Origin of the sequence: uncultured Paenibacillus sp., from assembly GCF_963515335.1 — a bacterium.
Taxonomy (GTDB): domain Bacteria; phylum Bacillota; class Bacilli; order Paenibacillales; family Paenibacillaceae; genus Paenibacillus_I.
Window position 1 is genome coordinate 1 of the sequence record NZ_CAUPYC010000003.1, and the last position, 115343, is coordinate 115343.

Below are 115343 nucleotides of genomic sequence, written 5' to 3' on the forward strand. Positions count from 1 at the left end.
CTCTTCCTGTTCAGTTCTCCCAGGCATAGCCTGGGGCTTAATATTTGAGTTATAGCGAATACTCCTCGGCCAATTTCATGATCTCCTCGTAAGCCTGTTCCGGCGTAATCGAGCCGAACATGATTTTTTCACCTACCGCCTTGTAATCCTTCTGGACGAAATTGGTCCACCCCTGCGGCTCCGGTACGTAAGTTTGCGCATCCGGGGCCGTATTCGTAATGAGATTGATGCCCATCTTGTCGGCTTCGCTCAGTTTCGGTGTCAGCTTCTCGACGATTTGGCCGGAAACCGGTACGCCGCGGGACGTTCCGAGAATTTCAGCCGCTTCCGGATCATTGATAAACCAGTCTATAAATTTCTTGGACGCTTCCACCTGCTTGGACGATGCGCTGACGCTCCAGAACATGGATGGCTTCAGCCACCCGCCGGCTTCCGCGCCTCTGGGCATCGTGACGAAATCAAACGCCCCGGGATTCAAGCTGTCTACCGCGGTCGACTGCGCCGCATGCACGACACGGGTCAATACCGTACCGTTCACCATCAAATCGGCTTGAGGATCCAATTCTTTGTCTGTGACGGAAACATCAGCCGGCGGCACGACACCTGCTTTACGCAGCTCAGCGAATTGATTCTGCCACTCCAGGAACGTTTCCTTATCGAGATTGATATCACCGTCTACGGAAAGAACCTGTCCTTTGCCTTTGCTGAGCTGATAATTCACATATTGGGCAAAAGCCGAGCTGAAATCAGGCAATGCGTATTTTCCATCGCCAAGCTTCGCCTTCGCTTCTTGACCGAAAGCGAAATACTGCTCCCACGTCCAGCCGTTCTGCGGCATTGTCAGGCCAAGTTGCTTAACGGCTTGCTTGTTGTAAGCAAGTCCTATGGCATTATTGCCGAGCGGAATGGCGTACTGCTTTCCCTTGAATTTGCCGGTATCCAGGAGGCCGGGGTCGATATCATCCGTAGCGATACCCGACGATAAGTCCGCCAATTGATTGCGTCCCGCATATTCCGCCAGATAGGATGCATCCATCTGGATGATGTCCGGCGCGTTTTGGGCTGCCGATTGCGTGGCGAGCTTATCCCAATATCCATCCCATCCGGAAAACTCCGTTTCGAACGTGACACCTGGATTTTTCTCGGTATACAGGTCCAATGCCTTCAGCGTGGCATCATGCCTGGCCTGTGAACCCCACCACAGAATTCTGAGCTTGACCGGACCCGGAGCATCGGCCCGGTTCACGGCGGCATTGCCGCTATTCTCCCCTGCTGCGCTCTCTCCGTTATTACCGCAAGCTGCCGCAACAAAAAGCATCGTACTCGCCAACACAACGGATATCCATTTACCAACCGTTCGTTTCACCTGACTTCCCCCTTCTGAATATGAACTATTATAGCGCTTACATTTTGATTATAGGCGACAAAGGCGACCCTACCTATACGAGAGATGCACAATTTCTTTTAAAAATGCATTTTTCTACCCTTTTACGGATCCTGCGGTAATGCCCTCCACGAAATGTCGCTGGGCCATAAAAAAGATGAGGATGGACGGCACGATCGACAATAGCGACATCGCGAGCAGTTGCCCCCACGGCACGGAGGATTGGGAGTCGACGAACATGCGCAGTGCCAAGCCAACCGTGTACTTGTCCACCGAGTTAATATAGATCAATTGACCGAAGAAGTCATCCCAATTCCACAAGAAGGCATAGATCCCGACGCTTACGAGCGCCGGCTTGGTCAGCGGCAGCATGATTCTCCAATAGATGCCGAACCAGCTGCACCCGTCTATCTTGGCCGACTCGTCCAGCTCTCTCGGAATGCCCCTGATAAACTGCACCAGGAGAAACACGAAGAAAGAGCCCCCGATGCCGCCGGCCAGCGTATGCGGAACGATGAACGGCAAATACGAATCTACCCAGCCCCAGCCGTTAAACATGACATATTGGGGAACGAGAGTGACCTGATGCGGCAGCATGAGCGTGAGCAATAGGATGGCGAACCAGAAGCCGCGAAGCGGAAAATCGAGCCGCGCAAACGCAAATGCGGTCAAGCTGCATGAAATAAGCGTCGTGATCAGCACGCCGGCAATGAGCTCAAACGTGTTGACATAGAAATCAGTGAACGTAAACCCGGGGATGGCCTGCCACCCGTCACTGAAATTCCGCCATACGGGTTCAGCCGGGAATAATCCCGGATCCTTCATTTCCGCATTCGTCTTTAAGGACGCGCCTATCCACCAGAATACCGGGTACATCATCGCAAGGCTCAGCAAGCCGAGCACGGCATTTTTCTGCAGCAGCTTGAGCCGGGATTTGTTCGTCAACGCGCTTTCCTCCCCTCATTCTCGTAATGGACCCAGTATCTGGAGCTCAGGAAAATCAAAGCTGTGCAAACCGCGATCATGACGAGCAGGATCCAGGCCAGCGCGGAAGCGTAACCCATCTGCAGCCGGCCGAAAGCGCGGTCGTATAAATAAAGCGCATACATATACGTCGAATTGATAGGCCCGCCTTCCGTGATAATAAAAGCCTGCGTGAACATCTGAAAGGATCCGATCGTCTGTAAAACCAGGTTGAACAGGATGACCGGAGACAGCAGCGGTATCGTGATGTTGAAAAATTGCCGGAACCGGCCAGCCCCGTCTACGGACGCCGCCTCGTACAGCTCGGAGGAAATTTGCTTCAATCCGGCCAGAAAAATGACCATGGAAGAGCCGAACTGCCAAACAACCAACAAAACGAGTGTACTGAGCGCCGTATTCGGGTTGGTAATCCAACTCACGCCCTGGATACCGAACAAGGCCAGAAACTGATTGAACAGGCCGTCTTTTGCAAAAATGTTTTTCCAGAGGATCGATACGGCAATGCTCGTTCCGATCAACGACGGCAAATAGATCATCGTTCGATAGAAGGACATGCCGCGGATATTTTGCTTTAACAGGATAGCCACTAACAAGGCAGCCGACAATTTAAGCGGAACCGAGAAAAGGACGAACAACAGCGTCACCTTGAGCGATTGCGCAAATGCGGCATCGGCCGTCAGGATTCGTTCATAGTTTCCCAACCCGAACCATACGGGCGTTTCCAATAAAGAATACTTGGTAAAAGAGAAATACAACGATTGCGCCATGGGCCAGAAGGTTAACAAAAGGAGGCCGATCAGCCATGGCGACAGAAACAAATAACCTGCCACAGGCGATTCCCATCGGCCAAGAAAACGTCTCACCATCATTTCTGTCACACCTCTTTACGATGTCTTTTGTCCAGTATAGAGGTGCCTGGAGGTTCGATAAATAGGAGCGATCCACAATTTCTTTTGAATTTTCACAATCTGATCACAAGAAACACCGGCATTCTGTGGTTCGAATGCCGGTGTTCTTTGCCTTACTGTTTTAATAATTCGGTCGGATTGTATCCGTTATACTTTTTGAACAGGGTGCTGAAATACGGGACATTCTTATACCCCACCTGTTCGGCGACCTCGTAAATCAAATGCTTCCCTTCCAAAATCAATTTCTTCGCCTTCTCCATGCGCACCCGGGTCAGGTAACTGTTGAACGATTCCCCCGCCGCAAGCTTGAAAAGATGACTCAAGTAATTTCTGGAAATATGCAATCGGTCGGCAAGCTCGGTAATCGTGATCGGCTCGGCGTAGTGGTCATGAATATATTGGATGATAAAATCGACGGCTTGACGGTGCTTGATGTTCTCTCCGCCGCCGCGCTGCTCGCAGATTTGCCCGATTCTGGCATCAAGCCATGCCTGAAGCTGCTGCAAGTCCGTTACGGCAGCCAGTTCGCTTGCAACCTGCGCGATCGGATATGCGTCCTCCAAATCGATTCCGGATTCAAAGAGCGCATAAGTGAAAATCGTCCACAATTCCATGCCGAGCCCTTGAAGATCGCGGGCGGGAACGTCTTCCCGCCTATTCAACTGGAAATAGTCCTGCAAGATCGCTTTCGCATTGCTTTCCTGAAAAAGCTTGACCGATTCCGCCAGCTGCTGATAAAACTTCACGGAGCGGAGGGAAATCGGGCGCGCCTGCTTGCCGCTTTCTTCGGCATCGGCATAGCGGTATAAGTGAACACCGGCAACCGGAGCGGTATGTTTGGACAGAATGGCCTGAAAAGCCTCTTCCGTTGAATCCGCTATGGCTTCGACCTTTGGCTTCCGCTTGCCGATGCCGATATACAGCGAAATATTCAGGAAGTTCCTTACATGGCGGATGATTTGCTCACCCAGGCGATAGAGCAAACGATCCGTTTCTTCGCCTGCGTCCATAGGCAGGTGAACGATCACGGCGGAATAATTGCTGAACAGATCGATATAATGACAATCGATCGACAATTGCTCCGTTAACTCCTGCACGATATTGGCAACGGCGAAGCGGAAAAGGTTGACGTCCTTGGCCGGGGCCTTGACGATCCGGTCCGTACGGATCATCTCGATTCCGATTACGACATGACTGCGCTCGTTCCAATAGCGGCAGGCTTCCGGTATCATGCCGTCGCCCAGCAGCGATGTTGTGTGAGCCGTGCCGATCGCAACCGATTTGATCCATTCCCGCTCGATGAAAGGCTCATACACTCTAAGCTTATCCAGCAGATTTTCGTGCCTATGCTTCTGCATCAGTTCCTCTTCCAATTCAGCGATCGTTCGTTGAAGCACGCTGCGAATCGTATGCACGGTCACGGGCTTGCTTAAATAATCGCTGATGCCCAGACGCAAAGCTTGTCTTGCATATTCAAATTCCGAATACCCGCTTAATATAATAATCTTGCCGCTGTACTCTTCGTTTGCCAGCCGTTCTACCATATCCAGGCCGTTCAGTACAGGCATGTAAATGTCGGTAATGACGATGTCCGGCTGGCATGCCCGCAACAACTGGAGCCCCTGCTCCCCGTCTGCGGCTTCTCCGACCCATTCGGCATCCAATTCCGCCCAAGGAATCGCGTTTTTAAGGCCTGCAAGCACATTGTAATCGTCGTCGACGATCGCAATTTTCCACATGTTCACTCCCCCATTCCTTCCTTGTCCCGCAAGACGGGTATCCGGATAAGCGCCGATGTTCCGGACGGCAGATTGGGCTTTAATTCAATGGACGCTTCTTCTCCGAAGTAGATATGAATTCGCTCGCGGACATTTTTGAGCCCGTATCCCCCGGTCTGTCTCGTTTGGGGTTCCCGCCAATCCGCCTTTAAACCGGCGCCGTTATCGGAGATCTTGAACTGAACGACGTTCGGTTCCGCCTTGCGGGCATATATGGTTATGGCACCCTCCTTCCTCCCGTGAAAGCCGTGTATGACGGCATTCTCGATAAACGGCTGCAGGGTCATTTTGGGAATATAGAGATGCCGAACCTCTTCGGGTACATCGATCCGGCATGTAAGACCCTCTCCTAAACGAATTTGTTGAATCTCGATATAGCATTCTACGTGGGTCAACTCTTCGCGGATGGTGATCAAGCTTTCTCCATTGGATAAGCCAATACGGAACATCCTCCCCATCAGCTCCAGAATGCGGCTCATTTTCTCCTGCCCGGCCCCGATAGCCATCCAGTTCAGCTGATCCAACGTGTTGTATAGAAAGTGTGGATTGATCATCGCTTGAAGCGCTTTAATTTCCGCTTCTTTCTGCCGGGCGTATTGCTCCTCCAACGAAGTATACAACCCCTGAATCCGCTCGATCAGCTTGCGGTATCCGATGAACAGCGTTCCGAATTCATTGCGGTAACCTTCCGGCAGATGGATGCGATTTACATTGACGGAGTTGCGGCTCATTTCCTGGAGCAGCAGCCGGATCGGCTTGACGAACTGCCGGGCGAACAACAGCGTAAAAACAAGCGCGAAGACGATGGCCGTGCCGCCGACAAGCAGCAGGACCACAGCGATCCTGACGCTTCCGCTGGTGATTTCTTGCCAAGGGGTAAACTCCACGAGCGTCCAATTGCTGTTGAATTGCTTGGCCCATACCATCAGATATTGCCGGGTGTCGTCTTCCTCTCCCAAACGGATTCGAACCGATCCCGAATCGCTTTGTATATCTTTCATATAAGCCTGAACCTGTTCCTCCGGGAATCGTTCACCGATCATCGCTATGGGGCGGTTTCCCGAATCCAGCAGAATCCGGTTGGCAGATGCGCTCCCGCCTTGAATCGCGCTGTTGACGGAAGAAGCGCTTACATTGAATAACAGGAGCCCCCGGTATTCCCCGGTTACAGTGTATACTTTACGCGCAAAGCTGACGACCTGGATATCGCCCTGATTCGATCGCACCGTTCTTTCCCCTATCCACACAAAATCGGTATCCTCAACGGCGTCGACGTACCAACTCTCCTCTCCGATGCTGTCATACGGCACAAAACGAACCGGACTTTGAGCCGGGGGCTGGAATTGAAATGTTTCTTTCACAAAGTAATAAACCGACTCGATATCCGGAGTCACATACGTAATCTGAGCCAGGAAGGATGCCAGCTCCGATTGCTTCCGATAATTCGAATAGGCATCGGTTGGCGTTGTGGCATCAAGCAGATTTACATTACGGGTGGCGGATAAAGAGATTTGTTCGATGGCATTCAATTGAATGACGACTTTGTTGTAAAGCTCATTGAGCAAGGCTTGTTGATAATACGAGGTGTTGGAAACGGTCTGCCTGGACGAAAAGGAATAAGTGATCAAGATCACGGATACGAGAAGTACCGTAATCAGGGCAGCGGTAACGCCAAAGAGCAGGTGAAAAATCCGTCGTTTTCTGAACACGCGGCTTCACCTCCCTTAGCTTGTTCGCAATCAAAATCAGCAATTTTCTACAATATGATAAATCAAAATGAACCGATGAATCAACTCCCTCGTGAAATCAGGCCTGCATTTTACGAGTTAAACGTGCATCAGCATCTTCGCGCTGCCGGTTTCAAGAAGAAATACGGACTCGATTACTTCTCTCTGTTTCAACTCGTATTTGCACTCTTATTCCACCAGAAAAACTGGTTCCGCTTGCTCGAAAGCGACAAAGCCGAGTCGTTTCCCGGCAAGGATGCGGTGTACCGCTTTTTGAATCAGATGACTTATAACAGGCGTCGTTTCCTTACCGCTCTCAGTAGCTTTGTCGTTAATCAAATGAGTCCGCTCACGTCGCTCAAACGTGTAAAGGTCTTCATTTTCGATGATTCCATGTTTGACCGAAATCGGAGTAAGAAAGTCGAGTTGCTCGCGCGGTTTAAGGATCATGCCACCGGCGCTTTCTACAAAGGTTTTCGCATGCTCACGATGGGGTGGTCAGACGGACATTCGTTTGTACCGCTGGACTTATCTCTCATCGCACAAACAAGAATGAATGGCTGGCCATTTTATCCACGATCTTACGCTCAGCGCCGAAGAAGTCATTGAGATCACGGCATGCGCTGGGACATTGGGGTCTTCTTCAAATGCACCAAATCGTTGTTGCGCTTGCAAAAGTAATTTCAAGGGCGATCCTACGACTTACTCTTCAGCCATACTACAATCGTCTTTTCCCGCTATATTTCTGATGGCGTGGCAGCACCGGCAAGGCACAGACGCTCGTTCCTTTGGAGGGCTATTCTATTTGCCTATTTCAAGCTGGTCGCACCGAAAGTTGAGTTATTAAGCTGACGCCGATTTAGTTTCGGCGCCAACTTGCAGCCTATGGGCTTTTCAACTGTCTAATCGTAAATAAATTGGAGCATTACTTGCACTGTTCGGCTTGACTATTCCCTCTAATATACAGAACAAGGCTGGAATCACTTCAGTATAGTAGCGAGACCCTGCTTGGAATCGATATTTTTCTCCATGGTGTCCGCTTGAACTTCCCAGTTGTCGAATTGGCCGTAAGCGGTATAGATGGTCGAGCCCGTCGGCAGCTCCGGATGCTCGTTCTCGCCGTTCGTCCCCCAGTTAACCCACCCGGAATCGTTGCGCTGCACATTCTGATACCGGGCCACCACGTTGCTCGTGTACCATACCATCGCATAGCCGGTAGCTTCGTTCAGCTCGGCCGTCTTGTTCGCGCTCATGGGGAAAATCGTTTGTTCCGGCGCGCCGTTGACATCCACCGGTTGATCACCGAACAACACGTTCCCGTTCCTCCCACTTTCGTGCACCTGCCTGTGGGATTCGGGAATAATGGTCGAGATATGGTGCTTGATTTCCTCCGCCGTCAGGATCCCTTCCTTAATACAGAACAACTGCCAGAAATAATCCCAGGACACCTTGTTGATATCGTCTCCGATGCTGTCCTTATATGCCTTGATATTGGGGCTGTTCTGCTCGTCGGCATGCTCCAGCAACTCGTGTACGCCTTCGGACAGGATGTTGGCGTACAGGTCGCCTTTCCGGTAATAGGTGCCGCCATACGAAGCGAACGAGGTGAAAACCCTGTCTCCTTTGCCGCTCTCGAATTCATCGCCTACCGTAATCTTGTTCACGACGGGGATCCCGTCAACGGTCGTCGAGAAGTCATCGACATCGTATTTTCTCCGAAACCACGGCGTACCGTAGAAGAACTCCCACGTAATCGTGAACTTCTTCCCCTTCAGGTTCTCGTCCAATCCGTCGGGCACGGTTCCCTTAAACAAATATCTGCAATAGAGCGGACCTTCCTCCTCCACGATGCAATCCACGGTTGTGTGCTCGGGGGGATTGATCAGCCCGTTCTTCGGCGTGAAGAACGGTCCGTAGAAACCGCCGATCGCATTGGAATAGTCCTTGATCAGATTTTTCCCTTCCGCCTTGGCTTCGAAGTACCGGATTCCCCACTTGCCGTAAGAAGTGCCGTCGGCGATCCCGGAGCACAGCTCCAGGATATAGTAGCCCGTATCCAATCTTCTGAACCCATCCGCCTGGGTCACGTCGAGCTTCTCGATTCCCCGGAACATCCGCTCGGCCGCATCACGACCGGCTCCCTCTTCCTCGGGAGATGATCCGGGTTATTGAGCATAATCTGAAATTTATAGGTGAAGTTGTGATTGTTGGCTCGTATTGTCCATGTTCTTCGATTTCATCCATGAAAGGTAATTAGGGTCATCCAGCATCGCTAGTGGCGAAGAGCTTCTTTATAATTGCCGAAACCAAATTTCATATTTTCTTCTCTCTTTAGACACTAATAATCGCCTCTCTCAAAAAGAAAAGGCGACGTTGTATTCGTATTTATTGAATTGCTTATTCTACTTCTTCTTCGCTTATAGTGACCTGTTTCGGTGTGTAATACTCCGCATCCATTTTCTTAAAACCTTTGTCCCAAGTAAGAACCTTGGTTCCTTTAGACTTTGATTTCTCGGCCAAAAAAATATCTGCGAAATCCAAATTTGTTGCCTTATACACTTTTACAGCATTGCGCACAATATCGGAAGCTTCTACGCCTTTCACATTGAGAAACTTCCATATTGCATCTGCGCGTTCTTCTCTGGTGAAACCGTAGTGTTTGTCTAGCACATAGAGCGTTTCATGAATGACTAACTGCTCGACCTCAAACTCTAATTTGCCTTGACTGAGCATTAAGAGGACTTTTTTCAAATGGTTGCTTAGTGGCCTCTTTTGGGAGTTAACCAAGATTTCCACCAAAATATTCGCATCGACCTCAAACCTATCCATGACTCCATCATACCTCCGTCTTTTGCCTCCTTATATCGTCGGTTATTAGCTCTTCCATGATGGAATCCCTTACTTCCCTAACGTCAACAAGTGGCTTGTCTGTTTTTAAAATTCCAACTACATCGAAAATGTCATATTGCTTTAGGGGTTCCACTGTTACTTTTCCATCTTGAATAACAAACTCTACACGATCACCTTCCTCTAAACCGAGCATCTTTCTTACTTTCACCGGAATGACCAATGCGCCTTTAGCGGATAACAATCCAGACGTGATCTTTTCCATGATTCATTTATCTCCTTTTACCAACTCAATCAATTTTGGTTTCCAATCTAAAATATTCGCCGTTTACTAAAATATCTACAGTTTTTCAAACTACTTTGGCTACAATCAGGTGTCAAAAGTTTGGCAAAGGTCAATCTCCGGCTAAGTAACATTAGTATACCATAACGAATTTAAAAAGACAAACATTTTAAAAATGTTAAACTTATTAAAAATGTTTGCATACCTATTATAGTCATTCTGACGAGAATTATTCACACAATTGGTGCAGTCCCTACTGAGTTGCATAAACCTTAGCCGGGTCTCCTCTTCCTTGAGATCAACCGTTCCTTGCTTAATTGAAACAATAAGCGATAATAACTGCCCATTATGAAAAAACCAATCAGATCAAAGGCTTGATCCGATGGGTTTAAACGTCTTTGCGTATGGAGCTCCAAATTTCGATATTATCCCCTGTTCCAACGTTAACAGCACGAACTTTGTAAAGAAACTGTAATATCCCCCTAAGGTTGCTTTCATATTGGCCTATTATAATGAACCCATGACCCCCCTTTAGTATATATTCTCTCTTGCAGCCTGCGGCTTTCGAGCGATCGAAGCGGCAGGCCCCTTTTTGTTCGGGAGGTTAACGATTTTCGGGATTAACTATTTTCGGCATTAAAGATGCTTCCGCATAAAAGAGAGCACCGCCGGCCAGAAATCAGGATCGGTCTCCGAGCAGCTATGGCCCGGCGCGTTCACGAACAGGTGCTCGATCGGCACCTGCTCCGTTACGGCCCGCAGATCGCCGGGATCGACATAGCCGTCCCGCAGCGAATGCACCATGAACAGCGGGCGGCGCTCACCCTCGTGATTGCGCCGGATCCACGCTGGGACATCGGTGGATTTCGCTTCTTTCCGGGAAATGCGGGCGCGCGCCAGCCATACTTTCGGAATGAGGATACCCAGCGGAAAAAAAGGCAGCTTCCGACGCTTCAGCTCCGAGCGGATCATCGTCTCGAAACGAAGCGGCGAAGAGTCGGTGACGACGGCTTTCACCGGCAGCCCTCGGCCATAGGCCAACAAGGCGCCGAAGCCGCCCAGCGAGTGCCCGAGCACCGCGATCCTCGTCGGGTCGACGCCGGGCTGGCGCGAGGCGGCCGCCACCGCCGCCTCCACATCGTCGCGGAACATGAAGCCCGACGGCGCTGCGACGGCATCGCTGTCTCCATGGCTGCGCGCGTCGAACATAAACACCGCATAGCCCGCTTCCATGAGAGGCTTCGTATAGCGAAGCACCCGGGAACGGTTCGAGCCCCAGCCATGCGCAATAATAACGGTCGGCCACGGATTCTCCCGTTCATTCGCCGGCTGCAGAAGCCAGCCGCGAAGCGTTTCGTTTCCGCTGCGGAACGTTACATTTTCATAAACCGCTTCCGGACTTGCTTCATTGGGAAGAAGCCGAGGGCGCTGACTGTTGGCCGCCGCCTTCCAGAAGCCCGCCAGCGCAGCCAAACAAACGCCTGCGCCGCCCGCAATCCATCCGATCATCGCTTTCCCTCTCCTCTCCTGCTTCTTATCGTTACAAGGATTTCACGATTTCTACATATTGTGCGGCTCTTGCCGTCACTTTATCGTATGCCTCTTCGGCCAGCCACTCCGGATGGAGCAGCTTGCTGCCCATGCCGACCGCGTTCGCCCCGGCCTTGAAATAATGGCCGATCGTATCGAGATCGACACCGCCCGTCGCCATCAACGGAATCCGGTCGAGCGGGGCGCGGATTTCCGCAAGGTATTTCCAACCAAGCGACGCCATCGGAAATATTTTGACGGCCTCGGCCCCCGCCTTCCAGGCCCGGACGATCTCCGTCGGCGTCATGACGCCCGGCCATACGGAAATGCCGCGCTCCATGCCGTAAGCGATGACCGCTTCATCCAAATTCGGCGAGATCAAATACTGGGCGCCCGCTGCCGCCGCTTCCTTCGCCATAGCCGTATCGAGGACGGTTCCGGCCCCAATCGCGACGTTTCCGTCATATCGTTCCCGCCAGCGGGCGATAATCGCGGAGGCCCCGTCCGTATTCATCGTCACTTCCATCAGCCTGATCCCGCCATCGACCAGCGCCTGCGCCGCCCGATCTGCCTTCTCCCCTTCGTATCCGCGAAAAATCGCGACGATTTTCTCCTTCAGCAAAAGCTCCAGCATCCCGTTCATTCCGTATCCGCTCCCATCGTTTTCGTTCATTGCCATTATATCACACACCGGATAGGCATTCGCCGCATACGATAACCCGAGCTTCACGAACAAACCGAACAAAGGAGCATTTCAAAAATGAGTAATCAGCCTATCGTTTACCAACAAGCACCGACCGACTGCGGCTGCGGCGGGTCGCGGGCAGGTTTGGGTCAATTAACGGGGGGAGGCACGCCTTTCCCGCCGGGTGGCCAGTTCCCTGGCGGACAGTTCCCCGGCGGCATGTTGCCGGGCGGTCAGTTCCCTGGCGGCATGTTTCCCGGCGGCCAGTTCCCTGGCGGCATGTTTCCCGGCGGCCAGTTCCCTGGCGGCCAGTTCCCCGGCGGCCAGTTCCCTGGTGGCCAGTTCCCCGGCGGCATGTTTCCCGGCGGTCAGTTCCCCGGCGGCCAGTTCCCCGGCGGCCAGTTCCCCGGCGGCCAGTTCCCCGGCGGCATGTGGCCACAGGGGCAGCAGCCGGGGATGTTCCCGCTGGGCTTATACCCGGGCGGCGAGTACCCGCAGGGGACGTTTCCAGGCCAGTTTCCCGGCGGGATGTATCCGTACCAACGCTTCGTTCCGGTCGTGGTGAAGGGCGGCCATTCATTCCCCGAGGTGACATGGGCCTATAACGTGCCTTACCGGGACGGCTTGACGATCTTTCAAGCATTGCTTGAAACGGGAGCCGTACGCTTCGGCCTGGAGGGTCAGCTGCAGTACGTCGACGGAATCGAGGTTGACGCAAGCCGCGGCGTGCAAACCGCCATCCTTCTGAACGGACGCACGGTTTCCGAAGAATATCTCGCTCACCGGCTGCAGCCCGGCGACGAGCTCGGTCTCGAACTGCTTGCCTGACGGTATAATCCAACCTGCTCGCACACGGCAAGCACGGCAAGGGCGCCCGAACCTGGGCGCCCCTTGCCGCTTCATTGATGGCTTCCCCTTTTTCACCCGTCCGGTGTAAGCTTGAAATGACAAAATCCCGTACCGCTTCATGATGAAGGCGATACGGGACTCGCGATTGAATAAGCAACCGTTAAGACAGCGGTTCGGACGGGTTGTTATAGCCGGCAGGCGACGGCGGCACCCAACCGATCGACGTGCTTGAGCTGCCCAGCGAGCGCAGATTGTCATAGAAATGCGCGGTTGACGCCATATAATACGGGTAAAGCCAAAGCAGGCCGATCCCGAGCGTGAGCAGGGAGAGCAAGAACCAGCCGATGAAGCTTAGATGAAGTACAAACAACCGCCACTTGTGGCCTGCCATCATGTCCTTGCTTCTCCGGATCGCTTCGAGCGGACCGATGTCCGGATTGTCGATCAGAATGAAATACGCTTGCGAATAACGGTAACCCGCAATAATACCCGGAACGACGAGCAGCAGCATCCAGAGGAACGTGAATATGGCGATCAATAAATAAAGTCCCAGCGTCTTGCCGAATCGCCGGAACCCTTCGAACATCGTCGCCACCGGCGGGTTCGCACTGCGGGCGAGTCCGAGGAAATAAAGCGCAATGCCCAGCGCGAACGCCCCGGAGATGAGCAGCGACACGATGGAACCGACAAGAGGAACCATTTCGGCCGCGATAAGAATCGCATAATAAATCAAGGTAATGGCAACCGCTTTACCCCATTTGCCGGACAAGCTTTCTCGAGCCGCAGCCCGAATTTCCGGTCTTGTAAGAAACCCGTTCATGACCTAACTCCCTTATCAAATAGTCATAGTCCCATTGTATGTATGATGCCGATCTCCTATGTCAAGATGTTGGCCGGGACTCGCTATCCACAATATAACAAATGATGGTTGCCGAATAAAGTCGAAAATTGAGGAAATCGCACCAATCAGAATCAGAACCCGAATTCGATACCGGAAGAGGCGGAAGCTTATGCTCGCAACCGTATCGCTGCGCACCTCGCGCAGGGACGACATGATCGACATTACCAGGCAGGCTGCTGCTCGGCCGCTGGCAGGGCCTCTATTCCTGCGAATTTGACGGCCCGCGCTTCCGAGCTATCATTAAATTGATGCAAGGTTGAATAATTCAGGAAATCTCAGCCATCCTATACCGGGGATATCAATCCACCATCAAACGGTAATCGGAGGGTACACATGTATACACAGAACGTTTCCCAGCAATTCCAGCAATGCGACCGATTGATCCAGCAGCTGGCGCAGCAAACGCAGCAAACGACGCAAATGTACCAACAAATGCTGCAGCAAGAGCAGCAGAACGCGATCATGCTCGAGCAGCTTGCGCAGCGCGAGCGGCTGGCGGTGCAAAATTTGCAAATCGCCATTCAGGGCCATGACACCGCCGTTCAACAGCTGCAGCAAATCGCCGACATCTGCAATCGTCTCGAGAGCTCCGTTCTGTCCGCCAACAACACCGCTATTTCCAGTCAGAACGCCATTTACGGCAGCATGAACCAACGCAGCTATTGATGCGGTAACCTGACCGGGCGGGAGACGCACGCCGCGCCCGCAACAAAAACAGACCGCCAAGCGCCGTTCATCCGGCGGCAAGGCGGTCTTTCTTGTATCGGCACGCGGCACAATCCGGCGGCTGTCCTCAATCCCTCTCAACCAGATTCCGGTTAAGATAGCCCTCCAGCGTCTTCGTCAAATCATGCACCGTATAGGCCAGATCATAATTCTCATAGGCGAGCTCGCATTCCGATTGATAGGCCATATCGTAATCATAATGCTCCAGATGGAAGTTGATGATATCCTCGGACAATCCCGTTCCGCGCTGGCGTTCGGCGACGGTCTCCCGATCCGCGTAGATGAAAATCCGCACGACGCGGTCCCCATACATCCCCTTCAGAATATCCGCGCCCTCGCGGTTGAGCACCAGATACACGCAGCCGTGCGTCTGAAAGCTCTGTTCAATGTCGTACTTGCGAATGCCGTAGCGGTTCGCTCCGATGCTGACGCTTTCGAGAAATTCACCCTGCTCCTCCAGCTGATCGTAAAGCGCATTCGAGATAAAGTGATAGTCCTGCCCGTTGACCTCGCCCGGCCTCGGCTCGCGCGTCGCGTAAGAGATCACCTTGGGAATGCCCAACGTTTGCCCCGCCGTGTACGCCACCGTTTTGCGGCCTGATCCGTCCGGACCGGTGTACACGAAAATCAACTCCCTGTCCTGCAATTCATACATGCCGTCAACCTCCTTCGTCCTGAAAGTGAGATTTCGCAATCATGTGCTGAATGTGCTGAATGTGACGGTGCGGCCTATTGTCCTATATTGCCTGCGATGTTTAATAAGTATACCGATAAAAGGCGGTTTTGGTCAATATCCGAACGTTTGCCTGTCCTTTTTCCGCTATATCTCACAATTACTCCTCCGAACTCGCCGTTATTTCATTATCCTGTCCATTTGACAAACGGCATTTCTTATTTATAATTATTATAAAATGCTACAAATACTAATAAGCGAATCGGAGGAAATGAAACCATGCACTACTCTACGATTATTATCGGCACCGGGCCTGCCGGCTTGACGGCGGCTATTTATTTGGCCCGAGCGAACCTGAGTCCGCTCGTCATCGAAGGACCGGAGCCGGGCGGACAGCTTACGACCACCACCGAGGTGGAAAATTTCCCGGGTTTCCCGGAAGGCGTCATGGGACCCGACCTGATGGCGAACATGCGCAAGCAGGCGGAGCGGTTCGGCGCGGCGGTTCGCACCGGCTGGGTGAACAACGTCGACATGTCCGATCGGCCGTTCACGCTTGAAGTCGAGGGCCAGGGGACGCTTACCGCGGACTCGCTTATCATTTCGACCGGCGCTTCGGCCAAATATCTCGGCATTCCCGGCGAGCGGGACAACGTCGGACGGGGCGTAAGCACCTGCGCGACGTGCGACGGCTTCTTTTTCCGCGGTAAAAAGATCATCGTCATCGGCGGCGGCGACTCCGCGATGGAGGAAGCGAACTTCCTGACGCGCTTCGCGTCCGAGGTCCGGATCGTCAACCGCCGCGAAGAGCTCCGCGCATCGAAAATTATGCAGGACCGGGCGCGCGGGAACGGCAAAATCGTATGGAGCCTGAGCCGCACGCCGCTTGAAGTCGTTGCCGGACCGCTCGGCGTCACGGGCCTCAAGGTCCGCAACAATGACACGGGTGAAGAGGAACTGCTGGAGACGGACGGCGTGTTCGTCGCCATCGGCCATACGCCGAATACGAAGTTCCTGCAGGGACAAATCGCGACCGATGAGACGGGCTACATTATGGTGAAGCCGGGAACGAGCGAAACGAACGTGCCGGGCGTGTTTGCTTGCGGAGACGTCCAGGACAACAAGTACCGGCAGGCGATCACGGCGGCCGGCAGCGGCTGCATGGCCGCGCTCGATTGCGAACGGTATCTCGAAGCGAACGTCCACACGAAGGTGCATGCATAAGACATCCGCCGAAGGACAGACTAACCGCTTGGATAACCAGGATTGGAAGGGAGATGACGGCATGGAAAAGATTCATGAAGCGCTGAACCGGCAAATCGCCAATTGGAGCATCCTGTACGTAAAGCTGCATAACTATCATTGGTACGTGACAGGTCAGCAGTTTTTTACTCTGCATGCCAAGTTTCAAGAGCTGTATGAGGAAGCCGCGCTGCACATCGACGAGATCGCCGAGCGGCTGCTCGCGGTGCAAGGCAAGCCCGTCGCCAGGATGTCCGATTATTTGAAGCTGTCCGGCGTGAAGGAAGCTTCGGGCAGCGAGAATGCGGTGCAGATGGTGGAAGCGGTCGCCGGCGATTTCACGACACTGGTGGGCGAGCTTAAGGAAGCCATTTCCGTGGCGCAGGAGGCGGGCGACGAGACGACCGCCGACATGCTGCTCGCGATCCATACCTCGCTTGAGAAGCATATTTGGATGCTGCGGGCTTTTGTGGGATAAGGGGCGCTCCGGTTGGGGCTCCGGTTGGAATCTAAACCCCAAGAACTCCAAAAGAACACAAGGGCGCTCTCCTGCGAGAGTGCCCTTTTTATTTAACAGCGTCTGCGGAAGTTTAGTGCCGCATTCCGGCGTTATTCCCCACATTCGCGGTGGGGTTGAGCAGAAACGAGCTTGGCGGTGTTACTTTTTCTGGTCGGCAATGCGTTCGTTCAGCTCGTTGAGATAGGTCCAGCGGTCGAGAAGCTCTTCCAGCTTCGCTTCCAGCGCGCTCTGCTGCTGCAAAAGCTCTTGCAGCCGCACGGAATCGCTGCCGGCTTGCTCCATCTGCGCCGCCGTGTCGGCCAGCGCCGCTTCCGCCTCCGCGATCCAACCGTCGATTTGCTCGAAATCCTTCTGCTCCTTGTAGCTCATCCGCAGCCGTTCCTTGCCGCCGCGCTCCTGCTCTGAAGCGGCAGGCCCCGCCGGCACGGCTCCTTTGGCCGCAGCCGGTTTTGCGCCGGACGCTTCCCTAGTGTCCGAGCCGCCTTTTTGCCCGACTCGCTCCGCATAATCGGAATAGTTGCCGACGTGCTTGGAAATGACGCCCTCCCCTTCAAAAGCCAGGATCCGGTCAACCGTCCGGTCCAGGAAATACCGGTCGTGGGAGACAACGTACACGACGCCCGGAAAATCGTCCAAATAATCCTCGAGCACCGTCAGCGTCGGAATATCCAGGTCGTTGGTCGGCTCGTCGAGCAGCAGCACATTCGGCGCGCCGACCAGCACCTTCAGCAGCTGCAGCCGGCGCTTCTCGCCGCCCGACAGCTTGCCGATCGGCGTCCACTGCATCGGGCCGTCGAAAAGAAAACGCTCGAGCATCTGCGCAGCCGACACCGTCGTGCCGTCGCCGGTGCGCACCTGCTCCGCCGCTTCACGGATGTAGTCGATCACGCGGATAGCGCCGTCCGGTTCATCGTGCTCCTGCGCAAACCAGCCGAGCTTCACGGTCGGCCCGCGTTCGATCGTCCCGGCGTCGGGCTCAAGCCGCCCGGCGATTAGCTTGAGCAGCGTCGACTTGCCCGTGCCGTTGCGGCCGACAATGCCGATCCGGTCCTCCGGCACGGCGATATCGCTGAAATCGTCGATCAGTGTACGATCGCCGAACCGTTTCGCCACATGGTCGGCCTCGACGATTTTTCTGCCCAGCCGCGATGACGCCACAGACAGATCCACTTTATCGGACGCCTTCAACGGACCCTCCGCCTGCATCGCCTCGAACCGGTCGATCCGCGCTTTCTGCTTCGTCGCGCGCGCTTTGGCGCCGCGTTTGATCCAGGCCAGCTCCTTGCGGAGCAGATTTTGGCGTTTGGCCTCGGACGCCGTCTCCCGTTCCTCCCGCTCCAGCTTCAATTCGAGAAACCGGCTGTAGTTCGCCGTATAGAAAAACGCCCGGCCGCGGTCCAGCTCCATGATCCGGTTGCTCACCCGGTCGAGGAAATACCGGTCGTGGGTGATCATGAGCAGCGCGCCCTTGCGTTTCTGCAGCGCTTGCTCCAGCCATGCGACCGATTCGTTGTCGATATGGTTGGTCGGCTCGTCGAGAATGAGCACGTCCGCCGGTTGAACGAGCGCCGCCGCCATCGCCGCCCGCTTGCGCTGACCGCCCGACAGCCGGCCCATCCGGGCTTCGTAGCCGGTAAGGCCCAATTTGCCGAGCGCCGCCTTCGCGTCGCTTTCGATCTGCCAGGCGTTCAGCGCATCCATCGCTTGGCCGGCACGTACAAGCCGCTCTTGGGCGGCCTCGCTGCCGGGCTGCCGTTCCGCCTCCGCCAATGCGGCCGCATATTCCCGCGCGGCCTTCAGCTCCGGCAGATCGCCGGCAAGCACATGCTTGAGAACGGTTTCGTCCGGATCGTACGCCGGATTTTGCGCCAGCATGCGGACCGTTATCCGGCCGCCCCGCGTAATGCCGCCCTCTTCCGGAGGCTCAAGCCCGGCCACAACTTTAAGAAACGTCGATTTGCCGGCGCCGTTCACGCCGATGATGCCGATTTTGTCCCCTTCGTCCACCCCGAACGAGACATCCTTGAACAGCACCTTCTCACCGTAGGTTTTCGTTATATGTTCGATCGTCATCAATGGCATACGGATTAATCCTCTAACTTTCGTATAAATGGTCATGCCGCCTTCCGGCGCTCATGCGGTAACCGTATCATAGCATACTTGCATCCGTCCCGGCACCCTGGCGCTCCGACCGACCGCTAACCGCTAACCGCTCTGGCTTGATCGACGGAAGTACGATTTTACAGACGCCGGTCCCAACTGCTATGCTCGAAGAAACGACAAGTCGAATGGACCGGAATCAGGAGAATGAAGATGGATAAAAAAATAGGGAGGCCTGCCCTGCTGGCAATCCTTATTGCGCTCGTCACGTTGACCGGGTGCGTCAAGGGCGAAGCCGGGATTTATGTGCGGGCGAACGGCAGCGCCGACGTTGCGATGACGGTTCGGCTTCCGATCAAGGTCGAGGAAGCGGCGCCGGGCGTGTTCGAGCGAATCGGGGCACGGCTGAAGGCCACGGGCTACGTGACGAATATGCGGGAAGTCGGCGATGCCGTCGAATGGAGCGCATCGAGACATTACACCAGAAGCGAACTGATGCGGTACCCGACGGACGGCCAAGGCTTTCGGCTCGATGTGCCGGGCTTTCGGGTAGAGTTGGTGAGAAATGACGGTTGGCTGTACAATACCTACCGGCTGGAAGGCGCTTTCGAGCCTGAAGAGCTGCTTGGCGCGAGCAACGAAATTGCAGCCCGTTACCAGGCGCTGCCCCCGCTCGCCCGCCGTTTGGCCGAACGGCAGATCGAACTCGACCTGAAGCTGTCGCTGCCGATTCCGCCCGCGGACCACAACGCCGACGAATCGTCCCGCGCCGGCCGCACCCTGATCTGGCATGTGTCGCCGACCGGGGACACGCCGTTCCGGATTGCCGTCGCCGCACCGAACGGGCGGACGGCCGTCGCCGCCGGCATCGCCTTGCTTCTCATCGCCGCCGGCCTGTGGCTGCCCATTCGCCGCCTCCGGCACAAACGGCCCGCTCCTGAGCGAAAGGGATAGTGCCCAAAAGCGCGCCGCGATGCCCCTGCAGTGCGGCATGCATACTCCCTTCTTTTGAGCCAAAGGGATAATGGCCGAAAGCGCGCAGGATATCGTCATCGATACCGGGGCGACAACGCGCAGCGCAGCTTACTGCGCTCCTGCAGCTTCCGCGGCCTTGCGAAACCGCGCCGTGAAGCGGAATGCCGTGCCCGGTTCGCCCGTCATAAGCAGACCGATGTCGCCGCCCATCATCGTTACGAGCTTCTTGCTGATCGCAAGGCCCAGGCCCGTACCGCCGGCTTTGCGGCTCATGAACGGATCGAGCTGGGAGAACGGCTCGAACAAATATTTCGCTTTGTCGGCCGGGATGCCGACGCCCGTATCCTTGACGATAAACTCGACGGTCACAAACTCCGCATCCTCCGAACACTTACGCAAGGCAATCGACACGAATCCCTCGTCTGTAAATTTGATCGAGTTGCTCAGCAGATTGGTGAGCACCTGAAGCAGCCGATGCGGGTCGCCGATCAAAGGGGACGGCAAGTCTTCGTCCAACGAGCGCTTCAGGCCGACCTCCTTCTTCCTTGCCAATGGCGCGAACAGGTCAATCGCATCCTGAACGGTGGCCTTCAAATCGAGCGGCTCCTCCACAAGCGATTCGCGGCCCATGTCCAGCTTCGAGAAGTCCAGAATATCGTTGATGATTTTAATGAGCGATTCCCCGCTCTTCCGAAGCACCTCGACATATTCCCGCTGCTCCTCGGTCAATTCCGTTTCGAGCAGCAGATCGGTCATCCCGATTACGCCGTTCATCGGCGTGCGGATTTCATGGCTCATCATGGCGAAGAAGTTGCTTTTCGCTTTGTTGGTCCGCTCGGCCGCCTCCTTCTCGACCAACAGCTTCTTCTGTTCCGTAATATCCTTGGCGATAATGTAATACCCGGTCCGTGCGCCGCGGATGACGATCGGAGCTACCGTCGACAGAACCTCCGTCCAATGACCGTCCCGGTGCCGGATACGGCCGATCTCCATGTCCGACTTGCCCTCGTCCGCCGCCGCATCCAGCAACTCGGCGACCCGCTCGCCTTCGATGAAAGCCAAGAGGCTCATGCCCGACATTTCCTCCACCGTATAGCCGGTCAGCTCCGTCGCCATTTTGTTGCCGCCTATGATATTGCCTTCCAGATCGAGCGACATAATGGCGTCGTGATTGTATTTTTTCAGGGAATTATAGCGCTCGTAGCTCTCATGCAGTTGAAGCTCCACCAGCCTTCGGTCGGTTATGTCCTGGATCGTACCGCGCATCCGGGAGGGCTTGCCGTCCTTATGCCGCACGACCATGCCTCGGACGTGAAAATACCGGATTGTCCCGTCCGCTCCCTTATGCATATACTCTTCGGAGAACGGAGCCCCCGTCTCCATCGATCTGCGGAAAGCCTCTTGAATCCTTTCGCGGTCATCTTCATGTACCAGCTCGATCATCTCTGCCCCCGGCTTGTCTTTTGCATCCGACGGATCGATACCGTGGATACGAAGAATATCCGGGGTATATTCGAGCTTGTCTTGCTCCACGTCCCACTCCCAACTCCCAAGCATTGCGATTCGCTGCGCTTCGGCCAGGCTGTTCTCATACCGTTTGCGCTCGGTGACGTCTCTGCCGATCGCGACCACCTTCTCAATATTGCCGTCGCCGTCCCGGATATTTTTGAACGTCGTCTCAAACCAATGATAATGGCCGTCCTTATCCTTCATGCGATAAACGAGCGGTTCGTCCTCGGACACCCCATTGTCCATCATGAACGCCAAATCGTCCGGATGGTAAAGCTCCAGGTTCACCTTGCCGACTACTTCCTCCGGGTGATATCCCAGCAAGTCGTAAATCGACGGCGAGACATACAAGCAAACGCCGTCCGGCGTGCTGTAATACAGAATATCCCTGGCATGCCGCGTGATGAGGTTAAAAGCGGCCTCGTCTTCCAGCAGCTTTTCTTCCGCTTTCTTGCTGGCGGTAATATCCGACACGCACGTGAGAAAATAAAGCGGCTGCCCATCCTTCCCATCCCGCACGAACGCAGCATGAAGAGACACCCAGACGATGCCGCCCCCTTTGGCTATGCAGCGCTTCTCACAATGGTAAGCGGCCAGCTTGCCTTCCAGCAGCTGCTGCTGATTGCCCAGATCCGTATCGACATCTGCAGGATGGGTAATGTCGCGGAAAGATAACCGCCGCAGCTCGTCCGCTTCGTAACCGAGCATGGCGCAGACCGCGGGATTCATTTTCAACAACTGCCCGCCCGGCGATACAAGCAAGACCCCGACTGGCACTTCGTTATAGATCTGATCAAACATCGCGATATGGTCCACATGCGAATCCGCCATTGGTTTCCCCCTTACCCGCTGCAAACATTTCCGATTTCAACCCTTCCATTATACAATTGAATCCATTTGCAAGCGACTAGTCAAATATTGTAAGAATAAATCCCTGGCGCTTGCCGCTGGCAGGAAGCCGAATCGAAACCGTCGAATAGTAAGGGTTGGAACAGGAGGTAACGCTTATGGACGAGACGCATAAATTACAGGCCAGAATCGCCGAGCTCGAAGCCGAGGTGGAAAAGCTGCGGCGCGAGAACGACCGGCTCCGCAAGCGTGCGGCGGCAAAACCGGCCAATTCGGGCGCGATGTCGACGAAGCTCACGGACGCGCTAAGAGAATAGTCCTGCGTATAATAATAGAAACTGCCGATTCCGCCTGTCTCCGTGAACTAACCCGCCCGACAAGCACTTGCCTCCGCATTCCTCTTTTGTTATGATCTTCTCCCGCGCTCCACACCGGGTAGCGGCCGGCGCGATGAATGCGGAAACGAAAGGCAGGGACGGCTTGGAGCGTTGCGGTTGAAACGGTTGGAGGGAGTGTGTGTGATGGAGACGCTTATGCGGAACGTGCTGCTCTCGCTTGCCCGGGGCAAGCTGCCGAACCGGCTCGCGAGACGGTACGGCCTCCGGCTCGGCGCCGGGCGATTCGTCGCCGGCGTTACGATCGGGCAGGCGATTGAAGCGGTTAAGGAATTAAACCGGCAAGGCAAGCTTGCCACGCTGGATTACCTCGGCGAATTCGTCGGCAGCGCGGAAGAGGCCGGGCAAACGGCCGATATGTGCCTCTCGACGCTGGCCGCCATCGCGGCCTCGGGCGTTCGGGCGAACCTGTCGCTCAAGCTGACGTCGCTCGGCCTTGATGTGGATGAAGCGCTTTGTCTGTCGCATATGCGGAACATTCTGCGGGAGGCGGAGCGGCACGGCCTGTTCGTCCGGATCGATATGGAGGACTTCTCGCATTGCGAGCGTGCGATCCAGGCCTATAAGACGCTGCGGCAGGAATTCGCCCATGTCGGCATCGCCATTCAGGCTTATCTCTACCGTTCCGTGGAGGACGTGCGGAACCTGGAGAGGCTCGGAGCCAACCTCAGGCTGGTGAAGGGCGCATATAAAGAATCCGCCGAGGTCGCTTTTCCGCGCAAGGCGGACGTGGACGCGCAATTCATCGAACTGATCCGCATGCACCTGTCATCCGGCTGCTACACCGCGATCGCGACGCATGACCCGCGCATCGTCGACGCGGCCCTTGCCTTCATCGCGGAAGCCGCCGTCCCGGGCGACCGGTACGAATTCCAGATGCTGTACGGCATCGGGGAGGAGCTTCAGCGGCGGCTGGTGGAAGCCGGCTGCAAGGTGCGCGTCTACGTGCCGTTCGGCGAGGATTGGTTCGGCTATTTCATGCGCCGGCTGGCCGAACGGCCGGCGAACGTGTGGTTCGTCCTGAAGAACCTGTTCCACCGCAAGAGCGCCGCATGAGCCGGAAGGTGCAGCGGTCCGGGAGCTGCGCGACTTTGCATACAAGAAAAGCCGCTGCCTCCCCCGGAACTGCCGGGGAAGCAGCGGCTTTTCGATTGCAGCCGGCGGGCGATGCCGCATCTTTGCCTTCGCGCACAGACGAAAGCTGCATGGCGCTGCGCTATTTCAAGATTTCTTCAATGCGCTCCTGCACATCCGCGCTCAGCTCGACGCCGGATGCCTTGGCGTTCTCCTCGATCTGCTCCGGGCGGCTCGCGCCGACAAGCGCGCTTGCCACGTTCGGCTGGCGCAGGATCCAGGCGAGCGCCAGCTGCCCGACGGTGATGCCGAGGCCGGAAGCCACCTCCGACAGCTGCCGGACCTTCGCGATTTTCTCCTCCGTGATGCCGTTCTTCACCCACTCCAGCTTGGCGGCGCGGCTGTTGGCCGGAATATCCTGCGCCGACGTATATTTACCGGTCAGCAATCCTTGCGCCAGCGGCGAAAATACGACCTGGCCGATCCCTTTGCGCTCGCCGAGCGGAATGATGTCGGGCTCGATGTATCGGTTGAACATGTTGTAGACAGGCTGGTTGACGACGATCCGGTCAAGCAGATACCGGTCCGCAACCGCCAGCGCTTCCGCCATCTGCGCGGCGCTCCACTCGCTGACGCCGACGTACAGCACCTTGCCTTGGCGAACGAGATCGTCAAGCGCACGCAGCGTCTCCTCCAGCGGCGTTTCCGGGTCGTGGCGGTGGCAGTAATAAATGTCCACATAATCATGCCCCAGCCGCTTCAGGCTGGCGTTGGCCTGCTCGACCACATGCTTGCGGGAAAGCCCGCGGTCGTTCGGCCCCTCGCCCATCGGCCAGAACACCTTGGTGGCCAGCACGTACGATTCGCGCGGATACGCCTTCAACGCCTCGCCCATCAGCTCCTCCGCCGCGCCCTTCTCATACACGTTGGCCGTGTCAAAAAAATTAATGCCGAGGTCATAGGCCTTCCTGATCGCGTTCACCGCATTTTCCCGCTCGACGTAACCGCCGTATGTAAGCCAGCTGCCCAGGCTGATTTCGCTCACCTTCAAGCCTGAACCGCCCAATTTACGATATTTCATGTTTCCGTTTCCTCCTTCGGATTTTAGAATTTGCAGCGTTGTCCGGCAACGCTCTTTTCATTCTAGAATAGTTCGTATATGATTGAAAGAAGTGAAAAGTTATTCATTATATTATACCGGTTATAGTTGATATACTTCGGTATAGCGAAAATAAAGGAGGTTCGCTTCATGTCCCTTCCAAGCAATTACATACCCAAAAACCCGGTAGACATCGAATGCAATATCGAGAAAACGGTCGATGTGCTCGGCGGCAAATGGGCCTTTCTCGTCCTGCGCGAGCTTTTCTGCGGCACCAAACGGTTCGGCGAGCTGCAGCGCTCGATTCCGGCGGTGAGCCCCCGCGCCTTGACCAGCACGCTGCGCCATCTGGAGGAGAAAGGCGTGCTGGAGCGGCATGTTTTCCCGACTGTGCCCGTCACGGTCGAGTACACGCTGACGCCCAAGGGCCAGGATCTTCACCCGATCATCAAGCAAATGAAGCTTTGGGCGGCCAAATGGACCTAGCAATCATCAGCGATACGCCGATTGCAAAGGGCTGCCTGTCAGGTCTGAATGACCGGTCGGCAGCCCTTTTGGTTAGTTAGCAGTAACGCCCGATGATATCCGAGAGCTGATGCGCGATTGCGTTCGGCCCCGCCGCAAGCTGCTCATTGGAGAAACGGGCGCGGACGAACGATTCGTCCATATCCATCGCCTCCGCGAACAGGCTGGACAGCCCGCGCGCGCGCCTGTCGATCTGCAGCAGCAGTTCAAGCTCGCGCTCTCCTCCATAGAAAATAACCTCCAGCTCATCGAGCTGTCCCCTGAATTGCGTCGTCGGGACAAATTCGAACTCCTGCACGAAAGGCACCCTTCCGCCAAGCTTATAAGCGTATTCGCACTCGGCTTTGCGCAGCCGGAAGCCCATCCGGTCAAGCGCTTGCAGAATCGTATTCATCTGGGCGGTCGGCAGCACATCGATCCGGTCGTTGTCGCCGGGATCGACGCCGCCGCGCACGTCCAGCTCCGTCTTGATCCAGACCGGCGCCCGGCCGATCGTAACCGGCGTTTGATAAGGCAGGATGAAGGAGAACGGAACGTCGCGGTTTTCGCCCGCCTGCACCGTGAACGGGCTGCTGACATGGAACCGGGCCACCTCGCCGTGCTGTCTGTACTTGTTGTCGTCGCTTTCTTTGATGTACTCCGTCATAACCGACAGCGAGATCGTCTCGATGCGCTGCTCCACGCTGCCGCCGCGGATTCTCACGATGCCGCGCACCTCTTCGCCCGGTGAATACTGCGCCTTCTCCAAAAGGGTGTCGATGTTGGCGGAACCGATGCCGATGCTGGCCAAAAAACGGTTGAACAAGCCAATCCCTCCTTCATGATATACAGCGGGTGTTTACCCTACTAGCTTATTACGGAAGCGGTAAAAACAGGTTTCGATTTAACCGGTGCCGTTCCCTTTTTCCTCACCCCGCGCAGGACTTGCATACAGCAGTGCAATATCCATCGTCGTGCCCCTTCCCAGCTCGCTCGACACGCGGATTTTTCCCCGGTGGTTATCGACGATTTTGTAGCTCACCATCAGGCCGAGCCCCGTTCCCTTGTCCTTGGTCGTATAGAACGGCTGGCCCATTTTGGACAGCTGCGTCTCATCGATGCCCGGTCCCTCGTCCGTAATCCGCGCAATGACGTAACCGCCCTCGCGCATACAGCGAATCCGGATCGAGCCGCCGCCGGTCATCGCCTCGATCGCATTTTTCAGCACGTTGATGAATACCTGCTTGATCTGATTCTCAACGCCGTGCACCCACAACGGCTCATCGTCATGATGCAGCTCGATCACGATGCCGTGCATGATCGCCTGGGCCTCCAGCAGCGTCACGGTATCCTTCATGATCGCGCGCGCGTCCTGAAAAGCCAACTCGTAGATTTGCGGTTTGGACAGCATCAGCAGCTCGCTGACGATCGATTCGATCCGGTTCAATTCCGATTTCATGATTTCGTAATAGTTTTTCCCTTCCGACCTGCCCGAGGCGATCAGCTGCAGAAACCCTTTCAGCGACGTGAGCGGATTCCGGATTTCATGCGCGATGCCCGCGGCGAGCTGGCCCGCCACGTACAGCTTCTCCGAATTGATCAGCAGCTCCTCGTTCTTTTTGCGCTCCGAGATATCACGGATAATGACCTGCACGGCCGGCTTGCCCGCCAGCGTCGTCGGCGTCTCCACCACCTCCGTATGCAGCAGCTTGCCTCTTAACGTGTACCAATCCTGCTCGAGAGACGCCGGCGGACGGCCGCCCTCCACCATATGCAAGCACCGGTTCGCCTCTTCATGATGCTTGGGATGAAGGAAATCAAGAACCGGTTTGCCCAGCAACTCCGATTCATGCTCCGCCTCGAACATCCTTAGTCCCGCTTTGTTCACGTAATCCCATTTGCCGCCGGATACGATCGCGATCATGTCCATCGAGTTTTCGACCAGCAGCTGGTACCGTTCGTGCATCGTATTCATTCGCGTGTTCAGCAGCCAGGCCGCCAGGCCCCCGCCGGGTACGAGCAGCGTGCCGAAGCCGATGACCATGACGAGACGCATAAACAAATCGTTCAGCCTGTCGCTCGTCATAATCTCGGTGTATTCCACTGTAACGGCTTCCATCCCGATTTGTATCATCAGCACGGTCGAGCATCCGAGCAGCAGCGCGCTGAACAGCCTGGATTTGCCGCCGCTCCGGGTGAAAAAGGCGTAAGCCGTCCAGGTGCCGAAGAAGATGACCGCAGCCGACAAGGCAAGAAGCCGGCCGTCCAGCTCAATCCGCTTCAACGGCCCGCCGAGCATGTTGACGTAATGCAGCGCCAGCGCCGCGAACGACAGATATAAGCTTGCCTGGAAGGGGCCCAGCCGCGGAGAGCCGCCGATTTGCAGAAAGGAGACGTAAGCCAGCAGCGCGCCGGCTGCAAATATGACCAGCATCTTCCAATCGATTGTAATCATATAGTCCCGTGCCAGCAGCGCCACGAAGTGCAGGGACGACAGGCAGATGCCGAACACGACCGCGCCGCCGAGCATCCCGTATCGTCTCTCGGTGACGGAGCCGGTTCCAATGTTGCCGATAAAATAAAACATCGTATAGGAAGACAAAATGCTGATCATCAGCGACAATATCAGAAACATCCATTGTTCGGAGCCGTACGGATCAATCATGTTACCCCCATCTTCCCAACTCGCTTGCTTGTCGCATACATACATTCGACAATTTTACAAAAAATCCTTTTTTTCGTTCAAATGCTGCTTGAATCCGGTCCGTTCGGGATGCGCCAGCAGCGCGTTTGGGGTATAATGCGGTGAGAAATCGGGCAAGCGCGCAACGTGTTTGACGAGCTTGTCGGGAGGTGTATTGCATCGTGAAAATGTTGCGGCGGGGCGTGACGATCGTGGCGGAGGAACGGTTCGATATATTCGATGAGGCGCCGCGCCGTGGCGGCGTCGGACTTCGTGCCGCGGAAGCCGTCGTATTACGCCGGCATGTTCCGCGCGCTTTGCGAACATTACCGCGGGTAACGCGGCACGTTTCGCGCCACCCATCTATACGCGCGTACAAAAGCCCCTGTTTCACTCCGCCGGGTGCACTTGGCAGTCCTCCGCGGGAACAGGGGCTTTTGGCGCGGCTTTTGCATCAAGGCCGCCGTTATTCCATCGATTCGTTTTGCTGCTGCTCGTTATTATTGCTGTTTCGGAACACTTCAGCCGCCGCTTGAGCGGAGATTTCCGCATTTTGTTTCTCGCCGGCCGGCATCTTGTTCAGCTCCGTCGACTGCACATCGGCCTTCGATGCCCGGTTGCGTTCGTGTGCCATGTTGTCCCCTCCTTCACTGCATTGGATTTCCGACGGCTTTAGCATGCGCCGCCCCGGTATCCGTTATGCAAAACAAGGAAGTTCGTCTTCGTACAAACGGACGACATGTCCGGCGGACAGCACCCTGCCTTGCCCTGTGGAATAAAAATCCCGGCGCTGCGACATATTGTTGAAGTGCAACCACAATTCCAATTCAGCAAGGAGGCCGGACGATGGACGAAATCATACGGCGGGACGACGAGGCCGCGCCGGAATCACCCCAAGCGGTCAAACCGGGCAACACCGCCAAGGTCGTAGCGGAAATGCCGGACGACAACGAAATGCGGTCCAATCTGCAGCAGCAAAAAGAGAACGACGGTTACCCGGGCTCCTGCGGGATTTAAGCCGATTGGGAGGTATGCCACCGATGCGGAGCAAAGATAAACAAGAGGCGCAAGAGCCGACAATCGCCCCCGGAATGGACGATGCGCTCGACGCCGAGGCGAACGCACGGGAAAAGCGCGCCGGCGACAGCACCGAAGTCACCCGCCTGGCGCTCGACCGTACGCCGGAGGATTAGAAGCTGCATATCGCCGACACGACAAGGAAGCCGCGGTAACACCTCCGGGGCTTCCCGTTCTGTTGCGTCAATCCTCCCGCACGCCTTGAATATCGGCTTCGTCGTACCAACGGCCTTCGACCAGAAAACGTCCGCGGCTGCGGTCGACCTTATCGACGGCGCCGGTCAGCTCGCGCTCCTCGTATTCGTCAAACAGCTTGATATGCAGCACAACCCCGCGTTGAACGGACTCCGCCATCATTCGCCCGATGCGTTCCCATTCGCTTTCGTCCAGCTCGACCCGTTCCCGCCGATTTAAATCCTTCCTGTGCCGGACATGCCGTTCTTTGTGCTCCGGAAGCATCATCCGGCTGCCTTCCCACAGCAAGTTCGACCCGGGGGTCAACTTGTTCTCTTTTTTCGCCATATGGCTTCACCCGCCTTATTTGTAGTGTCCGCCGATCTTCTCCGCCCTGTCCCGCGCCTGGCCGGCCGGCGACGCGGACGACGCGCGCATAATGATGCCGTCGCCGTATTTGTCTTTGAGACGGTCCGTCGTCTTCTCCAAGGTTCCCAACCGCTCGCGGTAATCGTCAAACATCAGCTGGTACTCCTCATCGCTCTGAAAGCCGGTCATGGAAACGCCGATCCGGCGGACCGGCCGGCCGTTCCAGTGCTTGTCGAACAGTTCGCATGCATGTTTGTAAAGGTCGCTCGTGATGTGCGTCGGGCAGGCCAGCGTCATTTGCCGCGAGAAGCCTGTCGGCCGGTCAAAGTCGGCGCCCGCGCAGTTGACGGACAGCGTCCGTCCCATTTTGCCGCGGGCGCGGCACCGCCTGGCCACCAGCTCGCAAAGCTCCAGGAGGATCACCCTGATCTCCTCCCGCGTCTCGTAATCGCGGGGCAGCGTCATCATATGGCCGATCGACTTCTCCCCGATATGCGTGTTCGGAGACACCGGCGAATCATCGATGCCGCTCGCGATCCGCCAGCACTGCTCCGCATGGATGTCGGCATTCTTGCCGAACCGGGCGCGCAGCATCCGCTTCAAATCGGGCAGCGGCGTCCGCGCCAGGTCGCCGATCGTGTGGATCCCCATTCGGTTCATATGGCGCATCATGCGCGATCCGATCATGAACATCTTATTGACCGGCAGCGGCCAGAGCGTGTCCTCCAGCCGGTCCTGCGGCAATACATATATCCCTGACTCGTTTTTCTTCGCGAAGTTGTCGCAGGCCTGCTTTGCGAGCACCTTCGTGGAGCTGATGCCGAGCCGGGTGTACACGCCCGTCTGTGCCATCACCTTATCCTGGATCTGCCGCGCAATCTCCAACGCCCCGCCGAACAAATGAACCGTGCCGGTCACGTCGATGAATTGCTCATCGATGCTGTACGGCTCGACGAGATCCGTAAACTCCTCATAAATCCGTGTAATCTGCAAAGATACATCTAGGTAAGTCTGCATGCGCGGCTTGACGACGACCAGCTCCGGACATTTGCTCAAGGCCTCGCCGATCCGTTCCGCGGTTGTGACGCCGCAGGCTTTTGCGACGGGACAGGCGGCGAGCACGATGCCGGACCGCCGCGCCGGATCGCCGCACACGGCGAGCGGCTTATCGATCAGCTCCGGCCGCTCGGCCTTCTCCACGGAGGCATAAAAGCTTTGGCAATCCGCCAGCAGGATGATCCGATCATTCGGCATGGCGAAGGCTCCATCTATGCTGCAGAAGCAGCATTGCTTCGAACATGGTGGTCGGTTTCTCCGTCAAATTCCCCATGCTGTCATCCCCTTCCGTTGAATCCGCCTCGGCCGCCCCGCAACGGAGCATTGATTCCTATTATATGCAAACATACGTTCCCATACAACATGTGTTCAATTATTTTAAGCGACGGGAAAATACGTGTAAAAAGCATGTATTTCCATTGACACGGGAAATTGCGGCAAGCAAAAAAGCGCGGGTCCGAAAACTCGGAAACCCGCGCCGTTGCTGGCGATATGTATGGTGCTGATGAAGGGATTCGAACCCCCGACCTACGCATTACGAATGCGTTGCTCTACCAGCTGAGCTACATCAGCAAGACCTTTATTAGAATACGCATTTTCAAAACAAAAGTCAAGCGTTTCGCCGGGCTTTTTTCACTTGAAATTTTTGGTCAAAGGGCTTCCCCGCGCGTGTCGTTTCATGACTCCCGACCGAAGGGTAATAGATGCGTAACAGAGCGAGCGGGAGGTAATCCTTATGGCATACAAAAATATAATCGCGGCGTACGACGGCTCCGAGCAATCGCTGCGGGCGCTGAACGCCGCGCTGGAGCTGGCCGCCGAACGCAATGCCGCGCTTGAGGTGCTCCATGTTTATCAGCTTCCGGTCGCCGTCGTGGGGGAAGCGATGATCCCTCCGCCGGCGAACACCACCGCCGCAGTCGCCGAAGAGGCGGAGAACGTCGCCGATGAAATCCGCTCGATCGTCGAGTCGAAGCCCGGCGCCCGGGCGACCGTGACGGTGCTGCAGGGCGATGCCGGACAGCAAATCATTGAGACGGCCGCGAAACGGGGCGCGGATCTGATCGTGATCGGCAGCCGCGGCAACAGCGGCTTGAAAGAGTTGTTCCTTGGAAGCGTCAGCCACTACGTCATCAAGCATACGGACACGGCGGTTCTTGTCATTAAATAATCAAATTCAGCGCCGAAGCCTTTCCGGACTCCTTCACCGGAAAGGCTTCTTCTGTTGCGCGGCGGCCGGAACCTTATCGCAGCCTGGATCGTCTAATAGACGGACCTCCGCCGGCATGACCGCCGGCCTGCGCGGATCCGAGGAGAAATTGTCGGATGCGCGCGAATGCGCTATACTTGAATACAGCAAATTGATAGGGGACGTGACCGTAAACGCATGCTGTTCAACTCTTACGTATTCATATTCGCCTTTCTGCCGATCACGGTAACGGGCTACTTTCTGCTGACCCGATTACGTCTTGTTTTTGCCGCCAAGGTGTGGCTCGCTCTGGCTTCACTCGTGTTCTACGGCTGGTGGGACTACAAATATGTGCCGCTGATTCTCGCCTCGATCGGCTTCAACTATACGGTCGGGCGCCTTCTCATGTCGTCTGCGGAACCGGGCGCCAAGCTGGAACGGCACCGCAAGGGGATCCTGATCGCCGGCATCGCCGGCAACGTGCTGCTGCTCGGCTATTATAAATACGCCGACTTTTTCCTGGAGAACGTCAATGCGCTGACAGGCAGCGCCGTGCCGCTGCTGAAGCTTGTCCTGCCGCTCGGGATCAGCTTCTTCACGTTTACGCAGATCGCGTTTCTGGTAGACGCCTATAAGAAAAAAGTGAAAGAACAGAGTATCGTAAACTATGTTCTGTTCGTCACCTTTTTCCCCCACCTGATCGCCGGACCGATCCTGCACCACAGCGAGATGATGCCGCAATTCGACCGATTGCGCAATACTCGGTGGAACTGGACGAACGCCGCGGTCGGCGCCTACGTTTTCTGCATCGGCTTGTTCAAGAAGATGGTCATCGCCGACACGTTCGCGGAATACGCCAACGACGGCTTCGCGACAGCCAAGTATTTCATCGAATCGTGGGTCGCTTCATTGTCCTATACGTTCCAGCTGTACTTCGACTTCAGCGGGTACACCGACATGGCGATCGGCATCGCCCTGCTGTTTAATATCCGCCTGCCGCAGAACTTTAATTCGCCTTACAAGGCAGTCAGCATCCAGGATTTCTGGCGGCGCTGGCATATGACGCTCAGCCGCTTCCTGCGCGATTATATTTACATTCCGCTGGGCGGCAACCGCAGGGGCGAGTTCGTCATGCTCCGCAATTCGATGCTGACCTTCATCATCGGCGGCTTCTGGCACGGCGCGGGCTGGACCTTTATCATCTGGGGATTCCTGCACGGCGCGGCCCAGATCGTACATCGTCTGTGGACCAAGCAGAAGCGGCCGATGCCGGCATGGCTCGCCTGGTTCGTCACCTTTATGTTCATCAACGTCGCGTGGGTATTTTTCCGCGCCGAGAGCTGGTCCGAGGCGATCCGCATCCTGAAAGGGATGGCGGGCATCAACGGGGTTGCGCTCGGTGAAGCGAAGACGCTGCTTTTCCCGATCGTGCTGATTGCCATTGCCCTGCCGGTTGTCTTGTTCGTGCGAAACTCCTCCGAGCGGGAACACGATTTCCGCCCGGGCTGGCGCGCAGCCGTCACGATGGCTGCCATGTTCGTTCTGTCGCTGCTGTTTTTCAACCGGATTACCGAGTTTCTTTACTTTAACTTCTAGAAGGGCGGCGAAAACCCGTGTTTGTTTCCGATCCGAAACGTCCCTTGCGGGCGGACGCCCGCCCCGTGCGGCGCAGCCGGCGCTATAAGCGGACGCTGCTCGTGTTCCTGGCGAGCTCGCTGTTGTTCTCGGCCGTCGTCATGCTGACGGCGTTCATCGTCGATCCTTTGCAGCATTACCGCAAGCCGACCTTATACAGTCCGATCTATTCCACGGAGCAGCGTTACCAGAACCCCGGGCTTGCCCGGAATTACGATTATGACACGATCATTATCGGCACGTCGATGACGGAGAACTTCGTGCCGAGCGAGGTGGACAAGGCGCTCGGCGGCAAGACCCTCAAGCTGTCGATGCGCGGCTCGCTCGCTTTCGAGCAGTACGAGATTGCGCGCCTGGCGCTTTCCACCGGCAAGGTGAAGCAGGTGCTGTGGGGCCTCGACTACTTTGCATTGAAGTCAACGCAGGAGAATCAGGGACCATTCCCTTATTACCTGTACGACGACAATTTCTGGAACGATTATAAATACTGGTTCAACGAATCGACGTACGAGCAGGCGGTCAAAGGGCTGTACCGGCAGCTGAAGACGGGCAACAAGCAAAGCCTCGAATATTTGTACAACTGGGACTGGTCCTCGACGTTCGGCAAAGAGCTGGTGCTGAAAAATTACCGGAAAGTCCAGGTGATGGAAGCCGCCTACGGCGGCAAGGAGGACTCCCTGGAATCCGTAAAAGCAAGCTTCGAACGCTATATCGTCCCGCTGCTGCAAAATAATCCGGATGTCAAGTTTATGTTCTACTACCCGCCGTACTCGATCCTGCGGCACGTGGTGTGGCAGCAGACGAATCCCGAGCGTTACGAGAATCAGATGGCGATGAAGACGTGGATGTTCGAGAAGTTCAATGCGTATCCGAACGTGAGCGTATACGATTTTCAGGCCGAGTCCGAATGGACCTATAACCTCGACCTGTATAAAGACCTTTCGCACCATTCGCAGGAGGTCAACACCTGGATCGCGGAAGCGATCGGCCGGAATGACGCGAAATACCGCGTGACGCCGGACAACGTGGACGATACGGTAAGCTTGCTCCGCCGGCAGGTCGACGAAACGGTGGTAAGCCCGGACGGCGAGCTGCACCGGTTCCGCGTTTCCCTTCCGGGCGCCGGCGATGCGGAGCCGGGAACGGCTCCTTTCACCCGCAAAGAGATGCCCGGCGACGGCGAGCTGCTGGTCCCCGCCAAAGAGCTTGCCGCCTACCTCGGGGCGGTGCTAGAGTGGGACCAGGCGACCAGGACGCTGCGCTTCAAGCGGGGCGCCGTCGTGCTGGAGATGGCGGCCGGCAGCACCGAAGCCCGAGTAAACGGCAAGGCGCGGCAGACGGCTTACGCCCCGGTATTAACCGGCGGAAAGACGCTCACGCCGCTGCGGTTCACGGCCGAAGCGCTTGGCCTGAATACGGAGATTCAGGAGCTCGGCGAACGGACACACAGCATCGTCATCAAGCCATAACGCAATAACTGCAACATAAAAAGGGACTGCGGCGCCGGAATGAAGGCGATCGCAGTCCCTTTATTTTACAGGCTCAAGCCCTGTTTCTTCCTTCTCCGGCCGGTACGCGGACGGCGGCGGCTGTACCGGCAGCCGCAGCGTAAACGTGCTTCCTTGATCCTTCTCGCTGACCAGCGACAGTTCACCGCCGAGCAGGCGCGTCAGCTGCAAACTGATCGAGAGGCCGAGGCCGGTCCCGCCGTATTTGCGATTGATCGACCCGTCTCCCTGCTGAAAAGCCTCAAAGATCAGCTGCTGCTTGTCCTTATCGATTCCGATGCCGGTATCCCGTACGGTGAATACGACCCGGATGTCCGAAGCCGCCTCTTCCCCGCGCTTCATTTTTCTTCTTCCGGGCTTCCAGCCCGCCGCTTCCCGGTCGCCGCCGGCTATCGTTTTTCTCGTTTCCTCCATCAGCCGGCGCAGCGGGCTTTTTTCCACAAGATAGGGGCTGCGGCGAAGCGGCTCCGTCAGCGGATCGGCATCCGTGCGCTCGGTCGTCACGGTCAGCCGCACTTCGCCGCGATCCGTGAATTTGAAGGCGTTGGCAAGCAGATTCCGCAAAATCTGGTTCAGTCGAAGCCCGTCCGAAACGATCGTTGCCGGCACATCCTCCGCCACTTCGTACCCGAAGGACAAGCCTTTCTGGTCCGCAACCGGTTCGAATGACCGGCAGATCAATTGGACCGCGTCGGCGACGAAAACCGTATCCCATACGACGTCCATTTTGCCGGCTTCGACCTTCGACAGATCGAGAATGTCGTTAATGAGCTGCAGCAGATCGTTGCCCGCCGTGTGGATCAGGTCGGCGTATCGCACATCGTCAGGCCCGTAACGCTGGTCCTCGTTGTCCCGCATCAGCTGCGACAGCAGAATGATGCTGTTCAGCGGCGTTTTCAGCTCATGAGACATGTTCGCCATAAATTCCGACTTGTATTGGGAGGAAAGCATGATTTGACGGGCCTTCTCCTCGAGCTCCCGCTTCGCCTCGCGCAGCTCCCGGGTTTGCCTGCGCAGAATCAGGTTCATATTGCGAAGCTCGTCGACCCGCTGCTGTTCCTTGTAAAAATCGCGAATGATAAAAATAAAGATGGCGCTCAGCACCATCCCGAGCGGATACGTAATGACGGCGATTTCCGTTAAAAACACCAGCGGCGGCAATACGCCGAAAACGGTGAGATTGGCGAGATTGAGCGTATTCAGGACGACAATCGAGATCGTCGCTTTCCGGGCGAACGGCCAGTTGCGCCTCTCGAACAGCACCACCAGCCCGGCCGCCGCCGCACCCAGAACGCCGAGATTGATCAGACCCACGGTGGATGCGGGGTTGACGCCGTGAATCGTCAGCCTCAAAAGCGCAATCCCCAAACTGATGACGATAAGCAGCCGCGGATTGCGGAATACCAGCGTCGCCAATATAATCGGTACGATCCGCAAATCCGTTATGGCCGTATCATTGATCCGAAAACCGAACAGGATCGTCAGAAAGCCCGCCAGAATAAAAATAACGACGGTAATGCCCTGCCGGACCTTCTCCGACGTATGCGCGAATAAATATTTATACCCCATATTGAACAGGTAGGCACATGTGATCAATATGGCGGTATTCGTCAAAAAAATTCCGAAGAGACCCAACTTCATCACGCCCCCTGTCTCCCATTGTACATCAAGCCGGATCTCCCTGCATGCGCGCGAGGATTCGATCGAGCTCGAACGCCAGCTCGCCGGCGTGCGCAAAGCCGTCCGTCCCGGTTGTCAGCAGCTTCCGGATCAAATCGCCCGTTTCCTGCCGGAGCTCCAGCTCCTCGTTCCAGCTCCGCTCGCGGCCGTCGGTTGCCTCATAGCCGGCATACAGGAGAAAAAGAAGCAGATGCCCCATGCCGTACAAATCGCTTGAGGGCTCCGGCAGCCGCATCCGGCGTTTGACTGCCCCCCACGTTCCTTCTGACCGGACGCGGGCAGAAGACAGGCGCACACCCGGAACAGAAGCCGGCTTCCCCCCGCCCGGTTCCGCGCCGCCGGCCGTTTCGCCGAGCCCTTCCCTCAAAGACGCCGGCAGCCGCTCGCCGATCGCGCATGCAAGGCCGAAATCGATGAGCGCCACGTCTCCATCCCGCTCCAGCACATTCGGTATTCGCACATCGCGGTGGACGAAGCCCCGCCCATGCAGATGTCCGATCGGCTCGGCCAGCCTTCTCAAGATGCGAAGCGCTTCCGCTTCGGTGAATGTGCGCCCGCCCTCCACAATCTGATCTTCGAGATTCCTCCCCTCCTTCAGCTCCGTGACAAGCCCCTCTCTTCCGCCGAAACGGACATAATCGAGCCAAGCCGGAATACCGGGATGCGACAACCGCCCCAGGATGTCGCTCTCGCGCCGCAAAAGCTCCAGTCCGACCGGCCCTTTGCTCGGCTTGCCGGTCTTGAGCAGCACCCGGGTCCCCGTGGCCGTGTCGACCGCGCGATAAGCCTGACCGTAACTGCCCATACCCAAAAAAGCCTCAATTCGGTAGCGGCCGGCCGCCATCGTCCCGATGCGAAGCGGGTAATCGCGCCAAGCGCGCCGTGCGTCCCGCAATCTTTGTACCACACCGCCGATCATGAAACCATTGCCCTCCTCTTTAGGGAATCGAACCGGATCGGAAACCTGCCGGCCGTTTCCCCGTATGTATAATAATCAAATCGATTCGGCATGCTGCAAGTATCCCGAATCATTTCGGAGGTGGAGACATTGCTTGGTCATTTCATCAAACGGATTCTCTATTCCCTGATGGGAAGCAAACACAGACATCCCCATTATAACCGCTACAGCAGCAGCGCCCATAAGCATCACGGGCACCGCCCGCCGCACAGCGGCCATCACGGCCATCACGGCCATTACGGAAACACGTACTACAAGAACAGATACAGCAGCTTCTCGAGTTGATCGAACCCTGCCAGAACAGGCAGCGGGCTGCCGGCGGAACGCGTTTCCGTGCGGCGGTCCGCTTTTTATTTTAGGGGAGTATTTTCATGCACAACGGTAAAGTTTTTCTCCCAATCGGGTAATATACCAACAGAAGGCTAGGATCCCGCGTTTGTTAGAAAGCCGTTAAATAAATAAACAATCGGCTGATTTGTTTCTTAAAGAATTCTAATTTATTCATTCTATACTACTTTCAAAGGATAGGAGGTACACGTACGATGATGAAAGTGATTACGTTCAGCAAAAGGTCGGTTCCGGTGTACATTACGGCAGAACATCATGAGTCTTTCGAGCTTCTGAACAGCAAACTTGAGAAAATGGCCCTGGACTTCGATTTCCGCAAAAAATGGAAGCGAATCAAATCCGTTCAGATGATTCGCGACGTGGCCATCTTTCAATATGCGGACGGAACCAAACTGTATCTTGACGTTTCCTGACCGCAAAAGACATATACTTTATTTATATGGCACACCTGAACTCCGACGAAGGTCGAAGAAAAGGCACCGGACCGGCGCAGGCAGACGCGGTATCGGTACCTTTTCTTTGTGGAGCGGTTTGCCGGCTGCCGAGAGACCGTTCCGGCTAGTACTAGTCGGAGCCATTGATATATTTATAACCGACCCCCCAGACGGTTTTAATATAGCGCGGCGACCGCGGATTCTGTTCCACCTTCTTGCGCAGATTAACGATGTGAACGTCGATCGCCCGATCCGTGACGAAGGAATCGAAGCCTCGAATCGCATTGATCAAATCCTCTCTGGTGTAAACCTTCCCGGGATGCTCAAGGAATAAACGCATGATCTCGAATTCGGAAAATGTCGTCTCCACCTGCCGGCCGCGGACGATAAGCAGCCGTCTATCGATATCAAGCTGAATCGGCTTGACCTGATTCCCTTCCGTGCCGTCCTTCTCCTCCGCTTCCCCTCCGGCGCCGTTGTTCGACATTCTTGCCCTGGCCCGCCTGATGAGGGCGAACACTCTGGCCGTCAACTCATGCAGACTGAACGGCTTGCACAAATAATCGTCCGCCCCCGCTTTCAGGGCCTGGACCCGTTCCGACACCTCCGTCTTCATGGATACGATCATGATCGGCACATCGGAGTCTTTGCGGATGTCGACGCACAAATCCATACCATCCCGATCGGGCAGCATCAAATCAAGCAAAATCACGTCCGGCTGAAAATAATCCGCGAGCCGCAAGCCGTCTTGTCCGTTTACCGCCTGCTTGACTTCATACCCTTCCTCGGTCAAATACATACACAGCATATCGCCCATGATAACGTCGTCTTCGATCACTAGTATCTTGTACACGGTTCGACCACCTTTAATTGGGCTCCTCGCAATGTCTGTCGATTGTTGTATATATCCAATATACTATACTCGCTTTCCCTCCAACAACCGATTGTTAGATATTTGTTAGAATTATTAGACGAGAGACCATGCCCGGGACTTGGAAAGCCGACAATGCTTGAGACCGATCCGGTGAGAAAACAATATCCCGGCCACCCCGGGCCGGGACATCGTTTGGCATGCGAAAATTACGAGTTGGCCGCCCGCATCGCCGATGCCTGCGCTGCCGGCTTCTCCCGGATGCTCTTAATAAAATGCGGGTCGTGGTCGCACAGCCGCAGCCAGCCGTCGATACACATCGGATCGAAATGCTTGCCGCGCTCCTGCTTGAGGACGGCCATCGCCTCCTCGTGCGTCATTGCGGTCCGGTACGCGCGCGTCGACGTCAGCGCATCGTATACGTCTGCGACCGCGATGATCCGCGCAAGCAGCGGAATTTCGGTTCCCTGCAGCCCGTCGGGGTAGCCGGTTCCATCCCACTTCTCATGGTGGGAGCGGATGATCGACAACTCCTCGCCCATAAAGCCGAGGCGCTTGCACAGATTATAGCCGTGCATCGGATGCTCCTCAATAATCCGCCGCTCCTCCTGCGTCAATCGTCCGGGCTTGTTCAGCACTTCATCGGGCACTCGAAGCTTGCCGACATCGTGCACGATGCCGCCTTGCGCCATCGCGCGCAGCTGCACCGCGCCGACGCCCATCTCTTCCGCCAGGCGAAGGCCGTAAAGCGCCACGCGGAAGTTATGGCCCGCCGTGTAAGCGTCCTTGGACTCCGTTTCATTGATCAGCTCCTTGACGCCGGGCGAGATGCAGGAGGCGATCCAGGCTCGGGGATCGGGCTTGAACAATACGACAAGCATGCTGCCGATCGTCTGAAGCGACAAATATTGACGGATGACGCCGATCACCACAATGAGCATGGAAACCAGCAAAAAAATGTGGTAAAGCCACCAGCTTAGCTGCCAGCTGGAGCCGGTGATCATAATGAGCTGCGAGACGATCAGTAAACCCGAGCTGTACACGATCCCGATATGCAGCGGGAATCGCGTCAGCATATACGATTCGCGGTAACGGAACATCGCCGACAGGCAGATGGCGGTCGTGACGCCGGCCGCCGGCCATTTGTAGGGGCCGAGGCCGATCGGGAGCGCCTCTACCAGGGAAGGATAAACCAACGCAAAAACGCCGAAAACGACGAGCGCAGCGGCCCACAAAGGAAGCAGCATCTGCTGCCACCGGGCCAGCGCCCGAACCGCCGCATGATCGGTGGGCAGCGTCGACAGCCAGATCCATACGGAAGCCAGCAGAACGCTGAGCTGTGCCGTTATTTTCGGCAAAGTGTAAACATCGTGCACCAGGAAGCCCGGAGTCGACAATCCATGGACGGCGAACACCCCTGCAAGCGATATGTACGCGAGCGCCAGAAAGGTGACGTTCACATTGCGAAGCCGTATGCCCGCAATAGCGACGGCGATCGACAAAAGCAGGGCAAGCAGCGACACGAGCGAAACGATATAAAAGTGGCCCGTCTCGTGATGCAGGACAACGTCCAAAGAAGCCTTCGTCCTTACCCAGAAATAGAACCCCAATGATAAGCCGATAGCCGCGCCCGGCCCGAACAATGACCATGCCTTCATCCGCATCTTTTCGCCACGACCGCCTTTCAACATCGTGATGCAAGTCTATCGTCCTGATTGAACTAAGTATAAGCCCAAATGTTCGCTAAATAAATAGATTGCGGTAAAATCGCACCCGCTCCGCCGAATCCTGTCGCCGTTGTCGATGGTGCCGGAATGGCAATGATTCCCGTTACACCGCCGTGCCGTACGGGTACGCTGCACCGTCTCGGTGTGGAAGGACAACGAGCCGATTTTGCCATCGGGCACGATCCGCGCGTATACGACCGACTCGGTGCTGGTCGACGGGATCGCCTATGCCCGCACCGATTATACGGTCGCGGCGCACGAGGGCGGGCCGATTCATTGAACCGCCGTCGCCGCCGTCCACCGCACCCGCGTCGGCGTCGGCATCCGCATCGGCATGACGGACGGAAGGACCGCAAAGGAAAACGTTCCCTTGCGGTCCTTCCGGGTTGCTTGGCTACCTGCTGTCGCCGATGCCAGTGCCCTTGTGGGGCGCCGGGACGACAGCGCCCGTGCCGGCCGGCCGTTTCGGCCGCCGCCTGCCTTGCGCGCCGACCAGCAGCCAACCGAACGGCAGCAGGCTCGCCGCTTTGGACAAGCCGATCGAGACGGCGGCCACGACGACGAACGTCAGCACGGCCGCCGGAAGGTGGTAGCCGGCCAACTCAAACTGCCGCGTATAGAACGACACGAACATCAATACATACGCATGGGCGAGAAAGCCGCCGAACGAATGCTTGCCGATGAAGGCCAGCCATTTTTTGAACATGCCGCCGTGGCGATCGAGTACGACGACCGCGCCGTATGCGGCCAGCAGCTGCGACACGATAAGCAGGAACGTGACCGGCCGCAAATAGGTCGACGCGCCGAGCTTCATGTCCTCCATGGAAAGCCCGAGCAGCTCATAGCCGATCCATACATAGAGCCCGATGAACAGCAGCCCGTTCCAGACGAGCGAGCGGACGGCCGCTTCCCTGAACCGCGCCAGGCCGTATGCGCATACCGCGCCCAGCATAAAGTAAAAGAAATAGAAAACGAACCACATGTTGCGGTTAACCAGCAGCCATTCCCACAAGCCGCCGGCAGCCGAAGCGGAAGCGCCCGCCCTGTAATAGGAAAACCACATCAGCGCCCCGTACGCCGCGGCCGCGAGCACGAGCAGCCACGCGGTACGCCGGACGGCGCGATCCGGCTCGCCCATCGCAAACCTTCTCAGCGGAGCAGCCAGCTTCAGCAGCAAAGGCAGCAGCAGATAAAATTGAAAAATCATCGGAATAAACCACAAATGATAGCCGTACGTCGGCTTCAGCAGCTGCCGTCCGAGCTCCCGCCATGTGTTCAAGTCGGCGAAGGAGTAGTCCATCACCATTGAGATCGTCGCCCAATAAATAACCGTCCACGCGAGGAACGGGGCGAGAATATCATTGAACCTTTTGCGCAGGTAAGGGCCGTAAGCCAGCTTGTCCGAATAATTGTAGATCAGGATGACGCCTGATAGAAACACGAAGGCCGGAGTGCCGAAGCGGGTAAAATGAAAAAGCATGCCCAGCATGACCGCATCCGGCTGCAAAATATCCGCCCGATAAATATATTCCGCGATGCTGTGCTGCATGACGATCGCGAAAAACGCGAGCGCGCGCAGAAGCGCGACCTCTTCGATTCTTTCCCTTGCCATTGCGGTTGCCCTCTCCCCCGATTGCCGCGCCGCCGTTCTTGCTCCGCGCGGAGCGGCTTGTCTTAACCGTTCCATTATAGCAGAAGCGGCCCGTCCCGGGCACCGCCTTCGCCGAATGGCAAAAACAACCGCCGAAGCGATGCGCTTCGGCGGTTGTCGCGGCACTGCCCCTATTGATCTGACAGCCGCTATCCATCCGGCGCTATTAACGCCCGCCGGAAGAGGCTCGCGTTAATAGCGCCGGTGCGAAACCCGCGGCTCCACGCGCGCGGGCCGGTCAATAAGCATTCGTGCCGAGCCGGTTCAGCGTCTGCTCGATGAAAGCAGGCTCGTCCTCCGGGGTGCGCGACGTCACCAGGTTGCGGTCGACGACAACCTCCTTGTCGACGAATTGTCCGCCGGCCGCCTTCACCTCGTCGGCGATGCCGGGGTAGGACGTCAGCGTGCGTCCTTGCAGCAGCCCCGCCGCCGCCAATAGTTGCGGACCGTGGCAGATCGCCGCGATCGTGATGCCGGCTCGGTCCGCCTGCTTCACGAACGCCTGCACGTCCTTGTCGTTCATCAGACGGGAGGGCGACTTGCCGCCCGGAATGATGACGGCGTCGTAGTCGCTCGCCTTCGCTTCCTTCGCGGCCAGGTGGGACGTATAGGCGACGGTCCCCTTTTTCCCCTTCAGCTCCGCGTTCTTCTCCAGGCTGATGATGACCGACTCGTGGCCGTTCTTCGTCATTTCCTCATAAGGATTGCGCATTTCCGAATCCTCGAATTCGTCCGCCAGCAGAAACGCGATCTTCTTCGCTTGCGTCATGCGGCATCCACTCCTTTCGCTCGCTGCCGACACGGCGCGCCGGGCGCGCCGCATCCGCGCATACAAGCTTTTTTTACCCGGATAGCGCCCGATTCAAGCAGTCCCTGCAACTTTCCCGCAGCGCGCGCCGCCTCCATTACCCGATCCCGCCGCCTCGCACCTTGCGCAACGAATGGCTGTGCAGCTCGGCATAGCAGCCGCCGGCCGCAAGCAGCCGCCCATGCGTGCCTTCCTCGACGATCCGCCCCTGCTGCATCACGATAATGCGGTCGGCATGCATGATCGTCGACAGCCGGTGCGCGATGACGAGCGTCGTCCGCCCGAGCGACACCCGGTCGAGCGCCTGCTGGATAAGCCGCTCGGTATGGGAATCCAGGTTCGCCGTCGCTTCGTCCAGGATGAGGATTTTCGGCTTGAAGACGAGAATGCGCGCGAACGACACAAGCTGCCGCTCGCCGGCCGACAAGCCGCTGCCCCGCTCCGACAGCCGCGTATCATACCCGTGCTTGAGCCGTGCGATCATCGCATCAGCGCCCACCGCCTTGCACGCCTGCACGACCTCCTCCCGCGTAATGTCCTCCCGGAACAGCCGGACGTTGTCGAGCACCGTGCCCGAGTACAGAAACGGCTCCTGCTGCACCAATCCGACGATGCGGTGAAGCGAATCGAGCGTCAGCCGGCGGATGTCGACGCCGTCGATGCGGATGCTCCCTTTTTTCACGTCGTAGAAGCGTGCCAACAGGTTTACGAGCGAGCTTTTCCCCGCCCCGGTCGTCCCCACGATGCCGACGAATTCGCCCGGCCGGATGTGAAGATCCAGATCCCGCAGCACCTCTTGCTCATCCACGTAAGAGAAGCGGATATTGTTGAAGTCGATCCTGCCTTCGACCCGGTCCGCTCCGAGCTCTTTCGTGTCCTCGGGGGCGGGATCGCGGACTTCCGGCTCGACCCGGAAAATGCGCCATAAGCGGTCCATCGATACGAGCGTGGACTGGAACGTGTTCCACTGCTGCGTAATCTGGTTGATCGGCTGGAAAAATTGGCGGATATAGCTGATGAACGCATACAGCACGCCGAACTCGAACGTCCGGTCCAGGACGGCGTAGCCGCCGAGCCATACGACGAGCGCCACCGACACGTTGCCCAGCAAGTCGAACGAGCGGTTGAACAGAATCGTCCCCCTGACCTCGCGCAGGCTGTCTCCCAGATAGCGGCCGTTGCGTTCGGCGAACCGGCCGATCTGCTCCTTTTCCTGATGGTACGTCTGGATCAGGCTCATGCCGGCCAGGTTTTCAGCGATGAAGGCGATCAGCCGCGACAGCTGGGAACGGGCTTTCTGGTAGGCGCTGCGCAGCATTTTACGGTATAGCGCCGCGATGATGAAGATGACCGGAAAGAGGATCAGGCAGTACAGCGCCAGCGTCACGTCCAGATAGAACATGAAGCCGATGATCATGACGATCGACAACCCGTCGCGCACGAGGCTCAAGAGCACTTGGGTGAAAAACTGGTTGATCGTCTCGGTGTCGCTCGATTCGTTCGTCACCAGGCTGCCGATCGGATGGCGGTCGAAGAACGACATCGACTGGCCCGAGATGTGGCCGAACAGATCGTTGCGCAGCTGCGCGACGATCCCTTGGCCGGCCCGCTGCATCATGACGCCCTGCCAATACGTGAAGAACAAGCCGACGCCCGCCAGCGACAGATATGCGGCCCCGAGCCCGATCAGAAGCGGAATTGCGCGCGTGCCGAGCGGAATCGCATCGTCGATGGCGATCTTGACGATATAAGGCTGCAGCAAATCGGCCGCGATCGCCAGGAACGTGCACAGGAAGCCGGCCAGGAACGTCATCCGGTGCGGCCTCGCGTAGCCGAGCAGCGAGCGGATCGCCCTGCGCCTGTCGTCCGCCGAAGCCCGCCGAGCCGCCGCTGCCGCCCGCGTCTTCTTATCACCCATAGGACGCTCCCTCCCCTTGTATGGCGTACAGCGAGGCATAGTACCCGCTCCGCTTCAAGAGCTCGCCATGTGTTCCCCGTTCGACCACGCGCCCCTCGTGCAGGACGACGATTTCGTCGGCATGCATGACGGCGCTGATCCGATGCGCGATCAGAATCGTCGTCTTGCCCGCCCGTGTCCGGCGCAGGCTGTCGATGATGGCCGTTTCCGTCACCGTATCCACCGCGCTGACGCTGTCGTCCAGAATGAGGATCGGCGCGTCCTTGATCAAGCCGCGCGCCAGGCCGGTGCGCTGGCGCTGGCCGCCGGACAAAGTCAGCCCGCGCTCCCCGAGCTTCGTGTCGAACCGATCGGGGAATTGCGCCACGTTGTCGTAGATGTCCGCGAGCTTGGCCGCGAGCTCCACGCGCTTCGGATCGGCGCTCCGCTCATAGAACGCGATGTTGTCCCCGATCGTCGTGCTGAACAGAAAGCCGTCCTGAGGCACATACGCAATCGAGGTCCGGAGGCTTTCGAACGTTGCGCCGCGAATGTCACAGCCGCCGATAAATACGGTGCCGGCGGGCGGATCGTAAACGCGCAGCAGCAGCTTCACCAGCGTCGACTTGCCGCTGCCCGTCATGCCGACAACGCCCACCGTCTTCCCCGCCTCAACCCGCAAACGGATATCGGCCAGGGCGGGCCTCGCGGAATCCGGATAGGCGAACGTCAATCCGCGGATCTCCACATCGGCGGCGCCGGGCGGCAGCGGGGCGGCCGTGTCGCACTCCCGAATATCGGGCTTGACGGCAAACAGTCCGTTCAACCGGTCCAAGGACGCGCGCGAGCGCTGGACAATATTAATGACGTTGCCGATCTGCTGGAGCGGATTCATGATCATCCGAAGATACAGCGTCAGCGCGACGAACTCTCCGAGCGACAGCCTGTCTTGCACGACCAGAATGCCCCCGTAGGTCATCGCGATGCCGAGCGACACGGCGCCGGCGAACGGCAGCGCCGCCTGAAACATGGCGCTCAGCTTGACCAGCTCCAACTGGTTGTTGCGGATCCGTTCGACCGTATCGCCGAACCGCAGGCGCGCGATCGGTTCGGCCGCGAACGTTTTGGTCACCTTGATGCCGCCGAACTGCTCCTCCGCCGACTCCGTCATGGCCGCGAGAGCTTCCTGCACCTGCTCGGATTGCCGCCTGATGCGCGGGCCGAAGCGGGTGACCAGCAGCGGTATCGTTAGCAGCGGCACCATGCTGAACGCCAGCAGGTAAAGCGGAATGTCGGTAAACAGCATGACGGCGACCGTCGAGACAAGCAGCACCGACGCGTTCGTCATTTGATTCAGTCCGTTCGCGATTGCTTCCCGCACCGCGGTCACGTCGTTCATGACGTAGCTGAGCAGCTTGCCGATGCCGTTACGGGAGAAATAAGCCTCGCTCAATCGCGTAAAATGCCCGAACAGCCGCTCCCGGGCCGAGAACTCGAAATAGCGGCCGAGCCGGTGGTTGATGTATTGGCCCGCCCCGAACAGGACGCCGTAGGCGATGCCGATCGCCATTAGCCGAACGGCGTGATCCCGCACCCCTTCCCGTGTCAGCGCGCCGCGCTGCAGCAGGTCGGTGAATTCGCCCAGCACCTTCGGAAACCAGGCGTATACGACATTGGCCGAGCCGAGCAGCAAAAAGGCCAGCAGATAATAACCGGCATACCGCTTCATATGCGTCCTCAGCAACCTTCGACCCTCCAACCGCTCTCACGCTCCCCGTTTTCCGTTCAGCCGCCATTATCCGTTTCGTTCGCCGCGGACTCCGCCGGAACTGATATTTTGCTTCCTTCGGATCCGCTCCGCCTCCCCGTCCCTGCCGCCGAGCAGCCAGAAGATGCCGTATTGCAGCACCGAAGCGCCGAGCAGCACATAAGCCAGCCGGCCGGGTTCCAGGTCTGCGGCGAACACGAGCAGCAGCGCGATCGACAGCACCCGGCCCGCATTCAGAAAGCATTCCCGCACGACGACGGCCTCGTTGCGCAGCTGCCCCTTCAACGGAAGCACGCCGATCATCTTGTAGTAGTCCGAGTTTAACGTGTTGATCGCCAGCGGATTAAATATCGAGAACAGGATCATAAACACCGCCACCGTCCACAAGCGGACATCGAACAGCAGAAAAGCCGCCCCGGCCGCGATGCCGGTGGACGAGGCCAGAATATAGCGGCGCGCCCGTCCCTCTTGGGCCACGCGCGAAATGACATACCCCGAAGCGATCAGCACCCCGGAGAAAAAGACGCCCAGATAGCCGACCATGTCCTCCCGGCCCACCGTCCGGTACAGCAGAATCGTGGGAAGAAACAGCATGATGCCCTGCAGAAGTCCCAGCACGAAAAAGCTGCACAACGACCTGAGCCAGACCCGGTTTTTGCGCATCAGAATGACCATCAAATTCAGGTAATACGCCTTATGGCGCGTCCTGATCGCCGGAATGCGCAGGCTGACGAACGCCGCGATGCAGAACATGACGAATGAAAGCGCAAACGTAATCGTGTAGCCCCGCAGCCCCTCGCTGTTCCCGATGATGAAGCCCGCCAGCGCGGGCCCGGCCAGTCCGGCCGCGTTGAAAAACACCATGTTCAAGGCGAGAAAGCGGATCCGGTTGCCGTCCGTCGACACGTCGTACATGAGCACGAGGTAGCCCATCCAGTACATCCCGGCCGAGAAGCCGTTCAAGACCGAGAAGGGCAAGTAATACTTCGCCACATTTTCCTGCATCAGCACAACGAGCAAATAGAATAACGCCATCAGCAAAATGCCGAGCCGGTACGTGACCATCCGATCCTTCCGTTTGGCGATCCAGCCCCCGGCCGCGAACGCAATCGGCGTCATGACGTACACGATCATGTTGTAAATGCCGTTAATGACCAGATCCTCCGTCAGCCGCCATAAGTACAAGTTCAGGAACAAACCCGCCATGGAGGCGCCGAATTGAAACAGCGAGTGGATCGTAATGGTCGTCGCCGCTTCGCGGGACAACCTTCGGTGCGGTTCGATTGCGGTTCTTTGCTTCAACGGCAAGCGGGATAACAGGCTCATGACGTCAGCTTCCTCCTCGGCTTAGGCCCTATCGCCCTATATTGTAATGCAGCGGACGAAAAATGAAAAAACGCGGAACCGACCGGTTACACGCGTTTTTCGCGGAACGCAAACCTTTTTCGGGATTATGCTCCTTTTTTGAGCCAATTCAAAATGTCGTCGAGCGTCTCGACCGGCACCACCTTCAGCCGCGGCGCCCCAAGCCGCGCTTCGTCCTCCAGCCCTTTCGGAACAAAAAACACGTCCGCTCCGGAACGGTATACCGTGTAAGCCTTCTGCTCCACCCCGCCGACGGGACCGACGACGCCGTCCGGACCGATCGTGCCGGTGCCCGCTACCCGCAGCCCGTTCGTCACGCCGCCGGGCGTCAGTTGGTCGATAAGAGCCAGCGCCAGCATGGCGCCATGGGAAGGCCCTCCCTCATGCGCAAGGTATTTACGGAATTTCACTTCTCCCGCCACGTCCGGCACGAGCACGTTCTGAATGCGGATGCCGAACACCGCGCGGGCAGGCTGCTCCTTGTCCGCCCTTGTCCTTACGGCGAGCGTCACCTCCCGCCCGTCCCGCATGACGGTGACCGCGAGGCTGACGCCGGGCGATACGTTCATCATCCTGTCCGTCAGGTCGACGATCGACAGCACCGGCGTGCCCGACAGGCCGGTGATGATGTCGCCGGCGCGCAGCGCGCCCGAAGCCGGGCTTCCCTTCTCGATGGCCGTAATCCGCACGCCTTGGGCAACGATGCCCAAGCCCGAGCCTGTCCGCTGAAAAGCGATCGCGCTTCCGGCGGCATCGGCATCCGTCTTCATCGTGCGCACCAGCTGGTCATACTCGGCGAGCGGCATGCCGAGCTCTTCAATCCGCTCGAAGCGGTAGTGCGGGAACAGCCTGGCGTACAGGAAATCGGCGGGGAAAGCGGGGCGCTCGAAGACGAGCACCCCGTCGATGCTTCCCTTCACCGTGCCGCCGGCCGCCCGGGCATACCGGCTCATGTCGACCGTCAAGCCCGGATACGTGACCATGTAATTCGTCGGCCAGAACAGCAGCCCGAGCAAAATGACGGTGACGCCGAAGGCCGACATGGTGAGACGGGAGCGCCTCGACAGATGCCGCTCCGTATAGGCCAGGTCGAGGAAAACCGCCAGCCAGGCGGCCCCGAACAAGCCCGCGGTCACCGAGAGCCGTACGGGCTCCGGTCGAAACGCGGCGATCGCGGCAACCGCCCCCAGCGACAGCAGCAGCACGGCGAAGCTGCGCGCCGCCCCCCTCAGCTTGCGCCGCGAACGCAGCGCCGCGTCGACGCAGGCCCATGCGGAAATCGCCCACATGGCGGGGGCCGCGGCAAGCAGGTAAACGAGCAGGTTCAGCATGTCTATCCAGCGGGGGCCCCCCGGCAGCCGGACCGGATCCGGCAGCCAGACAAGCTCACCCAGTATAAACAGCAAGAAAGCGATCGCCATGCCGCCCAGATACAAATACTCCCGCCAGCCCGGCCGGGCGCTGGGCTTGAGGTGCTGCCGCAGCCGGCGGAAGCGCCGGAAACGCTGCCGCTGCTCCTTCATACCGGTTCAACTTCCTTATATCGATTGTCTGCCGCCGTCAACATAGGCGCAAGCTCCTTTCCAACGCCGCCGGCGGCAGCGCTTGCGCCCGCCGCAAGCGCTCTCGAAAGTCAGTATATCACGAGACCGGCGAACGGGCATCCGAATAAGCGGCGCTTCCCCGCAATACTGTTCTTTAACCGTTCCGCTTGGCGTGATAACGGACGAGGGACACTTTCGGGCGATCGGTTGCGGGCAGATAGTGGAAGAGTGTCCCGGGATGCGTTATGATGGGGAATAGCGTTTGAGATCGATGTTGGGGGAAAGAGGATGACCGCACGTTTGCGATACGCACTAAGCCGCCCTTTTGCGGTGTTCACCTTGTTGATGGCCGCCAAATTTTATATGACGTCGGCCGTCGTTTTCGGCAGCGCCGGCTTTAACCCTTTGCTGTCGTCCCTGCCTTCGGTATGGCTCGCCTTTGGCCTGATCGAAGCGGTCGCTTCAAAACGGAAGCTGGCGGCCTATTGGACCGTCGATCTGATCTACACCTGCGTTTATTTTGCGGTCATCATGTATTACAAATATTTCGGAATCATCGTCACCTACCACGCCCTGGCGCAGGTCGGCCAAGTGACCGAGGTCAAAGGAAGCGTGTTCCAGCTGCTGTACCCTTACTTCCTGCTTATTTTCGTCGACCTGCTCGCGATCGCCGGGCTGTGGCTGTGGAACAAGCGCTTTCGCCGGTGGGCGGCGGAGGCCGGCCGGACCGGCATCGGCCATCGCGCCTCCTTCGGCGTCCTTGCCGCCGCCATGCTGGCCGTCAGTCTGGCGCAGGTGCTGCCCAACCGCGGCATCGTGAACGAACTGAAGCAGGCCGAGCGAATGGGCGTCATCAATTATGAAGTATATACGTTTCTTGCTTCCGGAACGAAGGAAACGGTCGATCCGGATACGGTGACGCGGGAAGCGGTCCTGCGGCTGAAAGGCATAAGGCCGGCGGCCTATCCGGTCGGCCGGGGCGCGGCCGAGGGCAGAAACATCATCTTCGTACAGCTGGAAGCGTTTCAGAACATCATGCTTGATTTGCGCGTCGACGGCCGGGAAGTCACCCCGGTCCTGAACCGTCTGAAGCGGGAGGGCCTGTATTTCCCCCGCTTCTATCAGCAGGTCGGCGCCGGCAATACGTCGGACGCCGAATACACGGTGAACACTTCGCTTTTTACGCCGCAGGCCGGAGCCGCTTCGGCGGTATACGCGGGCAAGGCGCTGCCGAGTCTGCCGAAGCTTTTGGAGGCAAAGGGCTACGAAACGATGACGTTCCATACGAACGACGTCAATTTCTGGAATCGCGATCAACTGTATCGGGCGTTGGGATTTAACCGTTATTACGACAGCGCCTTTTTCAAGGATGAGGATTTGGTCTATTTCGGCGCCTCCGACGAAGTGCTTTACCGGAAGACGGCGGAGGAGCTGGCCCGCTTCGACGCGCAGGGCACCCGGTTCTATGCGACTCTCGTATCGATGTCGGGGCATCATCCGTTCAACCTGCCGCCGCGCAAGAACAAAATGCGGCTGCCCGAACGCTTCAAAGACACCTTCGTCGGCGATTACATTCGTTCCCAGAATTACGCCGATTTCGCGCTGGGCCAGTTCGTCGACCGGCTGAAGGCGTCCGGCCTGTGGGAGCGCAGTCTGATCGTCATTTACGGCGATCATATGGGCATGCCGATCTATTCGCTTACCAAAGAGGACAAGAAGCTGCTCGAGGGGCTGCTGGGGCGGCCGTACGATTACACCGACATGCTGAACATCCCGCTGATCGTGCTGGCCCCCGGCGCCTTGGAGCCGCAGGTGCTGCCGCAGCTCGGCGGCCAGAGCGACATCATGCCGACCGTCGCCAATCTGGCCGGCGTGCCGCTGGACGATACCGTAACGTTCGGACAGGATTTGTTGAACGCTTCATCCAATCTGCTGCCGATCCGCTACTATCTGCCGTCGGGCTCGTTCATCAACGACCGCGTCCTGTATGTGCCGGGCAGCCGCTATGAGGACGGCCAGGTGTACCCGCTGTCCGGCGGGCAGCCGGCAACGCTGCAGCGCGACACGACCAGGCAGCAATTCGAGCGGGCGCTGGAGCTGCTGCGGATGTCGAACAGCTACACCGACAATTTGCCCGACCGTGAATGAAATTTGATGCGGAAGTCAGGAAAGCCCCGGGACTCCAAACCCGATGACGGCGATGTTGTTTCATCACAAGAACTGTTCCGTTTGCTGGAAAGCGAGAAGGGAGAATCGTTCCCTGGCAAGGATGCAGTCTATCGCTTTCTTAATCACAGCGGGTACGCATGGCGCCGTTTCCTACCCCGCGCTTTGCAGCTGGTACATCCGGTAGTACCGCCCCTGCCGCGCCATCAGCTCGTCATGGGTGCCGCGCTCGACGATTTCTCCTTTGTGCAGCACAAGGATGAGGTCGGCCTCCTTGATCGTCGACAGCCGGTGCGCGATGATGAACGTCGTCCGTCCGCTGCGCAGCACGTCCAGCGCATGCCGGATGACCGACTCCGTTTCGCTGTCGATGCTCGAAGTCGCCTCGTCGAGGATGAGCACGGCCGGATCGTACGCGAGCGCCCGCGCGAACGAGATGAGCTGCCGCTGGCCCGCCGACAGCGTGCCGCCGCGCTCCACAACCGGCTCGTGAAGGCCGCCGGGCAGGCGGTCCACGAAATCCGCGGCGCCCACCTCGCGCAGCGCCCGCCGCACCTGCCCGTCGGTCATCCCCGTATCGTGCAGGCTGACGTTAAACCGGATATCCCCGGTGAACAGAAAAGGATCCTGCAGCACGATGCCCATATGGCTTCGGAGCGACTGCTTCGATAAACCGCCGATGTCCCTGCCGTCGATCCGGATCGTCCCCGCTTCCGGCTCGTAAAAGCCGAGCAGCAGGTTCATGATCGAGCTTTTGCCCGAGCCCGTATGGCCGACGAGCGCCACCGTCTCTCCCCGTCTCGCTTCGAAGCTTACCGATCGCAATACCGGTTCCCCCGGCTTGTAGCCGAATGTCACGCCGTCGAAGACAACGTGCCCCTCGGGGCGCCGCGCCACGCTCGAATCGGGCGCCGCTTCCATCCCTTCCTCCTCCATGAGCGCAAAGACGCGCTCAGCGGAAACGACCGCGCGCTGCGCGTTCATCAGCTGGTCGAAGATGCCGATAATCGGCTCGAAAATCCGGCCCATGTAATCGACAAACGCATAGAATACGCCGAAGGAAATCGCCGACGCAAGCGATTCGCTGCCGAAATACCAGATGATGACCGCGATGAAAATCCGGCCGCAGAAGTACACCGCGTTGCGCCCCGAGAACGAGAAAATGCGGAACTGCGCAATCTGATTCCGGTACCGGTCTTCATTGATCGCCTCGAACTCGCCCACCAGCGCCTGCTCGCGGCGGAACGCCTGGATCATCGTCATGACGCCGATCGTTTCGTTCAAAGTGGCGTTCATCTCGGCAAGCCGGGCCCGGATCACGGCGACATATTTGCGCGAATACTTCAGGTGCAGCACGATTATTCCCGCATAGATCGGCAGCAGGCCAAGGCTAAGCAGCGCCATCCGCCAATCGAGGAAAAGCAGCGCGCCGAATACGCCGACAATATTCAGTCCGCTGACGACGAAGGTCGCCATGAAGCTCATGTACAGCTCCTTGATGTTCTCCGTATCGTTGGCGATGCGGGAGACGACCTGCCCGACCGGCGTATTGTCGAAAAAGCGGACGGGCAGCCGGTGAATATGGCGGAACACGTCCATCCGAATCCGCTGCACGATCCGCTGCGCCGCCGATTGCAGCATATAGCTCTGCGTGAAGTTGAGCGCGCTGGCCGCAAGCGCCAGCAGCACGATGAGCCCGACCAGCAGCATAACGGGCTGAACATCATGCCGGTAAAAGGCCGCCACGTCCTCCGCTCCGAGCACGACTTCTCCCACGGCCGGACTCTTCAGCGTGAAGGCGGTGCCCGACTGCGTCAATTCCGCTTCCGCCGCGCCCTGCAGCTCGTCAGGCTTCGCCCAGTCGCTCCGCACATATGCCAGTCCCCCGAACGGCACGGATCGGACATCCGCCGGAACCGACTCCGGCTTCAGCTCATACCACGGCTTCTCCACGGCAAGGATATGCACGTCTATGATTTGCTTCGCGATCAACGGACCGGCGAGCTGGGCGGCCATGCCGAGCACCAGCACAATCAGCGCCGCGATAATCCGTCCCTTGAACAGCAGCATGTAACGAAAAAGCCGCCTGCCGACGGAGCCCGATCCGTTCATAGCGCGCCCCCCTCCTTGCCGGCCCCGTCCAACAAGCTTTGCTCGATGGTCTGCCGGTCGTACTGCCGCTTATACCATCCGCCCTGCCGCATCAGCTCCTCGTGCGTACCTTGCTCCGCAATGCGGCCGTCGTCCAGCACGACGATCCGGTTCGCATGCTGAACGGCCGACAAGCGGTGGGTGGCGATCAGCGTGGTCCGTCCCCGGCGCTTGTCGAGCAGCCGCTGCACGATCGCGTGCTCCGTGCGGGCATCGACCGCGGACAGGGCGTCGTCCAGCAGAAGCACTTCGGGATCGGCGATCAGCGCCCGCGCGATACCCGCCCGCTGCTTCTGGCCGCCGGAGAGCATGACGCCGTTCTCGCCGATCAGCGTATCGGCTCCGTCCTTCATCGCTTCGATGTCCCGGGCGAGCGACGCATCCTCTATCGCCCGGGCAATCTCTTCATGGGAGGCGTCCGGCTTGCCGAGCCGTATATTGTCCCCGATCGAACGCGACAGCAGCATATGCTCCTGGGGCACGTAACCGATCCATCCGCGCAGCCGGGCTAGCGGTATCCGCTCGATGCCGACGCCGGAAACGAGCAGCCGGTTCGCGGGCGCCGGGTACAGCCGCAGCAGCTGCCTCAGCAAGGTGCTTTTGCCCGAGCCGGTTTTGCCGACGATGCCGATCGTCTCGCCGCGCGCAATCGCAAGGTCGATACCGCGCAGGCTGTCCTCCGGCGCCTCCGGATAGCGGAACGAGAAGTCCCGAAATGCAATCGAATCCGGCGTTTCCACGTCAACCGGCGCATCGGGCTCCTTCACATCCGGCTGCTGATCGAGGTTCGCCTGAATCCGGTCCGCCGAAGCCGTGCCTCTCTGCAGAATGTTGATGAATTCGCCGAACGCGATCATCGGCCAGATCAGCAGCCCCAAATACATGTTGAAGGTGACAAGCTGTCCCAGCGAGATTTCGCTGCGGAATACCAGATAAGACCCGTAGCCGATGCCGATCGCAAAGCTGAGCCCGACGATCGTCGAAATCGCCGGCTGAAAAAGCGCATTTACGAAGCTCACCCGGATGTTCTTCTCCATCACGTCGGCAGTAACCCGGTCAAACGCCTCGATGTCCTTTTCCTCCTGCACATAGGAGCGGAGCACCCGCATGCCGGAAATCGATTCGAGCACATGGTCGTTCATCCGGCCGAACGATTCCTGGGCATCCAGAAAACGGCGGCGCATCGTCCGGCCGAGCCGGTTGATGGCCAGCGCCAGCAGCGGAAGCGGCAGCAGCGCGGCCAGCATCAGCTTGAAGCTGACGAACAGGATCATGGAGATGACGACGATCGTCGTGGCGGCCACCGTATTGACGAGCGTCAGCACGCCGAAGCCCGCCGTATTGCTGATCGCCTGCGTATCGTTCGTCGCCAAGGCCATCAGCTCACCCGACCGGTTGCGTTGGAAAAAGGACGGCGGCATGCGCACCCAATGGCGCAGCAGCACGTCCCGCAGCTTTTTCTCCAGCAGAACGGCACTGCCGAACAGCAGGTTGGCCCAGGTGTAGAAAGTAACATACACCGCGACCGCCAGGCCGATCAGCAGCCGCACCGTCTTCGACAGGCTTGCTTCGGTCAGCGTGCCGTCACGGATGCTGTCGATGACGCCCCCGATCAAGCGGGGAGCGATCGTATTCAGCAAGGTGGTAACGACCATCAGCAGGACAGCGACCGTATAAATCAGCCGCCGCGCGCGGAAAAACCAGCGCATTTTATAAATGAACGACATCGTTGCTCCTCCCCCGGCCTCAGTCCGCTGTAAATGCTACCTCCCATTTTAACCCAAACGCGGCACAAGTGGATACCCGATCGTTCCGGTTCCAGGGTAGTCTGTCCGGCTCCGAATAGCCGGTTGAAATCGTCTGCATACTACTATCAAATGCCGATTACGGAAATGGATGTGCATCCATGGTTACGTTTGCCGGAATAATGCTCGTCTACGCGGCCGCCCTGTTGTCCGTCATTCCACTGCGGCGCAGGCTTCATCCGATTCTGATCGCTTGCGGCTATTGGGTTTCCGTTATTCTGTTCGAGCAGCTTTTCACCGTCCTGTCCCTTAATCTTCGCATGCTGGAGATCGCGCCGGGCCCATTCGCCGTCTGGAGCTGTAGACTTTACGGTTTTACGCTTTACCCGGCGGCGCTGCTGTGGTCCGCGGCGATCCTATCCGGCCGGGCGTCCAAACCGGTCAAAATCGTCACGATCCCGCTCTTCGTCGGCCTTATGACTTTATTCGACTACATTCTCTTTTGGGCCGGGTGGCTGGTGCAGCATCGCTGGATTGCCGCCTATTCGCTCATTCGCCATTCCGTGATCATCGTCATCCTGTTGTCCGTACTGGCCGGCATCCGGCAAATGCTGCGCAAAGGAGCCTCCGCGCCATGATCCTGTACACGCCGACCCGATTTGACTCCAACGAATGGTTTGTCATATGCGCCAGCCTCACCTGCTGGTCGGCCGTGCTCGTCAAGCCTGTCCGCATGCCGGTCGTGGTCTGGTTCGGCATCTGGCTGTTTAACGTATTTCTGGCGCAGACGGTCGATTTCATGGTCGCCGAGAAACCTTGGAATCTGTATGACATCAACGATCATCCGCAATACGAATGGTTTGACGTTTTCCTCTACGCGCTTGTGTATCCGCCTGCCGGCCTGCTGGTCATCCAGATCTACAAACGGCTCGCTCCGCTGGGATGGCGCATCGTGCCGTATCTGATCCTGTGCGCATCGGCGACCTTGTTTCTGGAATGGTTGTCTGTGTTGACGGGCGTTTTCCACTATCGGGGCTGGCAGCTGGCTTATTCGCTGCCGAGTTATTTTGCCGCTTATGCGCTCAATCTGGCCGTGTACCGCTATTTCATGCGCTGGATCCATCAGGACGTCGATCATCGGTGACAAGCGCGTGTGCCCCGATATGGGGTTTCGCGCCCTGAAGCGGAATAGAAACCGCCGCTTGCATGTGAAAACGATCACATACCGGATGCGCCGTTCATTTGTACAATGAAAGCATAAAGACATTTACTCACGGAGGGGATTATCATGACGGATCTGAAAACGGACATCATCACCCAAAACTATATGCGCTACTGTTATTACTGCAACCAGGCGGAACAATGCGACACCGAGCTGAAATGCCTGCAGTGCTGGGAAAACGATGAGGACGAGCAGCAGCTTAATGACAAAGACAACGGCAACCTTACGCTTCTTTTCCTTCGCGAGCAGTATGATTGACCGTCGTGCAGGTCTGTCCTACACATAAGGCGCCCGTTTCCGTACGGACCTCGTCCGCCGGCCCGGGTGTCTTTTTTTTCCGTTGAAAACGGATGTCTCCTGATAGATAATAGAGAAAAACGATGACAGGGAGATTCTGGATGAAGTCCGAGGAAAATGGTGAATTTCAGTACTATAAAGACGCGTTCTTCGCGGATTTCTTCGGCAAAGCGGTCATCGATTCGTCCGGCCGCTGGCTCCTTGCGAATCGTTCGTTCTATCGCATGGTCGGCTTCGAGGCTCATGAATTGGACAGGCATACCGCGTTCGAGATGTTTCCCGGAGCATACGAAGCGACGCGGGAGCTTGGCCGTAACCGGCATTCAGGCGGCGTGACGCTCGATTGCCTGTATGCGCCGCCGGCCGGCGAACAACGGCATATTCGCATCCGGATTGCCGAGAGCGGCGCCCCTGCGGACGCTGCCGGCGCCTCCGCACGCCGCTTCCTGCTGCATGCGTCGGATATAACCGAGCTTAGAGAGGCCGAACGTGAATCGGCCCATCTTCGCGCGCATCTGAACCACGTGCTCGACTCCGTGTATGAGGGCGTATACGGAATCGACGCAACTGCGCGGACCCTTTACTGGAATGCGGCGGCGGAGAAGCTGACCGGCTATTCCGGGGAAGAGCTGAGCGGTCACCATTTGCTTGATCTCGTTTCATCGCCCGATCCCAAAGACGGATTGTTGGCGGCCGAACGGAACGGGGGTTATACGGTTGCGGCGGAAAAAGACGCCGCGGGCTCTCGGGACGATATTTTCCGCCGCAAGGACGGCACGACATTCCCCGCCGAATACAAGGTGCGTCCCGTCATCGACGGGGAACGAACGATCGGAACCCTCATCACCTTCACCGATAAAACCGAACGGATGAAATCCGACGAACTGATCGTCCGGTCCGAGAAGCTTGCCGCGGCCGGACAACTCGCCGCAGGCATCGCGCATGAGATCCGGAATCCGCTGACTTCGCTCAAGGGATTCCTGCAGCTGCTGAAGACGGGCGGCGCCAACCAATCGAAGCGCGAGGCTTATGTATCGATCATGAACGGCGAGCTGAACCGCATCGAACAAATTTTAAGCGAGCTGCTCGTGCTGTCGAAACCGCAAACCGTCCAATTCGTAAGAAAACGTGTGTCGACGATCGTCGAGCAGGTCGTTTCATTGATGCAGCCGCAGGCGATATTGAAGAACGTGGAAATCGTCGTCCTGCCGATGAGCGAAACGGTGTTCGTTTACTGCGACGACAACCAGATCAAGCAGGTGCTTCTGAACCTCGTCAAGAACGGGATCGAGGCGATGCCGCAAGGAGGCAGGCTGACGATCGGAATGGCAGCCGATTCCGAACGGGTCGCCGTCACGATTGCCGATGAAGGCCTCGGCATTCCAGAGAATAAGCTGCAACGACTGGGGGAACCGTTCTTCACGACCAAAGAGAACGGAACCGGCCTGGGCCTGATGGTCAGCTACAAGATCATCGATAACCACAACGGCCGGATTGACGTGCAAAGCCGGCTGCACGGAGGCACGACGTTCACCATAACGCTGCCGCGGGATATGAAACAGACGCCGTGACGAAAGCGCGGTTTACGCGCGCCTTTCGGAACACGTATACTTAGATTGAGGTGAACGCAGCATGGAAGACGAGATCAAACGGGCGTATGAGACGCTTGGACTGCCTGAGAACGCATCCAAAGCGGACGTCGAGAAACGATACGAAATGCTTCTGCGGCAGGCTCGAGCCCGCCAAATGCGCAAGGAAACGGAAGAAGCCGACGATGACTTCAGCTCGATCAATCGCGCTTACCGTTTGATTACGGAGCGGGAAGACCGCAAAATCGTTTCCGCCCTTCAACAGGAGCAGTACGGTAAATATAAGCGGTTTGCCGGCCCGGCCGAGAGGCTGGACCATTTTATCCGGTATTATAAATGGCACGTAATCGGGGCGATCGCCGCCGTCCTGCTGGTCCTATACGGCATTTCGGCCTATATGGACCAACGTGCCGAGCAAGCCCGGTTAGCGGCCCTGCCGCCGGCCGATTTGACTGGAACCTTCATCGGCCGGTTTTATTTGCCGGAAGGAACGGGCGATACGGCGAAGATCGAAGAGGCGGTTCTCGGCCAGATGCCGGAGTGGCGGCGGGTTGAGTTCGATTTGCTCAGCCTCAATCTGGAAGCTCAAAGCCAGATTGACATCGCCATGCAGCAGAAGGTTATCGTCCAACTGGCGACGGAGAAGCCGGACGTCTATGTGCTCGATCGGGCCACCTTCGATTGGTTCGTCCGGAACGGTGTGCTGCTCAATCTCGACGCCGCGGCGGAAGGCCGCCTCAAAGGGCTGTTGACGGAACAAACGGCCGTCAAAGGAGCCGCTAACGACGATACGGGCGAGAAGGTGTACGGCATTGATGTAAGCGGCAGCGCTTACGCCGAAGCGCTGCCGCTGATCAAGGAGAGCATGGTCGTCGGCATTCGGGCCGACTCCAAGCAAGCGGACAACGCGCTGCTTCTCATTGAGCGTTACCTGCGGCAGACGGCCGGAAATAAAGACTGAACGATTCATATTCAGTCAATGACCGCCGGCTGTCCATTCTCCGGCATCGTGTCCGGCAATCTCCTCCGCCGACCGCCCTTTCAGCCTTTGGCCGCAATCCGTTTGGCAAGCGCGAAGCGGAGCAGCGGCGGCGCCGCCAGCAGCACGAACAGCAGCCTGAACATGTGGAGTGCATAGTGTCAATACATTTTACCGGATAATGGGAACTTTCAAACCATGGGCAAAGAGAAGCCGCACGCAATAGACCTGCTGCCGGTCTTTTGTTTGCGGCTTCCTCATAAAAACTGTATTGATGATCACCGCTCTAATATGACATCAATGACTTCCGTTCACTGGGGCTTCTGCCCGCTATTTTGGCAAAAGTTAGCGTTTCAGGTTCATTGACGGGGACTTCCGTCGATCTCACCGCACAGCGGCGAACGTGGCGCGACAAGCGGGCAATAGCGTTCCTTCTGCCAATGTCTTTTTTTCAAAGAGTACGATAGGAGGAATTGGCGATGGATACGCCAGGACATAAGAAAGCGATGACGACGTTGTTTTTGAGTCAGGACAAGGAAATGCGGGCGCTATACGAGATGCGCAAGACGGCGCAGCTTGACGAGCAATCCGCGCTGGATTATGCGGAAACACGCGGTCGGAGCGAAGTAGCAATGAACTTGCTGAGAAAAGGCAGCATGAGCACAGAAGAAATTACTGAAGCAACCGGCTTTTCCGAAGCAGAAATTACTGGATTGAAAAAGCAACGGAATTAGGAGATCCGGGCATGATACGCAGCTCTTTTTTCATTTAATAAGCGGATGATGAATTTGTTAAGTGTCAATGCCGGATTTATTTTGACCCACTTTGCCAGGTAAAATATCTGGAGCAAGCATCCCCGATTGCCACATGAAAAAATATAATCTGTAGTGTATACTAAACGTAGTGACTCAACATAAAGAGACCCTCAATTAGGAAGGGAAGTGAACGTACATGAACAGTGGAGAAGTAACGAAAATGCCATTAAACGATATTACGTCATTAAGGGATTTCTTGATGGAAGGCTTACATGCATCAACGAATGATGAAGTGGAGATTCAATTCTCTGAAGGCAAAGCCATCATTGCATTACCGACACTTAATAAAACCGAAATCATAAAACGAGTGGCAGGTAAAATCCCGTTAACAGATCCTTTCATGCGAGAAGTTTTACGTTCACGAAAGGCTGAAGAGGATCGAGATGAGTAGAAACAAAGTCGTCATTGATACAAATATCTGGCTTTATGTTGTTGCGGGTGTTCCCAGTGCAGTGCGATACTTGACTCAGTTACTTGAACAGCAAGAAACTGACATGTATTATTCTGCTGTGACTTACATTGAGATCTATTCATATTCTAATCTTGACAATGAAAAACGTCGAGTGTTTGATCAATTGCTTAGCATAGGCAAAATAGTGGAAGTGAATGAGCAGATTTCTCGCGTTGCAGCCGATCTGAGGGCAGCAAGAAAAAAAGAGACCGATAAAAATTTGAAATTAGCAGATGCTTGTGTGGCCGCTACAGCATTGATTCAGAGTGCTGTGCTGATCACTAATGATATTGATGATTTCAAGAATATAGAGCAGTTGAAATGTCTAAATCCTATCGATCCAACGGAATTGAATGGCTAATACGACAGTCCAGACAGTAGAGAAAAATGTTACATTTTGGTGGGGAAGTGAGTGGACTCTTGAGACGGAAAACATGTTAATACCGATAGCATGCGAATGAATCTTCACCTGATAATGATGTCGAAAGCCTTACGAATCGGTCTGTGAGCGATAGCCCAAAGAATTTGTATAGAAAGGTCGGGACGAACTCCCGCCTTTTTTTTTCGTTTTCAACAAGATTCTCATCCAACAATTTGTTGTGAAAGGAGGTTGCTAAAGCAATGAACCGCCCCTTGCCGGAATCGCAAAAGGAAGTTGCAATTGCCTTGTACCAGTATTTTCAGATGAATGCCGAACAATTGTCGATTCTGCTCAACTATAACCTTCGTACCGTCTACAACATGATCAGCCGGTTGCGTAAACAGGGCTGGGTTCACGATGTTGGACTTGGGTTTCTCGGTCAGAATCATCGTGCGTATACGCTGACCTTCGAAGGCGCTCTTCAAACCGCTCTTCTCACCGATCAGCCATTTCAACCGCGCTTGTGGAAGAATCGGATCATGGGATCGGAACGCACGTATTATATAAACGAATTTGTTACGCAACTGATCGCCTGGAGCAGCGAGGAAAAAAACGAAGGTCTGGCGGAGTGGCGAGGGACTGCTAATGCAGCGGAGAGTTATGCCCTATGGGATGAAAAGTCAGGCAAAAGAAAGCTCAGGCTGATGCCTAGCGCAGCGGGCACTTATATTTGGCGCGGCGGCGAACGAACCGTGTTTCACTTGGAGGTCGATACGGCGGCATCTATCATTTGGCGGATGCAGGATCAGTTTCTCGATTACGGTGAAGTTCTACATCAACTATGGGGTGAAGAAAACGTCAAGCGCATTCATGTGCTGGTGTTGACGGCCAATTCTCATCGCATGTTGCGACTATGCCGCCTCTGGCGAAATCTCGTCGAAGGAGCGCTGCTCGGCAAGCCGCTGCCGAACGTTTGGTTTATAATGTATGATGAATTTCAGGCGGGAGGACCGCTTCACGGCAGTTGGACGAATGTGAAAGATGAAACAGCGACATGGGATGAATTTTCCCGTCTTCCTCCTGTCCGAGGAAAACATGCTGTTTCATGGATCGGAAAACGGAAACGCGCAAGTCCGTTTCCCGCCTCTATCAAGCGGTGAACCTTTCGGTGAAACTGTCGGTGAAGTTTCGAGAGGAAGACTGAGAGAAAATCTGAGAGAAATTCGGAATGCCTGAAAACGCCGAGATCGCGCGCCGTGTTTGAACTGCCGGAATTGCCGCCAGCCAGACTTATATCCCACATGCGGGGTAAGCGATATAAGCGCCAGTTTCCTCTTGCGACACCTTTCAGTCAGAGTTTGCGGATGTCACTATTTTTCTGTTACCATGTTACTGTCGATAAGAGTACTCAATGCCCTCCCCCAGCTTTCGATTTCGCCGTACAGCGGCGCACACAGCGCGATAGGCGGGCAATTGGACGACCGTTTGGCAAGGTGGATGACCTTCATCAGCGGCGCATCCAAGGAACAATGGGAGGAACTGGCGATGGATATGCCTGGACTTAAGAAAGCGATGACGACGTTGGAGTTTCTGAGTCAGGACAAGGAAATGCGGGCGCTGTACGAAATGCGCAAAAAAGCGCAGCTTGACGAGCAATCCGCACTGGATTATGCGGAAACGCGGGGCGAAGAAAGAGGCAGGACTGCAGTTGCAATGAACTTATTGCGAAAAGGCATGAGCACTGCGGAAATTGCTGAAGTAACCGGTTTTTCCGAAGCAGAGATTGAAGAATTGAAAAAACAATGGCATTGAGTCAAGATCCGGGCATGGTGCTCGGGTCTTCTTTCTTTTCGTCTGCGGATGTTTGATGCGTTTAGGCTAATAACAGCGATAGTTGTTTCTTTCTGAAGGCTCACTTGGCGGGGCCTTCTTTTTGTTTTGTCATATTTTGATCACTCGAATAAAGGATGGGGAGAAATCATGGAACGTAGAAAAATTGTGGTGGAGCGCCGGTTTGAAGGGGAATGGCATCTTTCCGTCGTGCTGCGGATATGGCTGCAAAAACACTGTAAAGGTGATGCGGGATGAGTTATAATGGGCACTGCCTGAATGGTTTGAAAGTTCCCTCAACCAAGCTCGCAAAAGCCGGGTATTCCGGCGATCAGCGTACGGGAGGGAACGAGATGTATGTAGCGACGTATGTTCGCGTATCGACCGTTTTCGAGGAGCAGGATTCCTCGCTCATCAATCAGGAGGAGGGATTGAACGATTACATCCGGCGCAACGGCTGGGTGCTGTTCGATACCTACAGCGAAAGGCAGTCCAGCTTCAAAAAGCGGATTGAATTTCAAAGGCTTGTGAAAGACGCGATGGCGCGCAAGTTTCACGTCATTCTCGTCAAGTCGCTCAGCCGCTTCGGCCGTAGCATCGGCGAACTGAATACGATTGTCCCGCAATTGGTGGAAAAGGGCTTGCGCTTTGTGGCGCTCTCTGAGGGCATCGATACGGAATATCCGGACTGGCAAAGCAAGCTGGCGATGTACTCGATGGTCTATCAGATGTCCAGCCAAACAACGTCCGATTGGATTCGGATGGCTGAACGGGCTCGGGCGAAGCGTGGAGAGTTTACCGGCTCCTTCGCACCGTACGGTTACACGAAAGTCGGCAAGGCGCTTGTGCCAGCCGACGATGATACGCCCCGCGTCGTTCAGCGCATTTTCGACTTGCATCTGGAAGTAAAGCTTGGCTTTCAGGCTATCGCCAATTTGCTCACAGACGAAGGCATACCATCGCCCGCGCAAATTCAGGGAAGGAAAAACGCTTCCCCCTACTGGCACCAAACATCGATCCAGCTTATTTTGAAAAATGCGGTGTACGTCGGGAACTTGGTGGCTCAGCGGCAGCACGTCTCGGCGCTGGGTAGTATGAAGCGAAAACGGACGCCGAAAGAGGAGCATGTGATTCTCAAGGACAACCATCCGCCGCTCATTTCGCGGGAGCAGTTCCAGGCGGTGCAAAACCTGATTCATCGCCGCTCGTTCCGTAAAGTGTCGGGCAAACCAAATTTGTTTTCATACCTGCTCTTCTGCGCTGACTGCGGTCACGGCCTGTACTGCGTCAAGCGACATTACGGGAACACGCATTACATTTGCGGCTTGTATCAGAAGCGCGGCGCACACCACTGCTCCCGCCACCCGATCCGCGAGAAGCTGCTGGAAGATCTGATTTTGGACGACCTTAAGAAGTTCGTCGGAGAGCATGTCGATCGTAAGAAGCTGCTGGAGGATATGCAGAATGAGGCGAGAAACGAGGCGCAACGGGCAGCGCAGGAAATCGACGCTTTGCAGAAAAGGATAGCCAAACTGGAGCAGCGGAAAAACGCGGCGGAGGACAAATGGTTGGACGGGGAATGGAACAAGGAGCGTTATCACGAAGCGCTGGAACGGCTGGACAAGGAGCTGTACGAGACGCGGCAACGGCTGAACAAGCTGTCGCGAAACCCGAAGATCAAGCTTCCCGACATCGCCAAGCTGACGTCATTCGATAAGTTGGATCGTGAATTGGTGTTGCTTTTGGTCAAGCGAATCGAGGTTCATCAAAACGGCAATGTTACGATCATATATAATTTCACGCTTTAACTAAGTCTTCTGTCTTCATGTGTAGTCGCTGTCGAGCCGACACAGCTGGTATGCGGTTACCTGCGCCACGTCTGCGTGCAGCAGCAGGGCGGTTACCGCCACCTCGCCGAGCCCGCCGGGCGCAAGCGACAAAAAACCAGGTGACGACCGAATCGCCCGTCACCAGAGAGAGCACCCAGGCTGCCGCAATCGAAATCGCGACGAGCAGCGCCGCGACGGCGAATGCCAGCGGGCCGAACCGCCGATTGGCGAACACGACCCGCGGTTGAATGCGCAGGCCGATGTAGATGCCCATTGAAAGCTGCGCCGCAGCCATCAGCGGGTCCGGTACGACCGGGAACACGGCGCCGGCGGCCGACAAGGCGCCTACGAACGCGATCGGACCGAGAAACTCCCCCGCGGGCAGCCCCAGCCGCCGGGCCAGCCAGGCGGATAACGGTACGAGCGGCAGCATGAGATAGCCGTACAACGGCGGCCACGCCGCAACGGCTCCCGCTGCGGCCGCCCGAGCCGCCTCCGCCGCCCGAGCCGCCTCCGCCGCCGGCACAGCGGATGCGTTCGTGAAGAAGGCCGCAAGAAAAGGCACCGTGTACAGCACGACGACCAGCCGGGACGTCTGCATCAGCGCGACGGTTCCCGGATCGGCCCCTTTCATCTCCTCCGCCAGAAGCACCATCTGCGGCAGCCCTCCCGGCACGCAGCCGAGCACGGCGTTCATCTCGCTGAGCCGCGCCAGCTTCGCGAACCCGATTCCGATCATGTAACAGACCGCAATCCATAGCACTCCCGCCGCAATCATGCCCGGAAGATCGCGCGCCATCGCAAGCAGCGTATCCAGCGTTATTCTCTGTCCCAGCATCAGGCCGATCACGACAACGCCCGCATCGCTCAGCCAGCGCGGCCACACAGCCCTCCCCGGCCGCAAGGTATTGACAAGCATGACGCTGAACGCAGCGCCCAATATCCACGGCAAGGGCAGGCCCAGCAGGGCAAAAGCCAATCCCCCGATAAAGCCGACTGCCAGCGTGCTTCCCCATAAAGCTGCGTTTCTCATACTTTTCCCCCAAAGCGGTTTCCTTGTTTGACCGCGCCGTTGCGCCCGGTCCAATGTTCCCATCTTGCAACGTATCCGTCCGTTTGTCAAAGGGACGAGGTGCTGTTGAACTTCCTGAACGAAGCGCTTCGGGAAACCGAGCCGAAGCCGTTCATCCGACTGACGCTGCTGAGTACGCATTTGGATAAAACCGCGCGGCCGGACAAGGTTCCAAAGAAACATGGGAGGAATCGGCGTTGAGTCAGGACTAGGAAATGCGAGCGCTGTACGACACGCGGAAAAAGGCGCTTGATTATGCGGTAGCGAATACACGCAAAGGAGGGCCGCCCCTTGGCGCCCCCTCCTCTTCGCATTGCCGCTCGCTCCTATCCTATCCCGACACCTCATAAATCAGCGCCTCGTAAGGCCGCAGCGCAAACGTCCCCTCGACGCCCCGCTCCCGCGGCGCATCGGCGTAATTGCCGAGCACGAGACGCAGCGTGCCCTTGCCGGCGGCGGCGCCTTCCGGCGCCGTAAAGCGGTTGGCTCTCGAGTCGTGGTTCAGCGCCACCAACCACCGCACACCGTCATGGCTGCGCATATATGCGTACACGTGGGGATCGTCTCCGCTGATGTCGGTGAAATCGCCGTAGGCCATCACCGGATGCTTTTTGCGAAGCGCGATCAGCTCCCGGTAATAATGCAGCACGGATGCCGGCTCCGCTTCCGCCTGCTCCACGTTGATCCGCTTGTAGTTCGGATTGACCTTGATCCACGGCTCGCCGTCGGTGAAGCCCGCCTGCGGCCCGCCGTTCCACTGCATCGGCGACCGTGAGTTGTCGCGGCTCAGCGGCTGCAGCTCACGCAGCACCTGCGCCGGATCGCGGCCTTTGCCGACCTCCTCGACGTACCGGTTCAACATCGCGATGTCCTGGTACTCGCCGATGCTGTCGTACCGGACGCCGGTCATCCCGATCTCTTCACCCTGGTAAATGTACGGGATGCCGGGCAGCGTGTGCACGAGCGTGCCGAGCAGCTTGGCGCTCTCGACCCGGTATTCGCCGTCGTTGCCGTAACGGGTCACCTGGCGCGCATGGTCGTGGTTGTTCAGGAACTGCGAGCCGAAGCCGCGTCCGCGCATCGCTTCCGCCCATGTACGCTGGATGCGCTTGAAGCGAAGCATATCCCATTCCGGCATATCGTCCGCCACCTCGAAGTGAAACAACGTGTTCAGCTCCTTGCGCGCCTCGTCGACGAACAGCGGCCCGGTCTCCGGCGTCGCGAACGCCACCTCGCCGACCGTCATGATATCGTAACAGCTGAACACCTCCCGGTTCATCTCCTGCAAATAATCGTGCAAGCCCGGATTGTGCGTCAAATAGCAAATGTCGTGCGGATCCTCGGCATCCTCGAACCGTTCCGGCTTCGCCAGCAGCGCCAGCGCGTCGAGTCGCAGGCCGTCGATCCCTTTGTCCAGCCAGAACCGCAGCATGCGGTACATCTCTTCCCGAACCTCCGGATTGGCCCAGTTCAGGTCCGGCTGCTCGATCGCGAACGAATGCAAGTAATACTGGCCCGTGCGTTCATCGAACTCCCACGAGGAGGGGTTGAAATACGACCGCCAGTTCGTCGGCGCCCCTCCGCCCTTCGGATCGCGCCAGATGTACCAATCGCGCTTCGGATCGTCCTTCGAGGAACGCGACGCCTTGAACCAAGGATGCTGATCCGATGTGTGGTTCAGCACGACGTCCATCATCAGCTTCATGCCGCGCGCATGCACCTCGGCCAGCAGCTTATCGAAATCCGCCATCGTGCCCGCCCGCTCCATGACCGCGTAATAATCGGACACGTCGTAGCCGTTGTCCTTGTCAGGCGACGTGTTGAACGGATTCAGCCACACCATCGTGACGCCGAGCGACTTGATGTAATCGAGCTTCCGGATCACGCCCTTCAAATCGCCGTAGCCGTCGCCGTCCGTATCAAGAAAGCTCCGCCAATATACCTGATAAACCACCGATTCCTTCCACCAAGCCGGTTTGACCAGCATCGTACATCTCTCCCTCTCTGCAAACCCCCTCCAAAGCGACGTAAGCCGATCGCTCACGCTGCGTTCTTCACAGGGATACCATTCGTTCCTATCCTGGGCGGTCCTTCTCTTTATTAACCTTTAACCGGATTAACCTTTAACCGAGCCACCGAGCATCCCGCGAACGAAATAGCGCTGCAGCGCGAAGAACACGGTCAGCGGCATCAGCATCGAAATGAACGCGGCCGCCGTCAGCAGATGCCAGTCGTTGCCCCTCGATCCGACCAGGTTGGCGATCTTCATCGACATGACCTGAACCTCCGGCTGGCTGCCGAGGAAAATGAGCGACACGAGATAATCGTTCCATACCCATAAGAATTGGAAAATGCTGATCGAAGCCAGGGCCGGCACCGACAACGGCAGAATGAGCCGGCTGAAAATCGTAAAGTTCGTGGCGCCGTCCATGAACGCCGATTCGAAAATATCTTTCGGCAGCTGGCTGATCGACGTGTACATAAAGTAGGTGATCAGCGGCAGGCCGAATGCCGTATGCGCGAGCCAGATGCCGAAATACGTCCCGTTCAGGCCGAGGCTCGTATAATCGCGCAGAATCGGAATGAGCGCCACCTGCAGCGGCACGACCAACAGCGCGATGATGATGACGAACAGCGACCTCCGACCCGGAAACCGCAGCCACGCGAAAGCGTAAGCCGCGAAGGACGCGATGAAAATCGGGATGACGGTAGCCGGCACGGTTACGGCGATCGTATTCCAGAACGACTGGCCCATGCCGCTGCCCTGCTCCGTCCTGACGCTGCCGTCCGGCAGCGTGATTTTGTACTGCTTGCCGCCGAGCACCGTTTCATAGTTCTGTGTGGTGAAGCCGGTAATCCAGGCCCACTCTTTCTCCTGAACGTTGATCAGCCGCTGGCGCCGGTTTTCCCAGACCAGCAGCTGGCCGTCGCGCTCGACGCCTTCGCGGAGCTGATCGTCCGAATAGGTTTTGCCTTCGACGGTAATCGGCTGCCGCAGGTCCGTATCGCGCGGCAGCTCGATCTGGGCGACCGTCGTCCACGCCTTATGCGGGAAAATGTTCCACCAGCCGGTGGACAGAATATCTGCGGCGGGCCGGAATGACGAGACGAGCAGCCCGAACGTCGGGACGGCCCAAATGACACAAATGATCGCAAGCACGGTGTTGACGAGCCATTTGGATCTGCGGACTCCTTTGCGTTTCATTTAGAACCCTCCCTCTTTGCGGAATTGACGCAGGTTGATGACGATGACCGGAATGACCGCAATCAGCAGCACAATCGCCAGCGTCGAGCCGTAGCCCGCATTCTGGTACATGAACAGCTGCCGGTAGAACTGCGTCGCGACGACCTCGGTGTTGTACTGGCCGCCGGTCATGATCATGACGACGTCGAATATTTTCAGCGTGAATACGATGATCGTCGTCGTAACGGACAGCAGGGTGCCCGAGATGTACGGAATCATGATGCTGAAAAAGATGCGGAGCTCGCCGGCGCCGTCCATGCGCGCCGCCTCCAGCATATCCTCGGGAATGCTCTTGATGGCCGCCGAGAAAATGACCATCGCGAAGCCGGTCTGCATCCAGATCAGAATGACGATCAGGAACAGGTTATTCCAGGGCTGGACCATGCTGAGCCAGGCCTGCGGCTCTCCCCCGAGCGCCACGACGATCGCGTTAAGCAGACCGATCTGCTCCTGCTCCGGCTGATAATAATAAATGAATTTCCAGATGACGCCGGCAGCGACGAATGAAATCGCCATCGGCATGAAAATTATCGCCTTCGCCAGCCGTTCGAAACTGCTCCGGTCGGCCAGAATGGCGATCAGCAGGCCGAGACTGACGCACGCGGTCGTCCCGAAAAACACCCACAGCAGGTTGTTCCGGAGCGCGGTCACGAGCAGCCGGTCCGTGAACACCGCCGCGTAGTTGGCCAAACCGACGAAATCGACCGAAGAGGCGTCGAAGAAGCTTAACCAGAACGTCCGCAGCGTCGGCAGGACGAGCAGCCACCCGAGCAGCAGGACGGCCGGACCGACAAACACAAAAGGCAATAGTCTCCGCTGCCATTGATCCGGATACTGCTCGACCATCCAGTTGAAGGACCAGTAGATCGAATAAATACCCAGCGCACCCCATAGTACCGCCAATACGGCATTGGCTACCGGCGGAAGCCCGGAATCGCGAAAAAACATAAAAATCAGCCAATGAATGGCGATATTAAGAGCCGGCACCAACAAGGTTACCAAGAGCAGACGCAGAGCATTGCCTTTTTTCGCCTGCAATTCCATTTCATTTCCTCCTTACGTTTTGTGGAGCATAGCTCCAACCGATGTTCTTCGCAACAAAACGCATCCTAAGCATATGCTTAGGACAGGGCAAGGCCGCCCGCCTGAGCGGTACGGCCCCAACCGCATCCGTAATATCTTATTTCCAGCCTGCCTGGATTTCGGACAACGCCGTATCCAGATCGGCCGCGCCGCTGACATAGTCGGTCATGCCTTTCCAGAACGTGCCCGCGCCTACGGCGCCAGGCATCAGGTCGGAACCGTCGAAACGGATCGCCGTGGCGGAGCCGAGGAAGTCGGCCATTTTGCGCTCCGCTTCGTTCGCGTACCAGGACGGATCGGCGCCGTTCATCGGTGCCGTTACGCCGCCGGACTGAATCCACGTCTTGAGCGAATCGGCCGTCGTGAAGAATTCCATGACCGCGCGAACCTCGGGACGGTCGTTGAACATCGCGTAGATATCGCCGGAGATCAATGCCGGCGTGCCGTACTGCTCATCGATCGAAGGCAGCGGGAACCAGTCGAAATCGTCAGGCGTCAGACCTTCGGGGAAGAAGCTCGTAATGAAGCCCGCTTGACGGTGCAGCCATGCTTTCGGCGGATTCTCGTACACCGGCTTGACGGCGTCGCCGAACGACGTCGTGGCGATCGATTTGCGGCCGCCGTATACGTAATCCTCGTTAAACCAGATTTCGGACATTTTCTCCGCTGCGTTCTTGACGATCGGATCGGTGAACGGAAGCTCGCCGTTAACCCACTTGTCATAGTTCTCAGGCGACGTGGTGCGGAGCATGATGTCCTCCATCCAGTCCGTCGCCACCCAGCCGGTTGCCGTGCCGGATTCGATGCCGATACTCCAGGCCGGATCGCCGTCCGCGGCGATCTGGTCGGACAGCTTCTTCAGCTCGTCCCACGTTTTCGGGATCGTATAGCCCGCTTCCGCGAACGCTTTCTTGTTGTACCATACCAGGGATTTCACGCTGGAGCGCGCCCATACGCCCGCCATAACGTCGCCGTTCGGACCGGGCATCGTGCCCATATCCAGCCAGCTTTGCGCGTACTGCTTGTTCAGGTACTCATCGCTCAGGAACGACTTCACGTCGATGACTTTGCCGTCTTTAACAAAGCCCTTGAGCAAGCCCGGCTGCGGGAAGTCCGCGATGTCCGGCGCGTTGCCGCCATTAACGCGAACGGAAATCGTCGCTTCGAATTCCTTGGAGCCTTCATAAGCGATGTCGATGCCCGTTTTCTCCTCGAACTCCTTGATCGATTCGTTGAACTTCACTTCATCCGCATCGGTGAACGGACCGAACATCGTCACCTTTTTGCCTTTGAAGTCGCCGTTCATCGCTTGCTCCACGTACGAGCCGGCAGCCGCGCCGCCGTTGTTGCCGTCGCCGCCGGCATTGCCGCCTTCGTTCGTTCCGGCATTCGTTCCGCCGTTTGCTCCGCCGTTCGTTGCACCGTTATTGTTGTTTCCGCCGCATGCGGAAAGCACCAGGGCGAAAACCAAAATCAGAATGAAAGCGGACAGTGTGGTTCTTTTCCTTTGCACAGACCTCAACCCTTTCTCATTTGTTCGATTTCGATGATCGTAAAGCTGTCAAGCTGCGATAAACCGCCTAAGTATTCCGCGGACCGATGTGCGGACATCACCCCCTTAAAATACCATCGTTTGCCTGGCTTTATACCTTTTTCCTGCGTAAAAGTTCGGCCTCCGCAGGCTGCCCCTTTCATAGGGAGCGGGTCGACTCCCGGATAATGAGCCGGTGGGGAAGCTTCTCGCGGAGCTCTTTGACCTCGCCGGTCGTCGCCAGCTCGTGAAGCTTGCATACGGCGCGGTAACCGATTTCATACACCGGCTGGGCGACCGTCGTCAGCTTCGGAATAAACATATCGGCCATCCGGATGTTATCGAACCCCACGACCGAAACATCTGCTGGCACGGACCGGCCGCTCTCGCGAACGAAGGAGATTGCGCCCATCGCGAACTCATCGGAGGCGGCGAATATTGCGGTCAGCTCCGGATGGTCGGCGAGCAGCCGTCCGGCGGCGGCATACGCGTCCTCGAAGCGATGGGCGGCGAATTCGACGCAAGTCTCATAAGCCTGAAGGCCATGTTCGCGGAGCGCCCGCTGAAAGCCGTCGTATCGCGGATACCCAGAAATCGTCTCTCCCAGCGGAAAGCTGATCATGCCGATCGCCTTATGGCCGCTCTCTATGAGATGGAGCACCGCGTCGAAAGCCGCCTTCTCATCGTCGATGTCAACGGATGGGATGTCGAATTGCGGCGCATTGGTTGAGGCGAGTACGAACGGAAGCCGGTGCCGCAGCATTTCTTCATAGTAATCCTCATGCAGCGCATCGCTGGCGAAAATGATCCCGTCCACCTGCTTCTCGTAAAAGCTGTGGATGTACGAGAGCAGCCGGTCGTGGTCGCGGTCGGTGTTGCAGATCATGAGACTGTGGTTCAACCGAACGGCGGCGTCCTGCATCCCTCGGATCAGGCCTGCGTAGTAAGGGTTTTCAATGTCCGGAATCATGACGCCGAGCGTGTCGGACTTCTTGTAAATCAAGCCGCGCGCAAAGCCGTTCGGTTGGTATTGCAAAGTTTCTATAGCTTCCAGCACCCGGCTGCGCTTGTCTTCCACGACGGTTTCCGGCGCGTTCATCACGCGGGAAACCGTGCTGATGGAGACACCGGCACGTTTGGCGACGTCGCGAATCGTCGGTTTCATAAGCAGAGCCTTCCTCCTGGTTCGTAGGGTACGGCTAGTACGGTCTGTCGGTTCCCGCTGCCATATCGCCGAAAACGTTTCCTGAAAAGCTTTTCTGAAAAGCTTTTCATGATCATTATAATCGACCCGGCTCCAACTTGCAATCTAATCATGATGCCGATTATTTTAGGGCCCCCTTCTCTTTCATCGGAATTCTTTGCAGCAGGCAAGCTTGAATCGCTCGCAAACACGGTGCCCACCGCGCAGCATTCGACTTCATTTATCGACGAGATTCATCGTTTTATAGCCCCTTTTTCCTGGGCATTAAGGAGGAGTCCGTTCTCTGATGTGGAATAGAATACATTAGAATGGTGACCGTTCCCGAACATTCGGTCTCTGGTTCCTGCTTGAACGTATGTTGCCGGCAACAGGAAGCAAGGGGAGGATCTGAAATCGTTGGAAAAACAACACCGTATCGTCGTATTCACCCCGCATCTGGACGGTGATTACTTCGGCAAGCTGCTTGCCGTTATAAACAAAATCACGCAAGTCCGAAGATCGGAACTGACTATTGTGCAAACGCAGATCAACCATCCTTATGATTCGCCGATTGACGATCCATTGTTTGTGGACAACATGGATGCCTGCATCATACTGCTGGACTGTGTCGGTCCGGTTACACGGGATCGGCTTGCCCGCTGCGGCAAGCCTGTCGTAGCGGTCGGCTTCATCGAAAGCGCCTTTCCCTGCCACTCCGTCGTGATCGACAACCGGACGGGCATCCGCAACGCCGTCAGCCATTTGGCCATGCACGGCCATACCGATATCGCTTATGTCGGCGGTTCCGTTCAATACGACCAAATCGAACGATTCGAAGCCTTCAAAGCCGCGCTTGAAGAGAACGGGCTGGCGCTGCATCCGGAGCTTGCGGTGCGCGTCGATGACAATATGGAGCGGGACGGCATCCAGGCGGCCGAACGGCTGCTTCAATGCGGACGCCGGTTTACGGCTGTCGTAGCGGCATCGGACAGGAACGCGATCGGATTGATCCACTCCCTGGAGGCGCACGGTTTGTCCGTACCCCATGATGTCGCGGTAACCGGCTTCGACAACATGGAGCAGGCCGCCGGCGAGCCTTATTCGCTCTCGACCGTCCGGCAGGGTTACGAGGAACTGGCGCAGGCCGCAATGGACATCCTCTACCGCATTCCGGCAGGGAAAGCGCCTGCGGCCGGTGTGACGCAAGTTCCGGTCCGGTTTATCCGCCGCTCTTCCTGCGGCTGTCCATCCGTCCCCGCCGACCCGGCTGTTGAAACCGTTTCCTCCAGGCAAACGATTATCGGTCTTCGCAATGCTTTGCGGTTGACGGAACAAAGCCATTCTGAATGGATACGAAACATCGCGCGCACCGCTTCCGCCGAGAAAATCGAGCTGGCGGACCTGTTTTGGAACTCCTCGCACTGGGGATATCTCGCCTTATGGAACGCCGAACGCACCGAACTCGTCGTCGACCGCGCGTTCAGCAGGAAGGGCCACCCCGCTCCGGCTGCGGGCAAGCGATACCGGCCCGGGGCTTTTCCCGACACGGACCTGCTGCCTCCTTCCGTCAAGGACGGTGGCGGGGATATCGTCATCGTGCATCCGGTCAAAAACGATCATTACGATTGGGGCTTTATCGTGCTTGTCGGACCGTTCGACGAGCTCAGCGGCCTGTTCATCAGCCATCTCGGCCACCAGAGCTATAACATATTGGCGGGCGTGCTCGAGCGCGAGCTTCTGTTCGAGAAAGTGCGGACAATGGCGGACCGTCTCGAAATCGTATCGCGGACGACCAATGACGGCATTTGGGATTACGACATCGTCTCCGAGAAGGTCGAGTGGAACATCAGGTTCCGGACCATGCTCGGCAGCGCCGGCGAACAGCTGACCGAAGACCCGGAATCGTTGTTCAAGCTCGTTCATCCCGACGACGAGCTGCTGCTGCGCAGGCGGATCCATGAGCATCTTGTCGAACGCAAGCCGTTTCAGATCGAGTTCCGTATTATACTTGAAGCCGATACCGTCATGTGGGTTTATGCGGCGGGCGAAGCCGTTCGCCGTCCCGACGGAAGGCCCATCCGGATGATCGGCTCCTTCACCGACATTACGATGAAAAAAGCCGATGAAGAACGGATCGTGCGGCTCGCTTACCACGACATGCTGACGGGCCTGCCAAACCGGCTGTTTTTCATGGAACGCCTGGAGCGGCTGATGCCGGAATGCCGGCGGAACGGCAGTTGGCTGGCCGTGCTGCTCATGGATCTGGACCGGTTCAAGATCATCAACGATACGCTGGGCCACCAGGCGGGCGACAAGCTGCTGCAGCATGTGGCGGACAAGATCCGTCTGTGCATCCGGCCAGGAGACACGATCGCGCGCCTGGGGGGCGATGAATTCGTCGTCCTGCTGTCGAAGGTTCACGGCAGCGCCGAAGTGGAACGGATCGCCGGCGCCATTGCCCGCCAGCTTGCCGACCCGCTGGTTGAGGGCGGCAGGGAGATATTCACGACGGCCAGCATAGGCGCCTGCTTGTTTCCGATGCATGCGGACTCCCCCGAAATTTTGATCAAACATGCCGACATGGCTATGTACAAAGCAAAGGAGAACGGACGCGACCAGATGGTCTTCTATACGCCGGACCTGAGCTCGCTGGTCGAGAAGCGGTTTTTGCTGGGCAACAACCTGCGCAAAGCGATCGAGCGCGGGGAGCTTGAGCTGCATTACCAACCGCAGGTCGACATGCATACCGGGCGGGTCATCGGGGCGGAGGCGCTGCTTCGCTGGCACTCGGCGGAGCACGGGACCGTGCAGCCCTCGGATTTCATCCCGCTCGCGGAGGAAACCGGCTGGATTATCCCGATCAGCGTATGGGTCATTCGGGAAGCATGCGATCAAATCGTGCGCTGGCGTGAAGCCGGCCTTCCGCCGCTGGTCGTGTCTGTGAATATCTCGGCGCAGCATTTCCGGCTCGGCGATTTCTCACGGTGGGTCAAGTCCGTCCTGGATGAGAAAGGTGTCGAGCCGCAATCGCTCGGCCTGGAAATAACAGAAACGACCGCGATCCAGAACATGGAACACAGCGCGCAGATGCTGAGGGAATTGGCCGTCCTCGGCCTGCCGATCGCAATTGACGATTTCGGCACCGGCCACTCCTCGCTTACACTGCTCAAGCGGCTTCCGATCCGCATGATCAAAATCGACAAATCGTTTACCCGCGACATGACGCTTGATCAGGACGATGCGGCCATCGTCAAGGCCGTCATCGCCATGTCCCACAGCCTGGGCTTGTCCGTCATTGCGGAAGGCGTGGAAATGCAGTCCCAGGTCCGCCATCTCCGTTTGCTCGGGTGCGATTATATTCAAGGATTCTATATCGGACGGCCGATGACCGCCGATCGTTTCACCGGCTTTCTGGCCGGGCATTTCTCGGACGGGGCGCGCGGCGCAGCCGATCCGCAATGACAAAGGGGACACCTTCCATGCGTAAACCGACGGTGTCCGTCTTTACATGCTCGAGCGGCTCCGGCAACCGGTAAAAAGAGGAAGCGGACCGCCGTTCGGGACGGTCCGCTTCCGCATGTTTATACGCCCCGGGCGGCCGGAGCCTGAATGCGCCGCTCGACCTCGACGACCTCCGGATGGTCATCCTCCGTACCGCGGAACAACTGCCTGAGCTTATTCTTGGCTTGCTGCCTGACTTCGTCGTTTATGCTGCCGGCCACATGCCCCAACGCCAGAAGCAGCGCCCCCCAGTCGTCAACATAGCCGATTGCCGGCATAATATCCGGCATAATATCCAGCGGCAGAATCCAATAACCGAGCGCGCCGTAAATTTGGATTTTCGCCGTCTTCGGCGTCTTCGGGCTTTTCAGCGCATAGTACAGGAGCAATGCCAGATAAGCCGCTTTGATGCCGATGCTTGCGGCCGATCTTTTCAGCTTTGAGCGAAAACCTTCATCGGAATAATGCTTCCGATATTCGCCGTAAGGCTGACGTTCGATGGTTTGCGGTTGATTGTCCATCATGCTTCCCTCCCCGTTCGATTGGCGTCACTTATTTCATAACCGAATTAGAAGCGCGGCAATCGCCGCGGCACCAGGGCCAACCCGCATGGCGCTTGAAACGAAATAAAGTCCCGGCTCCGATTGAAGCGCGGGACTTTCCTGTTTTCCTGTCATCAAGCTTGCTGCGAAGCTTGGAGCTCGAGCGCGATTTTCACTTCGTCGCCTACAAGCACGCCGCCCGTTTCGAGCGCCGCGTTCCAGGTCAATCCGTAGTCGCTGCGCTTGATGGATCCTTTCGCGCTGAAGCCGACCACTTCGACTCCCCACGGATTTTTACCGCCGCCTTCGTATGTCGCCTCGAATGTTTCGGTTCGGGTCACGCCGCGGATCGTCAGGTCGCCGGTTACGTCGTATTCGCCTTCGCCGGTTTTCACGATGCTCTTCGACCGGAACGTCATCTTCGGATAGTTCTCAACATCGAAGAAATCGGCGGACCGCAGATGATTGTCACGGTCGGCGTTGCGCGTATCAATGCTGCTCAGATCGACGCTGAGACCGATGTGTGCCGAAGTCAGGTCGTTCGGATCCGCTTCGATATCGGCATCGAAGGTTTGGAACGAGCCCTTGACCCTGGAAATCATCATGTGCTTGACGGAAAATTCAATGCTGCTGTGCGAGGCGTCTACCGCCCATTTAACGTTGGCCATTTGTCCGTACCTCCATGTCTTTAGCTTACATTTAATAATTAACTTACTTTAGATTAACGTCACTGCCTATATTTTGTCAACCCTATTATTTTCTTTGGCGAAACAGCAAAATAATCCCCGAAAAGTGACGTGATGCTCTGTAGCTTAATCCGATTACTTTTCGGGGACCCCATAAGGATATAATTCTTTATATACAAAAAACCCGCTGCTGCGCAGGCGGGTTTCATTGAAAAGCCGGGCGGACGAAAGGAACGTTCGCCTTCCGCCAGCTATTTTTTCAAGTAATTTTTGTCCGTATTGACCAGCAAAGACAGCATCTTCGTCGACTTGACCATCGGCGCGCCGCAATGGCGGCAGAGAGGCTCCTGCTCGAACGTGAAGTCATTGCGCATCCATAAGTTGCAACCGTCCGTCGTACAGGTCCAGATCTCGGTCAAGGAAAGGGGAATTTCTTCTAACGGTTTTTTCCGTGAATACACGGTCCGGCTCCCTCCTTCATCCGGTAAAATAAAACTGCCCTTAACGAACCGTTAAGGGCAGTCTGGTCAGCTTACAGCTTAACAACGTTCTCGGCTTGCGGGCCGCGGTTGCCTTGCACGACGTTGAATTCGACGCGCTGGCCTTCTTCCAACGATTTGTAGCCGTCACCGACGATTGCGCTGAAATGCACGAATACGTCTTTGCCGCCTTCGACTTCGATGAAGCCGAAACCTTTCTCGGCGTTAAACCATTTAACTGTTCCGGTTTGCATGCTGGTATTCCTCCTTCGTAAAAATTTATATGACCTTTTTATCCGTAAATAAAAAATTCACATATGGGAAAAGGTACCATTCCTCAATGATCACCCTTTGCAATATGTGAATATACCAGCAGGTCTTCATTAGGTAAATTGATCATACCACAACCCGGGATAAATAGCAAAACGTTTCAGAAATGAAATCCCGCAGACTTACGCACTTCGGCGTGCCGCTGCGGGAATATCCTGCGGAAAGGCCGCTTGCGGCCCGACAGCCGCCATGCAGCGCCGCAACTCGCGCCGGATGAGGTGTGCGTCGGACTACCCATGACCTACAGCTTCACCACAATGCGTCCTCGCGATTCGCCGTTCAGCATCGGCTGCACAATCTCCGGCACGCGGCCGAGCGGAATTTCCCGAAACAGCGCGTCCGGCTTATCCGGCTTAAGCCGCCCGGCCAGCTGCCGCCATATGTCGGTACGCCGTGCCATCGGAATGAACACCGAGTCGATCCCGATAAGCCGGACACCTCTCAGGATAAACGGCAGCACGGTCGCAGACAGCGCCGTTCCGCCCGTCAGCCCGCTGGCCGCCACCGCTCCCGAGTAGCGGATTCGGGGCAGGATCGACGACAGCGTCCGTCCTCCGACGCAATCGACCGCCCCCGCCCACAGCTGCTTGTCCAGCGGCTTCGTCTCGGCGGGCACCAGTTCTTCACGCGTGAGGATATGCCGGGCGCCAAGCTCCCGCAGCCGCTCGGCCTCGTCGGGCTTGCCTGTGGAAGCAACCGTCTCGTAGCCCAGCCTGGCCAGCATGGCCACCGCCGCACTTCCGACACCTCCGGACGCGCCTGTGACCAAAACCAGACCGGAGTTCGGCAGAACGCCGCTTTCCTCCAGCGCCACGACGGACAGGGCCGCGGTAAATCCGGCTGTGCCCAGCATCATCGCCTCCTTGGCGCTCAGACCTTCCGGCAACGGAACCGCCCAATCCGCGGGTATCCTGGCATACTCGCTCCATCCGCCGAAATGGGACACGCCGAGTCCGTATCCGGTTACGATCACCTCGTCGCCCGGCTTGAAACGCGGCGATTCGCTTTGCTCCACCACACCGGCCAAGTCGATGCCGGGAACGAACGGATACGTCTTTACGATGTTTCCGTTCGCCGAGCAAGCCAGAGCATCTTTATAGTTAACGCTTGAATAACTGACACGGACAAGAAGCTCTCCTTCGGGAAGATCGGCCGCTTCGAGCGTCCTGATACGGGGCTCGACGTCCCCGTTCCCGTTATCGCCCGCCCTGTCGACAACGATTGCTTGAAAGGGTTGAATAACGTTGTACAAAGAACTCATCTGTTTCCACACCTTCCCTGACCGATATGTGCTTATTATACCGAAAAGGGCTGGGCCGCGGTATTAAGTCCGTCACATTATCCTTCGGCCCGGAAAACCGCGCAGAAGGCCGCGCAGAAGGCTGGCGGATGCTTGACAGCCGGCGGAAAGTCGGGTAAATTAAACGGACAACAGCAGATGAACAGGGATACCACCTTGCGCGGAAGCACCCGTAAGCACAAGCCGAAACGGCTTTGTTGCGGGTGCTTTTTGTCGTCTGCAGCGAAAGGCTTGCAACTATAACATAGCGAGGAGGAAACGTGTGAATGTGGTGTTTGAAACGGAAAGAAGGCGTCAAGGTGCGGCTGGCCGCGCTGTTCCTCATGCTGCTGCCGGCGTTCGCCGCGCCCGCGGAACTGTCGGCGGCCGTCAATCTGACGCCGACGGTTGAGGCCGCCTTCGGCGGGCTTGCTTCGGAAGCGGACCCGGCGATGCGCGCAACGATGGGCAAGCTGATGAGCGATTTGACCGTCCTCGATGCGCAGGACCTTCAATGGGAAGACAAAGTGAAGAATCTTCAGTTCCGCAACGAAGAAGCGCTCGGCATCCTGTACAAGCAAATCAACCGGATCGGCGCGGACAACGTGCAGAAGCTCGAAGCCGAAGTCAAGCAAGCGAAAGCCCGCTACAAACCGCTGTTCGATTACTACGCATCGTTGAACCGGCAAATGACCGCCGCGCGGAGGATCGGCAGCAAACAAGCCGTTTCCCTGCTTCGCGCGCAGGCCGATGGCGTACGGATTTCAACCCAGCTGGCCCGTCTGGACATCCGCAATAAAGAGGACAGGCTGCGGGCGGCCAAAGATGCCGCAGCCAAGTCGAAAGCCCGAATTCGCGGCACGCTGGCCGCAGCCGATCCGCTTAAGGTGCGTCTGAAAGCGGATCGAAGCGCCATCGCCAGGCATAAGCGGAGCTTGTCCGATCCGTTGGATTCGTTCAAGCGGGCCGTGAAGAAGAAAGACGCCGCGGGCGCGACGGCCGCGCTGTCCGAGCTCGTAACGCTGTCCCGGCAGATCGTGGAAAGAAAACAGGCAAGCTACGATCTGGAAAGCCGGATCGGCACCGTTATCCAACAGGCAAGGGGACAGCTGCCGCAGGGTTCGCCTGTCCGTTGATTCAAAATTCGTCGGCGAATCGCTATAATAGAGGGCGGAAACGAAAAAACGGACAAGGCGGGAGACAACGACAATGAACGCGATGAAATTCAAGCCGGCCCTGCTGCTCGGCATGCTGGCGGCATTCGCCATCCTGCTCGCCGCATGCGGGGGCGGCAGCTCACAATCCCAGGGGAATGGAACGGGCAGCGGCACAAGCGGCAACGGGGCAGCCGCAAATCAAGCGCCGGCGGGCGGCGGCGAAGAAGCGCCGGCCGGCGAAACGGACAAGTACGCTTCGAAGACCAACCCGGTCGTGACGATTGAGACCGACGGCGGCAAGCTGATTACGATCGAGCTGTATCCGGAGCTTGCTCCCAATACGGTCAACAACTTCATTTCATTGGTAAATAAAGGCTTCTATGACGGCACCGTTTTTCATCGGGTCATTCCGGGCTTCATGATCCAGGGCGGAGATCCCGACGGCACCGGCATGGGCGGCCCCGGCTACGGCATCGCGGGCGAATTCAGCGGCAACGGCTTCCCCAACGACCTGAAGCATGAGCGCGGCGTCATCTCGATGGCCCGGGCCCAGGATCCGAACTCGGCCGGCTCGCAATTTTTCATCATGGTCGCGGATGCGCCTTACCTCGACGGAAGCTACGCGGCGTTCGGCAAAGTAACGTCGGGCATGGAAGCGGTGGATGAGATCGTCAGCCTGCCGACCGGCGCCAACGATCGTCCGGAGACGCTCCCGGCGATGAAGAAAGTAACCGTCGACACGAAAGGCATCGAGTATGCGGAGCCTGAAACGGTGAAATAACGACTCCCGCGCTAAGAGCCCCGAACCCAGCCTCCCGGCTGGGTTTTTGTCTGCTCCATAGAGCAAAAAAACGCCGAAAACCACTTTGTTTATCGAATGCGCACTACCTTTGTCACCCTTGCAGGGAGAGCGGATCGAGGCTCGAATATGCATACTTACGATCTTGAACGGGGTGATAAAAATGAACAAAGCGATGAAAACGAAAGACATGGCGCAAACGCTCGGCGTCAGCCAAACGACGGTCAAACGGTGGGTTTCCCATTATCCCGATTCGTTCCGCAAGGACCGGTACGGGCACTATGTGTTCTCGGAGCAGGACGTGGAGCGGGTGCGCCATATCAAGCTGATGGTCGAGCAGGGGATGGCCTTGGACGAGATCTCCTTGTCGGAGATCGGGCACAGCATGACCATGGAGACTGCGGCTGCGGCCGAACGGACTGCCGACGCCTGCGGCGGCGCTTTCGGCATCGCCGACGATCTGCAGGTTACCATCGCGCGCATTGAAGCCGCCCTCTCGCAGAAGGCCGACGATGTGGTGACGTTCCAATTCCTGAAGCAGCGCGAAGAGCTGGAGGACATCCGCAAAACCGTGGAGCGGCTGACGGAAACGGTCGAAGCGTTGCGCAAACAGGTTGCCCCCATGCCCGTCATCGCCGCCGAGCCTCCCGCAGGCACAGCCGCAGCCGCATCTTCCGCATCCAGAAGGCGGAAGCGCAGCCTGCTGCGCAACCTTTTTCCATTCTGACATAAACCTTCACCGAAAAGGGCGGTTCCGCGCTAATCCAGCGTATCGACGAACCGTTCAAGCTCGTTGGCCACCGCGTACAGATTCGCCCGGTTCTCGAATTCGTCTCTCGTTTCCGGCAGCGGCAGCAGCTTGTGGTACTCGCGAATGGCGCGCAGCATGTTGTAGAAGGTGTCCGCGTAACCCGGCTTGTTCATATGGGCGCTCAGCTCGATGACGAAATCGCCGATCCGCCTGCCCTGCTCGATCTGCACGTTAACCCGCGAAACGGCTGGCAGCATCCGCTCGAGCAGCTCGAACTGCTTCCTTTTCGTCTCAAAATAATGCCCGTACTCATTGCCGCGTGCCAGATGATTTTCCGCATCCAAAGCTGCCGCGCTCCGCGCCCTGGAGAGCAGCTGGGAAAGCTGCAGCAGCTCGCTGCCGTCCCACAGCGTATAGCCGTTCTTGAGGTAATTCGCGATTTCGTGCAAAATGGCGGCGATCAGCCGGTCCGACTCGACCTTGTACCGCTGCAGCTGCTTGTCGATGCTCGGCATATACCAATTGATCAGCAGCGCAACGCCCAGACCGACGACCACAACGAGCAGCTCGTTGAGGAAAAAAGAAGCCTCCGCCTCGCGGTTCATATAGACGTGCATCACGATGACCGAGCTGCTGGCAATCCCCTCCTGAATGCGAAGCCGGACGCAGAGCGGAATGAACAGCAGCAGCAGGACCAGAAACGAGTATGGCCGGTAGCCGATCAGCTCGAATAAGCCGGTCGCGAAGAACAGGGCCGCCATGCAGGCGAAAAACCGGCTGGTCGCCGCTTTAATGGACTGCTTCCGCGATTTCTGTATGCATAAAAGCGTCAGGATGCCTGCGGCCGAATAATACTCCAGCTGAAGCCATTGGGCTATCAGGACGGACAAGCTGACGCCGACCGCGGTCTTGACCGTCCGAAATCCGATTCTCACGATGATCGCCGCCTTCGTCGAAAATGCCGCCCTTAACGCAAGGGCGCTCTTTCGTCATGGGTTCGTTTCGCTTTCTCACCGCTTAAGCCCAGCTTCAGCACGAGCGGCTTCATCGACAAGCCCTGCACGAGCAGGGAGAACACCACGACGCTGAACGTTAGAACCAGCACATCGGCCCTGCCCTCGAACGATGGCGGCAGGCTGAGCGCCAGTGCGATGGACAGGCTTCCCTTGAGACCGCCCCAATTCAGTATCATTTTCCAGGAGCCGGGAAAATGCCTGATGAAAGCCACGCTCGCATACAGCGCAACCGTTCTGCCTAACAGTACGATAACGACGGCGGCGCCGATCAGCGGCCATTTGTCGGAGAAGTCGATGTACTTGATTTCAAGCCCGATCATCAGGAAAATGAGCGAATTGGCGATTAACGCGATCACTTCCCAGAACGAGTTGATGTTCATTTTCGTCATTTCCGACATGCCGATCCGAGACCCGTAGCTGCCGAAAACCAGCCCGCCGACGACTACCGCGATGACACCGGACACATCAAAATGCTCCGCAATAAAATAACTGCCGAAAAACAGCAGCATGGAAAAACCGATCTCCAGCGGGTAGTCGTCATAAAGGCGGATCGCCTGGGAGAACAGGTAGCCCATAAGGCCGCCGAGCGCGATCCCGCCCAGACTGAATTTCAGAAAGAGCAGGGCGCCGCTTCCCAGGCCCATCCATCCCATTTCCAAATAAGACAGCAAATAGACGGAGGAGATCTGGAACAGAACGACCGCGATTCCGTCATTGAACAGCGATTCTCCCTCAATAATCGTCACAATGGACTTGGGCACGCCGAGCGATTTGAAAATGGAGATGACGCTGATCGGATCCGTGGCGCTCATCAAAGCGGCAAACGTGAACGCGACGATCAAAGGCAGTCCCATCAGGTAGTAACCGGCCAAAGCGATAATCACAAACGACAACAGCGTGCCCCCGAACGCCAGCGCCAGAACGGGCTTCTTCTGCTCCATCAGGGAGGAGAACGGCAGCTTCAGCGTCGCGTCGCCCAGCAGGATCGGCAGAAACAAAGAAATGACGATCGCCTGAAACACATTCGATTGGGTAATGAACGTTTCCGCCTCTTCGAGGAACGGGATACGGCTGATGCCGAGCAGAAGGCCCACAATAACAAGCGCGATCGAGTACGGCTGTCTGACCTTCTTCGCAATCGCAATCACGAACAAGGAAACCGCGAGCAGAATCAGCAGCTGCATGAAGGTCTCGTTAAATCCGTACATGGGAAAATCCTCCGGTGAAATAGCGTTGATTGACGTCAACTCCATTTTACGCCAACCGATACGATTTACCAACCCGAGCGAGTGCCGGCTCCCTTCGCACAGAAAACGCGGCAGCTTGGATCCGATTACGGCCGCAATCGAAAACCGTTTTGCGAAAGTCAACTGATTTCCGGATAATACCTCAACATTAAAACCCCCTTGCATCGGCAACACTAAACCTGTAAAAGCGGCCGGTGAAGGGTATTTCTTTTTGGGCGAATCAAGATGTTTGGTGTACGAGTTACATAAATGCCGAAGGTTAGCTCGAAGTTTTCTGATACACAGACCAATCGAACAGTAGCCATAATAGCTATTTTTTCGGTTATACAAAACGGGCCATTAAAGACAAGAGCCATAAGAACTAGTATTTTTATTACACATATTGACACTTTCAATTTATTTGGTAAAATTTTATTAATAAACCAATACAGCGGAGGGATTACCAATGCCATCAAAAGTAACACAAAAATCAACTGTTCAGTCGAATTATAAACCCGAGGTAAACAAGGGTAGTGCCCAAATTGCTCAAAAGCAACCCCTGGTAACAGCTGAAGTAAAGTTAGGATCCGGCTTAGGTGCCTCTGGAAAGTTGGGCATCGTTCAGATTGACGCCTCCGCTAAATCATACCAATCATATTCGACGTACAATGGCAAGACTAGTGGCGCTGATGTCGGAGTTAAAGCGGGGGTCACAAATAAACTGATGGTCGCCGCAGAAGGCGGTTTGACCAAAAAAGATACCCAGGGTGCCCAGAAAGAAAAAACTTATTTTGTCGGAGTAGCTGCCGGAGACCAAAAGTATGGTGTAAGCAACGTCAAATCAGATAAAGACCTAAAAATATCAATTGGCGGAGGACTTTGGGTCGGTGCGGGAGCAGAAGTATCAGTTGAGGTCAATTTATCTGAGGCTTATCGAAGAGGGCAGCAGGCCGTTACCAAATCCGTTAATAATGTGGCCCAAAAAGCAACCAACTTTGTTAACAAACTTTACGACCCCGGAAGTTGGGGATTTCGTTAATAAATGGACAATCTAGAATCGGTAAATGAACTTGTTGGCTTGTGTAAGTCTGTTAGCACATATAAAGAGCCAATAAATATATGTTCCGATTTTAATTATTCGGATGATTTTATCGTTATCTACATGAACAAAAAGCTATTTGAATTAAATGATAAAGTCGGATTATATGTTTTTATTTTAGATCAGTTTGTTTACGAGCAGTACTTTACCATAAGTCACATAATAGAAGGAACTTTTATATTTGACCAAATTTCTATACCTTTTATAAAAACATTAATTAAGGGTCAAAGGTCATTGATTCCATGTTACATAGGTATAGCTAGAAACGATACGCCTATTTTAAAAGCTAATTTCAATTTAAAGAACAATAATCAAGTCTATACTTGCTAGCAGGGCCTTCTCCGAGATGAGGCTCCCTTTAAAGACAAGCAAAACACCCGTTATTTATGGGATCCTGTTTTGTTTTTCTCTAAGTCTCTCTAGTTTTAAAAATCTTGTTAACTGTACTTTTAACGTTATATTCTCTTTTCAAGTATTCGCCGAGAGGCATCTGTTGATTGTTAATATAGTGTCCGTCTGAGGTCAGTATCAATCTATTCTGATTGTTGTAGATCTTATAATTTATATCGTCAAACTCACCGGATTCCCCAACCTTCACCCTATTAACAAAATGTATCTGTTCTATAACTTGATAGCTAATATCATCTTTAATCGATAAATCCTTTATTTTCAGGAATAAAAAATACTTCTTTAGTTTAAAGTTATCTACTTTATAATATATCGATATTGGAATAATAGTACATATTAACACGAAATAAAAGACATAGACCCATACAATCGGTAAATCGAAAAACAAATATAATGCACCAAAGATCACAACAAAAGATACTATAAATATACAAATACCCTTAAAATTTCGAAATGTAAAAACCATAGTTAAAATCATCCTCTACATTTAGGCAGGTGATAAAATGAAAAGTTTTAATTTTAAATCTTTTATTAAAAAGATCATCCTTTATTTTGCAGTATTCGGTCTGTTAATCGGTCTGTTCCTATTTGTATTAAGTTTCTTTACAGATCAGGTAACGGCAGACTTCTTCGGAAAAAAATACAAAGGTATGGTCGCCGGCTTCATCAGCCTTGTCATGGTTCCCTTCTACTCTTCTGTAATTGGCCTTGTTTTCAGCGTAGTGTTATACATACCGATAAAGGCAATACAAAAAAAATAATAAACAAACAACAAACCATTTAGACAATGTTACCACAGAATGAACGGTCGAGGCTATATGGCCATAAACAGGTTTGTGCTTGCAACACAAGCCGAACTTGACTGCCGCTTCTCGACAAAAGAGCACCGGACCCGGTCCAGTGCTTTTTGTTTTTCCGCTGCCGCTTCAGTTCATCCTTCGGCTATACTTTATTCGTAACCGCCGCTCCCGGCGCCGAGCCTTGCTCGATCTCCCTTTCACGCCGCAGGATTCCCGCGATGTGTTCAAAGCCGCCTGCGGACCCGGGAAATGCTCCTTGTGCTGGCCGAGGTTCTCCTGACCTCGGCAGGCGTTTCGCCGCCGATGATGCCGATTCCGGAGGACACCGATTGGAGAAACAGTCATACAATACCCGATTTTTTAAAGTAGCATTCCCGACTTCATCTCGTACATCTCCCAAATACAGCCCGTAACTCGTCCTGGACACGAAAAAGAGACGTAGCTGGAGCCGTACTCCATTCGGATCAGGGTTCCAGATGTACAATGTGGCAGCGGTATCTTTTTTAAATCTCCCATAATAACGCCGCGGAGCGTCTCAACCGGCGCCTTCGGCTGTCGATCATAGGTAAGCAATCCGTTTATCTCCTCTCCACATCCGTCAGATGGGTATAGCAGAAGCGTGCGACTCTCGCCGGCATGCTTGACCGATTGGACATTTTCCGCGCGCGGCAGCGCTCCCCGTTCCTCCAGCTCTGGTACATCCGTTTGTTCCACAACCTATTGTCCCTCGTGCTAGCCCTTCCTGGCTGCTGATCGATCCTTACGCCCTTCTTCGTCAATGCCCGTTACTTCACGTAAAATGTAGCATCCTGCCGGTCCACGGCTGTCGACACCTGGGAGATTTCCAGCAAGCCGTTCCTATGCCTCATGTAAGCGCCGACGATATTGTAGGATTCAAAGGATGCCGCCCATGGGCCGGCCAAACCGGTACGGAGATACCAGGTGGCATCATTCTTGAAGAGCGCGGAATTATCGTTCGCTTCCAGCCAGACCTTTCCGTCCCGGTGGCGGAGATAGTAGCCCGGTATAGAGACGGATTCGATTGAAACCGCAGACGGGTCTGCCAGCCCGCCAACAATCTTCCATTGGGATTCCGGGCTGTATTGCCCGCCGTCAATCTTCCCGCGGCCATCCTGGTAGCGGACAAAGCTATTTCCGATGTTGAAGCTTTCCAGTTGGTTGACCGGAATCTCGGTATCCACCCGCACAGGCTTCCAGTTCTGCGTATCGAGGCCATTGGCGGTCCACTGAATCACCTTGGTTCCGGCAGGCGAGCCGCCTCCCGCGTTGTCCAGCATCAGTCCGCTGTACTGGTTCATGACAGTGTAATAGCCGGTGCCGTTGTAGACGAATTTCCACCGCTGCGTATCCAGCTCGTTGTTCGTCCACAGAATCACATTCGTGCCCGGCGCTGTGGCTCCGTTGGGATCGTCCAGCACAAGGCCGTTGTTGAGATTCGTCCCTCGGAAAAAGCCGCCAGGCCTGTAATCCAAACGCCACCACTGCGTATCTAGTCCGAGATCATTCCATTGGATAACCTTGGTGCCGGGAGGAGAGCCGCCTCCCGCATTGTCCAGAAGCAGATTGTTGTTCTGGTTGATGATCTTGTAGACGCCGTCGGAAACAAGAGAAGAATCCCCGTTTACCTGGACCACATTGGCACGGATTTCATTCCGGCTGCCGACCTTTACGGTATTCACCTCCAGCAGAAGCGAATTGCCGAGCGGCAGAAGCGTCCCACTCCAGGCGGCCGGTGTATTCTGATTGGTCCCCTTTACGGTGAGCGGCGCGTCAACCTGCGTCCAGGTGGCGCCGTTGTCGCCGCTCGTAAACATTTTGTTGGCGGAAGAGACCACATCCGTCATGCCGCGCACATAGAACCTGCCGTTCGCGGAGCCGTCATCGATGTAGGCAACCTCCGGGGTCTGAGATGCGCGATAGATTCCCGTGCCGACCACGGCCCCCAAATCCGTGGGGCTTCCCCAGTTGATGCCGTCCGGCGAGGTTTTGAAACGGACCGCAAAGTTGGGAGCGGCGCCCAGCATCTCGAAAAACATGAAATAGATTCCGTTCTTCGCTTTCACCACCCTTGGCATCCCAGGACGCCAGTTCCAATCTGCCGCATTGCCGACAACGATGCTGTAGCTGCTCCACGTAAGCCCTCCATCGCCGGATATTTCTCGGGCGATGGCTTGATTGTAGCCCGGCTGCCGTTCATCGGAATAGTAGATGATCAATCGACCGTCGCTTGTTACCGCGAACTCCGGCTCCCAGGTACGCTTGGTTCCTGCCGATCCCCGCGCGGCCACATTGCTGTGGAACTGCCACGTGGCCCCGTTATCCGTGCTTCTCCAGATATGAATCGTGTACGGGGCCGAATTATCCCAATCTGTCGACGCGAACAGCAGAGTCCCGGCCGGGTAAGAGCCGACCTGCTGCGGCAGCACATACAGCGTCGTCATGCCTTGCTGGTCCCGGCTCAGTCCATAGTTGTTGGGATCGATCTCGCTGAGAAGCGACCAGGTTGCACCGTTGTCCGTACTCCGGTAGAACGGAAAGGGCTGCATGCCGACCCAACCCGTATTCCCGGGAAACTTCCGTGTAAAGGTGGAGAGAATATCGCCATTGCCCAGTTTGACCGCTCGCGCATAATAGGGTTCCGGTTCCGACGCATTGCTGTAAATGACCGAACCCGTCGTTGCCGCCCGAATGGGCGATACTGCCATTCCCGTCGTAAGTAATACCATCGTCAAGGCGAGCAGCAAAGAACGTTTCCATCGTTTTCCCATCCCAATCCCTCCCCAAAAGGACTATTTGATCGGACTCCATGTCACTCTTGTTCTAAAGAAATTTCACATCATTCCCCCGACGGTACAGGGATATCTTGGGTGTCGCTCAGGGGAATCCCGAAATCCGGCGTTCCGTCTGGCTTCCAGGTGAATTTCTGAATGCGCGTGGACCTTAGGCCCACATCCGCTCCCGGAGCGGGCAGCGCGTGATAGACGATCCAATCCTCCTCTCCATCCGGAGACTCGGTCAAGCTGTTGTGCCCCGTCGCGTATACGCCGTTCTCCACGCTTTTGCGGAACACGGGATGCGCCGATTTTTCCCAGGAAGACGGGACCATCGGATCGTCCCCCTCATCCATGGTCAGCATGCCGAGAGCATAGTCTTCCGACCAGGTCGTGCTGGCCGAATACACAAGGAAGACGAAGCCGTTCCGATGCAGCAGTACCGGTCCCTCGTTGATCGCCATGCCACCCTGTTTCTCCCATTCCAGAATCGGAGCCGTCAGCAGAACATGCTCCCCTTCCAGTGTCCAGGGATTCGCCATACGCGAGATGTAGATGGCCGAGCCATAATCGGGGAAATGGCCGTAGCCCGCGTATAGAAAATACAACTCGCCCTGTAATGTCAGCACGGTTCCGTCCAGCCCGGGAACGGGCGTCGGCAACGCGCCTTTCCACACCCAATCGCCTTCAAGCGGGTTCGTTTCCCCGTTCTCCAGCACGCAGATACGCCGGGACTCGTCGCCGCCGCCGTCATTGGCGGTATAGTAGATGTACCATTTTCCGTCCAGCCGGTGAATTTCCGGAGCCCACAGATTATGGCTGTAACGACCGCCCGGCGGCGGGGACCATATCGTTTTTTTGCGTCCCCGGGCAAGCCCGGTCAGGGTCGCGGATTGCGTAAGCTCCAGGCGTCCAAACTGCGTGGACATAAAGTAATAGTTGCCGTCGGTATGCCTCAATACCCATGGATCGGCTGCATTCGCGACGATCGGATTGCGAAATGTAAAGTGGTTTGCCATGTTTCTCTCCTCTATCCCTTCATCCCGGTCAAGGTAATGCCCTCGACGAAATATTTCTGTGCAAAGAAGAACAACAATAAGGTAGGAATCAACGCCAGCACGGAGCCAGCCATAATATAGGTCCATTGCGAGGTATAGAATCCCTGAAACGACGCGAGAACCAGCTGCAGCGTGTACTTCTCGGGAGAGTTGATATAAATGAGCGGCCCGAGATAATCGTTGTAGCCCGCCAGAAAGCCGAGGAGTCCCTGCGTGATCAGGGCCGGTTTGGACAAAGGAAGCATGATGCGGACGAAGATATGAAACGGATTCATTCCGTCTACCTTGGCGGCATCCTCCAACTCTTTGGGAATGGTCATGAAAAACTGCCTCAACAGGAACACCGCCGCGGCTGCGCCGAACATGCCCGGAACGATCAACGGCAGCCAGCGGTCCACCCAGCCGATGCTCTTGAACAAGATGAAGGTCGGAATCATGGTGACGACGCCGGGAATCATCATGGTAGCCAAAAGCAAGGTGAATAGGACATTTTTGGAAGGGAATTCCATCCGCGCAAATGCATTGGCCGCCAGCGCGCTTGTCAACAGGCCTACCAGACACGGCAGAGAAATGATCAGCAGGGTGTTGAGGAAGCCGTACAGGATGTTGGATTCAAGTAAAACAAACCGATAGTTGCCCCATTCGAAGCGCTCCGGTATCCACTTGGGAGGCATTTCAAATTCCAGTCCCTGTTGCTTCAGCGAAGTGGACAGCATCCACAGAAAGGGCATGGCCATCACCAGTGCTCCAGCCGTGAGGAACAGATACGCCAACCCTTTGCGGGCCTGTTCGCCCGCCCACTTTTTTCTATGCCGCGTGCCATCGGCGTTTAGGATCTTCGTCATGTGTATCCCCCCTTATTCGTAGTGCACCCATCGCCGGGATAAGTAAAAATTCAGCATCGTGATAGTCAGAATAATCATGCCGAGAATCCACGCCATCGCCGATGCATAGCCCATGTTCATGTACCGGAAGGCATTCTGAAACAGGTAGTAGACGATTGTTGTCGTGGAGTAATTCGGACCGCCTTCCGTCATAATCTGAAAACGCGGATAATCCTGCAGAGCCGCGATTATGGCGGTGATGAGAATATAGAGAGTCGTCGGCGAAATGCACGGAACCGTGATGTGGCGGAACTGCTGCCAGCGGTTGGCCCCGTCGATTTCCGACGCCTCGTAGAAGCTCTTGGGGACGCCCTGCAGCGCGGCCAAGTAGAGGACGATGTTGATGCCAAGTCCCGCCCACACCCCTTGAATAATCATGGCCGGCATGGCCCACCGCTCGCTGCTCAGCCAGGCGGGGCCGTTAATTCCGACTTGCTCCAGCAAGTTGTTGAGCAGCCCGTAAGTGTCATTGAAAATCCATTTCCAGAGCAACGTGAGCGCGATGACCGAGCTGATCGTGGGCAGAAAAAACAGCGTCCGAAAGAAGCGGATCCCGCGAATTTTCTGATTAAGCGCTGTCGCTAAGCCCAAGGCGAAAACCATCCCAATCGGGATGCTCAGCGCCGCATAAAATGTATTGTACAGCGTTTTCCAGAACAGATCATCCTTCACAAGCTTGGCATAGTTATCTCCGCCGCTGAATACGGGAGCCTTGTAGCCGCTGTAATCGGTGAAGCTCACGTAAACGGAATAACTCAACGGGATAAAGGCAAACAGCATAAATCCCAGGATCGGCGCAGCGATAAACAGATAGGCCCAAAGGTATTCCTTGCGTTTCATGTTCGTCCTCCATCGCTTAAGACGAAGGAGGACGCTCAGCGGCGTTTTCCTTCGTCCGTCTCCTTGCGGCTTTATTTGAATAAAGCGGGATTCCCTTCCTTGATGGCCGCGTCAATCTTCGGCTTGAGCTCGTTCAACAGATCGCCAGCCGATTTTTGGCCCTCCCACATGGGAGCCAGCCCTTGGGCAAGCGTGTCATACCACTTGGCGTTGGGCAGATTGGTCCACGGACCCGCAACCTGGGTCTCCGCTGCTTTAACGAACACCTGTGCATTCTCCGGCTTCTGGCCGGGCTGCAAGAATACATCCGTCTTCGCCATCGACTTGAAGCTGGGGATGGAGAAGCCCATCAGGGACTGCTCCTTCTGCCCTTCTGGTCCGCCCAAATATTCCACAAGCTTGTATGCAGCTTCCACATACTTTGTCTTGCTGTAGATGCCAAGTCCGACGGAGCCGCTGGTCCCTCCCCAATCCTTGGTCGGCAGAGGAGCCACGTCCCAATCAAAGCTGAGCTTGCGGAATTCCGGCACCATCCAGCGGCCGGTTATCATCATGGCCAGCTTGCCCGTCTTGAACATTTCGCTGTCGTTCAAGTCCTTGAGGGCAGCCGAGCTTGGCACGACGCCATATTTGTTCGTGAGGTCCGCAGCAAACTGCAGGGCATCGATGGTTTCCTGGCTGTTGCCGATAAACTCGCGCTTATCGTCGCTCAGGAACTTGCCTCCGTTCCCAAACACGAAGCCCTCCCACCAGATCGGCCCCATCCCGTACTGCGTAGTCTTGCCATTGCTCACAACCGTCAGCTTCTTGGCCGTGTCAAGCAGCTTCTCCGGCCCCATCGGCGTCTCCGCATCCGGGAAGGGAACGTTCATTTTGGTGAAAAGATCCTTGTTATAGTAGAGCACGGTAGGTCCAATGTCCTTCGGAAGCGCATAGAGGTTCCCTTGCCCGTTGGCCGCTCCGTCGTAGCGATAGCGGGCCAGCCCCGAATCCCACATATCGGCGGTATCGATGTTGCTGTTCTTCACGTAATCGTCGATGGGCAGCAGCAGATCCTGGCTGACCCACCTGCCAAAGTCGCCGTCCGGGACATAGAACACATCGGGAGCATTTCCTCCCGCAAGAATCGTGTTCATTTTGCCCACGTAATCGCCTGACGGAATGTGCAAATAATTCACTTTAATCTTGGGGTTCTTGTCCTCGAATGCTTTAATCAGCTTCGTGAATACTTCTTTTTCGGACGGATCCCCCCATCCCGCAAACTGAATTGTAATGCTTTCATTTGATAGCGGCGTGTTGACGGTACCATTAGCCGGCTTCTGACTGTTCTTGCCGCACCCGACCAAACTGCCCATAAGCAGGATCAAAGACATGGATACCAACAATCCTCTGCCCAATTTGCTTTTCCATAGAATCATCCTTATTAACACCCCTTGTTTTATTCTTCCTTGCACCTTTTATTATTAGGGAGAAATTCTCCATAAACAATTGTGAAAACGCTTTATTAAATCTGCAAAAAAAAACAATTCCGAATCGTTTTCGACGGACGAAAAAATCCCCTAACAAGGGGGATCGTTGTGCTCCGCCTACTGATTTTGCTTGCGCCACTCAAGCGGCGTAATTCCAAACGATTTGACAAAAAAATCATAAAACCGGCTGGAAGATGTAAAGCCGACTTCGGAAGAGATCGAATCAATTGCTTTGTTTGTTTGCTGCAGCAAGCGCTTGGCTTCTTGTAGTCGAAGGTTGATGATGTACTGCTTAGGAGAAACTCCGGTCCATTCCGAAAATTTCTTGCGCAAGTTGCTCTCGGAAAGAAAATGCCGTGCCGCCAGTTCGTTAACCGTAATTTGGGTGTAATAGCTCGCATGTATTTCCTTCAACACTTCTTCGACGATCGCCTGGTCCGCCGTACTCTCGATCGCCGGAAGGATTGTTCGATTTCGCTGAAAAAGCAGCAGGGTCGTCTCAAAGGCAATTCGCATGAGGTTATTGGAGTCTGCGCTGTGCTCGGCCAACTTCCACTCCTTCTCCAACTGAAAGAAGCTGATCTCAGCCCAGCGCAAGTCGTCTTCATTGAGATGAGCGCTACGAATTCGATGAGGCTCTCGCTCGGCATTGTGAAAGAGGTGCTGACAATAAGCCGGGAGCATATCGTGGTAAAAATGCACGGAAACCCCCTTCCAAGGTTCCGTGCAGACGAAGCCATGATGGAGTTGGGAAGGGATCAAAATGAGGTCTCCCGCGATGACTTTCATATTCTGTTGCTGCGAGCTGTAGTACCCCTCTCCATCCAAAATAAGCGTCAATTCATCATATTCATGAGAATGCGACATAAAGAGGCCCTCGCCCTGCTCTGCCTGAAAGGTATGAGGCTTAAAGCGTTCCAAACTGATCACGAAGGATTTTTTATTATTTTTCATTTTCCTCTTCCTAACCCGGACAAGCCGGAGCCAATAGGATTTTTGTAACCTCATGTTGAAATTAAGAACAACTAAAAAACAATATGGGAATTGCGATGTTACTCACCGAGCGATATACAGACAAAATCAATGGCGTACTGTCCTGTTATGATCGGACCGTCATTCACGGCAACATTCCGGACCTTTGCTTTGACGGCGCGATGACCGCGTATTTGTACAGAACAATAGCAAGACTTTCGACTATCCTGATTAGGCTCTTAAATTCAAAGATCCAGACCATCTCCAGATAGCGGCGATTCGAAGCTTGAAACTTCGACATGGGTTTATAAAAATCCTATTGGTTCCGGCTCGTCCAGGTTAGGTGAAGTCTACCACACCCGTCAGCAAAATCAAGACTGAATTTTCCTGCAAAATGCGTCCAGCTTCGGAGGCGTCAAAATCTTCCTGGAATATCTCGAGAAAATCAAGCTGCCCCAATGTTGGGCGCTATCTCTTGCGATTTTAGTCATTTACATGCCGCATGGTAATATATTACTACTGGTACCTATTCGCAGGATTGGTGTGATGATGATGATGGCCATGCCGGTCACCCATTTCATCTTCGAGCGTCAACCGGGTGCCTGTTGGCGGGGCAGCACCATGGAAAGTCCGCTTAGATGCGCTTGCTGCGGAATGACTTACGGCCGCGTGACGGCGATTTCGGAGCTTCGGATGGACAGGTATAATCATTGGCACTGGCATAAGGACCGCAACAGCGGCGTCATATGCGTGCCCTGCGCTTACGTTTTGCGGACGGAAGACTTTCGCAGGAAGGATTGGGTCGCCGATCCGGAAGGGGTTCGTTTTTTCCGCCGCAAAGAGCCCGGGGAGAAACAGGCGCTGATGAAAGCCGTGTTCCTGCAGCCGCCGGCTCCTCCTTTCGCCATAGCCGTCACACCCGACTTCAGGAAGCATATGGCGCTGAGGACGCAGCTGAATTACTTCACGGATGTATATTCGGTCCAATACGGCGAATATTCCGTTCATCTGCAGCGCGGTCAAGCGAGGGCGCTGCTTGAGGCGGCGGCCGTCGTCCGACGGGCGGGGGCTTCCAGGCAGGATATCCTCCGCGGCCGCCTCGACCCTTTGCTGCGCGGCAGGGTTGCCGGCATCGACCGGATGGAGTCGATGCTGGCCGAGATCCGGCCCTCGCCGCTTCTTTCCCTGATTCTGGAATTCGCATAAGGAGGTGAAAGATGCCGGCCTTTTTGCAAATCGATGGAACGGTAACGGTTCTCCAGCCGCTGACGCATGTCGCAGACTCGCCCGATGAAGGGCTCATCGCGCAAGGCAATCAATTGTTTCACCGCAAAATGAAGGTATATACCGCAGAAGGGCCCGTACTCGTGCCCGTCATCAGCGGCAACAGCATACGGGGCATCATGAGGAGGCTCGGGGCGGCGGCCTTTCTGGAAATGCTCGGCCTCGACGGAGACGGCATTCCGCCCAAGCTGAAGCATCTGCTTTTTGCCGGAGGCGCGCTTGAGGAGAGCCGCAAAGGCAAACGGCAGCCGGCGGATCCTGAAGCGTCCTCGACCGGGCCTGCAATTGCGCCCGCCGAACTGCGCCGGCGGATCCCGCTCCTCTCCCTGCTCGGCTGTTCGTACCGCCAGCATATGCTGCAGTCGAAATTAATCGCCGATTTCCTCGTCCCTTGTGTGGACGAGATCGCCGAGCTTCGCCGACAGCCCAAGCCCGGCATCCAATCGTATGAAATTACCGGCTGGCTGTTCTATACAAGGACGAACGAGCGCGGGAACGAAGCTCCCTCCAAATCGAACCAAATGATCTACCAGATGGAGTATGTCATCCCGGGAACCGTGTTCCTTCACGGCTTTACGCTGATCGGAACCGACGATATCGAAACCGCGCTTTTCCATCACCTGCTGGAGCTGCTCACCGCTCACGGCCGTCTGGGAGGGAGAATCAGACAGGGCCACGGGGCGGTTCGGTTCGACTATAATGCCCAAAGCCGAGACGCCGCTCCCTACACGGCCTATGTAAAGGAGAACAAGCCCGCGATTGTCGATTTTTTGCAGCGCACATGGAATTTTTAAAAAATACCGTTTAAAAATGGGGGATGACAGATGGGTGGAAGGCGGGAACTCGAGCCGTTCATTTATCCCTGGTCGTTAAATCTCCGCGAGTTCGATCCTTCGCTGCTATTGAAAAGCTCCAGGTTCATGTCCCGCGAAGAATACGTCATTCATCCCGATGACCGGCACGCCTTCGACCGCCAATTGCGGGATGTACTGGCAGGCCATGTTTCCGTCGAGGAATTCCGCATCATCACCAAAGGCGCGACGCGCTGGCTGGAAAACCGGGCCGTGCCCGTTTATCCGTATTGGGTTTACGGCGTGTGCGTCGACATCACCCCTTACAAGAATCTCGAGCACTCGGCGCCGTACGGAGGAAGTGCGGCGACGGCTGCTTCCCAAAGCCCCGATTATCTGTTCATTGTGAGCGGCCAAGGACGAATTTTGTACACCTCCCCTTTAATCGCAGACTGGGTGAACGATGATTGGCCCTGCGTCCTGGAGAAAAATCTCATCCGGAACGTCGATCCCACTGACCGCGATGAAGTCCGAAGCCGGTTGAACGATCTGCTGCAAAGCGATGAGCCGAAAAAATCCGTCCTGCAATTCAAAAATATGCACGGCATACGCATTGGCGTCGAGCTTGCAATCATTCCTGTCGAGAACGGGCTTGACGCAAACAAGTACACATTGCTGTTTATTTACTCCAACTCCGATCCCGGCAAACATTTAAGGGTCGCCATGTCCGAGCGCAATGTCAACACCGCGGAGCTTGCGCGGTTGACGGGCGTATCGCAGGCGACGATCTCCAATCTGAAAACCGGCAAGGTCGCGAAACCGCAAATCGAAACCGCCCGCGCAATCGCACAAGCGCTAGGCGTCACGATCAAGCATATATGGCCGAACTTGCGCTATTAGGCAACAATACCTCCATATAGTGTTTATGCGCCTGAGCTTACGCACAAGCACACTATTTGAATAATTGAAAAAAAACGATTATGGGGAGACTTTCCAAGCATATTTAGTTCAGAGATAGGACTATCGTGCATGAAGGAAGTGAGGGGATATGATTGCCTGCGTGGTGCTGATGCTTGCGCGAAGGGATCCGTCGTCCGCAAACCGTGTCTACCCGAATTACATTCATGCGATGATTTACGAAAGCTTCCGGGATACGCCGGACGGCGCCCGTTACCACAGCTCGGGGACCGCACCGTTCGCCATCCGGGAAATCGAGCCGCTTGCCGGCGGCCGGCTGTATGTTCGTATCGTGTTTCTTGACATCCGGCTGCTGATGCCCTTCTATTCCCGTCTGCGTCGGGAAAAGCATATCCGGTTGGGAGCCTTTCATTACAGGGTCGAGAAGATATGCATGCATCCCGAAGACCATCCCGAAGCGGGCATTGTCGGGTTCCACGACCTTCATCGATCCGGCGGCGCAAAAAAATGGCGGTTGACATTCGCGTTCACCGCCTTCAAGCACAACGATATGTCGATCTTATTCCCGCTCCCCTATCACCTGGTAAGAAGCCTGCATGCCAAATGGGCCGCCTTCATTCGTCCGCCAGCAGAGCCGCCGCCCGGAATGAAAGAATGCGTCACCGCGCTGGCATCCGGGCTGATCGTCAGCTCGCACCGAATCGGCACCTCGATTTACAAGGTCCGTCCCGACCTTGATTTGACGACTTTCTCGGGCCGGGTAACGGTCGAAAATAAGCATGCCGATCCGTCATCGCGTGAGCTGCTGAACGCCCTCCTGTCCCTGTCCCCCTATGCGGGAACCGGCTGGAAATGCGCGTACGGCATGGGTCGTGTGAATGCGGTTGCGATCGGATAGGCGAGGGATGCGCCGCCATGTTTGCCGACCTTCTCATCCGGTTCGAGCTCTGTACGGAAATGGTCGTACCGGATCATCCGATCCCGTTCGAGGCGCTTCTGATGAAAGCCCGGGCGGTAAAGGATCTTGCCCCTTTGGATCGGGATCCGTTCGGACTCCCCCACGTTGAGTTGCCGCTCGCGCGCCATCCCGATTACCCGCAGCTGTATTTAGCCGGCTTGGGATTGATCGAAGCGGCCGGAAGGCACGTCCAATTCATCACGAAACGCCCGGAAAAAGATATACCGGACACCGTCGATCTGTCCGGCGGTTTCTTCAAGCCCGTGTTCCGCACGGTGTATACGCTCGCTCCCCCGATTGCCGTCACCTTCCATGCCCGCGGGAACAAGGCCGCCATAAGCGAGCTGCTGCCGTTCGTATACGCTGTCGGCGCCATGCGCGCTCAAGGCTACGGCCGGGTGTGCAAATATACGGTAGGGGAAACGGCGGAAGCCGGCTGCTGGGAGCATGAAGGCCGCCCCGGAAGGGCGATTCCGATTGAGTACCGGCCCGACAAAACGGCCGAATGGTATTACGCGCCTTTTCCCCTCGCGCTGCCCGGCTATACAACGCAAGACGTCCGGCTTTGTTATTTGCCCCGGCCGTACGAATGGCTGCGTATCGGCGAACAAGGCGGCACCCATATTCCTTGAAGGGCGGTGGATAAACGTATGCGCCGGTTCAGAGGCCGTGTGAAAACCTGGTCGACCAAAGAAGATGCCGTCTACGGGCATTTCGAGCAGTCGAACGGCAAGTCGTTTCCTTTCCGGTCCCCGTCGGTTCCACAGCCGCTGCCTTCGCCGGTTCGAATCTCCGGACAATTCGGGCCGGGCGGCATGTTCGTCGTCTCGGAGTGGGAACTGTCATGCCCGCTCGGTTCCTTTCTGCCGGATGAACTGATTGAAGCTTGTCCCCGGCTGATCCGGTCGATTGACGAAGGTCTCGGGGAAGCCGGCATAAGCCGTATCCATACCGTTCGGGAGCTTTGGGACGACAGGGCGAAGTCCGGAACGTCCGTCCGGCATGTGGCGCAGTACGTAAAAAGGCACTATATTCTGCCCAATCTGGAATGCCGCTTGTCGCCATTTATGCTATCCCAGAGGCAGATCCGGGATATCCTGGCGTTCTGGTCCGTACGCAGTTTGGAGCACCTGAAGCGCAACCCTTACCGGCTCGCGGAGATCCCTTCCATCCCGTTCCGGGTTTGCGAGGTGCTGGGCAGAACTCTGGGCCTGTCGTCCTCTTCGGCGGAACGGATCGAGGGCGCCGTTCAATATGTATACACTCAATATTTGAATGGCGGGGATAGTTATTTACGAATAGGCGAGCTGGAAAACCGCGCCTACCGGTTATTGGGGGGGCAAATTCCGTTGCCCGCCATCCGGCGGCAAATCGAACGCTTTATGGCGTCGGAATCCGACCGGATCGTACGCACGCACGATGGATTGGTGTTTGACCGAAACCTGTTTTTTTCGGAAATTCAGATCGCCCGGCGTCTGGTTGACCTGACCGAGGAACGAGATCCTGCCGGCCTCACGGCGGAGGCCACGGCTGCCATTCTGGAACGACTGACGAAGCAAGGCGTACTGCCGGAGCTGAACGAGGAGCAGCGCAGCGGCCTGATCGCCTTCTGGCGGCATCCGGTGCTGCTTGTGGCCGGGAAAGCGGGCACGGGCAAAACGGCCTGGATTTCCTTTCTGATCGCCATGCTGCAAGCCGTACGGCCGGATATCCGCTTCAAACTCGCCGCCCCGACCGGCAAAGCGGCACGCAGAATCAGCCAGGTGACGGGTTTTCCGGCTCAAACCATCCATGCCCTGCTCGGCAGGGGCATCGGCAAAAACAGCCGGATCCTCTATCACTACAAGCGCAAGCCGCTGCAGACCGATGTGCTTATCGTGGACGAGGCAAGCATGGTGAACGAATATTTATGGCGCGATTTGCTTTGGGCGGTGCGCGACGGAACAAGACTGATCTTTGTGGGCGATCCGAATCAGTTGGAACCGATCGGGCCCGGCAACCCGTTCGCGGATATGCTCCGTTTCGGCTTTCCCGCCGTCCGGCTGAGCCGCAATTACCGCAACGACTCCGCCATCCTGGCGCTGGCGGACGCCGTCTTGTCGGGAGAAGCGGACGAATCGCTGCTGCAGGGCAAAGGCATCGCGTTCATTCCTTGCACAAGTGCCGAACAGGCCTTGCCGCTGCTGCGAAAAGCCTATGCGGACCGCGACGGCGACTGTCCGATCGTTACGATGTATAGGGAGGAATCCGCAGTCGGCGTGGAGAAGCTGAATGCGTGGATGAAGCGGCAGGTCAATCCTTCCCGCGGATCGTGCGGTACCGCGACGTTCGATATCGGAGACCCTGTCATGCAAATCGTCAACACCGGCATTGCGGATAACGGGGACATGGGGCGGATCGAGGCGGTGCATCGGCAGAAGGGTGTGCAAATCGCGTTCGAGAGCGGACTCGAGGCGTTTTATTCCCCGGACGAATTGAGTGATTTCATCGAGCTGGCGTACGCGATTACAACCGCCAAAACCCAAGGCAGCCAATACGAAGGCGTCGTTATTCCTATTCTGGATATCCGGCACGAGCTTTCCCACCGCCATTCGATGTGGTACCGGAATTCGTTGTATACGGCCGTGACCCGCGCCAAAAAAGAGCTGGCCATCATCGGCGACATACAGGAATTCATCGCCGCCGCCGAACGATCCGGACGATCGCGCCGCACCCGGTTGTTAAGACGGCTCGAAGCTTATTTGGGGGAGCGCTTCATCCCCCGGCAGCCCTGAATCAAGGGATGACCTACAATTGAAACTCGAGAACGTGCCGATTGAGCTTGTATAACCCACGAATCCCTGTAAGGGATACCGGGGGCCGGGCATGTCGGGCTTCCCGCCCGCCCCCCCTTGCCGATGCATGCCGTTTGCTCTTTGCCATAAGGTGTATTTTTTCCCATCATCCTTGATATAATCGAAGCAAACATCTCTCAGGGGGTTATCGCATTGGCGGAAGTGATCGTCTCGGAAAAGCTGTTGGCGTTATCCGGATTGGACCGGGACGCCTTTATCAGGCAAATGACGGAGCGCAGGCAAGGCACCGCCATGGAAGCACTGGACATCGAATATGTGGAGCTCGATCCGGACCGCGTCGTCATGACGATGCCGGTCGGACCGAAAACCCGGCAGCCGGCGGGATTGCTGCATGGCGGCGCATCCGTCTTATTGGCTGAAACGGCAGCCTCCATCGCGGCTGCGTTGAACATCGACTTGCGGCAATATGCGGCCGTCGGACTCGAAATTAACGCGAACCACTTGCGCAGCAAGCGGGACGGCCTCGTTACCGCTGTCGCAACCCCGCTGCACAAGGGAAGAACGACGATGGTGTGGGATGTAAAAATTTCCGGCGAAGACGGGAAGCTGGTCTGCGTGTCCCGCTGTACGGTAGCGATCGTCGAGCAGCGTTAACCGGAATCAGCGCTTTGTTTCTCATGCAAGTCCCTACTCTCTATCCAGCAGGCGGCATAATCGAAGCTTTCGCACAAAAGCCGGCCTTAACCGGCCGGCTTCCCTGTCGGGATTATCCTTAATTCAATCTCGATATAATGCCGTCTTTGATAAATTGCTGAATCGTCTTGATCGGGATGTCGGTCTTCTGATAGGCTTCCATCAAGCTGGGTCTGGGATGCGTCTTGATATAATCTTTGACTTTCTCAATATCCAAGCTGTACTTTTCCAAACAATCGCCACAGAACATCGACCTGCTGTTCAGCATGACCTGACCGCAGCTCGTGCAATTGGAAAGCGCCATCCTCTCACCTCTCCCTGTACGGGATCTCACTTCCAAACAAGCAAGAAGCTTATCCATGTTGCGCATAGATAAGCTTCGCCTCTATTTGCAACTGGCTGGCATAGTTGAAACCCTTAGCCCCTCTAGCTTTGCGCCATCATTTTTCAATGATTTTGCCCTGATATGAAGTTGAGCGAACGATCACATACTCCCTTCATTATAGCAATATACGCTCATTTGACAAGCATCGACACGATCGCCGTTAAAATCAAACTCAGGTCCAGCCCCAGAAGAAGCCGTCGCGATCCCACGCGATTTTCCCGCCATGCAGCTTTCGGAACGCCTTTATCACGTCCTTCGACAGCGACTGGTTGCCTCTCTCATTCACGAACACAAAAGCTTCACCGAAATGCGACCGCACATATTCGATCGCATCGCTTTGACGGAGGATGCCTCTGAATCTGATTTCCTCCACCATCCACTCCGCAACCTGCTGCGCTGTCGGTTCCAAGGCGCACCCCTCCTTCATTTTTTGTGTCGATCATTTCGCCTCGCACCATCGTTTTTTCGCTTGCCGGGAACGCAGGTGCCTAACGACCTTAAAAGGACGGGTGCCGCCCTTCCAACGCGTTCAGCCAGTCCGCTCCCAGCATAGAAACGATTTGTTCCTGAAACAATTTATACCCGCTCTTAACCATGTCGTCTGCCAGCCGGGCGTCCCATAATGCCTTGAATTTACCTAAACGCACCCGTTCCTCCCCGGTAAAAGAAAGCCTGCGCCCGTTTCCCTCAACCCCATGCGCATACGTTCCCGCGCCGAAACGCCACTCCGTAAATCGTTCGCGGTAACGGGCTGCCAGCACATTGCCTATTTCCAGGCCTTTAATGTCAAAATCACCGGAGTAAAAGAGCCGCCCCGACCACCGGCCCTGCTCGATGAACCGGTCGATCAACCGCAAGGCGGCGGCGCTCGCCGGCCCGCTTGTACAGAGGAGGAGCGGGCGATGCGCGCCGGAGGAAAGCTCCGTTCCCGCACGCATACCCGCCTCCGCCAAATCCACCAACGTGGAGAAGACAGGCGGATTCTCAACCACATACACATCGGTAAACGGTTCAAACCGCTCGGCTGCCTCTACTTGTCTAAGCGTTAGAACTCCCGGCAGGACCGGGCGCTCCCCGTTCGGATCATAAAAGTGAACGATCGAGGAGATGTCGTCATCCGCGATCCCCGCCGTACGATAAATATCCCTTACGAGCAGACTGTCCAATCCTGCCGTCGCATCGGATACCGCGTTATAGAATGAACCTTCCACCGGCGAGTCTCCAACCTCGTTCCCGTGCACGCTTTCCTTCAGCGCTTGAAAGAACAGCCTTCCCGCGGGCCTGGTCCGGTCGAGCGCATGCGCATCCCCAGACACTTGAGCCGCGAGCACCGGCAGCCGAATCGAACGGAGCTGCAACGAACCGCTCCTCACGCCGGCATCCCCTGTCAGGATAACGTTGAAGGCGCGTGCAGCGTACGTCAGCGGGCGCACCGCAGCGGCAGGCGACTCCCGCATCAATTCCTTCAACGTCCGGTAGCCTCCCGCGGCGCCTTGCATTAACCGCTCCAGCCAATCATTCAGTTGCGAATGAATCCGCTCCCCTTCACCCAGCAGCGTTTCCCGGACTTCGCGGAAAACCGCAGCCCATGCTTCCCGCGCGAGCAGTTCACGATCCGTCTTGGTCAGCAGCGGCTTGCCCGTGAGCACGGCATGCAGCTCGGCAAGCGTGTACGGAAACGATGAGTTCTCCAATTCCCGCTCAAAGAGGTGAAGCGGCACCTTGATCGTCTCCCCGGGTTTCCGGTTCCACCCGAAAAACGTGTTGACCGCATCGCATTCCTCGGCGGTCGCGGCAGCAATCACCGCGTGTCCGCCGACCTTTTCGAGCCCCGCATATCTCCGCCAGACCTCCGCAAGCATGCGGCGAAACCCCGGCTTCAGAAAATAACTCCGCGTCTTCTCGGCGAGCGTCTTCTCCGTCATATCAACGGCCGCCTCCGTATAGCGAATGACCTTTATCGATTAGACCCATCTTCCACATACTCCTTGACCTTTCCGTTCCAGCGATAGCGGAACAGCGTGACGAAATCGACGTCCTTCGGCCGGTAGATTTCATAAATCGCCAGCTTCGGCACCGTATCGAAGCAGCCCCAAAGCACCTGGGACGTCATCATATAATCGAAGCCCATGTCGGTCAACAGCTTGAACATATCGCGCATGTTTTCCTCATCGACACCGGCGAACGCTTCATCGAGCGAGATCAGTCGCGGAGCATCCGGACGGGCGTCGGAATAACGCGACCAGGTGGCGGCAAACAGCGGAATATACATCGCCATCGCCTTCTCCCCTCCGCTCAGCACGTTGAATCGGGCATCCGTCAGCGGCCGGTAGCCGGCTTGCTCGCCTTTGCGGTATTTCAACTCGAAACCGAACCAGTTCCGGTAATCGAGCACCTCGTACAGATGCTTGCGCAGCGACTCCTGCTCCTCTTGCGCACTCTGCTTCGCATAGCCGATTTGGGTCCGGAAATGCTGGATCATCGCATCGATCTCGTCCTCCCGGAGCCGGTGGGAGTCACGCTTCAGCAGCTCCACAAGCTGCGCGGTATCGAGTTGATTCTCGGTCGCGGCAGGCTTCGGCTGCCACTCCAGCTTCAGGCGAAGCCCGCTTGACGTGTTCCGCTCCTCCATCAGCTTGTTCATGTCGCGCACCCACTGCTCGGCGCGGTGAATCCGTTGACGGATCGCTTTGCCGACGCTGCGCAAAATAATTTCCTCATAAAGCTCGCGGTCCTTCTCGCTAAGCAGCGCGCCCTGCTCCTCCTCCAGCCGCTCCAGCTCCTCCACGAGCGCGAGAGGCGGCTGCGGACGCGTATGATCCCGCATCGACAGCACCAGAATCCGGCCCGTCGTTTCCTCGACCACCGTCTGCAAAATGTACTCGGTCAGCAGCATGCGGGCGGCGTTGAACTGCTCAAGCAGCTGATTCTTCACATTCTCCACGTTGCGCCCGGCAAAAAGCGCCTCATACTGCTGGCGCAGCTCTTTGGCAGCCGCCTGCGGCTGCTCGGGCCTATCGCCGGCCTCATCCGGTTTATCGCGCCATTCCGCCACCAAGCCGCGCTTCAGCTCGCTCCGCCACTCGTCCATTGTCCGGTCCAGCCGGATCCGGAGCGCCTCGACTTGCTTGCCCAGCAACGCCAACTGCTCGTCCGCCCTCGAGGCCTTATCTTTGGCGAGGTCAAGCTCATCCTCCACTGCCTTGCGCCTTGCGGTCAATACGCCCTCTTCCGTTCGCAGCTCTTCCAGCTTCCTGGCCACGTCGGCCAGCCCAAGCTCTTCGATAAGACGGCGGAGCGTCTCGACCTGCGCCTTGAACGCACGCCGCCGTTCGTCCAGCTCATCGGCCAGCGTCTCCTCGTCCTCCAGCTCGACGCGCACGCTTGCAAGCTCCGCGTCAATCCGCTCCAGGGACGCTCCGGCCTCGCTGTACTGCCGCCATGCCGAATGCAGCCCGCCGATGGCGCTCTCGTAATCCCGGATGACGATCAGCGCCTCCTGCAGCTCACTCTCCCGCTTCAGCCGCGACCACCCGGCCGTCAGCTCCGCCAGCTCCCGCTGCAGCTCGCGCCATTCTGCCGACTTGGCCTTGAAGCGCTCGAGCGCGCGTTCCTCCTGCTTCATCGCCGCTTCCAGACGATAGCCGGCCTCCTGCAGCAGACGCAAATCATGCTGCAGCCGAGCTCCGTCCGGGAACGCGTTCCGCTCCTCTTGAAGCGTAAGTTCTCGCGCTTGCAGCTCGCCGATTTCCCGCTCAACCGCCGCCGCCTCGGACTCAACCGCCGCAATGGCGTCCGCCAGCCGGGCGATCTCGAGCAGTCTGGTGCGCCTGCGGGTTTCCTTCCCGATATATTCCGCCCGCGCCTTCAGACCGGCCTTTCCCGCAAGCGGCCCGAGCTTGAATTCACCGTTCCCGGCCAATACGCCGTTCCACTCCCCGAACTCAAAGCCGCTGCCCCCTTCATCCCACAGGAACGTCCGCAGCACCGCATCGATCGCCGCAACGGTCAGCCCGCTTTCCTCCGATGGAGATGGAACAAGCACGTCCGCCAGCGTAAACCCGAATTCGATCGGATTCGGCACAATCCACGCCTCTTCCTGCCGATCGTTCAACCCGCCGAATTGCCCGTCCGGCGTAATCCAGGCATCCAGCAAGCCGGCTCGCTCAAGCGCTTCCTCGATGCGGGCCCGCGTTTCAGCCGCGACATGCGGCTGAAAGTCGCAAACCGCATAGAGCGGCGCCCCGGCGCGGACAGGCTTCTCCGTTCTCGCGCTTATGCGCGCCTCGCTTCGTTTCGGCTCAGGCTCCCGGCTCTGCTCCCAGCCTTGTTTCTCTTCGAGCAGCCGATCCCGTTCGCCGAGCAGGTCCGCTTTCCTTTGTTCGGCGGCCAGCCTTTGCTTCACCGCTTCGTCCCGGTTATCGGCATACCTCTGTTGAAGCGCGGCGCGCACGGGCTCCAACGTCCCTTGACCCGGTCCATAGGCGCGAATAGCCGCGAACGTCGCACGGACCGCTTCGTCGTCGAACGTCAGCATCCGCAGCTGCTTCTGCCAAACGAGGACCGCGTCCTTCATCGCTTCCTTGCCCTGCTCGAAGCGCTGCTCAATCCCGCCCCGTTCGCGTTCCGACTCATCCCGCAGCCGGCTCGCCTCGCCGAGCTCCGACTCCCGCTCCCGTGCCAATACAGCCGACTCCCGCTCTTGGCGGGCTTTGCCCGCCGCGGTTTCGACACGCTCCCGATGACGTTTCACATCCCGCCGCCAGGCTTCCCGCCACGATTCATCGGCCGGGATATCCGGCATCCAGTACCGGTGATAGACCGGATGCTCCGCGAACTCCATCTCCTGCGCCATCGACTCCAGCTCGTCCAGAATCGTCTCCTGCTCACGCCGGGCGGCCGACTGCCGGGCAGCCGACAGCTCCCGCTCCCGGTTCAGCTTCTCCTCCCGCTGCCGGCTTTTTTGTTCCCGCTCCCGCGAACGCTCCAGCTGCTTCTCCGTATCGGCGAGCGATACCGTCGCACTCTCAAACTCCCGCTGTTTGCCGATCGCCTCATGCTTCTCCAGCACGTTCCGCTCGACGCCGATCGTCTGAAGCCGCTCCTGAATGCGACCCCGCTCCCCTTGCGCCGCCGCTTTCTCCCGTTCCGCTTCCTCCAGCGCATGCGCGGACGCCTCCGCCCGAGCCGCAAATACGTCGTGTTCCGACTTGGCTTCCAGCAGCTCGCCCGCTTTCAAATAAAGCACATGCTTGTTGTAGCGGTCATAGCTCTCCTGCAGCTTCGCCATTTCCTTGCGGTGCACCCGGATTTCATCCAGCCGGTCGGCGAGTTGGTCCATATCCTCCAATACTTCCGACAAAGGGCGCAATTCATCCTCCACAAGCGGCGGCAGCGCCTGATGCAGAATCTCATAGATCGCCGACGGCTTGAAGTCCTTCGACAGCTTCGGACTCCGCAGTTGAATCATGAGCTGCAGCAGGTCCTGAAAAGCCTCCGTATCGGCAAAACCGAACAGCTGCTTGTTGACGAGCTCCCGGTAAGATCCTTGATCGTGGACAACCTGCCCGCCCGCGCCGATTCTAACCTCCAAATCCTTCCGGTCGAGCGGAATGCGGCTGCCCCGCTCCAGCCAATCGTTCCGGTCGTAGAGCCAGAAGTCGTGTCCGATCCGCCGCCCGTCATCGAGCAGGAATCCCCAGAACTGTACCTGGGCGGCGTTGCGCCTTGCCCTCAGGCCAATGCCGATCGTTTTGAACGCTTCCGTAACCGGATGGTAAAACTCCATCCACAAATACCCGGTCGCATCCGTTTTACCACCGTCTTCTTCCCCCAGCAAATAGTACTCGATGCGCCGGTCACGCGATCCGAACGGATCGAGCCGGTGCGCCCGTTTGTCCCCGTCCAGCACCAGCGGCAAGAAGCTCTGCATCGTGACGGATTTGCCTGATCCGTTGGCGCCGCGCAGAATCAGCCGTCCCTCCTCCAGTTGAAACTCCTCTTCATCGTAATACCAGAAGTTCAAGATGCCGACACGATTCATCCGCCAGCGCGCGTCCGTCCGTTCCGTGCCTCCCGTTTGACCGTCCGCCATTCTCATTCACCCCGAACGCCCCTATGGGCCAATTTATCGCAGCTCCTTGTCCTGACTTTCCCTATGACAAGTCTGTTCGTCAAAATCCGTGGCCGGACATTCTCCATGCCGGCATTCCCGCCTATTCGTCAAAATCCGTGTTCGCATATTCCGCATTCCAGCGGCCCAGCACCGGCGAGATCAGAAAGTGAGTTGTGTCTTCCCGCCGCCCCAGCCCCCAATCCTCAAGGTGCGTTAAACACAGTTCCGCCAGCTCCTGCGAGGACGACTCGCGGAACTCCTTGCTCCAGTAGTCTTTATGCCGAAGATGCAGCTTGTACAGAATCGTCTCCATCTCGGCCCGTGTGATCCGAATGCTGCCCTGATCCTCCGTGTAACGTCCGCTGCCCTCCTCATAGAGCTGCCTGCGCAGTTCTCCGGCAACCAGCAGCGCAATGTCCGAAACCCCCGACATCGTCGGAAACAATGCGCTTTCGCCCGTCAGCTCCGGGTGAAAGAAAAGCAGCCCTTCCCGGTACCTTCGCCCTTCCCAACCGAACGTCTTCCCAAGTTGGTCCATAATGGCCCGACGCTGCCACAGCACGTAGTTCAGGTCCTCCTCGTCCCATTCGGCGTCCGGTACGGCCGGCTCCAGCAGCAGCCTGCGGTACACCCGGTGACGTCTGCGCATCGACTGTCCGTCCTGCGTGTCCGCATACGGAATCGGATCGGCCAGTTCTTCCATGCGGCTGTAGGAGGTCAGATCCCGGGGAAACCGGCGCAGCACGTAGCGCGTATTCGGCGAGCATTCGAACAAGGCGTTCTTCTCCCGGTTCTGCGCCCAATCCCCTTCATCGCCGTCCACCGCGTGCAGCACGCCGAGCGATTTCAGCTTCTTGAGCGCCCGCGCCATCGACAGCCGATGATGATAGATCGTCCAATCCGCATCCAGCCCTTCGCCGGCCATTTGATCCCGGATATCCTCCACGATATCCGACAGCAGGAATTGGTCCAGCTCCGTCTTGCTCTCCAAATACCACAGCCCATACGTGAAAAATACGTAGTCTCTCGGTTCGCGGAATTCCGGAAAGCCCATCCATGGAAAAGCTTTTACCGGCGCCTTGTCCAGCTTGGCGATCGACCGGGTCATAAGAAGCGGGAAGCCGGCTTTGTCCATGAACCAATCCCGCAATTCTTCATAATAATCCTTGATGGCAAAATAAAGCTCCGGGTCCTCGCTCTTCGCGACCCACGGCCGGTTCAGCAACGCATGAACGCACGCTCTTTTGCGCTCCGCCGCCTGCTCCGCGCCGGCCCGGCTGCGGCCGACTCTTCGCACCGCCGATTCGCCCGCTGCATTCATCGCCTTGCCCACTCCTCTTCTCTCGCGGCCGCCGCTTCCCTCGCAGCATCCGTCAGCATAAATACCAGCTCATAATCGGCCATATGCAGTTCGCCGTCCTCCGAGACGAGCACAGTTCTTTCTTCCGTCCGCGGATTGGTCATGCGAATGCGGACGCCTTCCGGCGTCACGAAGGAATGGTTCGCCCCCGCCGTCATGCACCGGCCGATCCAGTGGAGCAGCCGCAGCCGCGTTTGGCTCGGCACCTTGCCCAGCTCCGAGATCCGGACCTTGCCTTTCGCCAAAAGCGCTTCTACCGCTTTCCATTCCTCCGCCTGCCGCAGCAGGAACGCTTCCCGTTCCCGCCGCTTCCGCTGCTCATTGTCGCGCACCGGCTCCGACTCCTGCCGCTCGCCGCGCTTGCGGCTGCGCGAGCGAAGCGTCCGCACCGTGGGCCGCTCTTCCCACATCGACATGTCCGCCCGGTCGGAGTCGCGCAGGTCCTCCCCTTGCAGATGGCGCGTCGGAAACAACCCGAAGGCGAATCCCGCCAGGCGGTGGGCATCTTCCATCGCATGCAGACCGGCGAACCAGCGGGCGAGATGCTCCAGCTCCTTTTTCCGGCTCAGGCCGGAACGCTTACGCTCCTGGATTCGAATGGCGCTTCGGACGATCCGTGCGATCGCGTCCTTGGTTGCACGCTCCAGCAGCGTAAGCTCGCTGGGCGAACCGCCTTCGCCGATAAACCAGCGCTGAATGTTCTCCCATCCCTGCCGAAGCTCCTCCAGCAGCGCTTCCCGGTCCGGCACGTCCTCAAGCCGCGGCTTGTTCAGCTCTCCCTCCACCGCTTTCTCCAGGAACATATCCCGGACATTTGCGTTGATCCGCAGCAAATTGCCTTCGATTTTGTAGGCGCTTCGCTGCAAGGCCTGCACGAAATTTTGCAAATAATTCGTGAGCTTCTCCTTGAAGACCAGGAACGCTTCGGCTACCATCATCTCCTCCGCCTTGGCGGTATGCAGGCTGGCGATATAGTCCGCGGCGTTCTCGTGCAAGCTGACGAACGACCGGTAGAGTATGTTCCAAAGCTCCAGCGCCGTCTCGGGATTGAGTTGATCGGCATCCCGGCGAATGGCGAACAGCTTGTCCGCGATCGTGTCGAACAAGGACGATTCCAGCGAGCCTCCATAGCCGGTCACCTTTTCGAGCGTCTCCAGCAATCGCTCAATTTCAATGGAGTAAGGACGGAGCAAATACTGCATTTTTTTCTTCAGGTACTCCTCCAGCGTGGTCGAGCGGCCCCCGTCGTGCCGGGCCGTCAGATTCTGCCACTCCACCAACTGATCCAGGTCGGCCTGGCACTGTTCGATCGTGTAACCGGGCCATACGCCCCACTCGCTGACCCCCGCAAACACCTCTTCGGGCTTCAGCCAGTACCTTAACCGTTTATACTCCTGGTAGAAAAAGCGCATAATGGCCCGGTAGCGGACCACATTTTCGGCGTTCACATATTTGAGCTCCGGCACATGGCGCAGCGATTGCGGCGGCAGCCCGGAAAGTCTCGCATCCATTCACCGTCCCCCTTTCCCTCTTTCCGTTTTCAATTGTTTTCATCATAAAATGTCCGCAATGCCTTGGCAAGCGGACTCTTTTGGAAGCTCCTATGTTACAATCGCCTACTTGACCATTCTCCTCTGTCAACGTTTGTCAGTAACATGCAAAAAACAGTGTCACATCGGGCTTCACGCAAATAAGAAGCGTTCAAGCGAAGCAAACCTCCTGCCCGAACACCTTTCGTCTCATCCGTATTTTCCCGCCTCTAATCGCGCCCAGGCTAAGTAAGCGGGCAGGCAAGCTACACGAGCCGGCCGATGCGAACCGTGCGGTCACATATCGCGTCTACGTCCTGCTGGTCATGCGTGACGAACAAGCAGGTCATCTCCGCTTTTTTCAGAATGTCCCGAAGCTCCACGCGAATCGCCGCCTTCAAATCCACATCCAGGTTGCTGAAAGGCTCATCCATCAGCAGCAAGGCCGGCTTCGGCGCAAGCGCGCGGGCCAGCGCGACACGCTGCTGCTGTCCCCCGCTCAGCTCGTGCGGATACCGGTTCTCAAGGCCGGACAGCTTCACCAGCTCGATCATTTCCTGCAAACGCGCCTGGCGGTCCGCCTTGGAGAAACGATGCAGACCGAACTCGATATTTTTGGCGACGGTAAGATGCGGGAACAGGGCATAGTCCTGAAAAACCATCCCCACACCGCGCTGTTCCGGCGGTATGAAGGTCCGGACGTCGACGACCGTACGCTGCGAAATGTCGATTTTCCCCTCTGCAGGCGTTTCCAGCCCCGCGATCAAGCGAAGCAAGGTGCTTTTGCCGCTTCCGCTTTCCCCGACCACACCGACAATTTCCCCCTTGCTCATGGAAAATGAGAATTGATCGATAACGGACATTTGCTTTCTGGAATAAGTGAACGACAGCTTGTGAATCGCGACGAAGCTCATTGGACCACTCTCTTTCCCACATGATCAAAAATGACGATAGATATGGCGCCGACTCCAATGATGAATAAGGAAGGCACCGCGGCCGAAAAGATCCGCTCATCGGTCCCATATTGATAAGCCTTGGTAGCGAGCGTATCGAAGTTGAACGGCCTGAGCAGCAGCGCCAGCGGAAGCTCCTTCACGATTTCGACGAACGTGAGAATGACTCCGCTGAGCAGTGAGCCCTTGATTAACGGCAGGTCTACCTTGAAAAAGGTTCTCGTCATGCCTGCGCCCAGCATACGGGAAGCCTCCGTGTACTTCATGCCCATTTTTTCGAAGCCCGCTTCGATGCTGTTGTAACCCGTAGCCGTGAAACGGATGATGTAAGCGGCCACCAGCATCGCCAGCGACATGCTGAGTACGAGCGGGGCTTCGCCCTTTCCTATCCAGCCGTATAACGGCGCAAGGCTTGCATCCAGCCGGACAAACAGGGCCAGCACGCCGATCGCGATGATCGCGCCCGGAACCGAATAGCCGGTGGTCATGATTTTGGCGATTGCGTAACCGAACCGGTTGTTCATGAGACGGCTGACATTGCCCACGACGACCGCCAGCAGCATAATGAAAGCCGTAGCCAGCAGCGCCACCGATACGGTGTTGTAGGTCAACCGCCGGAAATCGGCCGTCAGCATCACATCGGCATAGGTCCATCCCGCCCAGACGAACAGCTGCGCGACGGGGACCAGGAAAGATAAAGCGAGCACCAAGACGCAGAACGCGGCTGCCGCCCAGCCCGATAATCCTTTGAGCCTTGCCGGCACAAGCGGATTGCTTTTGCTTGTCGTTGCGCTGAATCTTCTCTGTCCGCGCAGAAACCTCTCCAGGATCATAAGCCCGATCACCCCCACAAGGAACCAAGCCGCCAGACGGGTAGCCGATTCGATATCATACATGCCGAACCAGGTGGTGAAGATTGCGGTGGAGAATGTCTGGATGCCGAAATAGTTCACAACGCCGTAGTCGCTGAGTGCCTCGAACGCCACTAACGTCAACCCGCCCGCAATAGCCGGACGGGACAACGGCAGCGCGATCCGCACAAAAACGGCGAGCGGTTTTCGGCCGAGCAGCCGGGCATTCTCGATGTAAGCGCCGCTTTGGCGCTCGAGAAAGGATCGGGTAATCATATAAACGTATGGATACAGAAACATGGTGAAGATAAAGATGGCGCCTTTCATCGACATGATGTCAAACCATGCCTGATTGGGCGATACACCGAGCGAGCGCAGCGTCTTCTGTACGACCCCGGTGTAGCTGAGCATGTTGCTGTAGGTGTAAGCCGCTATGTAAGGCGGAACGGCGAGCGGCAGCATCAGCGCCCAGCGAAAGAAAGCCTTCATCGGAAAATCATACGCCGCGATCAACCAGGCTAACGACGCGCCGATCAGAACGGTAAAAAAGCCCGTGCCAAGCACCAGCCAAACGGATTGCAGCACATAGTCCCGCAGCATATACTGTTTGATTTGGCCCCAATTCTCATTGGGCGCTCCAACCAAAGAAACCAGGATAACGCCAATCGGCAGCAGTATAAATACCGCCGCCGGAAGACTGATCCATAACCAGCCGTTACTATGTTTTCGTATATCCCGCATAAGCTTGGCTGGTTGCTGCATCTTTTATTTCCAACCTACTTTATTCATAA

Annotated in this window: 100 protein-coding genes, 1 tRNA gene, 3 pseudogenes and 1 riboswitch (1 of these 105 running past the window's edge); of the genes and pseudogenes, 42 read left to right on the top strand and 62 right to left on the bottom strand. The window is 56.7% G+C overall.

What is annotated here, in order from left to right; genetic code table 11:
- Window positions 1-49: 49 nt before the first annotated feature.
- From RWM61_RS01535 to RWM61_RS01555, 5 genes are all read right to left on the bottom strand, one after another.
- Window positions 50-1366, bottom strand: coding sequence for an extracellular solute-binding protein (locus RWM61_RS01535; protein WP_313996634.1), 1317 nt, complete (start codon window positions 1364-1366; stop codon window positions 50-52).
- A 114-nt stretch (window positions 1367-1480) separates the two neighbouring features.
- Window positions 1481-2263 carry a carbohydrate ABC transporter permease gene (locus tag RWM61_RS01540; RefSeq protein WP_313996863.1) on the bottom strand — a complete coding sequence of 261 codons (783 nt, stop codon included), beginning with the start codon at window positions 2261-2263 and terminating at the stop codon, window positions 1481-1483.
- A gap of 62 nt (window positions 2264-2325) precedes the next feature.
- The gene (locus RWM61_RS01545; protein ID WP_313996637.1) at window positions 2326-3237 is read right to left on the bottom strand and encodes a sugar ABC transporter permease; all 912 of its coding nucleotides are present in this window, start codon (window positions 3235-3237) and stop codon (window positions 2326-2328) included.
- Window positions 3238-3389: 152 nt separating this feature from the next.
- Window positions 3390-5015 carry a response regulator transcription factor gene (locus RWM61_RS01550; RefSeq protein ID WP_313996865.1) on the bottom strand — a complete coding sequence of 542 codons (1626 nt, stop codon included), beginning with the start codon at window positions 5013-5015 and terminating at the stop codon, window positions 3390-3392.
- A 2-nt stretch (window positions 5016-5017) separates the two neighbouring features.
- The gene (locus RWM61_RS01555; RefSeq protein WP_313996639.1) at window positions 5018-6583 is read right to left on the bottom strand and encodes a sensor histidine kinase; all 1566 of its coding nucleotides are present in this window, start codon (window positions 6581-6583) and stop codon (window positions 5018-5020) included.
- 234 nt (window positions 6584-6817) lie between these two features.
- On the opposite strand from RWM61_RS01555, the pseudogene RWM61_RS01560 reads away from it, so the two are divergent.
- Window positions 6818-7589 (top strand): annotated as a pseudogene (locus RWM61_RS01560) (transposase); the annotation flags it as partial.
- A 172-nt stretch (window positions 7590-7761) separates the two neighbouring features.
- Here RWM61_RS01560 and RWM61_RS01565 read toward each other — a convergent pair.
- From RWM61_RS01565 to RWM61_RS01585, 5 genes are all read right to left on the bottom strand, one after another.
- Complete coding sequence (locus RWM61_RS01565) at window positions 7762-8895, bottom strand: hypothetical protein (protein WP_313996643.1); 1134 nt, start codon at window positions 8893-8895, stop codon at window positions 7762-7764.
- 283 nt (window positions 8896-9178) lie between these two features.
- Window positions 9179-9610, bottom strand: a complete 432-nt coding sequence (locus RWM61_RS01570; protein ID WP_313996645.1) for a PIN domain-containing protein — start codon at window positions 9608-9610, stop codon at window positions 9179-9181.
- A 7-nt stretch (window positions 9611-9617) separates the two neighbouring features.
- Window positions 9618-9893 carry an AbrB/MazE/SpoVT family DNA-binding domain-containing protein gene (locus RWM61_RS01575; protein WP_313996647.1) on the bottom strand — a complete coding sequence of 92 codons (276 nt, stop codon included), beginning with the start codon at window positions 9891-9893 and terminating at the stop codon, window positions 9618-9620.
- Between the two features lie 654 nt (window positions 9894-10547).
- Window positions 10548-11420, bottom strand: coding sequence for an alpha/beta fold hydrolase (locus tag RWM61_RS01580; protein ID WP_313996649.1), 873 nt, complete (start codon window positions 11418-11420; stop codon window positions 10548-10550).
- Window positions 11421-11451: 31 nt separating this feature from the next.
- Window positions 11452-12084, bottom strand: coding sequence for a bifunctional 4-hydroxy-2-oxoglutarate aldolase/2-dehydro-3-deoxy-phosphogluconate aldolase (locus tag RWM61_RS01585; protein ID WP_313996867.1), 633 nt, complete (start codon window positions 12082-12084; stop codon window positions 11452-11454).
- Window positions 12085-12201: 117 nt separating this feature from the next.
- Here RWM61_RS01585 and RWM61_RS01590 point away from each other — a divergent pair, with 117 nt between their 5' ends.
- Window positions 12202-12954: a hypothetical protein gene (locus RWM61_RS01590; RefSeq protein ID WP_313996651.1), complete on the top strand. Its 753-nt coding sequence runs from the start codon at window positions 12202-12204 to the stop codon at window positions 12952-12954.
- 181 nt (window positions 12955-13135) lie between these two features.
- Here RWM61_RS01590 and RWM61_RS01595 read toward each other — a convergent pair whose 3' ends face one another.
- The gene (locus tag RWM61_RS01595) at window positions 13136-13795 is read right to left on the bottom strand and encodes a DUF975 family protein (RefSeq protein WP_313996653.1); all 660 of its coding nucleotides are present in this window, start codon (window positions 13793-13795) and stop codon (window positions 13136-13138) included.
- Window positions 13796-14043: 248 nt separating this feature from the next.
- Here RWM61_RS01595 and RWM61_RS01600 point away from each other — a divergent pair.
- Together RWM61_RS01600 and RWM61_RS01605 are read left to right on the top strand one after the other, a co-directional pair.
- Window positions 14044-14136 (top strand): annotated as a pseudogene (locus tag RWM61_RS01600) (YjbQ family protein); the annotation flags it as partial.
- Window positions 14137-14209: 73 nt separating this feature from the next.
- Window positions 14210-14542 carry a hypothetical protein gene (locus tag RWM61_RS01605; protein WP_313996655.1) on the top strand — a complete coding sequence of 111 codons (333 nt, stop codon included), beginning with the start codon at window positions 14210-14212 and terminating at the stop codon, window positions 14540-14542.
- 127 nt (window positions 14543-14669) lie between these two features.
- On the opposite strand, the gene RWM61_RS01610 is transcribed toward RWM61_RS01605, so the two are convergent.
- A complete protein-coding gene (locus tag RWM61_RS01610; protein ID WP_313996657.1) occupies window positions 14670-15257 on the bottom strand; it encodes a guanylate kinase in 588 nt (195 codons plus the stop codon).
- A gap of 297 nt (window positions 15258-15554) precedes the next feature.
- Between RWM61_RS01610 and trxB the strand changes: the two genes are divergently transcribed.
- Both trxB and RWM61_RS01620 read left to right on the top strand, forming a co-directional pair.
- Complete coding sequence (gene trxB / locus RWM61_RS01615; protein ID WP_313996659.1) at window positions 15555-16499, top strand: thioredoxin-disulfide reductase; 945 nt, start codon at window positions 15555-15557, stop codon at window positions 16497-16499.
- A gap of 61 nt (window positions 16500-16560) precedes the next feature.
- The gene (locus tag RWM61_RS01620) at window positions 16561-16995 is read left to right on the top strand and encodes a Dps family protein (protein WP_313996662.1); all 435 of its coding nucleotides are present in this window, start codon (window positions 16561-16563) and stop codon (window positions 16993-16995) included.
- 180 nt (window positions 16996-17175) lie between these two features.
- On the opposite strand, the gene RWM61_RS01625 is transcribed toward RWM61_RS01620, so the two are convergent.
- Window positions 17176-19119 (bottom strand): ABC-F family ATP-binding cassette domain-containing protein, encoded by a 1944-nt coding sequence (locus RWM61_RS01625; RefSeq protein ID WP_313996664.1) that lies wholly within the window; start codon window positions 19117-19119, stop codon window positions 17176-17178.
- A gap of 231 nt (window positions 19120-19350) precedes the next feature.
- Here RWM61_RS01625 and RWM61_RS01630 point away from each other — a divergent pair, with 231 nt between their 5' ends.
- Window positions 19351-20091, top strand: a complete 741-nt coding sequence (locus tag RWM61_RS01630; protein ID WP_313996666.1) for a hypothetical protein — start codon at window positions 19351-19353, stop codon at window positions 20089-20091.
- Window positions 20092-20220: 129 nt separating this feature from the next.
- On the opposite strand, the gene RWM61_RS01635 is transcribed toward RWM61_RS01630, so the two are convergent.
- A complete protein-coding gene (locus RWM61_RS01635) occupies window positions 20221-22452 on the bottom strand; it encodes a PAS domain S-box protein (protein WP_313996668.1) in 2232 nt (743 codons plus the stop codon).
- A 176-nt stretch (window positions 22453-22628) separates the two neighbouring features.
- On the opposite strand from RWM61_RS01635, the gene RWM61_RS01640 reads away from it, so the two are divergent.
- Together RWM61_RS01640 and RWM61_RS01645 are read left to right on the top strand one after the other, a co-directional pair.
- Entirely contained in the window at window positions 22629-22787 is a 159-nt protein-coding gene (locus tag RWM61_RS01640; RefSeq protein WP_313996670.1) for a hypothetical protein, read from the top strand.
- A gap of 204 nt (window positions 22788-22991) precedes the next feature.
- A complete protein-coding gene (locus RWM61_RS01645; protein ID WP_313996870.1) occupies window positions 22992-23921 on the top strand; it encodes a proline dehydrogenase family protein in 930 nt (309 codons plus the stop codon).
- Between the two features lie 160 nt (window positions 23922-24081).
- Here RWM61_RS01645 and RWM61_RS01650 read toward each other — a convergent pair whose 3' ends face one another.
- A complete protein-coding gene (locus RWM61_RS01650; protein WP_313996672.1) occupies window positions 24082-25020 on the bottom strand; it encodes an aldo/keto reductase family protein in 939 nt (312 codons plus the stop codon).
- 168 nt (window positions 25021-25188) lie between these two features.
- Between RWM61_RS01650 and RWM61_RS01655 the strand changes: the two genes are divergently transcribed.
- Window positions 25189-25524 carry a helix-turn-helix domain-containing protein gene (locus RWM61_RS01655; protein ID WP_313996674.1) on the top strand — a complete coding sequence of 112 codons (336 nt, stop codon included), beginning with the start codon at window positions 25189-25191 and terminating at the stop codon, window positions 25522-25524.
- Window positions 25525-25600: 76 nt separating this feature from the next.
- On the opposite strand, the gene RWM61_RS01660 is transcribed toward RWM61_RS01655, so the two are convergent.
- From RWM61_RS01660 to RWM61_RS01670, 3 genes are all read right to left on the bottom strand, one after another.
- On the bottom strand, window positions 25601-26368 hold the full coding sequence (locus tag RWM61_RS01660; protein WP_313996676.1) for a sporulation protein: 768 nt from the start codon (window positions 26366-26368) through the stop codon (window positions 25601-25603).
- Window positions 26369-26446: 78 nt separating this feature from the next.
- Window positions 26447-28207 (bottom strand): ATP-binding protein, encoded by a 1761-nt coding sequence (locus tag RWM61_RS01665; RefSeq protein ID WP_313996678.1) that lies wholly within the window; start codon window positions 28205-28207, stop codon window positions 26447-26449.
- A gap of 484 nt (window positions 28208-28691) precedes the next feature.
- The gene (locus tag RWM61_RS01670) at window positions 28692-28859 is read right to left on the bottom strand and encodes a hypothetical protein (protein ID WP_313996680.1); all 168 of its coding nucleotides are present in this window, start codon (window positions 28857-28859) and stop codon (window positions 28692-28694) included.
- Between the two features lie 212 nt (window positions 28860-29071).
- Here RWM61_RS01670 and RWM61_RS01675 point away from each other — a divergent pair, with 212 nt between their 5' ends.
- Window positions 29072-29242 (top strand): hypothetical protein, encoded by a 171-nt coding sequence (locus RWM61_RS01675; protein ID WP_313996682.1) that lies wholly within the window; start codon window positions 29072-29074, stop codon window positions 29240-29242.
- 23 nt (window positions 29243-29265) lie between these two features.
- Entirely contained in the window at window positions 29266-29418 is a 153-nt protein-coding gene (locus RWM61_RS01680) for a hypothetical protein (protein WP_313996684.1), read from the top strand.
- Window positions 29419-29485: 67 nt separating this feature from the next.
- Here RWM61_RS01680 and RWM61_RS01685 read toward each other — a convergent pair whose 3' ends face one another.
- The 3 genes from RWM61_RS01685 to RWM61_RS01695 form a co-directional block, all read right to left on the bottom strand.
- On the bottom strand, window positions 29486-29824 hold the full coding sequence (locus RWM61_RS01685; protein WP_313996686.1) for a YolD-like family protein: 339 nt from the start codon (window positions 29822-29824) through the stop codon (window positions 29486-29488).
- A 15-nt stretch (window positions 29825-29839) separates the two neighbouring features.
- Window positions 29840-31099, bottom strand: coding sequence for a DNA polymerase IV (locus RWM61_RS01690; RefSeq protein ID WP_313996688.1), 1260 nt, complete (start codon window positions 31097-31099; stop codon window positions 29840-29842).
- A 299-nt stretch (window positions 31100-31398) separates the two neighbouring features.
- Window positions 31399-31474 (bottom strand) — tRNA-Thr (locus RWM61_RS01695).
- A 163-nt stretch (window positions 31475-31637) separates the two neighbouring features.
- Between RWM61_RS01695 and RWM61_RS01700 the strand changes: the two genes are divergently transcribed.
- The 3 genes from RWM61_RS01700 to RWM61_RS01710 all read left to right on the top strand — a co-directional run bounded on the left by RWM61_RS01700 (window position 31638) and on the right by RWM61_RS01710 (window position 35194).
- Window positions 31638-32072 (top strand): universal stress protein, encoded by a 435-nt coding sequence (locus RWM61_RS01700; protein WP_313996690.1) that lies wholly within the window; start codon window positions 31638-31640, stop codon window positions 32070-32072.
- Between the two features lie 216 nt (window positions 32073-32288).
- Window positions 32289-33686 carry an MBOAT family protein gene (locus RWM61_RS01705; protein WP_313996692.1) on the top strand — a complete coding sequence of 466 codons (1398 nt, stop codon included), beginning with the start codon at window positions 32289-32291 and terminating at the stop codon, window positions 33684-33686.
- Window positions 33687-33703: 17 nt separating this feature from the next.
- The gene (locus RWM61_RS01710; RefSeq protein WP_313996694.1) at window positions 33704-35194 is read left to right on the top strand and encodes a copper amine oxidase N-terminal domain-containing protein; all 1491 of its coding nucleotides are present in this window, start codon (window positions 33704-33706) and stop codon (window positions 35192-35194) included.
- Between the two features lie 60 nt (window positions 35195-35254).
- Here the strand turns inward: RWM61_RS01710 and RWM61_RS01715 are convergent, their stop codons facing one another.
- Window positions 35255-36874, bottom strand: a complete 1620-nt coding sequence (locus RWM61_RS01715) for an ATP-binding protein (protein ID WP_313996872.1) — start codon at window positions 36872-36874, stop codon at window positions 35255-35257.
- A 25-nt stretch (window positions 36875-36899) separates the two neighbouring features.
- Entirely contained in the window at window positions 36900-37832 is a 933-nt protein-coding gene (locus tag RWM61_RS01720; RefSeq protein ID WP_313996696.1) for a protein kinase domain-containing protein, read from the bottom strand.
- A gap of 129 nt (window positions 37833-37961) precedes the next feature.
- Here RWM61_RS01720 and RWM61_RS01725 point away from each other — a divergent pair, with 129 nt between their 5' ends.
- Window positions 37962-38156 carry a hypothetical protein gene (locus tag RWM61_RS01725; protein WP_313996698.1) on the top strand — a complete coding sequence of 65 codons (195 nt, stop codon included), beginning with the start codon at window positions 37962-37964 and terminating at the stop codon, window positions 38154-38156.
- Window positions 38157-38413: 257 nt separating this feature from the next.
- Window positions 38414-38632 (top strand): hypothetical protein, encoded by a 219-nt coding sequence (locus tag RWM61_RS01730; protein WP_313996700.1) that lies wholly within the window; start codon window positions 38414-38416, stop codon window positions 38630-38632.
- Between the two features lie 151 nt (window positions 38633-38783).
- Here RWM61_RS01730 and RWM61_RS01735 read toward each other — a convergent pair whose 3' ends face one another.
- Together RWM61_RS01735 and RWM61_RS01740 are read right to left on the bottom strand one after the other, a co-directional pair.
- Entirely contained in the window at window positions 38784-39506 is a 723-nt protein-coding gene (locus RWM61_RS01735) for a response regulator transcription factor (RefSeq protein WP_313996702.1), read from the bottom strand.
- 227 nt (window positions 39507-39733) lie between these two features.
- Window positions 39734-41182, bottom strand: coding sequence for an HD-GYP domain-containing protein (locus tag RWM61_RS01740; protein WP_313996704.1), 1449 nt, complete (start codon window positions 41180-41182; stop codon window positions 39734-39736).
- A 211-nt stretch (window positions 41183-41393) separates the two neighbouring features.
- Here RWM61_RS01740 and RWM61_RS01745 point away from each other — a divergent pair, with 211 nt between their 5' ends.
- Window positions 41394-41531: a hypothetical protein gene (locus tag RWM61_RS01745; RefSeq protein ID WP_313996706.1), complete on the top strand. Its 138-nt coding sequence runs from the start codon at window positions 41394-41396 to the stop codon at window positions 41529-41531.
- A gap of 114 nt (window positions 41532-41645) precedes the next feature.
- Here the strand turns inward: RWM61_RS01745 and RWM61_RS01750 are convergent, their stop codons facing one another.
- The 6 genes from RWM61_RS01750 to RWM61_RS01775 form a co-directional block, all read right to left on the bottom strand.
- Window positions 41646-42863 carry an acyltransferase gene (locus RWM61_RS01750; protein WP_313996708.1) on the bottom strand — a complete coding sequence of 406 codons (1218 nt, stop codon included), beginning with the start codon at window positions 42861-42863 and terminating at the stop codon, window positions 41646-41648.
- Window positions 42864-43140: 277 nt separating this feature from the next.
- Window positions 43141-43671, bottom strand: a complete 531-nt coding sequence (locus tag RWM61_RS01755) for a type 1 glutamine amidotransferase domain-containing protein (protein ID WP_313996710.1) — start codon at window positions 43669-43671, stop codon at window positions 43141-43143.
- 136 nt (window positions 43672-43807) lie between these two features.
- Window positions 43808-45628 (bottom strand): ABC transporter ATP-binding protein, encoded by a 1821-nt coding sequence (locus RWM61_RS01760; protein ID WP_313996712.1) that lies wholly within the window; start codon window positions 45626-45628, stop codon window positions 43808-43810.
- Window positions 45621-47366: an ABC transporter ATP-binding protein gene (locus RWM61_RS01765; protein ID WP_399537664.1), complete on the bottom strand. Its 1746-nt coding sequence runs from the start codon at window positions 47364-47366 to the stop codon at window positions 45621-45623. Before RWM61_RS01765 ends, RWM61_RS01760 begins: the two co-directional genes overlap by 8 nt.
- A 36-nt stretch (window positions 47367-47402) precedes the next feature.
- Window positions 47403-48701: an MFS transporter gene (locus tag RWM61_RS01770; RefSeq protein WP_313996714.1), complete on the bottom strand. Its 1299-nt coding sequence runs from the start codon at window positions 48699-48701 to the stop codon at window positions 47403-47405.
- Window positions 48702-48826: 125 nt separating this feature from the next.
- Complete coding sequence (locus RWM61_RS01775) at window positions 48827-50263, bottom strand: PDZ domain-containing protein (RefSeq protein ID WP_313996716.1); 1437 nt, start codon at window positions 50261-50263, stop codon at window positions 48827-48829.
- A 309-nt stretch (window positions 50264-50572) separates the two neighbouring features.
- Between RWM61_RS01775 and RWM61_RS01780 the strand changes: the two genes are divergently transcribed.
- Window positions 50573-52432, top strand: coding sequence for an LTA synthase family protein (locus RWM61_RS01780; RefSeq protein ID WP_313996718.1), 1860 nt, complete (start codon window positions 50573-50575; stop codon window positions 52430-52432).
- 171 nt (window positions 52433-52603) lie between these two features.
- Here RWM61_RS01780 and RWM61_RS01785 read toward each other — a convergent pair whose 3' ends face one another.
- A complete protein-coding gene (locus tag RWM61_RS01785) occupies window positions 52604-54562 on the bottom strand; it encodes an ABC transporter ATP-binding protein (protein WP_313996720.1) in 1959 nt (652 codons plus the stop codon).
- Window positions 54559-56328, bottom strand: a complete 1770-nt coding sequence (locus tag RWM61_RS01790) for an ABC transporter ATP-binding protein (RefSeq protein WP_313996722.1) — start codon at window positions 56326-56328, stop codon at window positions 54559-54561. Before RWM61_RS01790 ends, RWM61_RS01785 begins: the two co-directional genes overlap by 4 nt.
- 179 nt (window positions 56329-56507) lie before the next feature.
- Here RWM61_RS01790 and RWM61_RS01795 point away from each other — a divergent pair, with 179 nt between their 5' ends.
- The 11 genes from RWM61_RS01795 to RWM61_RS01845 all read left to right on the top strand — a co-directional run bounded on the left by RWM61_RS01795 (window position 56508) and on the right by RWM61_RS01845 (window position 65698).
- The gene (locus RWM61_RS01795) at window positions 56508-56984 is read left to right on the top strand and encodes a hypothetical protein (protein ID WP_313996724.1); all 477 of its coding nucleotides are present in this window, start codon (window positions 56508-56510) and stop codon (window positions 56982-56984) included.
- Window positions 56981-57490 carry a CBO0543 family protein gene (locus tag RWM61_RS01800; protein WP_313996726.1) on the top strand — a complete coding sequence of 170 codons (510 nt, stop codon included), beginning with the start codon at window positions 56981-56983 and terminating at the stop codon, window positions 57488-57490. Before RWM61_RS01795 ends, RWM61_RS01800 begins: the two co-directional genes overlap by 4 nt.
- Before the next feature lie 144 nt (window positions 57491-57634).
- A complete protein-coding gene (locus RWM61_RS01805; RefSeq protein ID WP_313996728.1) occupies window positions 57635-57826 on the top strand; it encodes a hypothetical protein in 192 nt (63 codons plus the stop codon).
- A 140-nt stretch (window positions 57827-57966) separates the two neighbouring features.
- Window positions 57967-59436, top strand: a complete 1470-nt coding sequence (locus RWM61_RS01810) for an ATP-binding protein (RefSeq protein WP_313996730.1) — start codon at window positions 57967-57969, stop codon at window positions 59434-59436.
- Between the two features lie 61 nt (window positions 59437-59497).
- On the top strand, window positions 59498-60415 hold the full coding sequence (locus RWM61_RS01815; RefSeq protein WP_313996732.1) for a DnaJ domain-containing protein: 918 nt from the start codon (window positions 59498-59500) through the stop codon (window positions 60413-60415).
- Window positions 60416-60912: 497 nt separating this feature from the next.
- Window positions 60913-61167, top strand: coding sequence for a hypothetical protein (locus RWM61_RS01820; protein ID WP_313996734.1), 255 nt, complete (start codon window positions 60913-60915; stop codon window positions 61165-61167).
- Between the two features lie 217 nt (window positions 61168-61384).
- Window positions 61385-61639, top strand: a complete 255-nt coding sequence (locus RWM61_RS01825; protein WP_313996736.1) for a hypothetical protein — start codon at window positions 61385-61387, stop codon at window positions 61637-61639.
- On the top strand, window positions 61632-62060 hold the full coding sequence (locus tag RWM61_RS01830) for a type II toxin-antitoxin system VapC family toxin (protein WP_313996737.1): 429 nt from the start codon (window positions 61632-61634) through the stop codon (window positions 62058-62060). Before RWM61_RS01825 ends, RWM61_RS01830 begins: the two co-directional genes overlap by 8 nt.
- Before the next feature lie 260 nt (window positions 62061-62320).
- On the top strand, window positions 62321-63220 hold the full coding sequence (locus tag RWM61_RS01835) for a hypothetical protein (protein ID WP_313996739.1): 900 nt from the start codon (window positions 62321-62323) through the stop codon (window positions 63218-63220).
- Window positions 63221-63446: 226 nt separating this feature from the next.
- Entirely contained in the window at window positions 63447-63872 is a 426-nt protein-coding gene (locus RWM61_RS01840; protein WP_313996741.1) for an Rpn family recombination-promoting nuclease/putative transposase, read from the top strand.
- A 371-nt stretch (window positions 63873-64243) separates the two neighbouring features.
- Complete coding sequence (locus tag RWM61_RS01845) at window positions 64244-65698, top strand: recombinase family protein (RefSeq protein ID WP_313996743.1); 1455 nt, start codon at window positions 64244-64246, stop codon at window positions 65696-65698.
- Window positions 65699-65713: 15 nt separating this feature from the next.
- Here the strand turns inward: RWM61_RS01845 and RWM61_RS20175 are convergent, their stop codons facing one another.
- The 7 genes and pseudogenes from RWM61_RS20175 to RWM61_RS01875 form a co-directional block, all read right to left on the bottom strand.
- On the bottom strand, window positions 65714-65800 hold the full coding sequence (locus RWM61_RS20175) for a hypothetical protein (RefSeq protein ID WP_399537691.1): 87 nt from the start codon (window positions 65798-65800) through the stop codon (window positions 65714-65716).
- Window positions 65801-65843: 43 nt separating this feature from the next.
- Window positions 65844-67139, bottom strand: a pseudogene (locus RWM61_RS01850) (AbrB family transcriptional regulator); the annotation flags it as partial.
- Complete coding sequence (locus tag RWM61_RS01855) at window positions 67123-68778, bottom strand: alpha-glucosidase (RefSeq protein ID WP_313996746.1); 1656 nt, start codon at window positions 68776-68778, stop codon at window positions 67123-67125. The gene RWM61_RS01855 and the pseudogene RWM61_RS01850, both read right to left, overlap by 17 nt.
- 129 nt (window positions 68779-68907) lie before the next feature.
- Window positions 68908-69996: a carbohydrate ABC transporter permease gene (locus RWM61_RS01860; RefSeq protein WP_313996748.1), complete on the bottom strand. Its 1089-nt coding sequence runs from the start codon at window positions 69994-69996 to the stop codon at window positions 68908-68910.
- Window positions 69997-71079 (bottom strand): sugar ABC transporter permease, encoded by a 1083-nt coding sequence (locus RWM61_RS01865; protein ID WP_313996750.1) that lies wholly within the window; start codon window positions 71077-71079, stop codon window positions 69997-69999.
- Window positions 71080-71215: 136 nt separating this feature from the next.
- Window positions 71216-72631, bottom strand: a complete 1416-nt coding sequence (locus RWM61_RS01870) for an ABC transporter substrate-binding protein (protein ID WP_313996752.1) — start codon at window positions 72629-72631, stop codon at window positions 71216-71218.
- Window positions 72632-72809: 178 nt separating this feature from the next.
- Window positions 72810-73814: a LacI family DNA-binding transcriptional regulator gene (locus tag RWM61_RS01875; RefSeq protein WP_313996754.1), complete on the bottom strand. Its 1005-nt coding sequence runs from the start codon at window positions 73812-73814 to the stop codon at window positions 72810-72812.
- A 435-nt stretch (window positions 73815-74249) separates the two neighbouring features.
- Here RWM61_RS01875 and RWM61_RS01880 point away from each other — a divergent pair, with 435 nt between their 5' ends.
- Window positions 74250-77294: an EAL domain-containing protein gene (locus RWM61_RS01880; RefSeq protein ID WP_313996756.1), complete on the top strand. Its 3045-nt coding sequence runs from the start codon at window positions 74250-74252 to the stop codon at window positions 77292-77294.
- A gap of 119 nt (window positions 77295-77413) precedes the next feature.
- Here RWM61_RS01880 and RWM61_RS01885 read toward each other — a convergent pair whose 3' ends face one another.
- From RWM61_RS01885 to RWM61_RS01905, 5 genes are all read right to left on the bottom strand, one after another.
- Complete coding sequence (locus RWM61_RS01885; RefSeq protein WP_313996758.1) at window positions 77414-77857, bottom strand: YkvA family protein; 444 nt, start codon at window positions 77855-77857, stop codon at window positions 77414-77416.
- Window positions 77858-78009: 152 nt separating this feature from the next.
- The gene (locus RWM61_RS01890) at window positions 78010-78543 is read right to left on the bottom strand and encodes a YceI family protein (protein ID WP_313996760.1); all 534 of its coding nucleotides are present in this window, start codon (window positions 78541-78543) and stop codon (window positions 78010-78012) included.
- Between the two features lie 269 nt (window positions 78544-78812).
- The gene (locus tag RWM61_RS01895) at window positions 78813-79022 is read right to left on the bottom strand and encodes a cold-shock protein (protein ID WP_313996762.1); all 210 of its coding nucleotides are present in this window, start codon (window positions 79020-79022) and stop codon (window positions 78813-78815) included.
- Between the two features lie 71 nt (window positions 79023-79093).
- Window positions 79094-79294 carry a cold-shock protein CspD gene (cspD, locus tag RWM61_RS01900; protein ID WP_036581058.1) on the bottom strand — a complete coding sequence of 67 codons (201 nt, stop codon included), beginning with the start codon at window positions 79292-79294 and terminating at the stop codon, window positions 79094-79096.
- A gap of 317 nt (window positions 79295-79611) precedes the next feature.
- Window positions 79612-80610: an oxidoreductase gene (locus RWM61_RS01905; protein WP_399537693.1), complete on the bottom strand. Its 999-nt coding sequence runs from the start codon at window positions 80608-80610 to the stop codon at window positions 79612-79614.
- Window positions 80611-80936: 326 nt separating this feature from the next.
- Between RWM61_RS01905 and RWM61_RS01910 the strand changes: the two genes are divergently transcribed.
- The 3 genes from RWM61_RS01910 to RWM61_RS01920 all read left to right on the top strand — a co-directional run bounded on the left by RWM61_RS01910 (window position 80937) and on the right by RWM61_RS01920 (window position 83332).
- A complete protein-coding gene (locus RWM61_RS01910) occupies window positions 80937-81785 on the top strand; it encodes a hypothetical protein (protein WP_313996769.1) in 849 nt (282 codons plus the stop codon).
- Window positions 81786-81858: 73 nt separating this feature from the next.
- Window positions 81859-82587, top strand: coding sequence for a peptidylprolyl isomerase (locus RWM61_RS01915; protein WP_313996772.1), 729 nt, complete (start codon window positions 81859-81861; stop codon window positions 82585-82587).
- A gap of 181 nt (window positions 82588-82768) precedes the next feature.
- Entirely contained in the window at window positions 82769-83332 is a 564-nt protein-coding gene (locus RWM61_RS01920) for a MerR family transcriptional regulator (protein ID WP_313996774.1), read from the top strand.
- A 32-nt stretch (window positions 83333-83364) separates the two neighbouring features.
- Here RWM61_RS01920 and RWM61_RS01925 read toward each other — a convergent pair whose 3' ends face one another.
- Window positions 83365-84291, bottom strand: coding sequence for an aromatic acid exporter family protein (locus tag RWM61_RS01925; protein WP_313996776.1), 927 nt, complete (start codon window positions 84289-84291; stop codon window positions 83365-83367).
- Window positions 84292-84323: 32 nt separating this feature from the next.
- The gene (locus RWM61_RS01930) at window positions 84324-85580 is read right to left on the bottom strand and encodes a sodium:proton antiporter (protein WP_313996778.1); all 1257 of its coding nucleotides are present in this window, start codon (window positions 85578-85580) and stop codon (window positions 84324-84326) included.
- 484 nt (window positions 85581-86064) lie between these two features.
- On the opposite strand from RWM61_RS01930, the gene RWM61_RS01935 reads away from it, so the two are divergent.
- Window positions 86065-86637 (top strand): hypothetical protein, encoded by a 573-nt coding sequence (locus tag RWM61_RS01935; protein WP_313996780.1) that lies wholly within the window; start codon window positions 86065-86067, stop codon window positions 86635-86637.
- A 2053-nt stretch (window positions 86638-88690) separates the two neighbouring features.
- On the opposite strand, the gene RWM61_RS01940 is transcribed toward RWM61_RS01935, so the two are convergent.
- From RWM61_RS01940 to RWM61_RS01965, 6 genes are all read right to left on the bottom strand, one after another.
- Entirely contained in the window at window positions 88691-90694 is a 2004-nt protein-coding gene (locus RWM61_RS01940; RefSeq protein ID WP_313996783.1) for an AbfB domain-containing protein, read from the bottom strand.
- Window positions 90695-90762: 68 nt separating this feature from the next.
- Entirely contained in the window at window positions 90763-91716 is a 954-nt protein-coding gene (locus tag RWM61_RS01945) for a glycoside hydrolase family 43 protein (RefSeq protein ID WP_313996785.1), read from the bottom strand.
- An 11-nt stretch (window positions 91717-91727) separates the two neighbouring features.
- Window positions 91728-92600: a carbohydrate ABC transporter permease gene (locus RWM61_RS01950; protein WP_313996787.1), complete on the bottom strand. Its 873-nt coding sequence runs from the start codon at window positions 92598-92600 to the stop codon at window positions 91728-91730.
- Between the two features lie 12 nt (window positions 92601-92612).
- A complete protein-coding gene (locus RWM61_RS01955; RefSeq protein WP_313996789.1) occupies window positions 92613-93479 on the bottom strand; it encodes a sugar ABC transporter permease in 867 nt (288 codons plus the stop codon).
- Between the two features lie 71 nt (window positions 93480-93550).
- Entirely contained in the window at window positions 93551-94897 is a 1347-nt protein-coding gene (locus RWM61_RS01960; protein ID WP_313996791.1) for a sugar ABC transporter substrate-binding protein, read from the bottom strand.
- 168 nt (window positions 94898-95065) lie between these two features.
- Window positions 95066-95902: an AraC family transcriptional regulator gene (locus RWM61_RS01965; protein WP_313996793.1), complete on the bottom strand. Its 837-nt coding sequence runs from the start codon at window positions 95900-95902 to the stop codon at window positions 95066-95068.
- A gap of 564 nt (window positions 95903-96466) precedes the next feature.
- Here RWM61_RS01965 and RWM61_RS01970 point away from each other — a divergent pair.
- From RWM61_RS01970 to RWM61_RS02000, 7 genes are all read left to right on the top strand, one after another.
- The gene (locus tag RWM61_RS01970) at window positions 96467-97126 is read left to right on the top strand and encodes a hypothetical protein (RefSeq protein WP_313996795.1); all 660 of its coding nucleotides are present in this window, start codon (window positions 96467-96469) and stop codon (window positions 97124-97126) included.
- Window positions 97127-97137: 11 nt separating this feature from the next.
- Window positions 97138-97998, top strand: coding sequence for an RAMP superfamily CRISPR-associated protein (locus RWM61_RS01975; RefSeq protein ID WP_313996797.1), 861 nt, complete (start codon window positions 97138-97140; stop codon window positions 97996-97998).
- Window positions 97999-98028: 30 nt separating this feature from the next.
- Window positions 98029-98895 carry a helix-turn-helix domain-containing protein gene (locus RWM61_RS01980; RefSeq protein WP_313996799.1) on the top strand — a complete coding sequence of 289 codons (867 nt, stop codon included), beginning with the start codon at window positions 98029-98031 and terminating at the stop codon, window positions 98893-98895.
- Between the two features lie 148 nt (window positions 98896-99043).
- Entirely contained in the window at window positions 99044-99811 is a 768-nt protein-coding gene (cas6, locus tag RWM61_RS01985; RefSeq protein ID WP_313996801.1) for a CRISPR system precrRNA processing endoribonuclease RAMP protein Cas6, read from the top strand.
- 21 nt (window positions 99812-99832) lie between these two features.
- The gene (locus tag RWM61_RS20180; RefSeq protein WP_399537695.1) at window positions 99833-99913 is read left to right on the top strand and encodes a hypothetical protein; all 81 of its coding nucleotides are present in this window, start codon (window positions 99833-99835) and stop codon (window positions 99911-99913) included.
- 608 nt (window positions 99914-100521) lie between these two features.
- Window positions 100522-102645, top strand: a complete 2124-nt coding sequence (locus RWM61_RS01995; RefSeq protein WP_313996805.1) for an AAA family ATPase — start codon at window positions 100522-100524, stop codon at window positions 102643-102645.
- A 285-nt stretch (window positions 102646-102930) separates the two neighbouring features.
- Window positions 102931-103320 (top strand): hotdog fold thioesterase, encoded by a 390-nt coding sequence (locus RWM61_RS02000; protein ID WP_313996876.1) that lies wholly within the window; start codon window positions 102931-102933, stop codon window positions 103318-103320.
- Between the two features lie 118 nt (window positions 103321-103438).
- Here the strand turns inward: RWM61_RS02000 and RWM61_RS02005 are convergent, their stop codons facing one another.
- The 9 genes from RWM61_RS02005 to RWM61_RS02045 form a co-directional block, all read right to left on the bottom strand.
- Window positions 103439-103663, bottom strand: a complete 225-nt coding sequence (locus tag RWM61_RS02005; protein WP_313996808.1) for a hypothetical protein — start codon at window positions 103661-103663, stop codon at window positions 103439-103441.
- 83 nt (window positions 103664-103746) lie between these two features.
- Window positions 103747-103830: riboswitch (cyclic di-GMP riboswitch) on the bottom strand.
- An 86-nt stretch (window positions 103831-103916) separates the two neighbouring features.
- Entirely contained in the window at window positions 103917-104153 is a 237-nt protein-coding gene (locus RWM61_RS02010; RefSeq protein WP_313996810.1) for a DUF6953 family protein, read from the bottom strand.
- Between the two features lie 88 nt (window positions 104154-104241).
- On the bottom strand, window positions 104242-105669 hold the full coding sequence (locus RWM61_RS02015; RefSeq protein ID WP_313996812.1) for a TIGR02679 domain-containing protein: 1428 nt from the start codon (window positions 105667-105669) through the stop codon (window positions 104242-104244).
- A 32-nt stretch (window positions 105670-105701) separates the two neighbouring features.
- A complete protein-coding gene (locus RWM61_RS02020; protein WP_313996814.1) occupies window positions 105702-109838 on the bottom strand; it encodes a TIGR02680 family protein in 4137 nt (1378 codons plus the stop codon).
- Between the two features lie 121 nt (window positions 109839-109959).
- Entirely contained in the window at window positions 109960-111180 is a 1221-nt protein-coding gene (locus RWM61_RS02025; RefSeq protein WP_313996816.1) for a TIGR02678 family protein, read from the bottom strand.
- Complete coding sequence (locus tag RWM61_RS02030; protein WP_313996819.1) at window positions 111177-112730, bottom strand: TIGR02677 family protein; 1554 nt, start codon at window positions 112728-112730, stop codon at window positions 111177-111179. Before RWM61_RS02030 ends, RWM61_RS02025 begins: the two co-directional genes overlap by 4 nt.
- A 284-nt stretch (window positions 112731-113014) precedes the next feature.
- Window positions 113015-113662 carry an ABC transporter ATP-binding protein gene (locus RWM61_RS02035; RefSeq protein WP_313996822.1) on the bottom strand — a complete coding sequence of 216 codons (648 nt, stop codon included), beginning with the start codon at window positions 113660-113662 and terminating at the stop codon, window positions 113015-113017.
- Window positions 113659-115314 carry an iron ABC transporter permease gene (locus RWM61_RS02040; protein WP_313996824.1) on the bottom strand — a complete coding sequence of 552 codons (1656 nt, stop codon included), beginning with the start codon at window positions 115312-115314 and terminating at the stop codon, window positions 113659-113661. The genes RWM61_RS02035 and RWM61_RS02040 overlap by 4 nt, the downstream gene beginning before the upstream one ends.
- A 3-nt stretch (window positions 115315-115317) precedes the next feature.
- Window positions 115318-115343, bottom strand: the 3' end of a protein-coding gene (locus RWM61_RS02045; RefSeq protein ID WP_313996827.1) for a Fe(3+) ABC transporter substrate-binding protein. The gene runs 1114 nt beyond the window's last position; 26 of the gene's 1140 nt are visible here — the last part of the coding sequence; its start codon lies off the right edge, out of view; it ends in the stop codon at window positions 115318-115320.

Bases quoted from the DNA above. Each gene is read 5' to 3' on its own strand.
- RWM61_RS01975 (WP_313996797.1), top strand. From the start codon at position 97,138: ATGCCGGCCTTTTTGCAAATCGATGGAACGGTAACGGTTCTCCAGCCG.
- cspD (WP_036581058.1), bottom strand. From the start codon at position 79,294: ATGCAAACCGGAACAGTTAAATGGTTTAACGCCGAGAAAGGTTTCGGC.
- RWM61_RS01950 (WP_313996787.1), bottom strand. From the start codon at position 92,600: ATGACGAAGATCCTAAACGCCGATGGCACGCGGCATAGAAAAAAGTGG.
- RWM61_RS01955 (WP_313996789.1), bottom strand. From the start codon at position 93,479: ATGAAACGCAAGGAATACCTTTGGGCCTATCTGTTTATCGCTGCGCCG.
- RWM61_RS01960 (WP_313996791.1), bottom strand. From the start codon at position 94,897: ATGATTCTATGGAAAAGCAAATTGGGCAGAGGATTGTTGGTATCCATG.
- RWM61_RS01790 (WP_313996722.1), bottom strand. From the start codon at position 56,328: ATGTCGTTCATTTATAAAATGCGCTGGTTTTTCCGCGCGCGGCGGCTG.
- RWM61_RS01875 (WP_313996754.1), bottom strand. From the start codon at position 73,814: ATGAAACCGACGATTCGCGACGTCGCCAAACGTGCCGGTGTCTCCATC.
- RWM61_RS01830 (WP_313996737.1), top strand. From the start codon at position 61,632: ATGAGTAGAAACAAAGTCGTCATTGATACAAATATCTGGCTTTATGTT.
- RWM61_RS02020 (WP_313996814.1), bottom strand. From the start codon at position 109,838: ATGGCGGACGGTCAAACGGGAGGCACGGAACGGACGGACGCGCGCTGG.
- RWM61_RS01820 (WP_313996734.1), top strand. From the start codon at position 60,913: ATGGATACGCCAGGACATAAGAAAGCGATGACGACGTTGTTTTTGAGT.
- RWM61_RS01575 (WP_313996647.1), bottom strand. From the start codon at position 9,893: ATGGAAAAGATCACGTCTGGATTGTTATCCGCTAAAGGCGCATTGGTC.
- RWM61_RS01645 (WP_313996870.1), top strand. From the start codon at position 22,992: ATGGAGACGCTTATGCGGAACGTGCTGCTCTCGCTTGCCCGGGGCAAG.
- RWM61_RS01620 (WP_313996662.1), top strand. From the start codon at position 16,561: ATGGAAAAGATTCATGAAGCGCTGAACCGGCAAATCGCCAATTGGAGC.
- RWM61_RS01610 (WP_313996657.1), bottom strand. From the start codon at position 15,257: ATGTATGAATTGCAGGACAGGGAGTTGATTTTCGTGTACACCGGTCCG.
- RWM61_RS01680 (WP_313996684.1), top strand. From the start codon at position 29,266: ATGCGGAGCAAAGATAAACAAGAGGCGCAAGAGCCGACAATCGCCCCC.
- RWM61_RS01655 (WP_313996674.1), top strand. From the start codon at position 25,189: ATGTCCCTTCCAAGCAATTACATACCCAAAAACCCGGTAGACATCGAA.
- cas6 (WP_313996801.1), top strand. From the start codon at position 99,044: ATGATTGCCTGCGTGGTGCTGATGCTTGCGCGAAGGGATCCGTCGTCC.
- RWM61_RS02015 (WP_313996812.1), bottom strand. From the start codon at position 105,669: ATGACGGAGAAGACGCTCGCCGAGAAGACGCGGAGTTATTTTCTGAAG.
- RWM61_RS01540 (WP_313996863.1), bottom strand. From the start codon at position 2,263: ATGATGTACCCGGTATTCTGGTGGATAGGCGCGTCCTTAAAGACGAAT.
- RWM61_RS01590 (WP_313996651.1), top strand. From the start codon at position 12,202: ATGAGTAATCAGCCTATCGTTTACCAACAAGCACCGACCGACTGCGGC.
- RWM61_RS01810 (WP_313996730.1), top strand. From the start codon at position 57,967: ATGAAGTCCGAGGAAAATGGTGAATTTCAGTACTATAAAGACGCGTTC.
- RWM61_RS01965 (WP_313996793.1), bottom strand. From the start codon at position 95,902: ATGAAAAATAATAAAAAATCCTTCGTGATCAGTTTGGAACGCTTTAAG.
- RWM61_RS01855 (WP_313996746.1), bottom strand. From the start codon at position 68,778: ATGCTGGTCAAACCGGCTTGGTGGAAGGAATCGGTGGTTTATCAGGTA.
- RWM61_RS01750 (WP_313996708.1), bottom strand. From the start codon at position 42,863: ATGGCAAGGGAAAGAATCGAAGAGGTCGCGCTTCTGCGCGCGCTCGCG.
- RWM61_RS01605 (WP_313996655.1), top strand. From the start codon at position 14,210: ATGTATACACAGAACGTTTCCCAGCAATTCCAGCAATGCGACCGATTG.
- RWM61_RS01670 (WP_313996680.1), bottom strand. From the start codon at position 28,859: ATGGCACACGAACGCAACCGGGCATCGAAGGCCGATGTGCAGTCGACG.
- RWM61_RS01705 (WP_313996692.1), top strand. From the start codon at position 32,289: ATGCTGTTCAACTCTTACGTATTCATATTCGCCTTTCTGCCGATCACG.
- RWM61_RS01860 (WP_313996748.1), bottom strand. From the start codon at position 69,996: ATGAAACGCAAAGGAGTCCGCAGATCCAAATGGCTCGTCAACACCGTG.
- RWM61_RS01845 (WP_313996743.1), top strand. From the start codon at position 64,244: ATGTATGTAGCGACGTATGTTCGCGTATCGACCGTTTTCGAGGAGCAG.
- RWM61_RS01665 (WP_313996678.1), bottom strand. From the start codon at position 28,207: ATGATTGATCCGTACGGCTCCGAACAATGGATGTTTCTGATATTGTCG.
- RWM61_RS01650 (WP_313996672.1), bottom strand. From the start codon at position 25,020: ATGAAATATCGTAAATTGGGCGGTTCAGGCTTGAAGGTGAGCGAAATC.
- RWM61_RS01570 (WP_313996645.1), bottom strand. From the start codon at position 9,610: ATGGATAGGTTTGAGGTCGATGCGAATATTTTGGTGGAAATCTTGGTT.
- RWM61_RS02035 (WP_313996822.1), bottom strand. From the start codon at position 113,662: ATGAGCTTCGTCGCGATTCACAAGCTGTCGTTCACTTATTCCAGAAAG.
- RWM61_RS01945 (WP_313996785.1), bottom strand. From the start codon at position 91,716: ATGGCAAACCACTTTACATTTCGCAATCCGATCGTCGCGAATGCAGCC.
- RWM61_RS01550 (WP_313996865.1), bottom strand. From the start codon at position 5,015: ATGTGGAAAATTGCGATCGTCGACGACGATTACAATGTGCTTGCAGGC.
- RWM61_RS02000 (WP_313996876.1), top strand. From the start codon at position 102,931: ATGACGGAGCGCAGGCAAGGCACCGCCATGGAAGCACTGGACATCGAA.
- RWM61_RS01740 (WP_313996704.1), bottom strand. From the start codon at position 41,182: ATGAAGGCATGGTCATTGTTCGGGCCGGGCGCGGCTATCGGCTTATCA.
- RWM61_RS01630 (WP_313996666.1), top strand. From the start codon at position 19,351: ATGGATAAAAAAATAGGGAGGCCTGCCCTGCTGGCAATCCTTATTGCG.
- RWM61_RS02040 (WP_313996824.1), bottom strand. From the start codon at position 115,314: ATGCAGCAACCAGCCAAGCTTATGCGGGATATACGAAAACATAGTAAC.
- RWM61_RS01785 (WP_313996720.1), bottom strand. From the start codon at position 54,562: ATGAACGGATCGGGCTCCGTCGGCAGGCGGCTTTTTCGTTACATGCTG.
- RWM61_RS01585 (WP_313996867.1), bottom strand. From the start codon at position 12,084: ATGAACGGGATGCTGGAGCTTTTGCTGAAGGAGAAAATCGTCGCGATT.
- RWM61_RS01780 (WP_313996718.1), top strand. From the start codon at position 50,573: ATGACCGCACGTTTGCGATACGCACTAAGCCGCCCTTTTGCGGTGTTC.
- RWM61_RS01980 (WP_313996799.1), top strand. From the start codon at position 98,029: ATGGGTGGAAGGCGGGAACTCGAGCCGTTCATTTATCCCTGGTCGTTA.
- RWM61_RS01935 (WP_313996780.1), top strand. From the start codon at position 86,065: ATGCCATCAAAAGTAACACAAAAATCAACTGTTCAGTCGAATTATAAA.
- RWM61_RS01760 (WP_313996712.1), bottom strand. From the start codon at position 45,628: ATGGGTGATAAGAAGACGCGGGCGGCAGCGGCGGCTCGGCGGGCTTCG.
- RWM61_RS01640 (WP_313996670.1), top strand. From the start codon at position 22,629: ATGGACGAGACGCATAAATTACAGGCCAGAATCGCCGAGCTCGAAGCC.
- RWM61_RS01800 (WP_313996726.1), top strand. From the start codon at position 56,981: ATGATCCTGTACACGCCGACCCGATTTGACTCCAACGAATGGTTTGTC.
- RWM61_RS01910 (WP_313996769.1), top strand. From the start codon at position 80,937: ATGTGGTGTTTGAAACGGAAAGAAGGCGTCAAGGTGCGGCTGGCCGCG.
- RWM61_RS01840 (WP_313996741.1), top strand. From the start codon at position 63,447: ATGTTACTGTCGATAAGAGTACTCAATGCCCTCCCCCAGCTTTCGATT.
- RWM61_RS01995 (WP_313996805.1), top strand. From the start codon at position 100,522: ATGCGCCGGTTCAGAGGCCGTGTGAAAACCTGGTCGACCAAAGAAGAT.
- RWM61_RS01675 (WP_313996682.1), top strand. From the start codon at position 29,072: ATGGACGAAATCATACGGCGGGACGACGAGGCCGCGCCGGAATCACCC.
- RWM61_RS01545 (WP_313996637.1), bottom strand. From the start codon at position 3,237: ATGATGGTGAGACGTTTTCTTGGCCGATGGGAATCGCCTGTGGCAGGT.
- RWM61_RS01720 (WP_313996696.1), bottom strand. From the start codon at position 37,832: ATGATCGGCGGTGTGGTACAAAGATTGCGGGACGCACGGCGCGCTTGG.
- RWM61_RS01700 (WP_313996690.1), top strand. From the start codon at position 31,638: ATGGCATACAAAAATATAATCGCGGCGTACGACGGCTCCGAGCAATCG.
- RWM61_RS01865 (WP_313996750.1), bottom strand. From the start codon at position 71,079: ATGGAATTGCAGGCGAAAAAAGGCAATGCTCTGCGTCTGCTCTTGGTA.
- RWM61_RS01635 (WP_313996668.1), bottom strand. From the start codon at position 22,452: ATGGCGGATTCGCATGTGGACCATATCGCGATGTTTGATCAGATCTAT.
- RWM61_RS01770 (WP_313996714.1), bottom strand. From the start codon at position 48,701: ATGAGCCTGTTATCCCGCTTGCCGTTGAAGCAAAGAACCGCAATCGAA.
- RWM61_RS01930 (WP_313996778.1), bottom strand. From the start codon at position 85,580: ATGTACGGATTTAACGAGACCTTCATGCAGCTGCTGATTCTGCTCGCG.
- RWM61_RS01715 (WP_313996872.1), bottom strand. From the start codon at position 36,874: ATGAAGTTGGGTCTCTTCGGAATTTTTTTGACGAATACCGCCATATTG.
- RWM61_RS01565 (WP_313996643.1), bottom strand. From the start codon at position 8,895: ATGTTCCGGGGAATCGAGAAGCTCGACGTGACCCAGGCGGATGGGTTC.
- RWM61_RS02030 (WP_313996819.1), bottom strand. From the start codon at position 112,730: ATGGATGCGAGACTTTCCGGGCTGCCGCCGCAATCGCTGCGCCATGTG.
- RWM61_RS01885 (WP_313996758.1), bottom strand. From the start codon at position 77,857: ATGATGGACAATCAACCGCAAACCATCGAACGTCAGCCTTACGGCGAA.
- RWM61_RS01940 (WP_313996783.1), bottom strand. From the start codon at position 90,694: ATGGGAAAACGATGGAAACGTTCTTTGCTGCTCGCCTTGACGATGGTA.
- RWM61_RS01690 (WP_313996688.1), bottom strand. From the start codon at position 31,099: ATGCCGAATGATCGGATCATCCTGCTGGCGGATTGCCAAAGCTTTTAT.
- RWM61_RS01730 (WP_313996700.1), top strand. From the start codon at position 38,414: ATGATGAAAGTGATTACGTTCAGCAAAAGGTCGGTTCCGGTGTACATT.
- RWM61_RS01685 (WP_313996686.1), bottom strand. From the start codon at position 29,824: ATGGCGAAAAAAGAGAACAAGTTGACCCCCGGGTCGAACTTGCTGTGG.
- RWM61_RS01805 (WP_313996728.1), top strand. From the start codon at position 57,635: ATGACGGATCTGAAAACGGACATCATCACCCAAAACTATATGCGCTAC.
- RWM61_RS01595 (WP_313996653.1), bottom strand. From the start codon at position 13,795: ATGAACGGGTTTCTTACAAGACCGGAAATTCGGGCTGCGGCTCGAGAA.
- RWM61_RS01815 (WP_313996732.1), top strand. From the start codon at position 59,498: ATGGAAGACGAGATCAAACGGGCGTATGAGACGCTTGGACTGCCTGAG.
- RWM61_RS01970 (WP_313996795.1), top strand. From the start codon at position 96,467: ATGATGATGATGGCCATGCCGGTCACCCATTTCATCTTCGAGCGTCAA.
- trxB (WP_313996659.1), top strand. From the start codon at position 15,555: ATGCACTACTCTACGATTATTATCGGCACCGGGCCTGCCGGCTTGACG.
- RWM61_RS01580 (WP_313996649.1), bottom strand. From the start codon at position 11,420: ATGATCGGATGGATTGCGGGCGGCGCAGGCGTTTGTTTGGCTGCGCTG.
- RWM61_RS01775 (WP_313996716.1), bottom strand. From the start codon at position 50,263: ATGAAGGAGCAGCGGCAGCGTTTCCGGCGCTTCCGCCGGCTGCGGCAG.
- RWM61_RS01625 (WP_313996664.1), bottom strand. From the start codon at position 19,119: ATGCCATTGATGACGATCGAACATATAACGAAAACCTACGGTGAGAAG.
- RWM61_RS01890 (WP_313996760.1), bottom strand. From the start codon at position 78,543: ATGGCCAACGTTAAATGGGCGGTAGACGCCTCGCACAGCAGCATTGAA.
- RWM61_RS02025 (WP_313996816.1), bottom strand. From the start codon at position 111,180: ATGAATGCAGCGGGCGAATCGGCGGTGCGAAGAGTCGGCCGCAGCCGG.
- RWM61_RS01825 (WP_313996736.1), top strand. From the start codon at position 61,385: ATGAACAGTGGAGAAGTAACGAAAATGCCATTAAACGATATTACGTCA.
- RWM61_RS01755 (WP_313996710.1), bottom strand. From the start codon at position 43,671: ATGACGCAAGCGAAGAAGATCGCGTTTCTGCTGGCGGACGAATTCGAG.
- RWM61_RS02005 (WP_313996808.1), bottom strand. From the start codon at position 103,663: ATGGCGCTTTCCAATTGCACGAGCTGCGGTCAGGTCATGCTGAACAGC.
- RWM61_RS01835 (WP_313996739.1), top strand. From the start codon at position 62,321: ATGAACCGCCCCTTGCCGGAATCGCAAAAGGAAGTTGCAATTGCCTTG.
- RWM61_RS01920 (WP_313996774.1), top strand. From the start codon at position 82,769: ATGAACAAAGCGATGAAAACGAAAGACATGGCGCAAACGCTCGGCGTC.
- RWM61_RS01915 (WP_313996772.1), top strand. From the start codon at position 81,859: ATGAACGCGATGAAATTCAAGCCGGCCCTGCTGCTCGGCATGCTGGCG.
- RWM61_RS01795 (WP_313996724.1), top strand. From the start codon at position 56,508: ATGGTTACGTTTGCCGGAATAATGCTCGTCTACGCGGCCGCCCTGTTG.